The following is an 86,249-nucleotide window of genomic DNA, read 5'->3' on the forward strand; positions in this document are numbered from 1 at the left end:
CCTTCACGGATCGCAAAACGTAGACCTGGGTCCATTGCGATTGGGTGGATTAATTCTACTGACATTTCTACGTTGTCACCAGGCATAACCATTTCAACGCCGTCTTGAAGAGAGATTGCGCCAGTTACGTCAGTTGTACGGAAGTAGAACTGTGGACGGTAACCGTTAAGGAATGGAGTATGACGACCACCTTCTTCTTTAGAAAGTACGTATACTTCTGCGTCGAATTTAGTGTGTGGCTTGATCGCACCTGGTTTAGTTAATACTTGACCACGTTGAACGTCTTCACGCTTAGTACCACGTAGAAGAACACCACAGTTCTCGCCCGCACGACCTTCGTCAAGAAGTTTACGGAACATTTCTACGCCAGTTACAGTTGTTTTAACTGTGTCTTTGATACCAACGATTTCAACTTCTTCGCCTACTTTCACGATACCTGATTCAACACGGCCAGTGACTACTGTACCACGACCAGAAATAGAGAATACGTCTTCGATTGGCATTAAGAATGCTTTATCGATTGCACGTTCTGGTTCTGGGATGTAAGAGTCAAGCGCTTCAACAAGAGCTACAACAGCTGATTCGCCGTATTGACCTTGGTCACCGTTAAGTGCAGCTAAAGCTGAACCACGGATGATTGGAGTATCATCACCTGGGAAGTCGTAAGTAGAAAGAAGTTCACGAACTTCCATTTCTACTAATTCAAGAAGCTCTTCGTCGTCTACAAGGTCGCATTTGTTTAAGAATACAACGATGTAAGGTACACCTACCTGACGAGAAAGAAGGATGTGTTCACGAGTTTGTGGCATTGGACCATCAGTCGCAGCACATACAAGGATCGCACCGTCCATTTGAGCAGCACCAGTAATCATGTTTTTAACATAATCGGCGTGGCCCGGGCAGTCTACGTGAGCGTAGTGACGGATTGGAGAATCGTATTCTACGTGTGAAGTATTAATTGTAATACCACGTGCTTTTTCTTCTGGTGCTGAGTCAATTGCAGCGTAGTCTTTCGCTTCGCCACCAAATTGTTTAGCACATACAGTTGCAATCGCAGCTGTTAAAGTTGTTTTACCATGGTCAACGTGACCAATTGTGCCCACGTTAACGTGTGGCTTATTACGTTCAAACTTAGCTTTAGCCATGTTTATGATCCTCGTTTACGTCGAACACAATCCTGAGTAAAACCCAGCTCCGACATAGCGTTTTAAAAAACCAAACTTCAAATACTTGAAAAGCAGACTAAATAGCCTGCTTTTTGGAAATCTTGTGCAACTTGAGTTGCTAAACTGTATCTGGAGCTCTTATCGAGATTTGAACTCGAGACCTCTCCCTTACCAAGGGAGTGCTCTACCACTGAGCTATAAGAGCAAAATTTTGTACTTCATCATAATGGAGCGGGAGACGAGGGTCGAACTCGCGACATGCAGCTTGGAAGGCTGCCGCTCTACCAACTGAGCTACTCCCGCACTATGTTGGTACATCCACTTGTGAAGTCTTAAAATTGGTGGTGAGAGAAGGATTCGAACCTTCGAAACTTTCGTAGCGGAGTTACAGTCCGCCCCCTTTGACCGCTCGGGAATCTCACCATTTTTACACTTACATCAGTGTTCGTTCTTTACTTTAACTACTCAACTCTCTAAGATGGTGCCGGCACACGGATTCGAACTGTGGACCTACTGATTACAAGTCAGTTGCTCTACCAACTGAGCTATGCCGGCTCTTTCTTAGTGTTTCGTGCGTTTCGCTTCGGAACGATGAGCAGTTTAGCAAAATTTAAAATGTATGCAAGCCTTTTTTTTAAAAAAATCAAAAAAAACCTATAAAATTAACGCATTTGACGATAATTCAACCGATTTGATCACTGCGCGAGCTTTTATTTGCGTTTCTTGCCATTCAGATTCAGGATTTGAGTCATAAACAACGCCTGCACCCGCCTGAACATAGACCTTATTTTCACGAATTACACAGGTTCGAATCGCAATCGACATGTCCATTTCGCCATGCCAGCCTAAATAACCGACAGCGCCACCAAAAATTCCACGTTTTACCGGCTCAACTTCATCAATAATTTGCATGGCACGAATTTTTGGTGCACCAGAAAGTGTTCCTGCGGGGAAAGTTGCTTTAAAAACATCCAAAGCATCCACATCATCACGCACTTCAGCTTGCACATTCGAAACAATATGCATGACATGCGAATAACGTTCGATCACCATTTGATCAGTGACTTGCACTTTACCGATTTTGGCAATGCGTCCAACGTCATTACGTCCCAAATCAATCAGCATTAAATGCTCAGCAATTTCTTTTTCATCTGAAAGCAAATCTTTTTCTAAGGCTAAATCTTCTTCTTTAGTCTTGCCGCGTGGTCGTGTACCCGCTAAAGGTCGTACTGTGGCAATGCCATTTTCTAAACGCGATAAAATTTCAGGTGATGAACCGACAATATGGAAAGGCTGATTATTTTCTAAGGTCTGTCCTTGCACCAAAAATAAATACGGTGATGGATTTAAGTGGCGTAAAGCGCGATACACCTGTAAAGGTTCGCCATCAAAGTCCGACACCATACGATGCCCAGGTACCACTTGCATCACATCACCCGCTTTAATGTACTCTTTAACCTTGGCAATAGACGCTAAAAATTCTTGTTTACCCGTTAAAGACTCAAATTTTGGTGGCGTATGTGCTTTAGCTTGTAATACCACAGGCTGCGCTAGTAATGCCTCTAAGGCATCAAGTTGCGTCTGCGCTTTGTCATAAGCTTCAGCATCGCTGCTATCGGCATGTACAATTAAAAATAAGGTGTCTTTTAAGTTATCAAATACAATCACAGTTTTAGACAGCATCATCCAAATATCAGGCAAACCGACAGGATCGGCTTCAGGCATATTGTTTAGCTTAGGTTCGATATAACGCACTGCGTCATAGCCAAAGTAGCCAACTAAACCTCCTGTAAAGCTTGGCAGCTGGGGTAAATCGGCTTGGGTAGGCACTTTAAACTGTGCTTGGAAGTCGCGGATATATTGAAAAGGATCTGAACAGGCTTGCTTTTGAACGCTGCCATCGGCGTGTTGTACGCTGAGTTGACCGTTATTGCAGGAAAAAACTGTTGATTCACCTAAACCAATAATCGAATAACGCGCCCAGTTCTCACCGCCTTCTACAGATTCGAATAAATAAGCTTGTTGATGCTGTTTTAAGCGGGCAAATACCGAAAGCGGAGTTTCGGTATCGGCAAGGCGTTGGCGGTAGACAGGAATTAAGTTATAGCCTTGCGCTGCAAGTTGGCTAAATTGTGCTTGTGTAGTCATGTAAGGTCTCTATATCGATTTATGGGCTAGATGAAAAATTTGCAAATACAGAGCATCGCCATCGAAAAACCATACATTCATTCATTAGAGCATCCTTAACTGATTTTTTATCTACCGCTAAAATATTTAAACCAACAATTCGGTTAAGTTATCAACCACTTGTTGCGGCTGACAATCTAAAATATTTTCACCATGATTATAGCCATAGCTGACCACAATACAATCAACTCCTGCACGGCGTGCTGCTTCTACATCATTGACAGAATCGCCAATCATTAAAACTTGGGCTTTGGTTACGCCATAATGCTCAACACAGTGCAATAACTGACGTGGATGTGGTTTACGCTCAGTAAAGCGGTCACCACCAATTACATCAGCAAAATAATCATTCATCCCTAACTGTTCGACAATCATACGCGCAGGTGCTTCAGGTTTATTGGTGACACAAACCAAAGTTTTGCCTTGGGCTTTACCCCATGCCAAAAATTCCATAATGCCGTCAAAGGGCTTGGTATCGACACAAGGATCAGCGTTATAGATGTCTAAAAAGGTATCTAACAGTTGTTTATGCTGTGCAGGATGAACTTCGCCCACTAAATATTGCAAAGTGCTTTGGCAAAACAGCGCTGTGCCTTTACCAATCCAGACGCGTACTTGTTCTTCGGTTACATTAGGCAATTGCAGCACGTTTAAGCTCATATTCATGGCGCGATATAAATCAAAGGCTGAATCGACTAAGGTGCCGTCTAAATCAAATAAAATCACTTGACGTTGATCAAGTTTAGCAACTGACATATTGTTTCCCTCAAAAATAAAGGCATGCGATGGCATGCCTTGTTATTGTTATGCGTGCAAATATTATTTAAACATCACAAAGGCTAACACTGCGATGATGATGATCGCAATCACCGTCATTAAGCCAACTGTGGTATTTTTTTGCTGTTCTTGTGCCGCTTCTACGCGTGATTCTGGTTGTTCAACTGGCACAGGCTTTGGCTCAGGTGTGGCCGCAGTTAAGTCAACACCTTCAGGAATCGGTGCAGGCTTTGGCACACCCACGTTGGTTGGCATCCCATCACGGCTTAATTGCACCGAGGCATCACGCTCTTTTAAGCTTGGCATACCTTGCTCATTCATTTGCTTGGCAGGTGATACTTCTTTGACTGCTTCTTCAACCGATTTCTCTAAAGCAGGATCGACAGTGAGCTCTTGCGCTGGGGCAAGCACAGAGAATTTAATACTGGCAAACTGTACGATATCACCATCTTTTAACAACACTTGTTCGCTAATACGATTGTCATTAACAAAAGTGCCGTTTGAAGAGGCTAAGTCTTGTAGCCAAAGTGCATCTTCTACGCGTAGAAATGCTGCGTGCTTACGTGAAATTTCACTCGACTGTAATACGATGTCCGCAGCCTGATGACGTCCGACCAACATATCACGGTCGATGCTAATTTCTTGGCCAGCAAGTTCAGCTGAAATCGCTTGTAATTTCCAAGTCATGAAATAAGTCTCTCGTGTGATTTTTTCACCATCATAACATGCTGTTTACTGTGCCTCATTAGTCACAGGGCGAATTGTGGTGGTGGTTACGGTATTTTTTGTACGCTCTACCATGGGCTCAATCGCAACAGGTGTCGTCACTGCTGTACTGGCACTACTCGTAGGTGCTGAGGGTACATTTTGATAAGGACTATCTTTTGCTGCTTTAGATACAGGCAAACGCTGTAAATAAACATCATCAATATTCTCAGGCAGTTTGGCAAAGTTGCCATCGCCATCCATCGCCAATTGCAGACTATACAGATGATCATAACGACGCTGCGAAATACGACGTACATCGGCACTATCGCCCACAATGGTCGGGTGGATAAACACCAATAAGTTGCGTTTTTCATTGAGTGACGCGTCAGAACGGAATAAGCGCCCAATCCCCGGTAATGAACCCAAACCTGGTACAGATTGACGAGTATGTACTGAGTTATCAGAAATTAAACCGCCCAAGACAATGGTTTGTCCATGTTCAGCTAAGATTGCGGTTTTAATGGCACGTTTACTGGTGACTAAATCTTGCGCCTGACCTTTGTCTTGTACCGCAGAGACTTCTTGTTCGACTTCTAAACGAACTGTGCCACCTTCACCAATATGTGGAATCACTTTTAGGGTCACACCCACGTCTTTACGTTCTACCGTGGTATAAGGATTGACACCACTGGTGGTCGTTGCTGCCGAACCTGTAACAAAAGGTACGTTTTGACCCACTACAATATAGGCTTCTTCATTGTCCATGGTGACAATAGACGGGGTCGACAGTAAATTAGATTTGGTCTTTTCTTTTAAGGCTTGAATTAACGCACCATATAAACGCCGTGAACCATTACTGCCTTCACGATAATCACCTAATACTAAGGACGTCCCCGCACTGCCTGCTGCAGCGGCACCTAGTCCTGCTGCACCCCCCGTTAAATAACCGGCAGCTAAGTTACCTAAACTTGAACCCACATTATCAAAGTTAATTAAACCCACACCGCTGCTAATATCACCGAGTGCCCATTGCACACCAAGTTGATCAGCATCGTTGCCTTCAACTTCAATAATCGCGGCTTCAATTAACACTTGCTGACGACGAATATCAAGTTGCTGAATTGCCGACTCAATTTCACGCATTAATTGTGGTTCGGCTTTAACCACCAGAGCATTCTGGCTTGGATCCGCAATAATACTCACACCCTCAGCGCTAAAACTGGTCAGATTGTTATTGTTGTTACTACTTGAGCTACCTAAATTAATACTTGGGGTATTAATACTGCTTGAGCCGTTATTGCTGCTTGAGTTACTGCTATTGCTATTGCTATTTGTAGTATTGCTATTGTTACTGTTATTCACCGCTTGACCTGTGACCAAGCCTTGTAAAATATTTGCCAGTTTATCGGCACTGGCATATTTTAAACGGAAGACTTTTAGACCACCTAAACGATCTGCTGCAGGTACATCTAAGGTTTCAATCATTTGGCGAATACGTTTACGTGTTGCAGTATCCCCTTTGACTAAAATACGGTTAGTACGCGTATCTGCCATTAAACGCACGCGTGAACCTTTGATATCTTTGGCAGCACCGGTTGAGCTCATGCCCTCTAACAAACTCATCATTTCTTCAGCTTGACTGGAATGCAACCGAATGGCTTCAAAATCATTTTGTCCTGTGCCATCTAAATTACGCACAATACTTTCAAGCTGATAAATATTGCTGGCACGATCTGAAATAATTAAAGCATTGGTGCCCGGCACTGCAGCCAGATGCGCAAATTGCGGCATTAAAGGCCGTAAAGCCGGAATTAAATCATTCGGATTGGTATTATCGAGCCACAGCACTCGGGTGACAATTTGGTCGCCACCGGCACGATGACGCGCATCAAATGGGATGCCTGAACTTTTGACATTACTGTCTGGCACCAACTTAATGGTATTGCCCGATGGAATCGCCACCACCCCATTGACATTGAGCACGCCTAAAAACAGGTCATAGACTTCGGCTTTATTCAGTGGTTCATTGGAAATCACGGTGACATTGCCGCGTACTCGCGGATCTACAGCAAAGTTTTTACCTGTTATATCTGCAACTTCATTAATAAAGGCGGTTAAATCCGCATCACGTAAGTTAATTTTCCATGTTTGTGCTGATACTGCAGTGCTCGCCATAACAAGGAGCGGTGCTGCTACGACCAAGCCCCAAGCACGCTCATGATTAAATAAAGCCATCATCTACCGAATTTCCTTGCGCTGATTGTGCATCAGTTTAAATCTTGTTGAATAGTAATCACTTGATCACCACGTTGTACTTCGAGTTTGACCTGTCCAGACTGACGCGCTTGTTCTAAGAGCTGCGCCTCATTTTGTCCGGCGCTTAAACGCTGTCCATTTAAAGACAAAACGCGATCACCCGGTTGTAAACCTAATTTGCGTCTTAAGACCAGTGGCGTACGAGCACTAACTTGATAGCCCTCTCCACCATCGCTGGTTGCGCCCATAGTTTGTAAATATTGCTCACGATTTTGTTGCAATTGCTGCACCGCTTGACCCATAGCTTGTTCTGTATTGCTTGGTGTCAAGGCAGCGGTAGAAGGTGCTGGTGCTGGATTCTGCTGCGCCTTGAAAGACAAATCCTGATTTAGATTTTCCATCGTAGCCATTTTCAGTATTTCTGTGGCACCTGTTGGGCTACGTAAAATCACTTTATCCCAATACACTTCGGCGAGTTGGTAGTTGCTATCCGCAATAAACTCCCCTACACGATAACGCTCTGCCACATTATTGGCTTTAATGACCGCTGAAGAAAATTGACTCGGTGAACCAATCACCACGCCATGCAAACTCATATTTGAATTAGTGATTGCAGCCGGTGCTTGATTGGCTTTAAACAAGGCAAAATGACTAATATTGGGTACACTTGCTTGTTGTGAGCCTAAATTTACCCGTTCAAATTGCATAGCTTGCATAGGGGCTAGCACCAACCAAAATAAGGTCGCTAATTTCCAACATAAATAAATTAACAACAGCGCAAAAATAACCGGTGCAACTTGATCGAGTTTTTTAAGATCCAATTGATCACGCCAATGACGCATTAGTTCAACCCTCTAAATAGAGGTTGGCGGGTACTCAGTACATACGTATCTAAACCTGCTTTACCCTGATAAGAAGGGACATTTAAGAGTAAGCGCTGTGTCAATTGCACATCCAGCATCATCTGTTGATCTAGGCTCAAATTCAGCATTTTTTGTTCACGATTGTCACGCCCATCGAGGACCAATTTGCCCTCATGTGCAGCTAAATTGGCTTTTAACATGGGTACATTCATGCGTTCTTGGCGCTCAGCATAACGATATAAAAGTTCGCCACCAGCCCAATTGACTTGACCTTGCGCTTGTATAAAACCTTGCTCGGGCTTGTAGTGCAGAGATACGTCTTCAAGTTGCAAGTGATTGGATGGCCACTGCCATGCAGCTAAATTTTTTAAAGTATCTGGCGCAACTTGACCATTCAAATCTTGGATGATGATTTTTTTCCCCAAGCTATAGGCCATCACGCCTTCTAACTGGCTTTGTCCGCTATGCAAATCAAGATTGGCTGCTGCACGTAAGCGTAAAAGATCTAAAGGACGCACTTGCCATTTCAGCAAACCACGGAGCTGCCCTTTACTCCAATCCGCTTGACCGGACCAGATGTTGCCACTGATATTGTGTAGGCTGTGCTGTTTTGGATAAAACTTTGCCACAAGCCAAGCTGCTGGCACTTGCAGCAACACACAGATTAAAAACGTCAAGGCGGCAAATAACCACCAATGCAGCATTTTGGGCTTTTTCATCATCCCTGAACAACCAATCGCATTTTGTATTTTACCTTGGGATATTTTTTCATCAGCATGCCACATTATGCATAATTTTCTAGGTACGCCAATTCTAAGCCATAAAAAAACCAAGCACATTGGCTTGGTTTTAATAATCTAAACGACTTTTATGAACAACTGATGAAAACTCAGATTAAAAAGTCTTCTAATTTAGCCCCTTTTTCAAGCTCAGCGACTAACCAACGTGGTTGTTTACCACGACCCGTCCATGTATCTGACGGATTATTTTTATTACGATAACGTGGTTCTACTGCTTTACGTGTGCTTTTCTTACGTTTTTGCGCACCAAATTCTAAAATCTGTTCAATGCTTAAACCGACATTATCAGCAATCGCCGTAATTTGATTATAAGCGTCTTCAATTGCCTGATCTTTCTTTGAGGCAATTAATAACTCTGCTTCTGCTTGTAAACGCTTTAATTCTTCCACTGATAAATTGCTAATATCTGGCATTTTCCTACTCCACAATTATTTATTCATTTACTCGAGTTGTTGGCATCTTATTTTTATTAAAAGAAAGATTCAACACGTGGATATAATAAATAACAATACATCTACATAATAGGCTTTTACTGTATTTATTTTAACTCTGGATGCAGTTTTAATATACTTTGCCTTAATTCATGAGGAATTAAAGTTTTCTCACCTGTTTTTTTATTCAACATTACTTGTACTGCTTCACCTATTGCCACTACACGCTGTTGCTCCGTGCTGTATAACAAATAACTCATGCGTAAGGCACTATTTCTTATTTCTTCTACTCTCACCCCTATTTTTAATACATCTGGATAAACCGTTGGGCTTAAATATTTGCACTGGCTAAGCGCAATCACTGTATTAATATCATGACGTCTTAATTTGAGTTGATCGATAAAATAAATTCGTGCATTTTCCATGTAGCGGTAATAAACCACATTATTGACATGTCCTAATGCATCCATGTCACCCCAGTCCACACGCTGTTCAAATAGCACTGGATAATCATCTAGTTTTAACATTTTTTAATCCATGGTTAGTTTTTTATTGCAATCTGATGTGTGTTATTTTCAAAGATTATATTGAGTTGCTGCAATAAATTGGGCTGTTGTTTTAATGCCTGTTGTACTCTTAAATAACTCATTAATACATGCTCAGGGTATAAATGCAGAAGTTGCTCTGCTTCAGCTTCTCTATAGGTTGCTTGATAAACATAATATTTGGCAAAATTTAACACCGGCACACTCAGATATTGCTGTTCCCACAGCATAATATGTTGCTCAATCTCGGCATAATCTGGTTGTGGTTGGCGTAACTGCTGCTGTAACCATAAATAGAAAACTTCTTCATGAAATTGCTGTGCTAGTAAATGCTGTGCTAATACTTGCTGCTCATGTTGCATATCCGCTAAACGTGTCAAAATTCGCAACCAGCATAATTTTACAGCTGCGTCTTTAGCCTCTAAATCTGTGCTGACCGCAATGTACCGCTGTTTAAGGTATTCAAGATCCTCTTGACTTGCTTGCTCAAATTGCTGCAAAACTTGTTCCAACCATTGGACTTTGGTTTCTGTGGCCAAATGTCCATATTGCGTTGCGCGTAAATATACCCAAGGAAATTGCAGGGCAAAACGCCCCCACAAGGCAATCAGACGTTTTTGATACGCTTGTGCGACGTCTTCAAGCCATGGCGATAATGCGTGTTGATTTAAAAACTCAAGGTGGGTGAGCGCTTGTTCAGCATCACCTTGCGCCAAATAAATTTCGATTCTTTGCAGTTCAGACAATTCAAATGCCATGGCGTGGGTATGATTTAAGGCCAAGAGTGCTTTTTGGCTTTGACCTTGCATATTGGCTAACTTGGCCTGCATAACCCCTTGTAATAACGCTGACTGTTGAAAGGCTTGTTGAATAAAAGCTTGTTGGTCACGTCCAGCATCCAATAACCAAATAACCGCCAACTGTTCATAAGGGTGTAAGTTTTTAAAATTGAGTAAGTTTTCTCTTTTGCGCTGTTCACGACTTAAATAACCTTTGACCAAATACCATAAACTTTGTGCCAAAAGACTCAGGAACGCTAAAACAATAAACAGGACCCAAAAGTTGCTTTGAACTTGCCAGTTACGCCAATATAAATAGACATAGCCTGCACCATGCCCATAACTCAACACACTTAAGATTGCAAAAGCCAGTAAAGTAATCATGGCATAGGCAAGTAAAATTTGGCGCATGACTTATCTCAGTAAAGCTCGGGTGGTCAATACAGGAGGAACCAAGCGAGTTAAAGCTTTGGCTCGTTCAATTTTTTGTAAAATTTGCTGGGCTTTTTGATCAGGCAACTGCTGTAAGTTTTTACTCACAATGGTCATTTCTTGCTGGTAGGCTAAATATTGTCCCTGCAATAACATCTGACGTGCCAGTAAAATGTGCAACTGTGCCTCTTTTAACACAAATTGGCGCTGCATCAGAAGATGCGAGGGTTGATCGACTGACTCTACTTGCAACCATTTTTGCCAAAATGCAGCTTTAGGTTCATGAGGAACCGTTAAATTCTGCTGACGAATTTCAGTACTGAGTACGCTGTCGAGTTGTTGCAGCAGCTGATTTATATGTTGCTGTTGTTGCTGACGCGTATTTACAAAATTTTGAATATCTTGCCGATCTTTTAAAATAGCTGCAGCCAAGGCTGCTTTTAAGCTATCAGAAACACTCGATTGTGTTAAATCAGCTTGTAAATGACTGAGTTTTTCTAAAGCATAGGTATACTGTTGCTGTTTTAAGGCAAACTCAACCAAATCCAGTTGCTGTTGAATCAGGACCAGTGGATGAATTGTGCTCCCTTGATCAGTCGGGGCAAGTGGCGCCGGAGTCTGCTCTGTATCACGCTGTAAGGCCACTAAACGATCATTTAAACTGGCATTACGCTGTTGAGCCTGATGTAAACTTTGCTGCATATGCAGTTGTGCTTGCGTCAACTGCATCACATCATAACTGAGTTTAACCAACCAGCCCAACAGCACAATACCCAATAAGATCAAGACCTTCTTCATGCTTTTCCTTCATCTTTATTTAGCTTGGCCATAATACTGTCCGGTTGAAGCTGTGATACTTCAATAATTTTAAACTCATTACGGTGCACAGCACGATATTGACCAAGTAAGCTCGCCAAACGTGTCCCCAACACCACATATTGCGCCCGAGCAATCACAGCTGGATGTGCTTTTAAGAGTGCTAACCAATTATGCCAACTGGCCTCACTACTGATTAACACCGTATATTCAGGTTGCTTTCGAAGCTGCGCTAATAGCGTTTGAATGAGTGTTTTACTGTGTACAGGACAATCACGTTGATACAACAACATATTCACAATTTGCATTCCTGCCTCTTGTAATTGTTGCATCATAAATTGTCGCCCACCTTCGCCACGCCAAAAAGCAATACGACTGCCTCGCGCTAAATGTTGCAGACTTGGCAGCTGTAACATCCCTTCCGAGGTTTCTAGTTCAGGAATATGGGCTTGAATCCCATATTTTGCCAAAGCTTGAGCTGTCTTTAGCCCCACCGCCACCCATTCCACTTGGGCTAAATCCACCACAGATAAACCACTTTTGGCTAGATATTGCATGCTAATCTCAACTGCGGTAGGGCTAACCACCACAATCACTTGGCTGCTGGGCAATTGCTGATATAAGCTAGCCAACGCAGGTGTGTATGGGAAGGCTTGTAATTCAAGTAATGGCAACTCAAAAACATCAATCTGCTGTTTTGACAGTGCCAGAGACAAAGCTGCGGCACGATCATGCGGACGGGTATTAATAAACAGCATATTATTTTTGATAGAGGGCTTGTAGCAACTCGCCTGCACCTTGCGCCAATAAGTCTTTAGCCAGTGCCACACCAAGTGCTTCGGCTTGCTCTGGCTGACCTTGCACGTGTGCCTTTAATAGAGTTTGACCATCTACACTGCCAACCCGGCCTTCAAGCTGAATTTCGCCATTTTCTAGGGTGGCATAAGCTGCAATAGGCACTTGGCAACCACCTTCTAAATAAGCGTTAAAGGCGCGTTCGGCACGTACACACACATCAGTTTCAGCATGCATAAGTGGCATAATTAAATCCAATACCGCTTGGTCATTGCTACGGCATTCCAAACCTAAGGCACCTTGCCCCACTGCAGGCAAGCTAACTTGGGCATCTAAGCTATGACGGATACGCTCAGGCATTTCAAGACGTTTTAAGCCAGCACTGGCTAAAATGATGGCATCATATTGACCTGCGTCAAGTTTAGATAAACGTGTGCCGACATTGCCGCGTAGATCCAAAATTTCTAAATCAGGACGCGCCTGTAAAATTTGACACTTACGACGTAAACTTGAAGTGCCCACTTTAGCACCTTGCGGTAAATCAGCAAAACTTGCATAAGTATTAGAGACAAAAGCATCCAGTGGATCTTCGCGCTCGCAAGTCACGGCTAGCGCTAAACCTTCAGGCAGCGCCATAGGTACATCTTTCATTGAGTGCACCGCTAAATCTGCACGTCCATCAAGTAATGCAGCTTCTAATTCTTTGACAAATAAACCTTTACCGCCAATTTTTGCCAATGGGGTATCTAAAATTTTGTCGCCCTGAGTGACAAACGTCACTAACTCCACGGTTAAATCCGCATGTAAGCGCTCTAAACGTGCACGAATATGCTCTGCTTGCCAAAGTGCAAGTGGACTTTGTCGAGTGGCAATTTTCAGGGTTTTCATAGGCTATTAAATCTTTATTGCAATATGTTTAAACTTAACCTGATCCCTTAAAAATGCAAGCAGATTTATTGCTTTTACAACTTTTGAATACGTTCCCGTAGATGAGGTAAATGCCGACGACTGACTGCCAAACGTTCCTCTAAATCACGACAACGCACTTGATATTGCCCTGCACCTAAAATTTCTAAGCCTTCTAAATAGGCAATAGAGACCAACGCATTACGATGAATGCGAATAAATTGATCAGCAAATTCTTGTTCTAAATCTTTTAAGGTTTCGTCTATGAGTACACTGCCATTTTTATGGCGTACCGTGACATATTTTTGATCCGCTAAAAAATAGTAAATATTTTCTAAGGGTACCAGTTCCACTCCGCGGTGGGTTTTTGCCGCAATCTGCTGGCGTTTTACTTTAATTTCGTCCATATATTCTTGTTGTTTTAAAAGGCTCAATTGAGCTTGGTTAATTTTAGTTAGCCGCTCCAAAACCCGCTGCAATTCCTGTTGCATAATCGGTTTTAATAAGTAGCCATCTGCCATCTGAAATGCATCTAAAGCATGTTCATCATACGCGGTACAAAACACAATTGCTGGCATAGGATCAAGTTCACGCAAATACTCAGCACAACTTAAACCATCCATTTCAGGCATTTGTATATCTAATAATACGACATCTGGTTGATAAAGCTCTGTCAACTCAATTGCTTGCTTACCATGGCTCGCCACCGCCACCACCTCATGCCCAAGCTGTTCAACCAATCGTGACAGACGCTGTGTTGCCAAAGCTTCATCGTCACAAATTAGGATGTCCATGTATCCTCCTTTTATCCAAAAACTCGATTTAAAATGTGGCGTTTATTATTTTTTATAAATGTATTGCACCACTGTAGTAAATATTCCAGCACCTGCATAGTTCTGAAATGTTACCTTTTCCCCAAAATATGCCTCAAGGCGCTGTTTTACATTGTCTAAAGCAATACCATGACCACGCGTTTGCCCTAACTCAGATGCCACGTATGGATTGGTAATAATAATATTAACTTGTTTTTCACGTATTTCGATTAAAATCGTAATTTGGCTTGGGGCTAAAATCTTTTCTACCCCATGGCTAATGCTATTTTCTAATAAAGGTTGCAAGGTTAATAAAGGAATTTTAACCTCACGAGCTCGTTCTAAATGCACAAATTTCCATTCGACATTTAAACGCTCAGCTAAACGCACTTGCTCAATGGCTAAATAACGCTGACATAATTCAATTTCATCTTTGAGGGGGACTAATTTTAATTCTTGTAAACTGGCGCGAAATAAACGTGATAAATCTATTAACATTTGTTCAGCTTTGTCAGGATCAATGCTAATTAAACTTAAAACATTATTTAAGCTATTAAATAAGAAGTGTGGCTGAATGCGTGCTTGTAAGGCTTGAATACGCGCTTTAAGTTCACTTTGCTGCTGACGTAACCATTGTTCGCGCAAAAATACATAACGAAAGCAAAATAATCCCAGTAATACCCCATAACTTAAATGTAAGCTTAGGCCCTCAAACAAAATCCCCCAGTGAAAATCTCTAAAACTCCAATGACTGCCCCAATACATTAAAAAATTTAAACTTAAGCTGGTGAAAAATACGATACCCTGTAATAACCCAAAGCCCGTGATTAAGTTTTGACTTAAAGATAAACCAGCCAGCTTGGGCTGCATTTTTTCAAAACATGCGACAAAACTGATTAACACCCAATTGATATATAACGCATATTCTAATAAACGCATGCCACTTAAATTGGCCCAACCACGTGATTCGGCAAGGCTTAATAACATGGCCAAAATATTGCTGGCAATAAATAGCTCAATTAAATGTTGCCAACGTTTGGTTTTCGTAAAAAAATAAGCAAATTGCGTTGTATCTGACGCAGACGCAACAGTTTGAAAGTCTTCTGTGTGAGCAAGCCTTTTTGAATTTGTTATACTCGTTGTTAAATCACTGCTTTTTTTATTGAGCCGACATGACCACATCTTCTAATTCCTCAAATACACAAGCCCAAACTTCAGGCATGTGGGGCGGCCGCTTCTCAGAAGCGACTGACGCATTCGTTGCAGAATTTACCGCATCTGTACAGTTTGACCAACGTTTTTATAAACAAGATATTGCAGGTTCAATCGCCCATGCGACCATGCTTGCTAAAGTTGGCGTTTTGACTGAACAAGAACGCAATGACATCGTTAACGGCTTAAACCAAATTAAGGCTGAAATTGAAGCAGGTCAGTTCGAATGGCGCATCGATTTAGAAGATGTGCATATGAACATTGAATCGCGTCTAACGCAGCGCATTGGTATTGCAGGTAAAAAGCTTCATACAGGTCGTAGCCGTAACGACCAAGTGGCAACAGACATTCGTTTATATGTACGTGATGAAATTGATGCCATTCTGCAATTGTTGCAAAAACTACAAAAAGGTATTTTAGGTTTAGCAGCTCAACACACCGACACCATTATGCCGGGCTTCACGCATTTACAAACAGCACAGCCTGTGACTTTTGGTCACCATTTAATGGCTTGGTTTGAAATGTTAGTACGTGACTCTGAGCGTTTAATTGACTGCCGTAAACGTGCTAACCGTATGCCACTGGGTTCAGCTGCGCTTGCAGGTACCACTTACCCAATCGACCGTGCTTATACAGCTGAACTTCTAGGTTTTGAAGCTGTAGCTGAAAACTCACTTGATGCGGTGTCAGATCGTGACTTTGGTATTGAATTTAACGCTGCAGCATCGTTAATTATGATGCATTTATCACGTATGTCAGAAGAAATGATTCTTTGGACATCAGCACAGTTTAAGTTTGTGAATATTCCAGACCGTTTCTGTACTGGTTCTTCAATCATGCCACAAAAGAAAAACCCAGATGTGCCTGAGTTAATCCGCGGTAAAACTGGCCGTGTCTATGGCGACTTAATGAGCTTACTTACCCTCATGAAAGGTCAACCATTGGCTTATAACAAAGACAACCAAGAAGACAAAGAGCCATTGTTTGATGCCATCGATACCGTTCGTGGTTCACTCATGGCCTTTGCTGACATGATTCCAGCACTTGTGCCAAACGTAGAAGTTATGCGTGAAGCTGCGCTACGTGGTTTCTCAACTGCAACTGACCTTGCCGATTACCTAGTGAAAAACGGCGTAGCTTTCCGCGATGCACACGAAATTGTCGGTAAAGCTGTAGCCCTTGGTGTCCAAGAAGGTAAAGATTTATCTGAACTTAGCCTTGAGCAGTTACAACAGTTCTCTGACTTAATTCAAGCAGATGTCTTTGAAAAAGCCTTAACTTTAGAAGCATCAGTAAATGCACGTAACCATATTGGTGGTACTGCACCAAATCAAGTGAAAGCTGCTATTGAACGTGCATATGTACGTTTAGAAAAACTTTACGCTTAATTGCTCAATCTATAATTGGAGTATTGATATGTCTCGACAAGTATTTTGCCGTAAATATCAACAAGAAATGGAAGGCTTAGCTTTTGCACCATTCCCAGGTGCCAAGGGTCAAGAGCTCTTTGAAACTGTTTCTAAACAAGCTTGGGGTGAATGGTTAAAGCATCAAACCACATTGATTAACGAAAAACGTTTAAATGTATTTGAAGCAGATGCCAAAAAGTTCCTTGAAGAACAACGTGAGAAGTTCTTTAACAATGATGAATCATTGGAAAAAGCTGAAGGCCTAAAGCCTGAAGAAAAGTAAGAAACTCTCTTATTTTTTGTATCACAATAGCTTAATTGTGCATAAGCTCTAATAAAAAAGAGCCTTATCAGAGGCTCTTTTTTACTTTAACATTTATCTACACTTTGCCTATAAAAAATCTAAGCATGCTATTTTAAATAGATTCAGTTAATTACTTGGAAAAAATGCTTTCTAAAAATTAAAGCCACTGCCTGCCATTTAAAAATCGCTGCTGGCTTCAGTTTGAAGATGTTTATCACTTATAAACATTTAAATAGTTTGAGATGATAAAGAACTCTATTTGATGTTTAAAAAACACACAACCCAACAATATCACGCTCTTTTAGCTCTAGATCACAATGTGATTAGCATCACAAACCATTATTTAAAAATGGTGGTTTATGTATATTTAGTGCGCAATATATGATTTATATTACACATCAGATACATATGCATATAAAACACAACAATCCTACACAATAAGCCACAATACAAGTAAATGAGTTATTTATATACTGAACCTTATTCAGAAAATGCTTAGCTTTTTCTCAAAAGTTTTAAATTTTACTCCCAGATTTTCCCCCAAAAATCTGGGATTTTTTTATCTATAACTTTAACAAAATGCTATAGCCATTAAAAATCAGCTTGTTTTTTTCTCTACCTGCAACTTAGCGTTTATGTACTTTTTCTTCAATTTCTTGCAAGCTGGTATGACGTACATCCAGACCTTTAACCATATAAATCACTTGTTCAGAAATATTACGGGCATGATCGCCAATTCTTTCTAAAGAACGTAATACCCACATGACATTAATCACGCGTGAAATATGACGTGGATCTTCAATCATATAAGTCATTAAGGTACGTGTTGCAGATTGATATTCACGATCAATATCTGCATCTGCTAATAAAACACGTAATGCCTGGTCGATATCTAAGCGTGCAAAAGCATCAAGCGCTTCATGAATCATCACCCGCACTTGGTTACCAATATGACGAGTTTCCATATAGCCACGTGGTGAACCACCCTCTTCACACAAGTTTTGTGCAATACGGGCAATTTTAGCCGCCTCATCACCAATACGCTCTAAATCGGTATTGGCTTTACTCATGGCAATCACCATACGTAAATCACTCGCAGCAGGATGACGACGTGCCAAAATTAAAGTTAAAGCTTCATCAATTTCACTTTCGAGTTTATTCACGGCGTTGTCTTTAAATTGTACTTCCATCGCCATAGGCGCATTAGTGTCAAGTAATGCATGAATCGCATTGGTGACTTGTTGCTCCACTAAACCACCCATGGTCATAAACTTGGTGTTTACGGCTTGCAATTCTTCATTAAATTGCGAAGAAATATGGTGATTTAACACAGGATTAGTTGGGCTCAAAGTCATCACTCCACAGCATGTTTACGACATCAGATTGGCAGCATAGTATTAAAGCGTGCTTATATGACCATTCTATGACAAGTTACTTTTGCACCAACCACATATTTAATTGTTTTAGATCATCTTCATTGAGTTGTCCAATGGCTGCCTTTAGGTTTAACACATTGATTAAATAATCATACTGGCTATTCAAATAATCTTGCTGGGCTGCAAAAGCATTACGCTGTGCTAAGAGTACATCTACCATATTTTTTAAACCTTCACGGTACTGCGCCTGTGAGGCTTTAGCCACATTTTGTGCTGATTGCATAGCAGCTAAACGTGCTTGTAATTTCGCTTGATCCGTTTCAACTTGCATATAGGCCTTACGCACATCACTATTGGCTTGGCGACTGGCTGCTTCTACTTCAGCCATGGCTTTTCTTAGGTTGACGTCTGCTTTTTCAATATTAATTTTAGTGCGTCCACCAGTAAAAGCATTCCAATTTACTTCAACCCCAACCTGATCAAACTGGCCATCACTAGCAAGCACACTACTTGGACTTTGTTGGTTATAGCCATAACTCGCAACTGCTGTCACTTGTGGCAACCGCGCTGCTTGTTCAACACGTTTACCATCTTGAGCATATTGCTGTTGTAAACGTGCTTGCTGCAACTGTAAATTTTGGCTTTGAGCCAATTCTTGCCAAGCACTTAAATCTGCTGGATAGGGCTTTTCAAAGTGGAAATCTTGACTTAATACCGCTAAATTTTCACGATAAGGTCCAATTATCTGTTCAAGCTGCTCTTGAGCCAATAAGACTTGCACCTGTCCCGCAATACGATTGGCACGTGCATTTTGATATTGCGCATCTGCTTCACTGACTTCACTGCGTGCTACTAAACCTTCACGTAGTTTAGCTTGCATCATATTTAACTGTTCTAATAATGCTTTTTCTTCCTGCACGTGGGCTGCGGTTAACGCTTGCTGTCTAAGCACATTAAAGTAAGCTTGAGCAGTATTTAAAATATGCTGCTGCTGTTGTAGACGTAGTGTTAGTTCACTTAAGGAAATTGAAGTTTTCACTTGCTTTAAACCTTGCCACGCATCCCAACGAAACAGCGGTTGTTTAGCCGTGACTAGCGCTTGCCGAGTTGTTGAGGAACTCGGCATTAAATTCTCACTCTCAAAACCAGGAACATTAATTAGGTTATTATTTTGATTATCTTGGCTTTTGCGGGTGATATTGGCATTCACGGTAATTGTTGGGAATAAATTACCTTTCGCCAAACCCAAATTAAGTTGATCGACTTGATACTGCAATTGATTGGCTTGCCAAGTGGGGTCATTTTTTTGTGCCAACTGATACGCTTCAACTAAATCCAAAGCATAGCTGCTAGGTGCAACAAGTATTAAGCTGGCAAGAAATAAAAGTTGTTTTTTCATGAATATGACCTACTCAAGCATACAAAGACAGCGTAAAAATTTAGGGATTGAGCATCAAACCCAATTGGGAATTTAGGTACATTTTTAGCGTATTTTTTACATAACTTAGCTTTTAAAAACACAACTTTTCCATAAAATGAGCCAGCAGCTTATGATTTGTGTTAATAATTAACCAAATCGCCTCAGAATACTACATATTGCTAGCATCTCTGAATATACATATATTGCAAAATACGCCTATTCATTGGATAACAGTCGCGGTCTTATGCTTACAACATTGTCCTTACCTTATTTCACAAGGTTATTCTTACCAGTGTTGTGTGCACTTAGCTTTAGCGCTTGCCAACCTTCAGAAAAACCCGTAATTCCAGACTCAGCACCGTTAGCTCACAGCACCAAACCAGAAAAAGATCTCAATACACTATGTGATAATCTAACCCAAGATATGCAGCAGGTAGATCATCAACGTACAGTGCTCGCGTTACAGGAAATTAATCAAAATCTCAAAGTTTGTCTGCCGCTTATGACCACTCAACAACAGTTAGATTTACTCGACATTTCACAACATATGTACGAGAATTTTTTACTGGTTGAGCGTACACCTGCCCAGCAACACGCTTTTGAGCAGTATGTAAATGGTGCGGGTACACATCCCACACTCCATCAACAGTATTTTGATCAAATGAGCGTCCGTGACCAGTATTTAGTCAAGCATCAAGGTCAAGCCTACGTTGAATTAATTACTTTGAGCGATGGCTATGTCGGTTATCGTCGCAGTCCACAGTATTTAGCACGTATCTTTGCACCGTATTTACCTGAAGCTGAACAGAGCTTTATTCAAGCCTTAGCCAATCAAAATAGTCAGCCTTTATTTAATCAACACAGTCTAGAAGTTGAGCCTTTGGTTGTGGCCGAGCGGGCTTTATTTTGGGAAAGCTATCTTGCCAGCTATCCAAATAGTCGCTATAAAAACGACGCTCAGTATTTATATCGCGCTTATAGTCAGTTGTTATTTACTGGCACCCAAAGTGATCAAGTCTCCAATAGTTATAAAGGGATTGACAGTATCGACCCACAGAGTCTCGCGGCAATTCAATATATTAGCCGACAATCAAATGCGACTCTTGCCACACAAGCCACGAAATTTTTAAACTTTATTGAGCGTGATTTTGAACTGAGCCACAGCAGTTTGGAACAAGAACATCAAGCCGCTGTTGCAGCACTTACAGATGAACTGGATTTAGTGCCAGTAAATTTACAGCGCGGTAAAAATTGTTTCTTAGATGCGGTGTGTATTTAGACATTAACACTATTAGTGTTGTTTTTTTAGTCCTGTTACACTGCAAGTCGCTTGACGGAGCGCGAGTAACTGACTCGCTGAGATTTGGTCAATGTAATTTTACATTTAATCCAAAGTACCGTTGAACCTGATCAGGTTAATACCTGCGTAGGAATCAAGCCACTAAAAACTTATGCCTTTTTGATATGCCCCATCTTTGGGATATATCTGCCACGTTTTTGGTCGTGCTTGATTCGTTGATATTGCAAAGGATCATGGACATGAACCCATTAACGAATCTTCAAGACGCGCTCATTGCGCAACATGAGCAAGACGCTCAAGACCTTCACCGTATCTTACCTGCCTCTAAAAAAATCTATATCCAAGGTTCACGCCCTGATATTCAAGTGCCGATGCGCGAAATTCAGCTCAGCAGCACACCAACCAATTTAGGTGGCGAAGATAATCCCCCACTTTTGGTTTATGACACTTCTGGAGCATATACCGACTCCACCATTAAAATTGACTTAAACCAAGGCTTACCCAATATACGCGAGGCATGGCTTAAGCAAAGGCATGATACCGAGGTGTTAGAGCAATTAAGCTCTCGTTTTGGTCAAGCACGCTTACGTGACATTAGCACTGCTGAGATTCGCTTTCGTCATCTACAAAAGCCGCGCCGTGCTAAGTCTGGTCATAACGTGACCCAAATGCACTATGCCAAACAAGGCATCATTACCCCAGAAATGGAATATATCGCCATTCGCGAAAATCAGCGCCAACATGCAGGCACAGATCTGCGTCAACATGCAGGACAAAATTTTGGTGCTAAAAACTTAACCGAAATTACCCCTGAGTTTGTACGTCAAGAAGTGGCCGCAGGACGCGCCATTATTCCTGCCAATATTAACCACCCTGAATGTGAACCCATGATTATTGGGCGTAATTTTTTAGTCAAAATTAACGCCAATATCGGTAATTCAGCACTGGGGTCTAATATTCACGATGAAGTGGCTAAAATGACATGGGCAACCCGTTGGGGCGCGGATACCATCATGGATTTATCAACGGGTAAAAATATCCATGAAACCCGCGAGTGGATCATTCGCAATTCCCCTGTGCCAGTGGGTACTGTACCCATCTATCAAGCCTTAGAAAAGGTTAATGGTGTGGCAGAAGATTTAACATGGGAGATTTTTAAAGACACCCTAATTGAACAAGCCGAACAAGGCGTAGATTACTTTACTATTCATGCAGGGGTGTTATTGCGTTATGTGCCGTTAACCGCCAATCGCTTAACGGGTATAGTCTCACGTGGTGGTTCGATCATGGCACAGTGGTGTTTAGCACATCATCAAGAAAACTTTTTATACACCCATTTTGATGAAATCTGCGAGATCATGAAAGCCTATGATGTTTCATTTAGTTTGGGCGATGGCTTACGTCCAGGTTCTATTCAAGATGCCAACGATGAAGCCCAATTTGCAGAACTAAAAACGCTAGGTGAACTCACGCATCGTGCTTGGCAACATGATGTACAAGTCATGATTGAAGGTCCGGGGCATGTGCCTATGCATATGATTAAAGAAAATATGGACTTACAACTTGAAGTCTGTGGTGAAGCTCCTTTTTATACTTTAGGCCCGCTTACCACAGATATTGCCCCAGGCTATGACCATATTACCTCAGCCATTGGTGCGGCCATGATTGGTTGGTATGGCACGGCGATGCTGTGCTATGTCACCCCCAAAGAACATTTAGGTCTGCCCAATAAAAAAGACGTTAAAGATGGGATCATTACCTACAAAATTGCTGCACATGCTGCCGATCTTGCCAAGGGTCATCCAGGGGCGCAAGCGCGTGACAATGCCCTATCTAAAGCACGTTTTGAATTCCGCTGGGAAGATCAATTTAACTTAAGTTTAGACCCTGATACTGCGCGCAGTATGCATGATGAAACCTTACCCAAAGATGCACATAAATCTGCACACTTTTGCTCTATGTGTGGTCCTAAATTTTGCTCCATGAAAATTAGTCAAAATGTGAGGGATTATGCAGAAAATCAACAAATTGCTGCGGGTTTAAAACAGATGCAAGATCGCTTTATAGAACATGGACAAAAAATATACCACAAGTTATAAAAAGCATTTTGCCTGTTGTTTAATCTCAGTTAGGATGAAGTAAGACTTTACTTCATCCTGACTGTAACTATGAATATTATTAAACAGGCCACCTATCTTAAAAACGAAGTCAAAATTGAAAATCGTGAACACGTTTTTCGCGGCTTTATTCAGGTTGAAAAAGTCAGTCTACGTCATCGTCTGTTTGGACAAGATCACTATAGTAAAACCTTACAGCGCGAACTCATTCATCGCCCTGAAGCAGCAGGCGTACTGATTTATAATGATGCACGCGCACAATTTGCCTTGATCGAACAATTCCGTGTCGGTGCACTCGATGATGCCCATTCCCCTTGGCAATTGGAAATTATTGCTGGCGTATTAGATGCTCAAGAACAACCAGAAGACTGTTTATACCGTGAAGCTTTAGAAGAAGCGGGTTGCAGTCTATTTGACCTACAACATCTATTTAGCTTTTATCCTTCCGCTGGTGCATGCTCCGAATTGTTCCATTTATATGTAGCGCAGGCAGAATTACCTGAAAATGGCTCGATTTTTGGTATGCCTGATGAAGGCGAAAACATTCAATTACACGTTTTTAATTACTCAGATGTCACGCCCTTACTCACCACTGGTCGCTTAAAAAATGCGCCAGTCATTATGGCATTGCAATGGTTGCAACAACATATTAAAACCCTAATGAATGTCTAAGAGGGGCAGATATGAATACAGCATCTGTAATGACTGAGTTAACATTAGTACATATTTCTGACACCCATTTAATGGCGGATGCTGCGACAGATTTTGTCAGCATCAATCCTGAACAAAATCTTTTAAGTGTATTGGCAGATATTCAACAGCATTATCCTGAAGCAAACGCCTTACTACATACGGGTGATTTGGCTCAAGAAGCTTGTACTAAAACCTATCAACGTTATGTGCAGCATGTACAACGTTTAAATATTCCTTATTTTCATGTACCCGGCAACCATGATGATGTGGCCTGCTTCCCATTTTATCAGCAACAAAATAGTGCACATGTGATTGAACTTGGTGCTTGGAGCTTGGTGCTACTCAATAGTGCAGTACCCAATCAAGTCGATGGTTGGGTAGACTCTCAGCAATTACAGCAACTTGAACAGATTTTGGCTGCGCGCCCTGAGCAATATATTGTCATTGCATGTCATCATCATCCTTTTGCGATGCAATCACACTGGATTGATCAGCACAAACTAAAAAACACTGAAGCCTTAACCGACCTATTAGGCCGACATAACAACGTTAAGCTGGTGTTATTTGGACATGTGCATCAAGAATCATGCCAAACATGGCAACACATTGCTTTTTTTTCAACCCCTTCAACTTGTGTGCAATTTAAACCAAAAAGTGAGGATTTTGCGCTTGGGAACGAAGCGCCTGGTTACAGAGTCTTACAGTTAAGAAGTGATGGTAGCTTTCACACAGAGGTACATCGACTTACACATTTACAACAGAATATTAATGTTGAAATTTCAGGTTATTAACTTTTCATTTTCATTTTTTTGTTTTAAGTTATGGCTTCCGATGGACACGTGATACTTCGAATCCAAGCATCAAAGACTATTAAAATACAGAAAAAGTCTATATGATGACGACCCCCGAACAGCACAACGCGATTTGGGGTGGATAACAACATCGCATATCACCATATTTTTTTGTGTGTATCGAATTACATACATATGATGAGGAATGCCCTATATGGCGAATGACAACCAAAATCAAGTCTTAGACGAACAAACCGACGTTGTAAAACGTGTACGTAAGACCAAGCCAAAGGCAACTGAAGGTGGTTCTACTGCTAGCCTATTTGGTATCGAGCCTTATCAGCCTAAGAAAAATGAAGAATACATGTCGGAAGGACAGCTTGAGCATTTCCGTCAAATTTTATTGGCTTGGAAAGCTGAGTTAATGTCTGAAGTGGATCGTACCTTAAACACCATGCAAGACGAAAACACTGCCCTCCCTGACGTTAACGACCGTGCAACGCAAGAAGAAGAATTTGCGATTGAATTACGTACGCGTGACCGTGAACGTAAATTGATTCGTAAAATTGAGCAATCGATTGAAGCGATTAAAAACGATGATTACGGTTTCTGTGAAACTTGTGGTATTGAAATCGGTTTACGTCGTTTAGAAGCACGTCCAACTGCAACTTTGTGTATTGATTGCAAAACTTTAGCTGAGATTAAAGAAAAGCAAAATAACGGTTAAGCATGTTATTCAATAATCCTCCCCTCACCCCTTCTTTAGTCAAGGAGGGGGATAACAGGATGGCTTATGTCGGCCGGTTTGCGCCCTCGCCAACCGGCCCTTTGCATTTTGGTTCACTGCTCACCGCTGTGGCCACCTATTGCGATGCACGTAGCCAAAATGGTCGTTGGTTAGTGCGCATTGAAGACACCGACATTCCGCGGATTTATCTCGGCAGTGAAGCGCATATTTTGCGTTGCATTGATGCCTTTGGCTTTGAGCCTGATGATCAGATCATCTTTCAAAAAGACCGTTTGGATATTTACGAAAGTGTTTTGGCTGATCTACACGCCAAAGACTTAGTCTATGCCTGCCAATGCACCCGTAAGATGCTCGGTTCTAATCATATTTATCAAGATACCTGCCGCAATTTACAGCTCCCCTTTGCCCATCAAGCAATTCGTTTAAAAGTTGCAGATGTCACCATCTGCTTTGAAGACCGCTTACAAGGTCAACATTGCTCGAAGCTCAAAACCGATTTAGGTGATTTTGTATTAAAGCGCCGTGATGGCATTATTAATTATCAATTGGCCGTGGTGGTGGATGATTATTTGCAAGGTGTGACCCATGTGGTGCGCGGTGCAGATTTACTCGATAACACCGAACGTCAGATTTATCTTGGTGGATTACTCGGTTATCCGCGTTTAGATTATATGCATTTGCCGCTTGCGATGAATGATCAAGGTCAAAAGCTGTCTAAACAAAATTTGGCTCAAGCACTAGAGATCAATCAAGCACCTCAACTGTTACAACAAGCCATTCAGGCACTTAAACAGCCCCACGTTGATGTGGATCATCCACAAGTCATGTTAGCGCAAGCCATTGCACAATGGGATGTGAGCCGTATTCCGCATCAAATTGAGTTACAAGGTCATTACCTATAAAGCCATCTTCTAGGTTAAGCTAGTTAAAAACCATGAGGGGAAGACGATGTTTTTTATTTTTGGTGTTGGGCCTAAAACCAAAGTTGTTGAAAAAAATATGTTTGTTTGTCCTGTCTGTCGCACACATACATCCTATGAACTTAGACAACAGCGCAACTATTTTTCTTTATTTTTTATTCCGCTTATTCCACTGTCTAAAGCCAAAGCTGCTTTTGTAAAATGTTTAAACTGCGGCACCGAGATGCCGAGCAATGTCTTACAACATGCTCAGCAAAAGGGTCCGTTTGATTAGAAGCTCGACTCTTCTCGACTTGGGTTAATGCCCTGTGTTTGGCTTTCAACTTTAAGAACTAAGCTGATCATCACCGCACACATAATTAAAGATGAACCACCATAACTAATAAATGGCAAGGTTAAACCTTTGGTCGGTAGTAAACCCATGTTCATACCAGCGTTTACTAAAATCTGTAGCAAGAAAATAATCGCCACGCCATACACCAGATAGCCAGCACGTAAGTACTGGTTACGTAAGGCACGATGAGCAATCTTGATACAGCACGCCAACATAGTAAAACTTAAGCACATTAAAACCGCAAAGCCAAAGAAGCCAAATTCTTCGGCAAAAATCGCTAGCATAAAGTCAGTGTGCGCTTCTGGTAGATAAGACATTTTTTGCATACTATGCCCTAAACCTACACCAAAAAACTCACCACGACCAAAGGCCATTAAGGCATTTGACAGCTGATAGCCTACACCTAACTGATCATCCCACGGATTGGTAAATGACATCAGACGTTCAAAACGATATGGCTCAAATAGGATTAATGCCACAAAGGCCAATAAAATCACTACAAAAGCCACCGCGAATTGAATAATTGGCGCACCTGCTAAGAAGAAAACACCAAGCATCATTAAGGCAATTACCACAGTTGCGCCCAAGTCTGGCTCTAAAATAATAAAGCCCACGGTGAGCAGCATCACCACGCCTAAACGAAACAGGCCTGATATTTTACTTCTCACTTCTTCTGAACGGCGTACCACATAGTCTGCGGTAAAGATCGCCATGGCAACTTTGGCGACTTCAGTGGCTTGCAAAGTAAAACCTGCTACCCGAATCCAACGGGTTGAACCATTCACTTCGGTTCCGACCACCAAAACTGCGCCCAGTAGCAAAATGGTGGCAATCCAAATGCTAAAGGCATTTTTAAACCACATTTCAAGCGGCACACGGTAAGCCAACAGGGCTGCGACTGCAGCCACCACAATAGAAATTCCGTGGCGCATCACATAATGAAATGGATTTTCATGTAAACGGTCGGCATAGGGCATAGATGCCGATGCGACCATAATCGAACCAATACACAGCAAAGCTAAGACACAGAAAATTAAAGTATTACGTACCGTAATTTGCTCAGGCACTTTTGGTGCAATCTGATCATAACATTGTTGTATTTTGGCAATGGTTGTCTGAGCAAAGCCCACCATAGCGATTTCCTTTTTTATTGTGCTTGTGGCAGTGCAGCAACGCACGCAACAAATGCCTGACCACGTTGGCCATAGCTCTTAAACATATCCAAACTTGCACAGGCAGGTGAAAGTAACACCACATCATTTGGCTTGGTATGTTGCTGACAGACTTGTACTGCTTGTTCTAAAGTATCCACGTTGACAAGTTCGGTCGTGCCTTGAATGGCTATTTCAATCAACTGACGATCTTGACCCATCAATACCGCAACTTTGGCATATTTGCTTAAAGCATCACGTAGTGCATTGAAATCCTGCCCTTTACCTTGACCACCTAAGATAATTGCCACTTTGCCGCCTTGTGGCTCAATCGCTGCACCTAGACCATCAAGTGCCGCCAAAGTTGCGCCAATATTGGTCCCTTTAGAATCGTTGTAATAACGCACGCCATTGATTTCTTGCACAAACTCACAGCGATGCTCTAAACCTTTAAAGGTTTTTAAAGTCTCTAGCATAGATTCAAGCGGTAAACCCATCGCTTCGCCTAATGCTAAACAAGCTAAAGCATTGGCAATATTATGTGTGCCTTGAATATACAGCTCAGAACTTTGAATTAAACGTTCACGACCACGCGCGAGCCACATGCTGCCGTTGTCTTCACGTAACACACCATATTGATTCAAATCAGGTGCATTTAAGCCAAAGCTTTGCATTGTTGTGCTATCTGGTACTAATGGACGCGTTAATGAATCATCACGGTTAAACACCACTTTTTTCACACCTTGGAAAATGCGGTGTTTTGCAGTGTGATAGCCCATCATATCGCCATGACGATCAAGATGATCTTCACTCATATTAAGCACAACGGCAACTTCAGCATTTAAATTAGAAGTGGTTTCTAATTGAAAACTCGAGAGCTCTAGAACATACAGCTCAGGATCATCTTTGGTTAAATCTAAAGCTGGACGACCTAAGTTACCGCCCACTGCGACTTTTTTGCCTGCATCTTGTGCCATTAAACCAAACAATGTAGTCACGGTACTTTTGGCATTAGAACCAGTAATCGCAACAATGGGTTTATCTGTGGCACGGCGTAAGATTTGAATCTCACTGACAACTGGAATACCTTTGGCCATAGCTGCTTGAATTTCATGTAGTTTTGGATCAAGCCCCGGACTAATAATAATTTCTTCTGCTGACAATAAAAGTTCTGCATCAAACTTGCCAAAGCTGGTTTGTACCTCTTCTGGAATTTGGTCACTGCCTGGCGGATTGGCGCGAGAGTCGGTTACGGCAACGCGGTAGCCTTTTTCATGCAAGAAATTCACCGCTGCAACACCCGAAATACCTAGCCCTGCAACAACTTTTAGTCCACCACGTTGTATTAACATTTGTCCCATCTCTTATCTTGGTTTTTAAACTGGCAAAATGTTAGCACTTTGGCTTTTGCTGTTTCAGCTTTTTTTGTGTCTGGGCGTAAAAAAGCCGCTCAATTGAGCGGCTTTTTCATCTTGGTCGTTACTTCCATTTGACTGCTTGTACAGCAGGCTTTTTGGTTTCTGCCTCATCATTGGTAGAACAGCCACAGCTCCCACCACAACCTGCTGGCATAGCCGGTTTTAACCATTTGGCTAAACGCGGCAAACCTTGTTTTTCTGCCACATTGGCGAGGCTTAAAAAGAACTTAAAAGATGTCTTTGGAAACACCTTTTTAAATACCACCAATGTACTCCACAGTACCAATACAGCAATAATTAAACCTTCCACCATCTTTTAAGCTCCTATTGTTTAAGCAAAGATTTTTGAAGCAATTTGATAGGTTAAGAACGACATCAAATAAGCTAAACCAAATAGATACACTGTCATAAAGCCAACCGTTTTCCATGAACCTGTTTCACGTTTGACTGTGGCTAAAGTTGCTAAACAATGTGGCGCATAGATAAACCAAACCAGTAAAGACAAACCAGTTGCCAATGACCAACCTAAGTCACCACCACTACTGATTAAAGAAGCTAAGCCTTCTGACATGGCATCTTCATCAACAGCCGATAAGGCATATACTGTACCCAGTGCAGCAACCACCACTTCACGTGCGGCCATAGCAGGAATTAAGGCAATACAAATCTGCCAGTTAAAACCAAGTGGCGCAAAAATCGGTTGCATCAAATGACCGAGCATACCCGCAAAGGAATAGTCGATATCAGGTAAGGTCGCGCCATCTGGTGCTTGTGGGAACGTACATAAGAACCAAAGCAAAATAGATAAAGCGAAGATGATACCGCCGACACGTTTTAAGAAGATCTTGGCACGATCTAATAGACCAATCCAAATGTTCTTTAAATCTGGTAAACGATAGCTTGGTAATTCCATTAACAGCATATGTTGTGATTTGTCTTTTTGGAAAAACTTCAACACAAACGAAACCATCAATGCGCTGACAATTCCCGCCATATACAAAGCAAACAGCACCAAACCTTGTAAGTTAAAGATGCCCCATACCGTTTGTGCAGGGATAAAGGCAGCAATCAACAGTGCATACACTGGTAAACGTGCTGAACAGGTCATCAGCGGTGCCACAAAAATCGTGGTTAACCGGTCACGCGGATCGCTAATGGTACGTGATGCCATAATGCCCGGAATTGCACAGGCAAAGCTAGATAATAATGGAATAAAGGCACGCCCTGACAGACCGGCTTTATACATCAATTTATCCAGTAAGAACGCCGCACGCGGTAAGTAACCTGATTCTTCTAAGACCAAAATAAAGAAGAACAGAATTAAAATTTGTGGGAGGAAAATCACGACCCCACCTGCGCCGGCAATAATCCCATCGACCACTAAACTATTCAGCATTGGATGCGCAATATTCGCACCAATGACTTCACCTAGCCAACCAAATAAAGCGTCAATACCATCCATAAATGGCGCTGCCCAAGCAAATACCGCTTGGAAAATCACAAACATCATCACCGCAAGGCTGACTAAGCCAAGTACTGGATGTAAGAAAATTTTATCCAGAAAATCAGAACGTTGATCATCTTGCTCAGCATAGACAATGACATCGGTGATCAGCTGTTCGACTCTTTGATGATGATCACCTTTTAAACCGGTCAGTTCAGTATTTGGCTCAGCATATTTGGCTTGATCGAGCGCGTGCTTTAAGTTTTCAATACCAGATTCACGCACTGCTACACTTTCCACCACTGGCACGCCTAAACGTTGTGACAGTTTTTGGGTGTTAATTTGCATGCCACGGCGGCGTGCTTCATCCATCATGTTCAGTACAATCAGCATTGGACGACCCAGTTCGATCATCTCTAACACTAAACCTAGATGCAGTTTTAAGTTAGTGGCATCCACCACACATAAAAAGGCATCTTGATCGCGCTCTTCACTTAAACTGCCCATTACGACATTACGCGTAACTTCTTCATCAGGACTCGTGGCATCTAAGCTATAGGTACCAGGTAAGTCCAAAACACGAACTGCTTGACCAGAAGGCAAGGTAAAATTACCCACTTTACGTTCAACCGTGACACCAGCATAGTTACCGACTTTTTGTCGTGTACCTGTTAAATGGTTAAACAGCGAGGTTTTACCGCAGTTTGGGTTACCAACAAGGGCAATACGTAGCGCATCACTCATGCGGCAGCTCCTTCAATCTCAATCTTTGCGGCTTCAACTTTACGCAGTGCGAAGCGGGTAAAACCAATTTGAATTAAAATTGGATCACCACCAAAAACACCTTTGGTAATGACTTGAACTTTTGTACCCGGAATAAAACCCAAGATTTCTAAACGACTCGCGACGATATCGCTTTGGCTGCTGCCATCCAAAGTACGATGCACTTTGCGTATGACGGCAGTTTGCTTCACTTTCAACTCAGACAAACGCACGATTGAATCCTAAATACTTTTGCACATTATACAAACAAATGAGAATAATTAACAAATAAGGTTTGCTTGCAACTTGGATTTGATCAATGATATTTCTCAAATCAAAACTCGGGTTAAAACAATATGCTAAATAAGAAACCGCGTATTCCAGCTGCGCTACAAATTCCCACAAAACTTTCCTTTTTACAGGGTTTTCGTGACAATTTAATTGCACAGACGGTCAGTCCACATACGCGTAACGCTTATTTATCTGATTTGATTAAGATTGCTGATTTACATACCAAAACCCTGCCTGAGTGGAACAGTGACGATATTCAAACGGTTTTACTCGCTTTAACTCAACAAGGTAAAAGCCCACGTTCAATTGCACGTACCTTATCAGCACTGCGTTCTTTTTTTAAATTTTTACGCGAACAAAAATTACGTAGCGATAATCCTGTTGCCAACCATAAAACCCCTAAAATTGGGCGTAACTTACCCAAAGATCTCTCTGAACAAGATGTCGATGCCTTGATTCAAGCACCTAACATCAATACTGCTTTGGGTTTACGTGATCGTGCCATGTTAGAGGTCCTTTATGCTTCAGGTTTACGCGTCTCTGAGTTACTCAATTTACGTTTGGATTTAATCAACCTAAATCAAGGTTATTTGCGCGTGCTCGGTAAAGGCAACAAAGAGCGCTTGGTGCCACTAGGGCAACAGGCATGCCAATGGGTAGAAAAATACTTAAGCGAGGCCCGGCCTAAACTTTATCGCACCGCTACTGACTTTGTCTTTTTAACTCAACAAGGCGGGATTATGAGTCGGCAAAATTTTTGGTATGCCATTAAACGTTATGCACTCGCTGCGGGTATTCAAGCAGAACTGTCACCGCATACGCTCAGACATGCCTTTGCCACCCATTTACTCAATCATGGTGCGGACTTACGTGTGGTACAAATGCTACTTGGACACAGTGATTTATCCACCACACAGATTTATACCCATGTGGCACAAGTTCGATTGCAACACCTACATGCGACTCATCATCCACGCGGTTAAGCGCAAAAAATTTAGCGTGACGCACATTTTTTGTTATGCTGTGCGCTCTTTATTTGTCATCTAAAAGGGTTAATGATGTCTTTTACCCGCGCCAAATTATTTTTAGCCTGTACTTTAAGCTTAAGTTTTGGCTTAAGCGCTTGCTCTAATTCTAATAACGAAGCTAAGCAAACAACTCTAACTGCAAGTACCCCAGCGACTGGTGAAGCATCAAATCTGATTGAACGTAATGCTGAGCAACGTTTAATCAAAACCTTAGAGCAACATTTTAAAACTGCCAACATTAACGCCAAAGTGCTAGAAATTAAGGCCACTGAAGTACCCAACTTAGTTTGGGTCAGCTTAGAAGGTATGGGCTCAGTCTATGCCACAGCCGATGGCAAATATATTATCCAAGGCGATGTGATTCGCTTAGGCGATAAAACCTTGCACAACGTCAGTGAGTCTTTGCAAGCTGAAGCCAGCAAAAAATTATTAAGCAATTTGAAAACTGAAGATCTAATTGTTTATCCTGCCAAAGGCAAAACCAAACATGTACTTTACGTGTTTACCGACATTAGTTGCCCGTATTGCCACAAATTGCATGAGCATATGGATGAAATCAATGCCAAAGGCATTGAAGTGCGTTATATCGCTTGGCCACGTGGTGAGCAATTTATGCCAGCCATGCAAAGCGTATGGTGTAGCGACAATCGTCAAGAGGCATTTGATCGTGCCATTGCCGGTGAGCAATTGCCTCCTGCAAGCTGTCAAAATCCAGTCAAAGCCCAATATGACATGGGGCTAGCAATGGGAGTTAATGGTACGCCAGCGATCTACAATAGCGAAGGTGTTTACCTAGGTGGCTACTTAACGCCAGAGGAATTAGTCAGCCGTTTAGATAACTAATTCTTATGACATAAATTACTGTTTTTTATGCATGTAGATAAAGTTAACAGGATGCTAGAGTATCCTGTTTTTTTTAGCTATGATCTAGGCTCACTTAAAATTGGTAAATATGGAGTGTGACGTGAAACCAGTTCGTCTGGCAATCCTCGGTCTAGGTACTGTGGGTGGTGGTGCCCTTAAACTATTACAAGAAAATGCTGCTGAGATTAGACGTCGCACCGGTCGTGAAATTCAAATTACTCATGTAGGTACACGTCGTCCTCGTCCTGATTTAACTCTTGATGAATCAGTAAAACAAAGCGCAGATCTACTTGATATCGTACGTCAACCTGATGTTGATGTGGTGGTTGAAGTGATGGGTGGTATTCACCCTGCTTACGAAATTATTAAAGAAGCCATCTTGCATGGCAAACAAGTGGTCACAGCCAACAAAGCCTTGCTTGCTGAACACGGTAACGAACTATTTAAACTTGCTGATGACAACCACGTGCAAATTGCTTATGAAGCAGCAGTGGCTGGCGGTATTCCAATTATTAAAGTGATGCGTGAAGGTTTGGCTGCCAACAAAATTGATTGGTTGGCGGGCATTATTAACGGTACAGGTAACTTTATCCTGACTGAAATGCGTGAAAAAGGCCGTGCTTTTGAAGACGTATTGGCTGAAGCGCAGGCTTTAGGTTATGCCGAGGCGGATCCAACTTTTGACGTTGAAGGTATTGATGCTGCACATAAGCTCACTTTACTGGCCTCAATTGCATTTGGTATTCCACTGCAGTTTGACAAAGTCTTTACCGAAGGCATTAGCAAAATTACCGCACAAGACGTTAAATATGCTGAGGACTTAGGCTTCCGTATTAAACACTTAGGGATTGCGCGTCGTGCTGAAACCGGTATTGAGCTGCGTGTCCATCCAACGCTGATTCCTGAAGAACAATTGATTGCCAATGTAAATGGCGTGAAAAATGCGGTCTTGGTTCAAGCCAATGCAGTAGGTCCAACGCTGTACTATGGCGCAGGCGCAGGTGCAGGTCCTACAGCATCGGCTGTGGTCGCTGACGTGGTCGACATCGTGCGTGATATTTCTTATACAGAAGATGGCGCAGGCACAATTCCACAATTGGCATTTGAAAGTTTAAGTGACTTAACCATCTTGCCACGCGAAGAAATGACGACTGGATATTACATCCGCATCAATGCCGAAGATCAAACAGGCGTTCTTGCTGAAGTCACCACGATTTTAAGTCGTAATGGCATTAGTATTGATGCCATTATGCAACAATCACGTTTAAAAGATCTCATCCCGATCGTGATCCTCACAGACCCTGTGAAAGAAGCGAAAATGGATGAAGCGTTAAAGCAAATTCAAGCACTTCCAGTCATTCATGGCGAAATTGTACGAATTCGTTTAGAATCGCTTGATAATTAATCGGGTCAGGGGGAAACTCTCCCCTTGCCAAGCTCTACACACAATTGGAACATCATCATGTCGAATGCCAATCGTTATACTGGTTTAGTTGACCGCTATCGCGACCGTTTACCAGTGTCTGCAACTACCCCAGCCGTATCACTCGGTGAAGGGAACACGCCACTGATCAAGCTTGCGAATATTCCGCGCATTATTGGCAAAAATGTTGAAATTTATGTGAAGTATGAAGGCTTAAACCCGACTGGTTCATTTAAAGACCGTGGTATGACCATGGCCGTGACCAAAGCTGCAGAGGAAGGCTCTAAAGCCATTATCTGTGCCTCTACGGGTAACACGTCTGCTGCTGCAGCGGCTTATGCTGCACGTGCAGGTATGAAAGCGTTCGTTTTAATCCCAGAAGGCAAAATTGCCATGGGTAAAATGGCGCAAGCCATGATGTATGGTGCAATCACCATGCAAATCCGCGGTAACTTTGACGATGGTATGCGTCTTGTTAAAGAAATCGCTGATAAAGCTCCTGTGACGATTGTTAACTCAATCAACCCATACCGTCTACAAGGTCAAAAGACCATCGCTTACGAAATCGTAGATGAATTGGGCCGCGCACCTGATTACCACTGCTTACCTGTAGGTAACGCAGGTAACATCACTGCACACTGGATGGGTTATACCGAAGCAGTTGCAAACCAACCGAAAGAACAATTCGAGCAAGTGGTGTATGACCCTGCAACTGATGCGTTCACAGGTCCAAAACCTGAAGGTTTACCTGTAATGGTCGGTTACCAAGCTTCAGGCGCAGCCCCATTCTTACGCGGCGCACCAGTTGAAAATCCTGAAACTGTTGCAACTGCAATCCGTATTGGTAATCCACAAAGCTGGAACCACGCCAAAGCGGTAGTACGTGACTCTAAAGGTTGGTTTGATGAACTGACTGATGCTGAAATTTTAGAAGCTCAGCGCCTACTTTCAATGTACGAAGGTGTCTTTGTTGAGCCTGCTTCTGCAGCTTCAATTGGCGGTGCAATCCGTGACATTAAAGCCGGTAAAATTGCTGAAGGTTCTGTGATTGTATGTACCGTAACAGGTAACGGTCTCAAAGACCCTGACACAGCCATCAAACAATGTTCTGATGCAGTAATGCTGTCAATTGACGCAACTTTAGATCAAGTTCGCGATTCAATTCTTTCAAATATGTAATGCATAGTTGAAAATAAAAGCCCTGCATTTGCAGGGCTTTTTTTATGCCTAGACGAAAACTAAGCTTAGATCGCTTTAGGTAAGCTACTGGTCCAGTTCATTAGACGAATAGCATCGTTATTACGTGCTTGGGTGTTGCTAGCACCTAAAATTACCACCGCCACAGGACGATTATTAAGTGTTGTGTGCATCACCACACAGCGGCCTGCTTCATTAATAAAGCCTGTTTTAGATAAATTAATGTTATAGCCACCATTACGTACTAAACCGTTGGTATTATTGGATTTAAGCACACGATAACCTAAATTAAAGTCATAGCTTGGTGTAGTGGAAAATTGACGAATTAAACCATATTGTGAGGCTGTGCTGACCAACACACCTAAATCACGTGCAGATGCCACGTTAGCAGGATGTAAACCAGTTGATTCCACAAAATGGCTATTGTGCATTCCTAATTCTTTGGCTTTAGTATTCATGGCTGCCACAAATGCTGTCTTACCCCCCGGATAAGTACGCGCTAAAGCGGCAGCAGCAGGGTTCTCTGATTTCATTAAAGCAAACAACAACGCTTCGGCACGATTCATTTTATCGCCGACACGTAAGGTTGAACTTGAGTTTTTACCACCCGCGCCTGCAAAATCAATTGATTGCAGAGTAATGGTTTCATTCATATTTAAGCGAGCATCTGCTGTTACGACTGCAGTCATTAGTTTAGTGACTGAGGCAATCGGTAAAGCCGCATTGGTATTTTTACTGTATAGCACTTCACCGGTATTGGCATCCATGACCAAGGCAGCACGTGCATTGACTGAAGGTTGATTGCTATAACGGTTGGTATCTAAAATTTGGACCGTCTTTTTATTTTCCGCTGCCGTGACGACACCATCGACCGTCCGTACAGTAGTGGTGACTGTAGCTTTGGCCGTTTCAACAGGTGCACGTAACGTGGTGGTTGCTGTTACTGAACCTTGTGGCGATGGCTCATCATCATTTAATAATTGACTGGCTTGTTCTGATGACCACGCTAAGCTGGCTTGTGGTGGTGTGCTCCCCGAGGAGGAGTTTAAGATCAGTTCTGCAAAACTGGTCGAACTCATGCCAAGCAGCACAGACAGGCTCAACACATGTATTAACGATTTGTTAAATTTTTTCACAATCACTTACTCGTCTCAGGGAGGTAAGATACATTTGCGTATTACCTCAAATATGCCTTACATTTACAGCAACCTACAAAACGTACAATCATTAGACTGTCACATTCTGCCTATCACTTGGGTCTTGAATGCGGATAGGATTGCTAATTTTGTCGTTTCATTGCAAGCTTATTTTGCGTTATGTAACAAAAAAGATGAAAAATCATTCAGAGGGAGAAGCCAGTGATCACAGTTCTTGTAGTAGATGATCATGAGTTAGTTCGCACCGGCATCTGCCGCATGCTCGAAGACCATCTTGATGTACAAGTGATTGGGCAGGCAGAATCTGGTGAAGAGGCGATCAACTTAGTCCGTCAACATCACCCCAATGTGGTGTTGTTAGATGTGAATATGCCAGGCATTGGTGGTGTCGAAACCACACGCCGCCTATTGCAAAGTGCACCTGACACAAAAGTATTGGCTGTCAGTGGTTTAGCAGAAGAGCCTTACCCATCTTTACTGCTTAAAGCAGGTGCTAAGGGTTATATCACCAAAGGTGCACCTGTGTCTGAGATGGTTCGCGCCATTAAAAAAGTTATGCAAGGCGGTAAATACTTTAGTGCTGATATTGCTGAGCAATTGGCGAGCTCGTATTTATCAGACAACCAGCAATCACCTTTTGATGCGTTATCAGAACGTGAAATGCAAGTGGCGATGATGGTGGTCAATTGTATTAGTGCCCAAGAAATTGCAGACAAATTGTTTGTTAGCGTTAAAACGGTCAATACTTATCGCTACCGTATTTTTGAGAAACTCGGCTTAGACAGTGATGTCAAGCTCACGCATCTCGCGATTCGTTATGGTCTAATCAAACCTTAATGGCCAACGGTAAACAACTTAATCGCTATCACTTAGGACGCTGGTATGCGTCCTATCGCTTTCTTATTGCCTTTAGTTTGCTGTTAATTGCCTCGCTGGGTCATTATAGCGATGCGATGTCAGTGTCGTATGCCAACTCACATCTGTTTATTTTATTTCTATACTTTTTATTGAGTGCTGGGCAATGGCTCATGTTGCGCCATGCGCATATTGCTGCCAGCTATCAGCTGTTGGCCTTATTTATTGTTGATATTGCTATTCTCACCAGCTTAAGCTTTGCCAGTGAGGGCGCTAATTTGCAAGTCAGTATGATGTTTGTCATGACCATTTTTACTGCATCGTTGCTACTCGAACGGCATAAGGCGCTAACTGTCACGTTGGTAGCAGTAATTTGTGTGGTCTATCAGCACTTTATTGGTTCATTGTTTGATTTAAGCACTTCAATTAATAATATTAGTAATAGCGCCTTATTAGCGATCTTATTTTTTTGTGTTTATGCCTTAGGTCAGTTTGCCATTCGACGCTTTGAAGTTTTAGAAAATGTGAATTTAAGTCAGGCACAAGAATTACGTCGCTTACAAGACATCAGTAGCTATATTTTGGACCAAATTGAACACGGTTATTTGGTGGTCGATGAAAACTACCATGTGGTACTCACCACCCCTGCGGCCTGTGATTTTTTAGGTATTTCACCCATACATGCCTTTGAAAAGCACCCCTTATACAGTGTACAACCAGAATTATTTGATGTTCTACATTTGGAGTGCTTGGTCGAAGGTGAGAAGTTTCAATTTGAAGCCAAACAAAGTTTGTATCAACTCCAGATTCGGGTTCAAAAACTGCGTATTCCCAATCAAACTTTAACTTTATTGGTGCTTGAAGATGCTCGTACCATTAACCAACGTGTACAACAGTTAAAACTCGCAGCACTCGGTCAATTATCTGCCAGTATCGCGCATGAGATTCGCAATCCTTTGGCAGCCATTGTACAAGCCAATGAACTCAGTCGTGAGAGTGATGCTACACAACAAGCCATGCTCAGCACTTTAATTCATAAACAAGCTCAGCGTATTAATCGGATTATTGAAGATACCTTAAGTATGGTGCGTAACCGTGACACCAAAGCTGTTGTGATCGCTTTAGAAGAGTTTATCCCCATTTGCTTAAATGAGAATTTTGCTAACTCAGTCACAAAAATTAGCTACAATATTGAGAAATCGGTCACCATATATTTCAATGAAGACCAATTTCGTCAAGTTTTAATCAACTTAGTGCGTAATGCCTTACATCATAATCAATCAAGCCACAATAACATTGAATTGGAAGTCTATACTCAGCATAATCACGTACGCATTGAAGTTCGCGACTTTGGTGTAGGCGTAGCAAGCAGTGATATTGCCTCCCTATTTCAGCCATTTTTTAGTACAGAAATTAATGGAACTGGCTTAGGACTATATCTATCCCATAGTTTTTGTGAGGCCAATCAGGCTAAGCTGTACTATGTAGAACAACAACAAGGGGCATGCTTTCGTATTGAATGCTTACGCGTCAATCACACTTAATTGAATTGGGGTATCACAGTGGATGTAAAACCACTTATTTTATTTGTTGATGATGAAGAAGATCTTTGCATGCTGATGCAAATGAGCTTAAATCGTATGGGAATTGACTGTCATATTGCACATGGTGTTAACCAAGCACGTCACATGTTACAACAGCAGCCCTATGATGCCTGCTTAACCGATTTAAATATGCCAGATGGTTCTGGTTTAGAGTTAGTTTCCTATATTTCTAAGCATTATCCACAGCTACCTGTGGCGGTACTGAGTGCCTATGGCAATATGGATATTGCCATTGCAGCGCTTAAGGCGGGTGCCTTTGATTTTGTCAGTAAGCCTGTCAATCAGGTTCAATTACAACAATTGCTCAATCAAGCGCTCAATCAGCCCCCTCAAGCTGCAGATTTGCCTAAACAACAACTGATTGAAGAACAAATGCTGATTGGGCATTCGGCTGCGATTCAAAGTTTACGTCAAACAATTCAAAAAATTGCTCGCTCGCAAGCACCTGTGTTTATTCATGGTGAATCGGGTACAGGCAAAGAAGTGGTGGCCAATTTAGTTCATAAACTCAGCAACCGGAGCCAAGGCCCTTTTGTGGCCATTAACTGTGGTGCGATTCCAACTGAATTGATGGAAAGCGAATTATTTGGGCATAAAAAAGGCAGCTTTACTGGTGCCAATCAAGATAAACAAGGTCTGATTCAAGCCGCTCATGGGGGCAGCTTATTTTTAGATGAATTGGCAGAATTACCACTGACCATGCAGGTTAAATTACTGCGTGCCGTACAAGAAAAGAAGATTCGTCCAATTGGTTCTGATCAAGAAATAGACGTCGATTTCCGTATCATTAGTGCTACTCATCAAAATTTAGAACAATTAGTCCAACAAGGTCAATTTAGACAAGATCTATTTTTCCGTATTCATGTCATGGATTTATATTTGCCGCCCTTACGTGAACGTGGTGATGATATTTTATTGTTGGCCAAGCATTTTATTGAAAAAATTAGTCAAGAATGGCACATTTCAGCCAAATTACTTAGCCCTGCTGCACAAAATTTCTTATTACAGCAAAACTTTCCTGGCAATGTACGCGAGTTACGCAACATCATGGAACGTGCGCTGACCTTATGTGACAGCGAAAAAATCGACATTGAGCACCTACAAGGCTCAAATACGCGTAGTTTGACTATTCCGCTGGCTAAACCGATGACTCCAGTCCAAAACGTCGCACTGGATGTACAGGCGCTAAGCAGACCGGGTCTGCCCCAAGAAGGTTTGGAACAACATTTAGAAAATATAGAAAAGCAGATTTTATTAGATGCGCTCAATATCACTCATTGGAATCGGACTTTAGCAGCTAAAAAACTGGGAATGTCCTTTCGTTCCTTACGTTATCGCTTAAAGAAATTTGGTCTAGATACCGAAGATGAATAATTGTTAGCGCGCCAAAAGCATCTCAGCAATACGTTCTAAATAATTTTGTTCACTCATGCCCAATTGCATGGCATAGCTTTGATTGGGCTGAATCCCCAGCCCTTCAATCATTTGTCCATTGGGAGTGTAGTAATGCGCCACCGTCATTTGTAAGGCTGCACCATTAGACAGAGGAAAAAGTTTTTGTACCACGCCTTTGCCATAACTTTTCTCGCCCATCACCCAAGCGCGCTTATGCACTTTCATGGCTACAGTAAACACTTCTGCTGCCGATGCCGAACCATGATTAATCAATACACCTAATTTCACATCATTTAGCTCATTGCTCGGCAAAGCTTGAAATTGCTGCTCGCCCTCAGCTCGACTTTTGGTGACTACAATTAACCCCTGATTTAAAAATAAATCAGCGGTTTCCACTGCAGCGGATAATAAACCTCCAGGGTTATTACGTAGGTCGATTAGCACTGCTTTAGGACGCTCACTATCATACTGTTCAATAATGGCTTTAATTTCATTGGCGGTGTCTTGCTGAAAAACCTTTACCTTAATTAAAAGCACTTTATTACTTAGCATTTGTGCCTGAATTGCGGTATCAATTTTTTTATTACGTACCACATGCATTTCTTGGCTATTAGCTGCCAATTGTAACGTCAGACTCGAAGCAATTGCGCCTGTAAGCAAAGAATTGACTTGATCATGATTCAAATTTTTGATTTCTTGCCCATCAATCTTAAAGACGGTCACGCCATTTCTTAAGCCTTGCTTGGCAGAATCAGCGTGGGCTTGTAAACCAGCAATCACCCATTGTTGATGTTGTTGATTATATTCAAGTTCAAAATCTACCGTGGCAATCTCACCTTCAGTATATTGAATCAGTTGTTTATAGTCTTCTGGGCTTAGATAACGTGAATAACGATCTAAACCTGAAACCATGCCCTGAATGGCCAATTGGAATAAAGCCTGATCTGCTTTGGCATCGACATAATTATCTTTCACAATGCCATAAATTTGTACAAATTCTTGAATCGACTCAACAGGTACTTCTAAGTAAGATGAGTCAAATTCAGGTGCTGGCGCACCTGAATCTACTGCGCCATGACCCAAACTAGTAAACATCGCTAAAGCAAGCGCTCCATATTTCCAGTGGGTCATGACCACTCCTTTTATTTTAAAGTAATCAAGTTACGACCTTGCATTTCGGCAGGGATCGGTAACTGCATTAAGCTGAGCAGCGTCGGTGCAACATCGGCTAATACACCACCTTCAGCGATCTCTGCTTGGGTTGGGCCCACGTAGATAAATGGCACTAACTCAGTGGTATGTTGGGTATGTACCTGACCGCTTTGGTAATCTTGCATTTGTTCCACGTTACCATGATCGGCAGTGATGAGCATATGACCGCCTTTGGCCATCACAGCATCATACACACGGCCCAAGCATGTATCGACTGCTTCTACCGCTTTAACTGCCGCATCAAAGACACCAGTATGACCGACCATATCACCATTGGCATAGTTCACCACCAGTAGATCAAACTCACCCGATTGAATAGCTGCAACCAATTCATCAGTAACTTCAATTGCGCTCATTTCTGGTTTTAAGTCATAAGTCGCAACATTTGGTGATGGAATTAAAATACGTTTTTCACCTGGGTATTCATCTTCACGACCACCACTAAAGAAGAACGTCACATGCGCATACTTTTCAGTTTCAGCAATACGTAATTGAGTTTTACCTAAGTTAGATAGATATTCACCAATCGAGTTAACTAAGTCTTCTGGCATATAAGCTACAGGTGCATCAATGCTGGCTTGATAACGCGTTAACATCACAAACTTTGCTAAAGCAGGCACTACTTTACGTTCAAAACCGGCAAAGTCTTTTTCTACAAATGCTTTGGTAATTTCACGTGCACGGTCGGCACGGAAATTCATAAATACCACGCTATCGTTGTCTTGAATCGCTGCAACATCGCCAATGCGCGTCGCTTTAACAAATTCATCGTTTTCTTCAGCGGCATAAGCTAACGCTAAGCCTTCAACCGCAGTTGCTGCCGTACGTACCGCCTCACCTTCAGTCAATAAACGGTAAGCCTGTTCTACACGATCCCAACGATTGTCACGGTCCATAGCAAAGTAACGACCAATCATGCTGGCAATGCGACCTTGACCTGGATATTGGGCAAATAAAGCATCCAATTTTTGTAAAGATGGCTCAGCACTACGTGGTGGTGTATCACGACCATCTAAGAACGCATGTAAGTAAACTTTTGCACCGCGTTTTAGCGCAAGCTCTGCCATGGCCACAATATGGTCTTCATGTGAATGTACACCACCTTCAGACAATAAGCCCATAATGTGCACAGCGCCATTTTTCCCTTTGGCTTGTTCAACTGCATCAATCAGCACTTCATGCTTAAAGAAGTCACCTGTACGAATGTCTTTGGTAATACGGGTAAAGTCTTGATATAACACACGGCCAGCGCCAAGGTTCATATGACCCACTTCTGAGTTACCCATTTGACCATCAGGTAAACCCACGTCTTCACCAGAACCTGAGATTAAACCATGCGGATGCTTTTGCTGCATTGCCTTCAAATTTGGGCGTGCAGCCGCTAAAAACGCATTATCTTCAATTGCTTCGCGGTGACCCACACCATCCATAATCACTAATACGTGCGGGATTTTGCCAGCAGTTGCATCCGTCATAACCAATACTCTTGTGTCTACAAATTAAGCTCTATCTTACCCAATTTTTGGGTCAGACTCTATGTTTGGCTCATGGAGAAAACCTGAGCCTTAAATTGTTTTATTCCATGTTTAACGGGCGCGATGTAATAAATAACCGCCGACCATAAACATAAATAGAATTGGGATAAATACAAACCATGCAGGTGATGGTGAATACACTAAACTTGCATAGCCCAAGAAATCTTGTAAATAGAAGAAGGTTAAGCCCACAAACAAGGCAATCACCAAACGAAAGCCCATCGATTGCTGACGCAGCGGGCCAAAGATAAATGAGCAAGCAATCACCACCAAGGCAATTAAAGCAAAGGGCGCGGCCACTTTTTGCCAAAAGGCCAATTGATAGGTTTTAGGCACTTGGCTGTATTCATGCATATAGCCCATAAAACTCACCAATTGACTTGGCGATAAATCTTCAGGGTCAATGGTCACCATATGCACGTATTTTGGTTGCAAGGCCAAGGCTAAATCTGTATTGGCTGCTTTATTTAAACTGGCATTGCCTGCCGCTAATACATTCATTTCTTGGGTGTTTTGTAAGCGCCACTGGCCATCTTTGACAAAGCTACCTTGATCGGCCATTAAGGTGCCGCGCAAGCGATAATCGGCATCAAAATCTGTGACTTGCACGTTACGTAATTCACCTTGCGAGTTGGCATAGTCAATATAGATAAAGCGCTGCCCTTCACGGCTCCAATAGCCTTTAACTTCACCGAGTTCTGCCACGGCACGGTGACTTTTGACACTTTTGGCTTGTTCTGAACTATATGGAATTACCCATTCACTTAAAGCAAAAGATAAAATCACCAACAATAAGGCTGAGCGAATCACCCAACCGACAATGCGCCACAGACTCACACCAGCGGCACGCATGACGATCAATTCGCTATTTGATGCTAAGGTACCTAAACCCAAGACCGCACCAATTAAGGCGGAAATAGGTAAAATCTCATATAGAGCACTCGGTGCACCCCAGAGCACATACAACAACGCCTGCCATGCGCCATAACCGTCTTTGAGTTCACCTAATTCACCTAAATAGGTAAATAGAATTTGTAAGCCCGACAAGACTGCGGTGGCACCCAACATCGCTAAAGCTGTAGTTTGGGTCACATGTTTAGCAACAATACGACGTGCAAGCATTTTTATGACCTCACTTAGCTAACTTTTTACGAATTTTAGGTGCAAGGCTTTGCTTACGTGAAAACAGCATACCCGCTGCGCCATAAACCAATAGCACCAACGGATAGGCCCACATGCCCATTTCTTCTTTACTGATTCGGGTTTTTACCGCCATTAAGGCCACAATTAAGCTGGCAAAAATCAGTAAGGCTGGAAAGAGTTTTAAATAACGTCCTTGGCGCGGGCTGACTTCAGAGAGCGCAGTTGCCAAAATCAAGGCTATCACAATGGCAAAGGGGACAAAGACACGCCAACCAAGCTCACTCGCGACCACGGGATCTTGACGATTCTGCCAAAGCTCAGCGGTTCTTAATGCTTCAACTTCGGTGCTTTCAAATTTGGCTTCTTTATCGCTTTCTAAACGTAAACGATAGTTTTCAAATTCAGCTTGGCTATATTTAGCTGTACCTGGATAAATCTCGTAACGACGCCCTGCAGTCAAATCCACCACATTGGCATTGTCATTTTCAATCTCAACTCGGGTGGCTTCTTTGGCCAAAATCATCACATCAGGCTTGCCCTCTTTGGCTGCACGCTGATAGAAGAAAATATCTTTTAAATTTTTACGATCTTCAGATAAGTCACCGGCATAAATGGTGTATTGCCCCGATGAAATAAACTCTTTAGGACGAACTAAGTCAAAACCAGTACGTACCGCTTGCGTACTGGTGAGTTGTTCAAACTGACGGATACCCCACGGCGCAATCCATAGCATTAACGCGGCTTGCACCGCCAAAAACACTACTGTCATTGGAATAAGTAGACGTGATAAACGGTTACGGCTCATGCCACTGCCATTTAAGACCGCCATCTCATGGTCAACGTATAAGCGCCCAAACACCAACATTAAGCCAATAAAAAAGCCCAGTGGAAGAATTAAGGTTAAAAACTCAGGTAAACGGTAGCCGATAATGCTAAACAAAATACTGGCATCCAAACGCCCTTGCGCTGCCACACCAAAGTATTTGATCAGTCGACCGCCCATCATAATTAAGGTCAGTAAAGCAATCACCACCAAGGAGGTCGACACGACTTGCTTGACCAGATAACGCCGAATAATCAAATTAATTCTTCCAAAAAATGCCCGAATAAACTCGCATTAGTTTACCCGAATGTTGAAAATATAAAACCTGCTTGTTGAAACTCTACACATCCACGAGTTTCAGTGGTTTAATGGATCATAAAACTTTAAAAAGGCCTGAATACCGTATATGAAACTTAATATGAATACGTCATTCACTCAGAATACGTCTAGCCAGTCTTTGTTGATTTTAGTTGATTCTGAACAAGTACAACAGGCGGCAACCACTTATTCGATCAATGACTTGGCGCAATTAACACAAGCTACACAATTTAAAGCCAGCCCAAGCGAAACTTTAAGCTTAATCGCACAAATTAAAGATGCGCCCAATGCCACTTTAGTTGGCTTAGGTAAAGCGGCAGATATTACTGCAAATAAATTAGCAAAAATTGCGCAAACCATTATCAAAGCAACACAAAAAAAATTCCAAAGCATTAGCATTGATATTTCAGCTTTGCCTCAAGAACAGCATTATTTATTTGCCTTAAGCCTCACTCAAGCAGCCTACGGCTTTGATGAATTTAAATCCAAGAAAAACGAATTTGTTTTAAATGAAATTCATTTAATTGCAAGCAATAGCACACTCACTACAGAACAATTACGTTTAGTTGAAGCGGTAGAACGTGGTCAAAACTACGCACGTGACTTAGGCAACCGTCCGGGTAATATTTGCTTCCCTGAATATTTGGCCGAACAAGCGCAAGCTTTAGCCGCAGAGTTCCCTGATCTATTAAAAGTTACGGTACTGGATGAACAGCAAATTGCTGATTTAGGCATGGGTGCGTTTTTAGCAGTCAGCAAAGGTTCGGATCGTCCGGGTCGTATTATTACCCTTGAATACCAAGCTGAGCGCTCAGAAGCACCTGTGGTATTGGTAGGTAAAGGCATTACCTTTGATACAGGCGGTATTTCATTAAAACCAGGCGCAGGCATGGATGAAATGAAATACGATATGTGTGGTTCAGCCTCTGTACTGGGTACTATGCGTGCCTTATGTGAAGCAAAATTGCCTATTCATGTGGTGGGCACCATTGCTGCGGCTGAAAATATGCCATCAGGCGGTGCAACACGTCCGGGTGATATTGTCACCACCATGAGCGGTCAAACTGTAGAAATCTTAAATACCGATGCCGAAGGTCGTTTAGTCCTTTGCGACACGCTCACCTATGTCAAACGCTTTAATCCTGCAATTGTGATTGATATTGCGACTTTAACTGGCGCATGTGTAGTGGCACTGGGTTCGGTACTCACAGGTATGTTTAGCCCAGATGACGAACTGGCACAAGAAATTGAAACAGCAGGCCAACAATCATTTGACCGTGTCTGGCGTATGCCGGTGATTGATGACTATCAAGAACAATTGGATTCTCCATTTGCCGATATTGCCAACATTGGTGGGCCTAAAGCCGGTTCTGTGACCGCAGCATGTTTCTTACAACGCTTTACCCGTGACTATCGTTGGGCGCACTTAGATATTGCGGGTACAGCATGGGCTTCAGGTGCCAATAAAGGTGCAACAGGTCGTCCAGTACCACTGCTTATGCAAATTTTAGCGAACCGTGTACAGCATGGCTAAAGTCAGCTTTTATCTATTTGAACAAAGCGACGAACGGCAAGTGGCAATCACTTGCCGCTTATGCCGCAAGATTTTAAAGCAGCCAGAGAAAATCTGGCTGTATACTGCAGACTCTGAACTGCAACAGCAGTTAGATGAGGCGCTGTGGAGCTTTGATGCCAGTAGTTTTTTAACGCATGGCATTGATGAGCCTCACGCCAGTATTTGTATTTCAGCCGAATTACCCAATTCAAGTGAATGGATTGTGTTTAATTTTAACAAGCATGCACTTGAACAATATCAGGCTTTTAGCCACATTATTGAAATTATCGAAAATCACTCGGAAGCCAAAGCTTTGGGCCGAGAAAAATTTAAACAATATCGCCGTCTTGGGATTGAACCGCGTACGTTCAAACTGTAATTAAGGAGATCCGTGGTGACATTAAACGTCGGTCAAGATTTTAAACAGCGTTGGTTAGCAACACCCTTAGCTGTACGTCAGGTGTATTTAGATGACCTCGCCCGGATTTGTGATTTATTACAGCCTGAAATGGATAGCCATAAATGGTTGGAGCAGGATCAACGTGCCATTATTGAATCTGAAGCGCGTATTAAACAAGGCTATTTAGATTATCAAGCTGAATTATTGGCGGCTAAACGCTTACGTGAACGCTTAGCCCTTGAAGCCCAATTGGCGCAAAAACGTACTTTAGCGAAACAAAAAGAAGCTGAACTTGCAGCAGAAGAACAGCGTAAGCAACATGCACAAAATCAATTACTCAGCGTCTTACGCCAACAACAAGCTCAAGCCCTAACCACATATATCGCACGTTATCAGAAAAATCCTGAGCAGCATTACCCGCATTTTAATAAAGCCTTTAGAGTGCCAGACACCAGTATGTTATCCGAACTTGAAAGTGTACGCTTACGTTTGGAACTCGAAGCTGAAAGTGTTATTGAAGCTAAAGTGGCAGAATTGCGCCGTGTCTTACAAGCGGCTGCCAAAGAAGAAATTGCTTTAGCTTTAAAACATAGTGCCTTTGCGCAACAAGAAAAAATTGCCGTAAATGATGAACAAATCACCTTATAAGACTTAAGTCTTTAACACCTCACACTGCTGTTTTTGTCATCAAACTGACATATCTTTGTCACAAGATAATCAAATAAATGTAAAGATTCTCAGAATCTGAGCATTTGAGGGTAATAAATAACAACAGTGATGGGGTCACTATGGATATTTTAAATCAAGTGTCAGCAAAGATCGCGGCTTTACAAAGCGGTGATCAATGGGTCATAACTGCCGAACAATTATGGATGAGCCGTGCTGATTTTCAGTCCTTATCTGTCTATTTAAGCCGTGAAGCCGTAGAAGGAGACTTCTCTGTTGATTTAGCCAAACAAATCTCTGCATGGCTAGGTCATAGCGCACTGACTGTGACGAAACATTAAAATATTCTGGATAAAAAGCTCATTTTAAAATGGGCTTTTTTTATATAATCAGGTCTTTAAAGAAACCAAGAATATTACCTAATCCATAACCAATAGATAGCAACACCCCTATCCATAAGGCACTGCCTAAAATGTTATATAACATAAAGCTCGCTACATTCATGCGCGCTGAGCCGGCAGCAAAAGGTGCAAAAGAACGAACAAAAGGTACAAAACGTGCAATTAAGATGGTTAAGGCACCATGCTTACAAAAATAGGCATTGGTCTTTTGCATATACTCAGGCTTAAAAAAACGTGAATGTTGATTAAAATACTTAATGCCCAAAATTTGACCGGTATAGTAATTAATGACATAGCCTAAAGCTGCAGCAATAAACAGCAAGATGCCCATATATTGCAAATGTACATCACTACTGGTCGAGCACAATGCACCTACCGCGATCAGCAAACTATCACCTGGCAAAAAGAACATAAATACCGAGCCCGTTTCAGCTAAAATCACTGCAAACAAAATGGCGTAAATCCAGATACCATATTGCTCAAGTAGCATGGGCAGCCACTGTTCTAAGTGCAGTAAAACATCCATCATGGTTGTAATTCCATAGTGTGTATTCTCCTGCAAGTGCTTGCTATTTCAGTAAAAAATCTGGTTGTACCATAAAAAAACAGTCTAATTTTTCAACTAGACTGTCTATAGGAACTGATAGTTTTACTTCAAGAAACCATTTTCTGCAAGAAAATCCATACTAATTTTTGATGCTTGCGGCTGTTCAGCGGCCTGATCACCGAGCAATAAGCGCTCAATATAACGTGCCAAAACATCAACTTCTAAATTGACTTTACTGCCCATTTTCCATGTAGAAATGTTAGTACGTTCTGCAGTATGCGGAATTAAATTTAAACTTAAAATATTGCCACGCAAATGGTTAATCGTGAGGCTAACTCCATCTACAGTGATCGAGCCTTTTTCCGCTAAATACTTGGCAATTTCACGTGGTGCCGTCACTTCAAAATACAAAGAACGTGCATCTTGACGTACAAGTGTAATTTCACCAACAGCATCCACATGACCTGAGACAATGTGTCCACCAAAGCGTGTGGTCGGTAGCATGGCTTTTTCAACATTGACCGCTTGACCCACTTGCCAAGTGCCCAGTGTGGTACGACTTAAGCTTTCGCGTGATACATCAGCAGCATACCAATTGTCGCCCCATGCAATCACGGTTAAGCAAATGCCATTGGTGGCAATCGAATCGCCCAAATGCACATCAGACATATCTAAATCAGTTTGAATACGTACCCGTACGTCACCGCCTACGCTTTGTAAGCTCTCTACTTTCCCTAAACTTTCAACAATGCCTGTAAACATAAGCGGCTCTCTAATCTCTATTTTTTATTTACCATAACGCCAATTGCGTGGTCACACTACTGGTATCTACCCCACCCAATTCTGCATAGTGATGCAGTTGGGTCAGCAACTGACGTAGTGGTGGCCCAGATTTCGCGTGTGTATCGGTAATCACAATAAATTCTAATACCCTTGCCCGCTCGGACTGACGTTGCTTACTCACTCGGTAACGTGGCACATCTTGGGTCAATAACGTCACTCGACCACGTTTTAAATTGGCTTGCAGTAAGTCTGCTGCGTCGATATTACCATCGGTTGAATAACTGGTCAGAATATAACGCGCATTAATGGTTTCTACTAATTTCTCATAAGCTTCTTTAGCATGTCGCGATGAATTATACGGACTCGGACGCTCTTTACGCCATGCACGGTCAATGCCGCTTTTAAAGCCTTTGGTGTCTGGGGTTGGTAAATCGACCTGATCCCAAAGGGTTAAGGCATTGAGCACATGGTAATTACTACTATAAGCATGCTGATTATAAGGGGGATCTAAATAGGCAATATCCACTTCAAAGCTGCTCATTTGATTAGCCAAATGCTGGGCATCCACACACCAAACTTCCGCCGCAGGTTGTTGGCTGGCGCCAACATCGCAAAAACGGCTTGGCGTAAGCCACAGTAACGATTCAATTCGCTCTAATGCGGTTTGGGTTTTACCGCCCCAACCATGATGAAAACTTTTAAATACTCCAGAGGTATTACTGACAAAACTGGCTGAATATAACAGCGGTGCCAGTAATGCACTCATTTCCACATCATCAATTGCACCTTGGGCTTGCCAAGTGGCAATTTGCTGCCGAATCGCGTCAATGCGCATACCGTTACGACGTTTAAAGAATAAACGGTCGCGACTTGGGTCATAAATCTCATCATTACGCGGACAAAGATTATGCGTGACCCAGCCTTTGACTTCGGGCAAGCGATTTAAATAATCAATGGCTTTTTGATAGCCACCCAATTCTTTAAAGGCAGGTGCTTCGGTGCAAGATAAAATGGCGCTGTTCAGCGCATGACTATACGGTTCCCAGTCATTGGCAATCACGCGATAACCATTTTGCCGTGCTAAGCGTGATACCACACCTGAACCTGCAAAGAAATCAGCAAAAATTGGCGAGCGACCATCATCACGTTTTAAAGTGCCGGTGGTTTCTAGGGCTTCTAAAATAAGATGCAATAAACGACGCTTATTGCCTAAATACGGCACCAATTGATGGAAAAGGTATTCATCAGTCGTGCGCGCAGCATGACGACGTTTATGATAAACCGTAGATGACTCTGAACTCATAGTGTCTCTTGCATTGGAATCAGTCTTAAACGCACATCGTTGCCCACTTGCGCAAGGTCGATGAGTTTAAAACGTTGTTGCTCTGCCATACGGCTAAATTCAGCGCTAAACATGGCGCGTGCACTGCTGCCTAAAAAAGTTGGGGCAACATAACTGAGCACTTCATCGACCAAATTGGCTTGTAAAAATGCGGTCGAAAGTGTGGCACCGGCCTCCACCAATACATCGTATATTTGTTTATCTTTGAGTGTTCTGAGTAAATCTTCTAGACTTTGGATCTCAAGTTGTTCCACCCCTAAATCGGCTAAATCTTGGCGATATGGCCCCATCACCATCACCTGTTCAGGCTGAGCTAAAATTTTCGCTGTTAAAGCTAAACGTCCTTGACGGTCTAAAATAATCCTTTTGGGTTGAAACACTTGTGCTACATCAAACCCTTTTAGCTCACGAACATTCAACTGGCAGTCATCGGCAAGTACAGTTTCAATCCCTGTAATGACTGCACCTGAAATCGCGCGCCAGTGCTGTACATCTAAACGAGCCTCAGCACCAGTAATCCATTTCGATTCACCTGATGCCATCGCTGTACGCCCATCTAGACTAGAGGCTACTTTCAGGCGTACATAAGGTAGACCTGTTGCCATGGCCTTTAAAAAGCCTAAATTGAGCTGATGCGCTTGGTCTTGACATAGCCCCACCTCAACCTCAATACCTGCATTACGTAAGATGTGTACACCCTTACCTGCCACCAAAGGATTTGGGTCAGGACAAGCCACCACCACTTTTGCGACACCCGCCTCGACTAGGCCTTTGGCACACGGCGGTGTGCGTCCATAATGCGCGCAAGGTTCTAAGGTCACATAAGCAGTCGCACCTTGGGCTTGCTGACCTGCGGCACCTAAGGCAAACACTTCTGCATGTGGCTGACCGGCTTTAGGATGAAAGCCCTCACCCACTAAATTACCATCTTTAACAATGACACAACCAACATTCGGATTGGGTTTGGTTGTGTATTGCCCTGCACGCGCCAATGCTATCGCACGTTGCATCCAGATTTGATCTGAGTTTTGCATTTATTCGCTCTCTTGATCGCGTTGCTGCATTTGTTCAATCTGACGACGAAATGCTTCTACATCTTGGAAGTCTTGATAAACTGAGGCAAAACGCACGTAGGCCACATGATCCATAGCAAATAAAGCTTGCATGACAATTTCACCAATGGTGCGTGATTTGACATCACGTTCGCCCAAACGACGAATTTTAAGCTGAATATCGCTCAATACTGCTTCTATTTGTTCTTGGGTAACAGGACGTTTTTGTAGTGCGTGCATTAAAGAGCGACGTAATTTGGCTTCATCAAAAGGTTCATTTTTACCATCGGATTTAATTACCCGTGGCATCACCACTTCATAACTTTCAAAAGTGGTAAAACGCTCACCGCAACTAATACATTCACGACGACGACGAATTTGACATCCCTCAGCTGCCAAGCGTGAATCAATTACTTTACTATCTGCAGCGTTGCAAAATGGACAATGCATAGCGGTAAAATTGAACCCAAAAAATGAATTCGAAGTGTAGCAAAATGTAGCGCTTTACGCTAGATATGGAAAAAAAACAGCCCTTTCGGGCTGTTTAATACTATATATAGGATTTAATTAATCGACACGTTCACCATGTTGACTTAAATCTAGGCCCATACGTTCATCGTCAGAAGCCACACGAATACCAATGGTCATATCGAGAACTTTTAAGATAATAAACGTGAGTATTGCTGAATAAGCTACAGTTGCCAGTACACCTTCAATTTGAACCCAAAGTTGGCTCATTAAATTGGCAGGCACTGCGTCACCCATAATAAATTCACTCGCAAAGAATGCAGTTAAGATTGCACCCACAATACCACCTACACCATGTAAACCAAAGGCATCAAGTGAGTCGTCGGCTTTAAGTAAACGTTTTAATGCGGTAATACCCCAGAAACATACCACGCCACCAATTAAGCCCATAGCTAAAGCACCACCTACAGTGACAAAACCTGCTGCAGGGGTAATGACCACCAAACCTGCCACCGCACCTGAGGCACCGCCCAACACGGATGCTTTACCACGTACTAATTTTTCAGTAATTAACCAAGAGAGGGTTGCTGCCGCTGCTGCGACTTGCGTCACCACTAAAGCATAACCTGCTGAACCATTAGCACCTAAAGCTGAACCGCCGTTAAAGCCAAACCAACCTACCCACAGTAAACTTGCACCCAGTACAGTTAAAGTAAGGTTATGTGGTGCCATTGATTCACGTCCAAGTCCCATACGTTTACCCAACATATACGCTGCAATTAAGCCAGCAACACCTGAGTTGATGTGTACCACTGTACCACCCGCAAAGTCGAGCGCGCCATCGTTACCCAGCCAGCCGCCACCCCATACCCAGTGGGTAATTGGTGCATAAACCACAATCGACCAAATCGCGATGAATGCCACAAAAGCACCAAATTTCATACGCTCTGCAATCGAGCCACTAATAATGGCAACTGTAATAATCGCAAAGGTCATTTGGAAAATAACAAATAGAATTTCGGGAATGGAACCACTTAAGGCGTCAGTGCCAATACCAGACAGCATGACTTTATCTAGATTACCAATAAAGGCATTGCCTTCACCAAAGGCCAGTGAATAACCCACGGCAACCCATGTAATACTGACTACAGCTGCAGCCACAAAACTATGTGCCATGGTACTTAATACGTTTTTTTTACGTACCATGCCCGCATAAAATAGTGCTAGACCCGGAATGGTCATGAGTAGCACCAGTGCAGTCGAAATCAAAATCCAGGCGGTATCACCTGTATCTAAAGTTGCTTCTGGCTCAGCTTCTTGGACAACAGGCACGACCTCTACTGCATCAATTGCTGCTGCGGAGTCTGTAGTTTGTGTTGTGACCACTGTAATATTTTGACTAGGCGTTTCTACTGCAGTCGCTTCTTGAGCCCATACAGCAGAACCACCTAATAATGCGCTGGATAAACCAAACGCAAGCAGCGCTTTTTTCATTCGTTTCCCCCAACCGTGTTTTTGTAAGTTATGCCCTATTGAGCAAACTTCATGCCAACCTTAAACTGCGTCAGCACCTGTTTCACCGGTACGGATACGAATAACTTGCTCTAAGTTCGTCACAAAAATTTTGCCATCACCAATTTTGCCAGTGCTAGCAACACGCGTGATAGATTCGATGACAGCGTCCACCATATCGTCACTAATTGCGATTTCAATTTTCACTTTTGGTAGAAAATCAACAACATATTCAGCGCCACGATACAGTTCAGTATGACCCTTTTGACGACCAAAGCCTTTCACTTCAGTCACCGTGATGCCTTGTACGCCAATTTCAGATAAAGCTTCACGTACGTCATCAAGTTTGAATGGTTTAACAATTGCAGTTACGAGTTTCATGTTTATATTCCTTCGGTTTCTTGCACCAGTAAGGTTTTATGTTCAATTTCCGTGCCAAAGCCTTAAGGTTGGGGGATGTTAAGGCTTTTCACGTGCCTCTATTTATACATTATTTTGACCATTCGCACGTAGTGAGAATCTTAAAAAAAATACATATTTACTCAGAAAATAACGATTAAGCTTATTGAAGCGAGGGATATTTTTCTATCACGACTAGGGTCAAACAGCCAGCAATGCTACACTGAATAGACTTTGTTATTCATTGGACCTATCTATGTTCGAAACTTTGATTCAAGCCATTTTGCAGCAAGTTGAACAACCTAAAAAAGACTTAGAACATAACCTTAGAGCCTTATTACAAGAAGCAGTCAGCAAGATGGATTTAGTGTCGCAAGAAGAAATTGAGCGTCAACGCCAAGCCTTAGTACAGGCGAATTTACGTTTAGACAAACTTATGCAACACGTTGAAGCACTCGAACAGCAGCTTAAAGAGAAATAAGCACTCATTTTGTGCGTTTTTTAAGCAAAACAGTCCAGATCCTCTGCACCAATAAGGAGCAATCTAGATGTCGTTTGCAAAAATCTACACCCGTGGTGTACTCGGTTTAGACGCACCACTCATTGAAGTTGAAGTTCATATTAGTCAAGGCTTGCCTTCCTTAACCATGGTGGGCTTAGCTGAAGCTGCGGTACGCGAAAGCAAAGATCGGGTCCGCTCTGCCATTATTAACAGTGGCTTTAGTTTTCCCACGAAACGCTTAACCATTAACTTAGCACCTGCAGATTTGCCTAAAGATGGTGCACGCCTCGATTTAGCCATTGCATTGGGGATTCTAATTGCATCAGGACAACTCCCTGAACATGCAACTGAACAACTCGAATTTATTGGCGAATTGGCTTTGGACGGCCAATTACGCCCTACCACAGGCACATTAAGCATTGCAATTGCTTGTCAGCAAGCGGGACATCAATTGATCTTACCCCATGACAATGCTCATGATGCTGCCAAGTTAAACGATTTTCAGGTCTTTGCAGCCACACGTTTAACTCAAGTTTGTGCACATTTATCGGGTCAGCAACCTTTGGCTGCCTACCAATATCAGCAAAAAGATACTCAGCTTACCCCTAAGCTGGACTTAGCCGATGTTAAAGGGCAACTCAGAGCACGGCGCGCTTTAGAAATTGCTGCGGCAGGTGGGCATTCATTATTATTTAAAGGCCCACCGGGTACGGGTAAAACTTTACTGGCCTCACGTTTAGCGGGTATTTTGCCGCCTTTGAGTTTAGAAGAGAACCTGCAAGTTGCGCGGATTTATTCGGTTGCTAATCTTAACCATCAGTTTGGTGAACGGCCTTTCCGTGCCCCACATCATACCGCTTCAGCCATTGCATTGGTGGGTGGTGGCTCACAGCCTAAACCAGGTGAAATTACTCTGGCTCATTTAGGTGTATTATTTTTAGATGAATTACCCGAGTTTGATCGAAAAGTGTTAGAGGTGTTGCGTCAGCCACTCGAGTCCAAAGAAATTGTGATCTCACGCGCCTCTAGACAAATGAGCTTTCCCGCCAACTTCCAATTGATTGCTGCCATGAATCCTTGTCCATGTGGTTATGCATTTCATCAAGATCAGCGTTGCCAATGTTCAGCAATTGCTATTCAGCGTTATCAAAATCGTATTTCTGGACCTTTGTTGGATCGTATCGATTTACATATTGATGTACCGCCCTTACCGGCAAGTGAGTTACAAAGTACAGCTCCTGCAGAAGATTCAAGTACAGTACGCGCACGTGTCATTCAGGCCTATGACACGCAAATACACCGACAAAATTGCCTCAATGCCAGCTTAAGTCCAAAGCAACTTGAACACTACGCTGCTTTAAACCCACAAGCCGAGCAGATGTTAGCCCTCGCTCAGCAGCGCCTTCATTTATCTGCACGGGGCTATCATCGGGTGTTACGTGTAGCACGTAGTATTGCTGATTTAGCCTTGGTCGATCACATTGAAAGTCAACATGTTACAGAAGCATTGTCCTATCGTAGTGCTGAGCATTAAATTAAATACAGCCCTATGCAAGCCATTAAAAAGGCGACCATCTGGCCGCCCTTATTTGGCTTAATGAGACTTAACTTAGAAGCTATAACTTAAGCCAAAGACCACTTTGTTTTTTTGTTTTTCATCCACACGGTCATAACCACCCACCACAAAATCAATGCTCATATCGGCACCTGTATTACCCAATGGATGACTTAAGCCCACATTGAAGTGACGGAAACCAAAATCCTCTGTGGTGTCAAAGTATTTGCTCTGATCATCATTATAGTAGTACAAGCCTAAAGCGGTATTTAAGGTAAAATCTCGCGGCAAGGGATGGCTATATGAAGCAAGCACATAGGTATCACCTGTGTTACCCCATGCTACATCGTCCCATAAGGTTTGTGCGGTTAAACTTAGGTCTTTGTAGTTGATACCCACAACGCTTTCAAGCGCATTTACATCCGCATCTGACTCATAATAGTAATAATAGACAGCGCCAAGGTTATAGCCCCAATCATCGTTAATCGCGCCGTTATAACCTAAATAAAAATCATGCTCAAAGGTATCACTGCCGGTATATTCATCTCGCTCGGCATCATAATCAGTAAGTGAATAACCAATGGTCGAACCCCAGTAACCAGCATAAAAACCAGATGCATGGCTGTAATCTAAGCCGCCTTGAATGGTGGCTTGATCATTTTCTGGCGCATTGGTCAAACCACGTAAGTAGTAACTTGAAACCACAGCAATATTGCCGCTAATTTGATGGTCAGATGCAGCTTTGTCTGCTGCAAAAGTGCTGCTCGTGGCCAAAGCGAGTAAGAGCGCGGCTGATATTTTTGTTGTAAACGGCATGAATTTTCCCCTGCACAGATGGCATCGATATCAAGATTGATTTTTGTTAAATCTGTTTTAGCAATTGCTATGCCAATGCTGCTAAATCGTGTGGTTAAAAATAGATTAAAATTTAGTTAATTATTTGTTTAATATTTATTTTTAATAGAGAAAATGTTTATTTTTTACAGCTCATTTTTGTACTCCAATTAATAGATTTACTGCTTATATCGTTTAAACATGCATAAAATTCAAGCATTTTGATCAACTAAAACCTTTTTGCTTAAAAAAGGTGCAGCCATTTAGATCAAGCTGCACCATTTTTGATTTAAAAACTATAGTTAAGCCCAAACACAACATGCTCATCCAAATCTTGTTTATAGCGGTCTTGGCCACCCCAAATATAATCAAGCGCCATAGAAAGCCCTGTATTGCTCAAAGCTTTAGCTAAGCCAAAACGTACTTCAGTGAACTGATGTTGTTTCAGGGTTGCCACCACTGCATCATCACGTTGTTTATTGTACAGTGAATAGCCAAGACTAGTATTGAGCGCAAAGTCTAGTGCTAATGTATAGCTATAAGCTGCACTTACATACACATCACCCGCATTGGCATAATTTACGTCACTCAGCATGACTGCTACACCTAAACTAAAATCTTGATAATGCAGACTGTTGAACAGTTCAACACCTGTGCTACGGCGTTGATCCTGCCCATCTTCGCTATACACAGTACCCCCACCTTGGTAAATATAGCTCACTAATTGCGTGCTATAACTCCACTTTTCATTCAGCTCATTTGCATAGCCCACATATAAGTCATGCTCAAAGCCATGCTGTTTATCGTTCTTAGGTTGGTAGTTTAAAGTTGAGCCCCAATAACCGACACTCCACCCAGTTGGATGTGCATATTCAATCCCACCTTGCACAGCCACCTTATCGTTTTCTTCACCCCCACGATAAATATATTTTGAAACCAAGCCAATCTCAGCTGAAAATTCACCTTGCTGTGTTTGCCCCACACTGTCTGCCCAAGTCAGCGTTGTTGCCATTAGACCTAAAGCCAATAGTATTATTTTGTATTGAGTCGTTAACATAAGGTTGTATTTTTTGTTGATTTAAATTATCCAAATTATACCGTGTTATAGGTTTATGATTAAAAAAACGGCATTAGTTTTGTGATAATTTTAGACATATATTTATGTTTTTAAAAAGAAAAACTAATTTTAACTCTCGTTTTAAAACTACTGAGTTAAAAAAAAATATCGCATCCTAATGCTCAATTGTGTACTTTTGATGAAAGAAAGTTTACAAAAACTATATTTTGCAGCCAAATTGTTATAAATCCAATTAGCAATTCGCCAGAATATTATCCCCAATCACTATCTAATTTTGTATGAGGCTCTCTCCCAATGCAAAAACTTACCTTGGCAGTTTTCATCCAAGCTGCATTGATTTCATCTGTATACGCAAGTGAACAAAGCGAAGCGAAAGGCTTTGTTGAAGGTGCGGAAGGCACCGTACTTTTCCGCACTGGTTTTTTAAACCGTGATAAGAAAGACAGTAACACAGACACCAGTTCTACTGCACAGACTGCAATTGTAAAACTTGATTCTGGCTTTACCCAAGGTGTTGTTGGTTTTGGTGCGGGTATTATTGGTGATGCGTCAATTAAACTTGGCGAAAACAAAAATGCGGGCAATGGCATGATTCCACGCCATAACCCAAATGCGGATGGTACACCAGGCGATGCCTATGATCATTGGGCACGTGGTGGTGCGTATGTAAAAGCACGTATTTCAAATACCACTGCAGTTTATGGTACTCAAGTTTTAGATATTCCTGTACTTGCGTCAAATACAGCACGTTTAGTGCCTGAATATTTTGAAGGCGTGTTAGTCACCAGTAATGAAATTGAAAACCTAGAATTGACCGCAGGTAAATTCACTAAAAACCAATATTCTGATCAAATTAACTCTGATGGCAATAAACTAGACCGTGCTGTAGTTTGGGGTGCAAAATACACGTTTAATGATGACTTAAATGCATCTTACTGGGGTACAGAGGTTAAGGACAAATTAGAACGTCACTATGCCAACCTAAACTATACCCATGGCTTAAAAAATGATGCCTCATTAAACTTTGACTTTAGTGGTTATCACACTGATTTTGAGCCAGGGACCACTTACTCAGCAATTGTCGCTGATCCTTTAACACAAGAAACTCAAAACTCAATTTGGGCAGTTTCGACTAGCTATAGCAAAGACGTACATAACGTTGCTTTAGCGTACCAACAAAACTCAGGTAACGTAGGCTATGACTACGGTGGTAATGCTGATGGTGTACAAAGTATTTACCTACCAAACTCATACCTTTCTGACTTCATTGGTAACGATGAAAAATCATTAGGCCTACAATACAACTACAACTTTAAGAATCATGGTCTTCCAGGTTTAAATTGGACTGCCGCCTATGTATATGGTTGGGACATTAAAGCCACCGACAATAACGGTAACATGACCACTGACAATGCGAAAGAAAGCGAATTCTTTAACCAGGTCAAATACACCGTACAATCTGGTGCAATGAAAGATGCAAGCTTGCGCCTACGTCACTCATACTACCGTGCTGATCAAGCCTATAACGATGCTTACATGGCAGACACCAACGAATGGCGTATTTGGTTAGATATTCCTGTAAAATTATTTTAATTTTTAAGAATATATACCCATAAAAAAACCTGCACAGTGTGCAGGTTTTTTTATTTTCAAATAATTTATTTAAAATTATTTGTTTGCTTCTGCATAAGCTGAAATTGAGCTGAGTACTTCTTGTTTTGCAACATCAGCACCTTCCCAACCACTTAACTTCACCCATTTGCCTGGTTCTAAGTCTTTGTAGTGTTGGAAGAAATGTTCGATTTGGCTGATCAATAGTGGAGGCAGATCAGTATATTCTTGAACGTCTTTGTAGATTGGCGTTAATTTGTCATGTGGCACCGCAACAAGTTTCGCGTCAACACCACCATCATCTTCCATGTTCAGTTTACCTACAGGACGGCAACGAATCACAGAACCTGGTTCTACAGGGTGTGGCGTCACAACAAGTACGTCTAATGGGTCACCATCAAGTGATAATGTGTTTGGCACATAACCGTAGTTTGCTGGGTAGAACATTGCTGTACCCATGAAACGGTCTACAAACAATGCGTCAGAATCTTTGTCGATTTCGTATTTAATTGGTGCTGCGTTTGCAGGAATTTCAATGATTACGTAGATATCGTTTGGTGCGTCTTTACCCGCTGGGATGTTGCTGTAGCTCATAGCATCACTCTCAAATTAAGCTGTATTTCAAAGCGCAATTATAGCGACTTTGCCTTTCAATCACGCAGCGATTATACACCGCTAGACAGGATTTTTTAGCCCACTGTCAGCTTAATCACCAGCAACAATAATAAAACTGGACACGATAACGCCATAAACCACACAATCGAACGTAGCGTTGCCCAATTCAACACATAGCATAGACCATAGATGATACGTAATACGATATAAGCAATACCAAAAGTCATGATGATACTTTGTGGCAATACCATATATTCAGCAATTAAGATTGCAGCAATAAATAAGGGTAAGCCTTCAAAGCTATTTTGCTGGACGGCATGGGCACGTGCAGCCAAACCTGTGGTTTTACTTAAAAATTCACGTGGATTTTGGTTATCTTGAGCACGAAAGCCCCCTGCTACTTTGGCAATGACCGCAAATACATAGGGTAATAAGCAGGCAATTAAAATCAGATAAATAATTCCACTTATGCTTTGCATCTATATTCATTCTCAAGTTGCGCTAAGCTTGCATCATAGCATGGCAATTTTGTTAAATAGAGCCTTTGCTACAATTGCACTTAGGTTGGGTTATGAACGATCAAGAACAACAGAAAATGTTTGCTGTCCTCGAGCAGCAAAAATTACATCAGCAACGCGTTGATGGCGTACTTAAAATCGTTTTACCAGTTGTGGCTTTTTTACTGGCCATGATTTGCGCTAACTTTAATATTCTTTCCACCTTAGGCACTATCATCACGATGACCTTGGCTTTTTGGATGGTTGGCATTAAACGTAAAGTACTTTGGCACTGGGCGACTATTGTGATTGTGTATTGCTTGGCTGACAATCTGTATAGTTATGGCAATGGCTTTAATTTAGATGCCTTTGGACGCCAATGTGGCACCATGATTTTATTCTTATGGATTATTGGACTAGGTCGTCCTTATATTGACCGTTGGTTGATGAAAAAATAAAAAAAGCGCCTGAAAGGCGCTTCTTTTTAAGCTGATTTACGTAAATCTTTACGTAGAATTTTACCTACATTGGATTTTGGTAACTCATCCAAAAACTCAACATAACGCGGACGTTTATAGCCAGTTAGATTTTCTTTAGCAAAGGCCAAAACTTCTTCTGTGGTTAAAGACGGATCTTTTTTCACCACAAACAGTTTAGGTACTTCGCCTGATTTTTCATCTGCAACCCCAATGGCTGCTACTTCCAATACTTTTGGATGTTTGGCTACCACTTCTTCAATTTCAGATGGATAAACATTAAATCCAGACACTAAAATCATGTCTTTTTTACGATCGACAATTTTGACATAACCACGATCATTCATAATACCAATATCACCGGTACGGAAGAAACCATTGACCATCACTTTGGCGGTTTCATCTGGACGATTCCAATAGCCTTTCATGACCTGTGGACCACGAATACAAATTTCGCCTTGCTCACCAAGTGCTACTTCATTGCCATCATCATCTAAAATCGCTACTTCAGTTAATGGCAGTGGAATACCAATGGTGCCACTAAACTCATTTGAAGCAGGTGGATTTGCTGTTGCTACAGGTGAGGTCTCAGATAGGCCATAACCTTCAACAATGTTCGTTCCGGTAATCTTTTTCCATGCTTCAGCAGTTGAAGGCAACACTGCCATACCACCACCCATCGCCATTTTTAAACGACTATGATCAAGCTGTTTAAACTCATCATTGTTGACTAAGGCATTAAATAGCGTATTGACCGCAGGGAAAAAGGTCGGTTGGTATTTGCGTAATTCTTTCATCACCGCAGGTAAATCACGCGGATTTGGAATTAACACATTGGCTTGACCTTTATACATGCCATACATGGCACAGACCATAAAGGCAAAAATGTGATACAACGGTAAAGCACAGAAAATACGGTCGTCTGGTGCACCGTCTTGGTTGCCAAATTTACTTTGGAAAATCCCATCACATTGCAGCAAGTTAGCCACTAAATTACGATGAGTCAGTTCCGCACCTTTAGACACACCGGTTGTACCACCCGTGTATTGTAATACCGCCGTATCACTTAAAGTTAGGCTTGGACGCTTATATTGGCTGGCGCTGGCTTTGGCCATCGCTGCGTTAAATTTAACGTGGTTTGGAATCTCCCAAGCTGGAATTTGTTTACGTACTGAACGTAATACAAAGTTGACCAGCGTGCCTTTTAGCATACCTAGCATATCACCCACAGATGCCACGACCACATGCTTAACTGGCGTTTTACCCATAATTTTTTGATAGACATGGGCAAAGTTTTCAATAATCACTAGAACTTCAGCACCAGAGTCATTGAGCTGATGCTCAAGCTCACGGGCGGTATACAATGGATTCACATTCACCAAAACTAAACCCGCACGTAATACTCCAAGTGCAACCACAGGATATTGGAGAACATTTGGCATCATCACCGCAACGCGTGTGCCTTTGGCTAAGTTTAAAGCTTGCAAATACGCAGCAAATTTGCGACTCGCTTCTTCCAACTCGCTAAAGGTTAACGCTTTATCCATAAAAATAAAGGCATCGCGTGAACCAAACTTTTGGAAATTACTTTCAAAAATATCCACTAAGGACGTATTTTCCGCTGGCAATGCAACAGTTTCAGGAATTCCTGTTTTTTGATACTCAGCTAACCAGATCTTTTCCATAATCCCAATTATCTCCAACTCATCTTGTGTCTTTGCTCTTGTTTTCAATGCTGCACTCATTGTTGTACGTGTAATGTGCAGCATTGCTTCCATCTTCACGATTCAAGTATATACGGATATCAGGGACAAAATACCAGCATTATCTTTGAACGAACAGTTTACTGGCTTTCTGATAACCCCGTGGTAACAGTTGCCCTTTTGACGCGCGCTTCGCGACGTATTTCGCCAAGTCGTCGCCTTTAAGCTTGAGCTGCTGTTGCCCTGCAACCACATGAATTACTTCATCTAAATTTAAAAGTAACACAGACAGCAACTGCTCTTGTTGTTCGAGTTGTATCAGTTTATTACCCTTACCTTTGTTGAGAATTGGTAATTCTGCCAGATCAATCACAGCTACTCTACCACCTGAGGTTAATAGCGCAACATGGCTAAACTGCTCAATGGCTTGAATCTCTAACACATGGCTATTTTCTGGCAAACTTAAAAAGGCTTTACCGGCTTTAGCACTGGTATCTAGCTGTTTCGCTTGGGTTTTAAAACCAAAACCTTTACTGCTTAACACCAAAATTTCAGCGTCATCTTCAGCAATAAATACCTGCTTAAAACCCACCCCATTTGCAGGACTGAGTTTTGAACTTAAAGGTTCACCAAAACCACGCGCTGATGGCAATTGGTTAATAGCTAAGGCATAACTACGCCCAGTTTCATCTAAGATATAGGCACGCTGATTAGATTTACCTTGTGCATGACTTAAATATTGATCACCGGCGCGAAAGTTCAGATTTTCGACATCAACCTCATGGCCTTTGGCACAGCGCACCCAACCGGCTTCTGAAATCACGACAGTCACAGGATCTGCTGGCAGCATATCTTGTTCATTAATAGCTGTGGCCTCTTGGCGCTCAACAATTGGCGAACGACGTGCATCACCAAACTTCTTGGCATCTTCTTTAAGCTCACCAATAATTAAATTCTTTAACGAATCTGGATTGGCCAATTGCTCACGAATAACCGTGGCTTTGCCTTCTAAATCCTCTTGCTCGGCGCGAATATTTTGCTCTTCAAGTTTGGCTAAATGACGCAGTTTTAAATCTAAAATGGCATCAGCTTGAATCTCATCAATACCAAATTTTGCCATTAAGATAGCTTTAGGCTGATCTTCTTCACGAATAATGCGAATCACTTCATCCACATTTAAATACGCCACCAACAAACCGCCTAAAATGTGTAGGCGTTTTTCAATTTTGCTTAAATGGTAATTTAAGCGACGCGTCACGGTTGCCTTACGAATTTCAATCCATTCCAGCAAAATACGGCGAATCGATTTGACTTGTGGACGTCCATCGGCACCAATCATATTTAAGTTAACGCGGTAACTTGATTCTAAATCAGTGGTGGCAAATAAATGACTCATCACCGCTTGGGCATCAATACGATTGGAACGCAGTACAATTACAATACGGGTTGGATTTTGATGATCCGATTCATCACGAATATCGCTAACCAATGGCAGTTTTTTGGCCTGCATTTGGTCGGCAATTTGGGTAATGACTTTTGAACCCGATACTTGATAAGGCAGATCAGTAATGATGATTTCATTTTTATCGACCGTATACACGGCGCGTACTTTATAGCTGCCACGACCTGTGGTTTGAATCTTCAGCAAATCTTCAGGCGAAGTGACAATTTCAGCTTTGGTAGGCAAATCTGGTGCAGGAATATATTCTGCGATTTTTTCATCGCTTAGATTTGGATTACGAATTAAAGCAATCGTACCTTTGACCACTTCGCGTAAGTTATGCGGTGGAATGTCGGTTGCCATCCCCACAGCAATCCCCGTAGTACCATTCATTAAAATATTAGGTACACGCGCAGGTAAATTAACCGGTTCTTTCATCGAACTATCAAAGTTATCTTGCCAATCGCAGGTGCCTTGGCCAAGTTCTGACAATAACAAATCACTATATGCCGACAATTTAGCTTCGGTATAACGCATCGCTGCGAAAGATTTTGGATCGTCAGGTGAACCCCAGTTGCCTTGCCCCTCAATAAATGGATAACGATAGCTAAATGGCTGAGCCATCAATACCATCGCTTCATAACAGGCAGAGTCACCATGCGGATGGTATTTACCCAAGACATCACCCACGGTACGCGCAGATTTCTTCGGTTTGCCCGTTGGCTTCAACCCAAGTTCACTCATGGCATACACAATACGGCGTTGTACCGGTTTTAAACCGTCACTAATATGCGGCAATGCACGATCCATAATCACGTACATGGCATAGTTTAAATAAGCTTGTTCGGTAAATTCTGCTACTGAGCGGTTTTCTGTCGCATGATGCGCAAGGCTTGTCATAACAACCTATAGTCCTAAAATCGTGTTTTTGTCTGTTTGAATTATAATGCGATGTCGCAGATGAAACCTAATCAGAAATACATCTGCGACATTTCATGACGCTTATTCAAGCATCTTGTTTTTATTTACTTAGAAATTGATTCTAAAGTACGGCCCTTGGTTTCTTCACCTAAGACCAAAATTACCAATGCCACTGCAACTAATACCGCAGTAAACATCATAAAGACATAACTAAAGCCGTTGTCTTTGACCATTAAGTGCGTCACCACCATAGGCGCAACAATACCGCCAATACGACCAATGGCACCTGCCCAACCTGAGCCAAAGGCACGAATGTTGGTTGGATACTGCTCTGGCGTATAAGTGTATAGCACTCCCCATGCACCTAAGTTAAAGAAGGACAGTAAGCATCCCCACAGCACAATCAAAGCGACACTATCGGCTTGACCAAAGAAATATGCTGAAACTGCACACATGCCAATAAACACCGCAAGTGTTGCTTTACGTCCCCACCATTCCACCAACCATGCTGCAACAATGTAACCCGGAAGCTGGGCTAAAATCATCACCAAGACATATTCAAAGGATTGCACAATGCTATAGCCTTGTTTAACCAACAAGCTTGGCAACCATGTAAAGATACCGTAATAAGAATAGACAATGCCAAACCAAATCAGCCATAGCATTAAAGTACGACGTGCAAACACGCCTGACCACAATTGCTTAAAAGAGATTTCTTTTTGATCAGAAACTTGTTTAACCTCAATCGTTTCAATCACTTCAACACCGCATTTACGCTCAATGCTTTGCACCAAACGATGTGCTTCATCAATACGACCGCGGTTAATTAAATAGGGAATCGATTCAGGCACCATCTTCCAAATCACAATGGCATATAAAGCCGGAATACCACCAATTAAAAAGGCCATATGCCAATCAAATTTTGGGATAACAAAATAAGAGACTAAAGCCGCACACAACCAACCTAAGCCCCAGAAACTCTCAAGCAAGACAATGAAACGACCACGCACATGCGCTGGAATATATTCACTGACCAAAGTAACCGCTACAGGTAATTGCCCGCCTAAACCTAAGCCTACAATAAAACGTAATACCAGTAACCATGTGAGGTTTGGTGCAAAAGCACAGGCTGCAGTTGCTAAACTATAAATAACCAAAGTGGTGGCAAATACAGTTTTACGCCCAATACGGTCTGCCATAGCGCCAGAGCACACTGCACCAATGGCCATTCCCACAAAGCCAATGGATACCACCCAACCTTTTTCGGTTGGGGTCATGGCCCAGTCTTCAGACATTTTAGCTAAAATAAAGGAAATTAGACCGGTATCCATGGCATCGAACATCCAGCCCAATCCGATGACCCATAGCAAGGTGTAGTGGAACTTACCAATCGGTAAGCGTTGAATCCGAGAGACTAAATCCATAACAAGATCTCTGATTTGGTGAAAGGAAGCATGCTGCTTTCACAACAGGATTTATGATTTTGCCTTTTGTTATACGCCATATTGCTCAAAATATCTGCAATTTTTTAATCAGGTCAGCCTTTATTGTTAAGTCATTTATGAAGCATCTTTAGAAGATGCTGATTGCTCGTCATCTTCTTTGTAAATGAATTTTGGCATTTCTAGCCCAAAGTAAATCGCGATACAACGCAGTGAAAAACCAAATACTAAAGTGGCAATTACAGTTAATTCCAGCGATAAACCTATCTTTAAACATAACCAATAACAAATGACCGCCACAAAAGAAATACTGGCATACAGCTCACGGCGAAAGACTAAAGGCACGTCATTACATAAAATATCGCGTAAAATCCCCCCAGAGACACCCGTCAGTACCCCTGCAACGGCTGAGACCACAAAACCATGCCCCATCTCAAGGGCAATTTGACAGCCAATAATGGTAAAGCCAATTAGACCTAAGGCATCTAAGAGTAAGAACACTGAACGTAAATGGCGCATCCATTTGGCAATCATAATGGTAAAAAATGCCGCAGCGCAGGTCAGAACCAAATATTCAGGATGCTTCACCCAAGTTAAGGGATAATGGCCAAGTAATACGTCACGCACCGAACCGCCCCCTAAAGCGGTCACACAGGCAATAATCACCACACCAAACCAATCCATACTACGCCGACCTGCCGACAACGCACCGGTCATCGCTTCAGCCGTAATCGCAATAATATAAATAACGGTAAGTAACATCGCCTGAAATCCATCATATCGGCTAATTCGTGCGCGCTATTCTAAGCCAAATTGTCAAAAAAGTTACAAAAATTGTGCACAACATTGCTTAAATTTTTTAGCCGAGCCACAAACGCAGGGCTGCTTCATGCTAGGGAAAATTTCATTGGTCGGATCTAAGAAATACCACAGTCCCTCATGTTTCACAAAATGCGAAACTTCGTGATGCACTTGTGCTTGTTTACCATCATGATAATGCGCTTTAAATTCTACTTGCGCATGGTTTTTATCAAGCTTTTCTTGTGCTTGCACCACTTCAAGTTTCAGCCATTGATTGGCCTTGCTCCAATCGGCAATGGCTGCTACATCCAAATGCTGTTGCTGTAATAACGCAGTAGTTTTGACAATATAGTCAATCTGCTGTTTGGCAAAAGCGCTATAACGTGAACGCATCAGTTGCTCAGCACTTTGCGCCACGCTTTGACCTAAATGTAAAGGCTGACAGCAACTGCTGTAATCGGGGTTACCACATGGGCATGCATTAGACATAAGTTAAAAAAATAGCTCGACAATGCGAGCTATTTTAACCTGATTCTAAGCCCAAGGCTTAAATGTTGGCTTGTGGATTTTGGATAATATGCACTTTCTCGATTTTATGGCCATCCATCGTAACAACTTCAAAGATATGCTCATCCGCTTTGAGTTTTTCACCATTTTCTGGCAAGCGTCCCAAATGAAATAAGATATAGCCAGACAAGGTTGAATATTCTTCTGCTTCATCCACCAAATCACGCCCTAATAATAACGATACGTGACGGATATCAGTTGAGCCATCTAGCATTAAAGTGCCATCTTCTAAGCTTTCTGCTGCACTTTCCAACTCATCTTCATCTGGAAATTCACCGGCAATGGCTTCTAAAACATCAATCGGTGTGGCAATGCCTTCAATTGAGCCATATTCATTTAACACAATCGCCATTTGTAGTGGCGCTTGGCGTAGCTGTTCCATCACCATCAACACTTGCGCATTTTCGTGCACAATCACCGGTTCACGCAGATGTTTTTCAAAATCCAGTACACCTGTTTCCACATATTCATTCAGGACTTTATGGGTCAATACTACACCCGCAATGTTGTCGAGTTCACCATGTGCCACAATTAAGCGTGAATGCGTAATACTGAGTAACTGCGCTTTGATCTCGGCAGGACTGGCATCTAAGTCTAACCATTCAAGTTCAGGTCGCGGCGTCATTACTGATTTTACCGGACGTTCCGATAAACCAAGCACCCCTTGTACCATCACGCTATGATAAACGCCATTTTGCTCAGCAAAGACCTCATCAGCAAAAGCACGGGTGGCTAACACATCAGGATTATGTGAACTCTCAACTTTTTTACCGCCTAACATTCGCATTACCGCCGACGCAGTGCGATAACGTAAATCGGTGGTGGTCACTAATTTTTCTTGGTTACGACGCATCAGTTGATTTAAAAACTCAATCAAGACTGAGAAGCCAATTGCAGCGTATAGATAGCCTTTTGGAATATGGAAACCAAAGCCTTCTACCAATAATGAGAAACCAATCATCATTAAAAAGCATAGGCATAAAATCACTACCGTTGGATTTCTATTGACAAAGTCCATTAAGGCTTTGGATGCCCACAACATAATGATCATGGCAATAATCACTGCCAACATCATCACGGATAATTCTTTGACCATGCCAACCGCAGTAATCACACTATCGAGTGAGAAGACCGCATCTAACACCACAATCTGCACAATTACCATCCAAAAGACGGCATGGACTGGATTTTCTTCTTTTTGAATGGGCTTGCTCTCGAGGCGCTCACGCAATTCCATGGTGCCTTTAAACAGCAAAAATATCCCACCAAAGAGCATAATCAGATCACGTCCTGAGAAGGCATGTCCAAAAATAGAAAATAAAGGTGCGGTGAGCGTAACGACCCATGCAATAGAGGCAAGTAAGATGAGGCGCATGCCTAAAGCGAGCATTAAACCTAAAATACGCGCTGCATTACGTTGTTCTGGCGGCAATTTTTCTGCCAGAATGGCAATAAAGACTAGGTTATCAATACCCAAAACAATTTCTAGAATAATTAAAGTTGCCAGACCAACCCATGCTGCAGGATCTGACATCCATTCAAAAATCATGGCTGACGCTCCTGCAAGTTGACCCTATTATTATGCTGATTAAAAAAATAATAATTTATTTTCTCGGAGCGATACCAATCACTACCACTACTCATATTGGTTGCTGTGTTGTTAAACAGAATTTCAGTATAGGCAAGATTTAGCTGAAATTCATCTTTTTTATCACAGGGTGATTTTAGTCGCGATTTTGTATCTAAATCTGCGTTTTCGATAAATTGTCATATTTATTGCATAAGCTAGAGTGAACAATAAGAAGATGCTAAGGTGAATAAAAAGATGAATAGCGAAGTAAAAATGCCACAACAATTAAATCCTCTCACTATACAAACCACTCAACCTCTCATTGCCTTATATTGCGGCTCACGCGTGGGCAATAACCCCATTTATTTACGCACCGCGATTGATTTAGCTCAAGGACTGGCTCAACACGGCTTTGGCTTGGTTTATGGGGGTGCCAGTATTGGCTTAATGGGTCAGGTCGCCGATAGCATGATTGAACACGGCGGTGAAGCTGTGGGGGTTATTCCTGAATTTATGCTCGATTATGAACGCGCTCATAACTACTTAACTGAATTACACGTCGTTAAAAGCATGCATGAACGTAAAGCCCTTATGGCTGAACGTGCCAGTGCCTTTGTTGCACTGCCTGGGGGTTTAGGTACTTTTGAAGAAATTTTAGAAGTAGCCACTTGGGGGCAACTGAATCAGCATCAAAAACCCATGATGCTGTATAACGTAAATGGCTTTTATGATCATTTAATTGCCCAGCTCGACCATGCGGTATTAGAAGGCTTTTTACCACCTCAACATCGGGCTAAATTGATTGTTTGTGAAGATGTTCAACAGATTTATAGTGTATTAAATAACTTATCTACGCCACACAATGTAGCCATCTAGGCACAAAAAAAGCGAGCATGAAGCTCGCTTCTTTGATGAAGAACAGTTAAGACGCTAATGCCGTTACGGTGTTATAGAACCATGGCAAAGTTGTCGCTAAGATAACCGACATCGCTAAACCAAACATCAGTTTCATGGCATCTTTACTCACATTGCGTGAAGTACGACGCTTACCTACAGCTTGAATCAACATCGAGATCGCAAATTCACGACCGGCAAGTAAACCCAAGAATACCCATGTGGTACTCATTGGAATATTACTCCACTCTTTGAAGATCAATAAAATAATCGCATAGATAAAGTCAACAATGGTTGCAGCACGCACATCATTGACATCTGTTTTGGTATCAACAATCTTCTGAATCGCACCACCACGTTGGTACAGAATCACGCCCAGCAACACCACAAAGACCACAATCGCAAACATCAAAAATTCAAATGGCACTTGACGTGGCACATAAACAAAGATGTTAGCTAAATCTTGAATCAGCCATTGGCTCCACAAGAATGCTGTCGATAACCACTGTAGCACCACCCATTTAGTTGAGTGCTCTTGATCTTTGGTTTGGTTAAAGTACACCGTCATTCTGTTGGCAACAAAACGGTAGATGATTAAGGCAGTAATAAAAGCAACCGCATAACCCATCATAGACTTCACCATCATCGAACCTAGACTCGATGGTGAGAAAATGGTGAGCACCAAGAATGTGGTACTGACTGGAATACCATATTTGGTTAATAACAATAATAAAACCGGCGGTACAATATACAGCCAAGTAATGCCACCCTCAGGGAAGGGAATGGTTTCAAGTCGGCCATAAGAGGCATCGCCTACACCAGAGGCATACCAACCGTACATGAGAACCGCAATCAGGATACTGCTGACAAAGATCCACAGTACCCACCAAGGGCGATGGGAGTTAGATGAAAGGAATGTACCTAAGGTTTGTGGTACATCGTTTCCGACAATGGAGTAGGCCGCTAAACAGAAGCCAATGACCATTAAGATTTCAATCGTCATAACAAGAAATTGCTAGATCATAAATGTATTGCGATCTTATGGCGTTTTTATGACAATTTCATGAACTTTTAGCCCAATTGCAGATTTAAATGCATTAATCCTAGATAAAATCATGAAAAACAATGTGAATCTCTTAAGAAAATATTGTCACAAGAAATAGCAATCGGCTGCGCTTTATTACAGTTTTGATTAAGATGTTGGATTACACTACAGCAAAAATACTCAGACCCCATATCTGCTATGACCCAAGCTCCTGTTCATCAAGCCCTACAACCACAATTTCGTCTGTTGGTGCTGTTGGTGTCTATTGGCTTTTTTATGCAGGGTTTGGATACCACCATTATTAATACTGCTTTACCTAATATTGCTAGCCACTTACAGCAAGACCCTTTGCAAATGCATAGCGTGGTGGTGGCCTATGTATTATCGGTGGCGGCCTGTATTCCTTTAAGTGGCTGGTTGGCGGATCGCTTTGGAGTGCGCAATATTTATTTTGCCGCCATTGTGATTTTTACTCTTGCCTCTTTAGGCTGTGCTTTTTCAAATAGCTTGACTGAACTGATTTTTTATCGCGTCTTGCAAGGCTTAGGCGGTGCACTACTCATGCCAGTGGGTCGTTTAGCCATGCTTAAAATTATTCCACGTAATCAGTTTTTATCGGCCATGAGTCTCATGAGTTTAGCGGGTTTACTCGGCCCGCTAATGGGCCCAACCTTGGGGGGTTGGATGGTCGAGCATGCTTCATGGCAATGGATTTTTTTAATTAATTTGCCCATGGGTGTGTTAGGCGCATGGATGACTTATAAAGTGATGCCTAATGTTACAGAAAATCAGGTTAAACGCTTTGACTTTAGCGGTTTTTTGATGCTGTTTGTGGCCATGGTAGGCTTATCACTCGGGATCGAAAACTTTGCGAACCCTGAAAAATCTTTATATTTTTCTTTAGGCCTAGTTGGGTTAAGTTTAGCTGCCATGGCTGCATATGCCTATCATGCACATAGTCATCAAAATGCCTTGTTTCGTAGTCAGTTATTTGCCAATCGCATATTTACTATTGGTATTTTAGGCAATAGTTTTGCCCGTTTGGGTGGCAATGCAATTCCCTTTATTTTACCGCTGATGCTGCAAGTGGCGTTTGGTTTTGATGCCTTTACTACAGGCTTATTGATGATTCCGACGGTACTCGGATCACTGGCTTCCAAACCAATGATTCGTAAACTGATTCAATGGCTTGGCTATCGTCGCTTTTTACTTATTAATACTTTATTGGTTGGCGCCTGTATTGCCAGTTTTGCTTTAACTACAGCTGATATGCCGCTTTGGTTACGTGCATTACATTTCTTTATTTTTGGTCTGCTCAATTCGTTGCAGTTTGTTGCCATGAACACCCTCACTTTAAAAGATTTATCGCAACAAAACGCCAGTAGTGGCAATAGTTTTTTATCCATGATTATGATGCTGGCCATGAGTATTGGCGTGGCGTTGGCAGGTACTTTAATCAATCTGTTTACTGCCTATTTAGGTACAGCTCAAATTGAACAAGCTTTTCATTTGAGTCTGATTTGTTTGGGCCTGATTAATATTATTGCAGCGGCAATTTTTTGGCAGATTCCTAAAAACACCGCCGTATAGTGGAGTATGATATTTTGATCTTTGATTTAGGTGAACGCTTATGCCACGCTCTTCGCTTCATGCCAAGCCATTGGTTTGGATAGTTGGGGCATTCGCACTTGTCGCTTTAGTCAGCCTTTTCATCTATATTTTTGTTTTTCAACAAGCTAAAACTCAGGCTGCAGAATTTCCGATTCAAGGCTTTGACGTTTCCCACCATCAACACAACATTCAGTGGCAAAAAATTTCACCGCAAAAATATCAATTTGTCTATTTAAAAGCCACTGAAGGTGGCGATTTTAGTGATCGTCAATTTCAGCAGAATTGGCTTCAAGCCCGCGAACAGGGCTTGCATGTAGGTGCCTATCATTTCTACCGTTTATGCCGCGATGGCAAGACTCAAGCACAACATTTTATAGCCACTGTGCCTAAAAAATCCGATGCGCTTCCCCCAGTGATAGATTTAGAATATGACAGCAAATGCATTAATCACTACACTCAAGAACAACTGCTGCAAGAAATTCAAGTAATGCATGATCAGCTGTATCAGCATTATGAAAAACAACCCATTTTTTATACCTCTAAAGCTTTTTACAATATTGTTTTAGCTGGACATTTTTCCAATACGCCACTATGGGTGCGTGAATATAAAGGCTTGCCGGATTTAAAAGGTCAACCTCAATGGCTATTTTGGCAACATAGTCACACGGGTAAAATTGCCGGTATTTCTACTCCAGTTGATCTCAACGTATTTTATGGTAATGCCCAAGATTGGCAGAATTTTTTAATTCAAAATCAGGTAATTGAAGCCCCTTAACATGAGCTTACGCAAAATTATCCATATTGATATGGATGCCTTTTACGCCTCGGTTGAACTGCGTAAACGTCCAGATTTGCTTGATTTACCTGTGGTGATTGCTTCCCATCATCCACGGGCGGTAATTGCTGCCGCTTCTTATCCAGCGAGACAATTTGGTTTACACTCAGCAATGCCCATGAGCCAAGCCAAAAAACTATGTCCTCAAGTGATTGTGCTTGAACCTAACTTTACCGAATACCGTGCTGTATCCGCACAAATTCATCAAATTTTTCAAAAATATACTTCAATTATTGAACCACTTTCTTTAGATGAAGCCTATTTAGATGTCACGGAAAATTTACAAGGGTTGGCCAGTGCCACCGCAGTAGCAGAAGCGATTCGTGCCGAGATTTATCAAACCACACAACTGACTGCTTCAGCAGGGGTTGCACCCAATAAATTCTTGGCCAAAATCGCCTCTGATTGGCATAAACCCAATGGTATGTGTGTGATCAAACCGCATCAAGTGCAGAATTTTATTCAAGATTTAGCCTTAAACAAAATTCCTGGTGTAGGACAGGTTACGCAAGAAAAACTCCGAGCGCTTGGCTTCAAAACTTTAGGTGACTTACAACCTATTGCGGAAAATGTGCTCATTCAGCATTTTGGCAAATATGGTCAACAGCTATTTTTATATGCTCAAGGTATTGATAATCGCCCCGTACAAGCGCAGCGTGAACGACAGCAAATTTCCAAAGAAACCACTTTTGAGCACAATCTAAACCTTGAGCAATGCCAAGCACATTGGCCGCAACTGATCCAAGATATCTGGAACAGCTTAACTGAAAAAAATTTAACCGCACGTGGGATGAGTATCAAGCTTAAACTACCGCATTTTCAGGTATTACAACACAGTAAAAGTTTTAAACAGCCTTTTCAGAATATAACTGAACTTTCTCAAGCACTTGAACAACTCATTAAAGAAATGCAAATCCAACCCTCACTGCGTTTTCGCTTGATTGGTATAGGGGTCTATCAACTGCAAAAATCTGATGAGCAAACCCAACTGAATTTATGGTAATGCACAAAAAAACAGCATCAAGCACATTTTTTAACAAATAGTGATTCCATTTTAGCCAATTTAGGTTAATCTAATTGGGCAATGCATTACCCATGTATGTGCTGAGATGCTGAAAATCACCTTTATTTTTGGCACACTGTCCTGTGATTGGCGCGACGATCAATCCGAATATTGCAGGGCATCTCTGATAATAACTGGGTTCCCTCCTTTATGCATTCTGCATCTTCAAGCTCTATTTCACCTGAACAACGTGCACGTAAAGCTGCGCTGTCTAGCTTTGTTGGCGCTGTGGTGGATTGGTATGACTTTTTGCTCTATGGCATTGTTGCCGCACTGATTTTTAAAGATCAATTTTTTCCTAGTATTGGCGAAAATATGGGTACGCTGGCCGCTTTAGCGACCTTTGGCGTGGGCTTCTTATTCCGTCCATTGGGTGGTGTAGTCTTTGGGCATTTTGGCGACAAACTCGGTCGTAAAAAAATGCTGGTCCTGACTGTTATTCTGATGGGTGTAGCTACTGTAGGCATTGGCTTATTACCTAATTTTGCTGCCATTGGTTGGTGGGCGCCAGTTCTACTGGTGACTTTACGTGCTATTCAAGGGTTTGCTGTGGGGGGTGAATGGGGCGGCGCCGCCTTAATGGCCGTCGAAAATGCACCTCAAGGAAAGAAAGCGCTGTATAGCAGTGGTGTGCAAGTGGGCTATGGAGTTGGCTTGGTACTCGCAACTGGCGCAGTCTCACTGATTATTGCTACCCTTGGTGAACAAGCCTTTATGGACTGGGCTTGGCGTATTCCCTTTATTGCAAGCATCGTATTAATTGCTGTAGCCATGTGGATTCGTCGTGACCAAGAAGAATCACAAGAGTTTGTTGAAAAAGTCGTACATGCACAGCAAGAACCAAAAAAATTACCTATATTACAAGCCATTAAGAATCATCCTAAAGCCTTCTTTTATATTATTGCTTTACGTTTGACTGAGCTTCTGACCATGTATTTGGTGACTAATTTTGCCTTAAACTATTCCACCAACAACTTAGGTATGGATAAACAATTTTTCCTGAATATCACCTTAATGGTGGGCGCGATGAGTTGTTTCAGTATTCCTTTTTTTGCTTGGATTTCTGACAAAATTCAACATAAAACCATGTGCGTTTGGGGTGGTATCATTGGTGCGCTGTCTGCCTTTCCATTTTTTATGGCACTTGATGCACAAAATACTTGGCTAATTGTAATCGGGGCAATTTTACTGGCTAACGTGGCGCATGATATGGTGGTCAGCGTGCATCAACCGATTTTCACGGCGCTGTTTGGTACCGAATATCGCTACAGTGGCGCAGGCGTAGGCTATCAAGTTGCCAGCATTATTGGTGGTGGCTTTACCCCAATGATTGCTGCCTCTTTAGTCATTTGGGGCAATGGTTCTTGGCATTATGTGGCTATTTATCTTGCAATTGGGTGTTTGCTCACTACACTTGTAGCAGCAACGATGCCTAAATCACAGGAATAAAATCATGGCAGTACAACGTTTACATGTTTCACAGCGTTTCTCTGAAATTGCAATCTCAGGACAATTGGTGCATTTAGCAGGACAACTTGCCAATGACACTAGCTTAGATATTCGTGGACAAACTCAGCAAACTTTAGATATCATCGATCAATTTTTAGCAGATGCAGGTACAGATAAATCCCATATTATGTCTGTGACTATTTATCTTAAAGATATCGAACAAGATTATGACGCGTTTAACGAAATTTGGGATGCTTGGGTTGCTGATATACAAGCACTACCTCGCACCTGTGTAGAAGCCAAGATGTATCAGCCTGATGTTTTGGTTGAAATGACCGTCGTTGCAGTAAAACCTGAATAAAATCTACATCGGGGCATGGCTCAACTGATAGCGTTTGTCCCGATGCTGCGTTTCAAACTGCTGATCATGCAAAATATGCGCATTTAAAAAATCACGCTTGAGTTCACTGAGCTCGGGTAAATACGGATAGCGCAATACTTTGTACCCTGCCATTTTTAATAGATCATCTTGATATTGGGCATTCTTGAGACGCTTTAAACCGTGCATTTCATTTAAGCCCACCACAGCAATAATATGATGATGTTGATCAAGTAAAACAAAATCGGCCACCATATTACGGTATTTATATCGCGTTCTTGGATATTTGGTGGTGAGTAAAGCATCAAAAGATACCTGTGCCAAAATATGTTGTTCAGGTAACAATGTTTTTAAGCGACTATAAATCAATTGCTGTTGCGGACTAAAGATCGCACGTTGTTTTAAGACACTGTCACTGGGGCGATGAGTTAGCGCAATCTGATTGAGCAATAGCCCTAAGCATCCTAGGACAAGAATGCCAATCAGTATATACATCCACATTTCTATTTCCCTAATTGTTATATTTTATTCTTTTGTGGGACTCAGACCAAAATCTGAGTTGGATACAATTCCTTTGTATGCTCACCAATTTAGCTACTTTTTAACCCGCTCACAAGACGTTTTTCACCACAAAAGCTGTAATTCCGATAAAACAGTCATTAAAAAAGGACGCCTCAGCGTCCTTTTTTAATTATGCGATTAAGCACGTGATTTAGGTTTAGATTTAGCCTTTGGCTTGCCACTAAATGGCTTTTTACTATCGCCTGTTTCACGTGGTGGTAAACCCGTGTGTTGGGTTAAGATTTGCCCACGTTCAGGACGCTTCTTGGTATTTGAAGGACGTGACTGCGTATTACGTTTAGCTGAATCGCCTGCCACACTTGAGTTCTTCTTACGTGCTGATTTGTATTCACCTTCAACACTTGCAGGCTGATAGGTTGGAATCAAATGCTGTTTTGAGTTACCAATTAAATCTTGGCGCCCCATTTCACGTAAAGCATCACGTAGCATTGGCCAGTTATTTGGATCATGGTAACGTAAGAATGCTTTATGCAGACGACGACGTTTTTCACCTTTTACAATGTCAACTTGCTCGGTATAACGCGCCACTTTTGCAAGCGGGTTTTTACCGGTGTAGTACATGGTGGTTGCTGTTGCCATTGGTGATGGGTAGAAAGTCTGTACTTGGTCAGCACGGAAACCATTCTTCTTCAACCAAATCGCAAGGTTCATCATGTCATAGTCGGTCGTACCCGGATGTGCTGCAATAAAGTAAGGAATAAGGTACTGTTCTTTACCAGCTTCTTTACTAAAGCGATCAAACATTTGCTTAAAGCGGTCGTAAGTCCCAATCCCCGGCTTCATCATTTTATTGAGTGGGCCTTTTTCAGTATGCTCAGGCGCAATCTTTAAATAACCACCCACGTGATGGGTCACAAGTTCTTTAACATATTCAGGGTTTAAAACCGCTAAATCATAACGTAAACCTGAACCAATTAAGATTTTTTTAATGCCCGGTAAGCTACGTGCTTTACGATACAACTGCGTTAACGGCGCATGATCAGTATGTAAGTTTTGACATACACCTGGGAATACACACGACGGTTTACGACAGTTTTTTTCAATTTCAGGATCTTTACAGGCCAAACGGTACATGTTGGCAGTAGGACCACCTAAATCCGAAATAATACCGGTGAATCCAGGTGCAGTATCACGAATCTTTTCCACTTCACGTAAAATTGATTCTTCAGAACGGTTTTGAATAATACGCCCTTCATGTTCTGTAATTGAACAGAAGGTACAACCCCCAAAGCAACCCCGCATGATGTTCACCGAGAACTTGATCATATCAAAAGCTGGGAAACGTGCATTGCCATAAGCTGGATGTGGTAAACGTGCATAAGGCAAGTCAAAAACATAGTCCATTTCTTCAGTGGTCAATGGAATTGGTGGTGGATTCAACCATACATCACGTTCGCCATGTTTTTGTACCATGGCACGTGCATTACCTGGATTAGTCTCTAAATGCAAAATTCGGTTGGCATGCGCATATAAAACAGGGTCAGTTGACACTTCTTCATAGGCTGGTAAACGAATTACAGCCAATTCACGTGCTGGCAACTTATGTTTAATGGCTTTTGAAGATGGCTGTAACTGTACAATCTGGGTGTTTTCATCCAAATTATCGCCTTCATGCACAATTGGATTGGCCACAACTTCTTTTTGGAAACCTTGATATTGGCTTAGGTCTTTGCCCTGCTCAATTTCACAGCCTTCTAAATCTTCAGTCATCACATAAGGGTTGATGATTGGATCAACACGACCGACCGTATCAACATCATTAGAGGCAATTTCAACAAATTTTGCTTTAGAAGCACGGTTATGCTTATTAATAATAAATGCTGTACCACGAACGTCTGTGATTTCGTGAATTTTCTCACCGCGTGCTAAACGATGCATGACCTCAGTGATCGAGCGCTCACCGTTACCATACATCAAAAGATCAGCTTTAGAGTCCATCAACACCGAACGACGGACTTTATCTGACCAATAATCATAATGCGCAATACGACGTAGCGAAGCTTCAATCCCCCCTAATAGTACAGGCACATCAGGATACGCTTCACGTACACGTTGGCAATATACAGTTGCCGCACGGTCTGGGCGTTTATTTGGTTGATTATCAGGAGAATATGCATCATCAGAACGGATTTTACGGTCTGCGGTATAACGGTTAATCATGGAATCCATGTTACCTGCTGTTACACCCCACGCAATATTGGGCTTGCCCAAGACACGGAATGCTTCAACATCTGTCCAGTCTGGCTGCGCAATAATACCCACACGGAAGCCTTGTGCCTCTAAGGTACGACCAATAATGCCCGAACAGAATGATGGATGATCGATATAAGCATCACCGCACACTAAAATAAAATCACATGAGTCCCAACCGAGTTGATCCATTTCCTCGCGTGACATCGGCAAAAATGGCGCAGGTTCAAAACAAGACGCCCAATATTTGTCGTAATCAAACAACGCGGTTGGCGCTGTCTGCATGGTATAAGCAGTAGACATGGCTAGCAATTCTCGGCTGGCAGATGATAGGAGATCTAAAAATAAGATCAAAGATGAAAGCCGAGCATTTTACCACGAATTAGCCAAGATTTGCTTGATTATAATTTATACAAAACCCTGCAATTAATTCCTGGGTCGTTTAATTCTACTGAGGGGCTTTTAATTGCCAAGCAATCGCCACGCCCAGAATTAACAGACTTGACACACCTACAATTAAACCCAGCCAACCTGCTGTTTCCCACAGCATGCCACTACTGCTTCCCAAAATACTTGAACCCATATAATAGCTAAACAAATACAGCGATGAACCTACTGCTCGATACTGTAAAGCCTGTACTGCCACCCAGCTACTGGTAATAGAGTGTGCTGCAAAAAAGGCAAAGCTAAATAAAAGCAACCCCAACAGTAAAATCCACAAAGATTCACTCAACATTAAACTTACCCCCACTAACATCAGCAGCAACATCATGGGTAGCACCCGATCACGGCCAAACTGATTACCCCACTGAGCAGCACGCGGTGAACTATAAATGCCAGCCAAGTAGGTTAATGACAACACACCGATCCACACTTGCGATAAATAAAATGGTGCTTGCAGTAAGTGATAACTCATATAATTAAAAACACTGACAAAACACCCCATGAGGATAAAACCTTGCAAAAATAGCAACCTTAACTTCTGATCTGCAAAGCTGTTTTGAATCGAGCGACTAAAGCGCTGCCATTGCATAGGGTAAGGGGTAAAATGCTTAGAGTTTGGCAGTAAATAATAGAAACTTATCGCAATGCCCAAATTAATCACCGCAATCAGCAATGTCGTGCTTTGCCATGAAATAAAATCAACCAGTACTCCGGCAATTAAACGGCCACTCATTCCCCCAATCGCAGTGCCTGAGATATATAGGCCCATCGCTAAGCCTACATCTTTTTCTGCAATTTCTTCGCCAATATAGGTCATGGCAACTGCGGCGACACCGCTCACCGCCAATCCAATGAAAACTCGACTGGCTAAGAAAAATGTCCAATACGGTAAAATAGCACTTAACATTAACAAAAATGCTGCTGCAAATAAGCCACTGAGCATTAATGGTTTACGGCCAAAGCGGTCAGAGAGCAAACCACTCAACAATAAGCCAAGGGCAAGGGCAACTGTAGAAAATGAAAGTGGGAAACTACTCTGTGTTGCAGAAACGATAAAAAAATCTGCCAAAAGTGGCATCATAGGTTGCACACAGTACAAAGAAGAAAAAATTGCAAAGCCAGCCAAAAATAAAGCATATAACACTGCTCTAAATGCAGGACTACCATACTCAATATAAGAACTGCATACGTGCTGCTGCGACATAGAATCTCCCTAAGCTGTATGGAATATAGGTCCGTTTCAATTAAGCTACAGTTTTGATACAAAAACACCGAGTGCTGTCGCATTGAGTTTTTTTATTAATATGTGATACATACATCACATAATTACTTAGATAATGCTAAGTCTATTTAAAAATTCTCTTATTTTTTATTAACTTATAAAAATTAAAGCCACAAGCCTTTTTCAATACTCAGAGATATTTACATTGATAAATATGAGAAAAATGCTAGATTAGAGCAAACGATGATCATAGATCTAAACAAGATTTTTATGATAGCACGTAGATTTAGATAAAAAATTTCTTAAGGGGAAAATCATGGCAAAAGTTACTCTAGATAGCTTGAGCGAGATCGACGGTTTTGTTGCAGCAGCGTTAGTAGACAGCGAAAGTGGTCTAGCACTTGCCACTAAAAATACATCTAATATTGATTTAGAATTGGCAGCAGCAGGTAACACAGAAGTGGTACGTGCTAAACGCAAGGTTGCTAAAGCACTCAGTCTTGACGATACTATTGAAGATATTTTAATTACTTTGAGTAAGCAATATCATTTGATCCGTCCACTTGAATCCAATGACAGCTTATTCTTATATCTTGTTTTAGACCGTTCTAAAGCTAATCTTGCTATGGCACGTCATGAACTTAAAGGTTTTGAACGCGAACTTGATTTTTCTTGATTCGCTTAAAGTGAAGCAAACTTAAGTTTGCTTCACCTCTCCTCCCTGTCACATAGGCTTATCGTGAACAAGCAACTTAATATTTCTGTCTTTGGTTTAAAACTCACTACAATCGATGAACTCAAACGTATTATCGAACGTCTTTTACCTAAAGAGTACAGTGTCAATTGGACTAATATTAATGATGCCACTTTAGATATATTGCTCATTAGTCATTTATTTTATGACTTGCCTAACATTGTTACTATTCGTCAGCGCCCGAATTTAAAAACCCTTAAAATTGCTCATGATCCGCTGATACAAAGCCAAGTGATTCAAAGTACTTTTTATCTACCAATTGAAGAAAAAGCTCTTAGCTTTTGGTTTGAACAACATATTTTAGGTCAAAGCAGCAAGTCTCATTCATCCTTAGCTCATCTTGATCAAATCACTGATCAGCTACAACAATCGCTGCCCTCTAGCCAACCACAACACCATAAAGTAGATGAACTGTTTAAACAGTTACAAAGCACTCAAGCTGTCGATGAAATTCAAAATACGCCTATAGCAACAACACCACACAGTCATTATCCAATTCAAGAAAATATTGTACTTAAAAAAACGAATAAAGCTCCTGATTTTCAAGAAGAAATTAAAAAAGCCTCACAGCAGATAATTGAACCCGCTTTTGTACCAACGCCAAGTGTACTTACAGGGGCTTTATTTTATGAAAGCATTCACTATAAATACTTTGAAAACTTGCAACAAAAACTATGGAACAGCACAGATTATCGTCAATGTATTTTAATTGCCGGCGATACCAAAATTGCCTTAATTGATAAGCCCAATAATCAATTTTGGTTAGCCAATGGTTTGACCACAGTTGGACAAAGTAGTATTCATATACAACATGCAGATTTAAATAACGTCGTGCGTTTTTGTCATAAGAATAAAGCTTATGATCTACAATATGGTCTATGGAATTTTGTGTGGCAAAATGTGGGGACCCTAGTACCGAGCTATACGGGTTATTATCGTCTAAAATATTGGCCTCAACCGCTACAACACAAAGACCAAAAAGATATTTTCAAAATTGCTGCCTACTTACAACATGGCGCACATTTAGATTATATTCATGAACATTCAGGTATTCCTTTAACGTTCATTTATCGCTTTATATTCACTGGTTTAGTCAGTGACAGCATAGAAGCCATTACTGAGCAACAAGCTGACCCTCGTTTCAAAAGAATTACAACAAGCGCACCCATTGAACAACCCACCTCTGCATTACGTAATTTTTTTGGAAAATTGCGTAAGAAACTAGGTTTATAACAAGGTTATCTACATGATTCTACAACAATATAAAATTGTATTTGCAGGCGCTATGGGTGCAGGTAAAAGTGCAGCAATTAAAACCATTTCACAAATTGAAGTACTGAGTACCGAAGCTGTTAATACTGATCTTGCCGCCCATCAAAAAAGCTTAACCACCGTAGGTATCGATTATGGTGAAATTTCACTTGAAGATGATATTAAAGTCGGTCTGTATGGTACACCTGGTCAAGAACGCTTTAACTTTATGTGGGGGGTCATCTGTAAAGGAGCTTTAGGTACCATTTTGCTAATCGATCATACTCAAAAGGATCCAATTGAAGCCTTAGAACAATATCTGAGTACCTTCCAAACAATGAGTGATAATATCATTATCGGTATCACCCATATTGACGAAAAAACTCCACATAGCACATCTATTTATCGTCATTGGCAACAGCAACAACCTCATAAATATCCATTATTTTTCGTAGATGCACGTGTTAAAGAAGATGTTTTATTAATGGTGGATGCATTGATCGCCAATGCTGAGGTAAATTTTGTTCATTAAAAAGATTGAATCATTATGCTAGTACAACGTTCAGCACCAGATTACTTAATCAGTTTTGCACATGAAAAGCTAACTACAATTCTAAATGAAGTGAATGGCTTAGAGTATGTCATGCTATGTTCAACTGATGGCTTTGAATTAAGCTCAGTACATAAAAAAAATGTGAAGAATTCCAGTAAGTTAGCTGCAATCAGCAGTTCAATTTTAGCGATGGTGCAGGCCTTTTTGGGTGAAATCAATCTAAATGGTTGTCAAAGTATTACTTTGGATGCAGAAAATGGAAAAGCCTTGATCAGTGCTATACCAAATCAGAAGTATCCAATGCTAATAGTAGCCATTACCAGTAAAGATGTGATGCTAGGACATCTCTTAATCGAAGTTAAAAAATGCAGCCAAGAAATTGCAGAAGCTGATCAAAGCAATAGCCATTAAATTAAAAGCCCAATCGGGCTTTTTTTACATTTATAAATGGTAATTTTTTTATAGGCGAAAAAAAATCCCCCGATCAACGATCGAGGGATTTTTAGAATAATGAGCTGGCGATGACTTACTCTCACATGGGTAACCCCACACTACCATCAGCGCTAAGAGGTTTCACTTCTGAGTTCGGGAAGGGATCAGGTGGTTCACTCTTGCTATTGTCGCCAGCACAACTTGGATGCTTACTCATCAGGTCTTACAAATGCCTAACTTTCGTCAAATGAGTTATTAACAGGATATATCTGAGTCGTCTATTTTGTTCG

At 41.9% G+C, this 86,249-nt stretch carries 82 protein-coding genes, 4 tRNA genes, 1 rRNA gene and 1 riboswitch; of the genes, 34 read left to right on the top strand and 53 right to left on the bottom strand.

The annotated features are described in order from the left end of the window. The 19 genes from tuf to AC5YCD_RS11155 all read right to left on the bottom strand — a co-directional run. The coding region (gene tuf / locus AC5YCD_RS11065) for an elongation factor Tu (RefSeq protein WP_496130081.1) at positions 1-1,145 on the bottom strand (1,145 nt) is incomplete at its 3' end. A 151-nt stretch (positions 1,146-1,296) separates the two neighbouring features. Continuing rightward, positions 1,297-1,371: transfer RNA gene (locus AC5YCD_RS11070), tRNA-Thr, on the bottom strand. A gap of 22 nt (positions 1,372-1,393) precedes the next feature. Further along, positions 1,394-1,469, bottom strand: a tRNA-Gly gene (locus tag AC5YCD_RS11075). A 36-nt stretch (positions 1,470-1,505) separates the two neighbouring features. Further along, positions 1,506-1,589, bottom strand: a tRNA-Tyr gene (locus tag AC5YCD_RS11080). Between the two features lie 56 nt (positions 1,590-1,645). Further along, positions 1,646-1,721, bottom strand: a tRNA-Thr gene (locus AC5YCD_RS11085). A gap of 99 nt (positions 1,722-1,820) precedes the next feature. Then, positions 1,821-3,314 carry an anthranilate synthase component I gene (gene trpE / locus AC5YCD_RS11090; RefSeq protein WP_496130082.1) on the bottom strand — a complete coding sequence of 498 codons (1,494 nt, stop codon included), beginning with the start codon at positions 3,312-3,314 and terminating at the stop codon, positions 1,821-1,823. Between the two features lie 126 nt (positions 3,315-3,440). After that, positions 3,441-4,109, bottom strand: coding sequence for a phosphoglycolate phosphatase (locus AC5YCD_RS11095; RefSeq protein ID WP_496130083.1), 669 nt, complete (start codon positions 4,107-4,109; stop codon positions 3,441-3,443). Between the two features lie 63 nt (positions 4,110-4,172). Next, a complete protein-coding gene (locus AC5YCD_RS11100) occupies positions 4,173-4,817 on the bottom strand; it encodes an FHA domain-containing protein (RefSeq protein WP_496130084.1) in 645 nt (214 codons plus the stop codon). 45 nt (positions 4,818-4,862) lie between these two features. After that, positions 4,863-7,073: a type II secretion system secretin GspD gene (gspD, locus tag AC5YCD_RS11105; protein WP_496130158.1), complete on the bottom strand. Its 2,211-nt coding sequence runs from the start codon at positions 7,071-7,073 to the stop codon at positions 4,863-4,865. A gap of 32 nt (positions 7,074-7,105) precedes the next feature. Beyond that, positions 7,106-7,936, bottom strand: a complete 831-nt coding sequence (locus tag AC5YCD_RS11110; RefSeq protein ID WP_496130085.1) for a type II secretion system protein N — start codon at positions 7,934-7,936, stop codon at positions 7,106-7,108. Then, positions 7,936-8,679 carry a type II secretion system protein N gene (gene gspN / locus AC5YCD_RS11115; protein ID WP_496130159.1) on the bottom strand — a complete coding sequence of 248 codons (744 nt, stop codon included), beginning with the start codon at positions 8,677-8,679 and terminating at the stop codon, positions 7,936-7,938. The genes AC5YCD_RS11110 and gspN overlap by 1 nt, the downstream gene beginning before the upstream one ends. Positions 8,680-8,846: 167 nt before the next feature. After that, on the bottom strand, positions 8,847-9,170 hold the full coding sequence (locus AC5YCD_RS11120; RefSeq protein WP_496130086.1) for an H-NS histone family protein: 324 nt from the start codon (positions 9,168-9,170) through the stop codon (positions 8,847-8,849). A gap of 125 nt (positions 9,171-9,295) precedes the next feature. After that, positions 9,296-9,715, bottom strand: a complete 420-nt coding sequence (locus tag AC5YCD_RS11125; protein WP_496130087.1) for an acyl-CoA thioesterase — start codon at positions 9,713-9,715, stop codon at positions 9,296-9,298. A 14-nt stretch (positions 9,716-9,729) separates the two neighbouring features. Continuing rightward, positions 9,730-10,923 carry a heme biosynthesis protein HemY gene (locus tag AC5YCD_RS11130; protein WP_496130088.1) on the bottom strand — a complete coding sequence of 398 codons (1,194 nt, stop codon included), beginning with the start codon at positions 10,921-10,923 and terminating at the stop codon, positions 9,730-9,732. A gap of 3 nt (positions 10,924-10,926) precedes the next feature. Beyond that, positions 10,927-11,742 (bottom strand): hypothetical protein, encoded by an 816-nt coding sequence (locus AC5YCD_RS11135; protein WP_496130089.1) that lies wholly within the window; start codon positions 11,740-11,742, stop codon positions 10,927-10,929. Next, on the bottom strand, positions 11,739-12,518 hold the full coding sequence (locus AC5YCD_RS11140) for a uroporphyrinogen-III synthase (protein WP_496130090.1): 780 nt from the start codon (positions 12,516-12,518) through the stop codon (positions 11,739-11,741). Before AC5YCD_RS11140 ends, AC5YCD_RS11135 begins: the two co-directional genes overlap by 4 nt. A 1-nt stretch (position 12,519) precedes the next feature. Next, a complete protein-coding gene (hemC, locus tag AC5YCD_RS11145) occupies positions 12,520-13,443 on the bottom strand; it encodes a hydroxymethylbilane synthase (protein WP_496130091.1) in 924 nt (307 codons plus the stop codon). Between the two features lie 74 nt (positions 13,444-13,517). After that, positions 13,518-14,255: a LytR/AlgR family response regulator transcription factor gene (locus AC5YCD_RS11150; protein ID WP_496130092.1), complete on the bottom strand. Its 738-nt coding sequence runs from the start codon at positions 14,253-14,255 to the stop codon at positions 13,518-13,520. A 45-nt stretch (positions 14,256-14,300) separates the two neighbouring features. Continuing rightward, the gene (locus AC5YCD_RS11155) at positions 14,301-15,455 is read right to left on the bottom strand and encodes a sensor histidine kinase (protein ID WP_496130093.1); all 1,155 of its coding nucleotides are present in this window, start codon (positions 15,453-15,455) and stop codon (positions 14,301-14,303) included. Between AC5YCD_RS11155 and argH the strand changes: the two genes are divergently transcribed. Further along, on the top strand, positions 15,446-16,873 hold the full coding sequence (argH, locus tag AC5YCD_RS11160) for an argininosuccinate lyase (RefSeq protein ID WP_496130094.1): 1,428 nt from the start codon (positions 15,446-15,448) through the stop codon (positions 16,871-16,873). The two genes, AC5YCD_RS11155 and argH, sit on opposite strands and share 10 nt — an antisense overlap. Positions 16,874-16,901: 28 nt before the next feature. Beyond that, positions 16,902-17,177: an oxidative damage protection protein gene (locus tag AC5YCD_RS11165; protein ID WP_496130095.1), complete on the top strand. Its 276-nt coding sequence runs from the start codon at positions 16,902-16,904 to the stop codon at positions 17,175-17,177. A gap of 647 nt (positions 17,178-17,824) precedes the next feature. Here AC5YCD_RS11165 and phoU read toward each other — a convergent pair. Further along, positions 17,825-18,547: a phosphate signaling complex protein PhoU gene (phoU, locus tag AC5YCD_RS11170; RefSeq protein WP_496130096.1), complete on the bottom strand. Its 723-nt coding sequence runs from the start codon at positions 18,545-18,547 to the stop codon at positions 17,825-17,827. A gap of 82 nt (positions 18,548-18,629) precedes the next feature. After that, a complete protein-coding gene (abuO, locus tag AC5YCD_RS11175; RefSeq protein ID WP_496130097.1) occupies positions 18,630-19,973 on the bottom strand; it encodes a multidrug efflux outer membrane protein AbuO in 1,344 nt (447 codons plus the stop codon). Between the two features lie 313 nt (positions 19,974-20,286). Here abuO and AC5YCD_RS11180 point away from each other — a divergent pair, with 313 nt between their 5' ends. From AC5YCD_RS11180 to AC5YCD_RS11210, 7 genes are all read left to right on the top strand, one after another. Further along, positions 20,287-21,273 carry a hypothetical protein gene (locus AC5YCD_RS11180; protein WP_496130098.1) on the top strand — a complete coding sequence of 329 codons (987 nt, stop codon included), beginning with the start codon at positions 20,287-20,289 and terminating at the stop codon, positions 21,271-21,273. A 45-nt stretch (positions 21,274-21,318) separates the two neighbouring features. Beyond that, positions 21,319-21,444: riboswitch (TPP riboswitch) on the top strand. An 89-nt stretch (positions 21,445-21,533) separates the two neighbouring features. Next, positions 21,534-23,393: a phosphomethylpyrimidine synthase ThiC gene (gene thiC, locus AC5YCD_RS11185; RefSeq protein WP_496130099.1), complete on the top strand. Its 1,860-nt coding sequence runs from the start codon at positions 21,534-21,536 to the stop codon at positions 23,391-23,393. Between the two features lie 69 nt (positions 23,394-23,462). After that, on the top strand, positions 23,463-24,083 hold the full coding sequence (locus AC5YCD_RS11190) for an NUDIX domain-containing protein (RefSeq protein WP_496130100.1): 621 nt from the start codon (positions 23,463-23,465) through the stop codon (positions 24,081-24,083). 11 nt (positions 24,084-24,094) lie between these two features. Continuing rightward, complete coding sequence (cpdA, locus tag AC5YCD_RS11195) at positions 24,095-24,895, top strand: 3',5'-cyclic-AMP phosphodiesterase (protein ID WP_496130101.1); 801 nt, start codon at positions 24,095-24,097, stop codon at positions 24,893-24,895. A gap of 214 nt (positions 24,896-25,109) precedes the next feature. After that, complete coding sequence (dksA, locus tag AC5YCD_RS11200) at positions 25,110-25,622, top strand: RNA polymerase-binding protein DksA (protein WP_122900402.1); 513 nt, start codon at positions 25,110-25,112, stop codon at positions 25,620-25,622. Positions 25,623-25,681: 59 nt separating this feature from the next. Continuing rightward, positions 25,682-26,545, top strand: a complete 864-nt coding sequence (gene gluQRS, locus AC5YCD_RS11205) for a tRNA glutamyl-Q(34) synthetase GluQRS (RefSeq protein WP_496130102.1) — start codon at positions 25,682-25,684, stop codon at positions 26,543-26,545. Between the two features lie 46 nt (positions 26,546-26,591). After that, a complete protein-coding gene (locus AC5YCD_RS11210) occupies positions 26,592-26,837 on the top strand; it encodes a zinc ribbon domain-containing protein (RefSeq protein WP_496130103.1) in 246 nt (81 codons plus the stop codon). Here the strand turns inward: AC5YCD_RS11210 and ftsW are convergent. From ftsW to AC5YCD_RS11235, 5 genes are all read right to left on the bottom strand, one after another. After that, on the bottom strand, positions 26,834-28,030 hold the full coding sequence (ftsW, locus tag AC5YCD_RS11215) for a putative lipid II flippase FtsW (RefSeq protein WP_496130104.1): 1,197 nt from the start codon (positions 28,028-28,030) through the stop codon (positions 26,834-26,836). The genes AC5YCD_RS11210 and ftsW overlap by 4 nt on opposite strands. Positions 28,031-28,044: 14 nt before the next feature. Continuing rightward, the gene (gene murD, locus AC5YCD_RS11220; RefSeq protein WP_496130105.1) at positions 28,045-29,400 is read right to left on the bottom strand and encodes a UDP-N-acetylmuramoyl-L-alanine--D-glutamate ligase; all 1,356 of its coding nucleotides are present in this window, start codon (positions 29,398-29,400) and stop codon (positions 28,045-28,047) included. Between the two features lie 127 nt (positions 29,401-29,527). Then, positions 29,528-29,779 (bottom strand): DUF6587 family protein, encoded by a 252-nt coding sequence (locus AC5YCD_RS11225; RefSeq protein WP_496130106.1) that lies wholly within the window; start codon positions 29,777-29,779, stop codon positions 29,528-29,530. An 18-nt stretch (positions 29,780-29,797) separates the two neighbouring features. Continuing rightward, complete coding sequence (gene feoB, locus AC5YCD_RS11230) at positions 29,798-31,654, bottom strand: ferrous iron transporter B (RefSeq protein ID WP_496130107.1); 1,857 nt, start codon at positions 31,652-31,654, stop codon at positions 29,798-29,800. Next, positions 31,651-31,905, bottom strand: coding sequence for a FeoA family protein (locus tag AC5YCD_RS11235; protein WP_496130108.1), 255 nt, complete (start codon positions 31,903-31,905; stop codon positions 31,651-31,653). The genes feoB and AC5YCD_RS11235 overlap by 4 nt, the downstream gene beginning before the upstream one ends. Before the next feature lie 123 nt (positions 31,906-32,028). On the opposite strand from AC5YCD_RS11235, the gene xerD reads away from it, so the two are divergent. The 4 genes from xerD (at position 32,029) to thrC (ending at position 36,457) form a co-directional block, all read left to right on the top strand. Beyond that, positions 32,029-32,946: a site-specific tyrosine recombinase XerD gene (gene xerD, locus AC5YCD_RS11240; RefSeq protein ID WP_496130109.1), complete on the top strand. Its 918-nt coding sequence runs from the start codon at positions 32,029-32,031 to the stop codon at positions 32,944-32,946. A gap of 75 nt (positions 32,947-33,021) precedes the next feature. After that, positions 33,022-33,834 carry a DsbC family protein gene (locus tag AC5YCD_RS11245; protein ID WP_496130110.1) on the top strand — a complete coding sequence of 271 codons (813 nt, stop codon included), beginning with the start codon at positions 33,022-33,024 and terminating at the stop codon, positions 33,832-33,834. A gap of 121 nt (positions 33,835-33,955) precedes the next feature. Beyond that, the gene (locus AC5YCD_RS11250) at positions 33,956-35,260 is read left to right on the top strand and encodes a homoserine dehydrogenase (protein ID WP_496130111.1); all 1,305 of its coding nucleotides are present in this window, start codon (positions 33,956-33,958) and stop codon (positions 35,258-35,260) included. 57 nt (positions 35,261-35,317) lie between these two features. Beyond that, positions 35,318-36,457 carry a threonine synthase gene (thrC, locus tag AC5YCD_RS11255; protein ID WP_496130112.1) on the top strand — a complete coding sequence of 380 codons (1,140 nt, stop codon included), beginning with the start codon at positions 35,318-35,320 and terminating at the stop codon, positions 36,455-36,457. A gap of 65 nt (positions 36,458-36,522) precedes the next feature. Here the strand turns inward: thrC and AC5YCD_RS11260 are convergent, their stop codons facing one another. After that, on the bottom strand, positions 36,523-37,611 hold the full coding sequence (locus AC5YCD_RS11260; protein ID WP_496130113.1) for a serine hydrolase family protein: 1,089 nt from the start codon (positions 37,609-37,611) through the stop codon (positions 36,523-36,525). A gap of 222 nt (positions 37,612-37,833) precedes the next feature. Here AC5YCD_RS11260 and gacA point away from each other — a divergent pair, with 222 nt between their 5' ends. The 3 genes from gacA (at position 37,834) to AC5YCD_RS11275 (ending at position 41,465) form a co-directional block, all read left to right on the top strand. Further along, positions 37,834-38,469, top strand: coding sequence for a response regulator transcription factor GacA (gene gacA, locus AC5YCD_RS11265; protein WP_496130114.1), 636 nt, complete (start codon positions 37,834-37,836; stop codon positions 38,467-38,469). Further along, on the top strand, positions 38,469-40,031 hold the full coding sequence (locus AC5YCD_RS11270; RefSeq protein ID WP_496130115.1) for a two-component system sensor histidine kinase NtrB: 1,563 nt from the start codon (positions 38,469-38,471) through the stop codon (positions 40,029-40,031). The genes gacA and AC5YCD_RS11270 overlap by 1 nt, the downstream gene beginning before the upstream one ends. 69 nt (positions 40,032-40,100) lie before the next feature. Next, entirely contained in the window at positions 40,101-41,465 is a 1,365-nt protein-coding gene (locus tag AC5YCD_RS11275) for a sigma-54-dependent transcriptional regulator (protein WP_496130160.1), read from the top strand. Between the two features lie 3 nt (positions 41,466-41,468). Here the strand turns inward: AC5YCD_RS11275 and AC5YCD_RS11280 are convergent, their stop codons facing one another. The 4 genes from AC5YCD_RS11280 to lptF form a co-directional block, all read right to left on the bottom strand. Further along, positions 41,469-42,623 carry a S41 family peptidase gene (locus tag AC5YCD_RS11280; protein ID WP_496130116.1) on the bottom strand — a complete coding sequence of 385 codons (1,155 nt, stop codon included), beginning with the start codon at positions 42,621-42,623 and terminating at the stop codon, positions 41,469-41,471. Between the two features lie 5 nt (positions 42,624-42,628). Next, entirely contained in the window at positions 42,629-44,173 is a 1,545-nt protein-coding gene (gpmI, locus tag AC5YCD_RS11285) for a 2,3-bisphosphoglycerate-independent phosphoglycerate mutase (RefSeq protein ID WP_496130117.1), read from the bottom strand. A gap of 111 nt (positions 44,174-44,284) precedes the next feature. Next, positions 44,285-45,355 (bottom strand): LPS export ABC transporter permease LptG, encoded by a 1,071-nt coding sequence (lptG, locus tag AC5YCD_RS11290; protein WP_496130118.1) that lies wholly within the window; start codon positions 45,353-45,355, stop codon positions 44,285-44,287. 10 nt (positions 45,356-45,365) lie between these two features. Next, positions 45,366-46,457: an LPS export ABC transporter permease LptF gene (lptF, locus tag AC5YCD_RS11295; RefSeq protein WP_496130119.1), complete on the bottom strand. Its 1,092-nt coding sequence runs from the start codon at positions 46,455-46,457 to the stop codon at positions 45,366-45,368. Between the two features lie 148 nt (positions 46,458-46,605). Here lptF and AC5YCD_RS11300 point away from each other — a divergent pair, with 148 nt between their 5' ends. The 4 genes from AC5YCD_RS11300 (at position 46,606) to AC5YCD_RS11315 (ending at position 49,479) form a co-directional block, all read left to right on the top strand. Continuing rightward, on the top strand, positions 46,606-48,051 hold the full coding sequence (locus tag AC5YCD_RS11300; RefSeq protein ID WP_496130120.1) for a leucyl aminopeptidase: 1,446 nt from the start codon (positions 46,606-46,608) through the stop codon (positions 48,049-48,051). Further along, positions 48,044-48,451, top strand: coding sequence for a DNA polymerase III subunit chi (locus AC5YCD_RS11305; protein WP_496130121.1), 408 nt, complete (start codon positions 48,044-48,046; stop codon positions 48,449-48,451). The genes AC5YCD_RS11300 and AC5YCD_RS11305 overlap by 8 nt, the downstream gene beginning before the upstream one ends. A gap of 12 nt (positions 48,452-48,463) precedes the next feature. Further along, a complete protein-coding gene (locus tag AC5YCD_RS11310) occupies positions 48,464-49,120 on the top strand; it encodes a cell division protein BlhA (RefSeq protein WP_496130122.1) in 657 nt (218 codons plus the stop codon). A 140-nt stretch (positions 49,121-49,260) separates the two neighbouring features. Beyond that, on the top strand, positions 49,261-49,479 hold the full coding sequence (locus AC5YCD_RS11315; RefSeq protein WP_496130123.1) for a hypothetical protein: 219 nt from the start codon (positions 49,261-49,263) through the stop codon (positions 49,477-49,479). A gap of 40 nt (positions 49,480-49,519) precedes the next feature. Here AC5YCD_RS11315 and AC5YCD_RS11320 read toward each other — a convergent pair whose 3' ends face one another. From AC5YCD_RS11320 to glnK, 7 genes are all read right to left on the bottom strand, one after another. Further along, a complete protein-coding gene (locus tag AC5YCD_RS11320; protein ID WP_496130124.1) occupies positions 49,520-50,068 on the bottom strand; it encodes a VTT domain-containing protein in 549 nt (182 codons plus the stop codon). Positions 50,069-50,188: 120 nt separating this feature from the next. Continuing rightward, positions 50,189-50,848, bottom strand: coding sequence for a riboflavin synthase (locus AC5YCD_RS11325; protein WP_496130125.1), 660 nt, complete (start codon positions 50,846-50,848; stop codon positions 50,189-50,191). A 28-nt stretch (positions 50,849-50,876) separates the two neighbouring features. Further along, complete coding sequence (locus tag AC5YCD_RS11330) at positions 50,877-52,172, bottom strand: DNA adenine methylase (protein WP_496130126.1); 1,296 nt, start codon at positions 52,170-52,172, stop codon at positions 50,877-50,879. After that, positions 52,169-53,245 carry a bifunctional diaminohydroxyphosphoribosylaminopyrimidine deaminase/5-amino-6-(5-phosphoribosylamino)uracil reductase RibD gene (gene ribD / locus AC5YCD_RS11335; protein WP_496130127.1) on the bottom strand — a complete coding sequence of 359 codons (1,077 nt, stop codon included), beginning with the start codon at positions 53,243-53,245 and terminating at the stop codon, positions 52,169-52,171. The genes AC5YCD_RS11330 and ribD overlap by 4 nt, the downstream gene beginning before the upstream one ends. After that, a complete protein-coding gene (gene nrdR / locus AC5YCD_RS11340) occupies positions 53,246-53,713 on the bottom strand; it encodes a transcriptional regulator NrdR (RefSeq protein ID WP_496130128.1) in 468 nt (155 codons plus the stop codon). 117 nt (positions 53,714-53,830) lie between these two features. After that, positions 53,831-55,225: an ammonium transporter gene (locus AC5YCD_RS11345; RefSeq protein ID WP_496130129.1), complete on the bottom strand. Its 1,395-nt coding sequence runs from the start codon at positions 55,223-55,225 to the stop codon at positions 53,831-53,833. Between the two features lie 60 nt (positions 55,226-55,285). After that, positions 55,286-55,624, bottom strand: coding sequence for a P-II family nitrogen regulator (gene glnK / locus AC5YCD_RS11350; protein WP_122900455.1), 339 nt, complete (start codon positions 55,622-55,624; stop codon positions 55,286-55,288). A gap of 274 nt (positions 55,625-55,898) precedes the next feature. Here glnK and AC5YCD_RS11355 point away from each other — a divergent pair, with 274 nt between their 5' ends. Continuing rightward, the gene (locus AC5YCD_RS11355) at positions 55,899-56,123 is read left to right on the top strand and encodes an accessory factor UbiK family protein (RefSeq protein ID WP_496130130.1); all 225 of its coding nucleotides are present in this window, start codon (positions 55,899-55,901) and stop codon (positions 56,121-56,123) included. Positions 56,124-56,190: 67 nt separating this feature from the next. Continuing rightward, positions 56,191-57,678, top strand: coding sequence for a YifB family Mg chelatase-like AAA ATPase (locus AC5YCD_RS11360; protein ID WP_496130131.1), 1,488 nt, complete (start codon positions 56,191-56,193; stop codon positions 57,676-57,678). A gap of 75 nt (positions 57,679-57,753) precedes the next feature. Here AC5YCD_RS11360 and AC5YCD_RS11365 read toward each other — a convergent pair whose 3' ends face one another. Continuing rightward, complete coding sequence (locus AC5YCD_RS11365) at positions 57,754-58,515, bottom strand: TorF family putative porin (protein ID WP_496130132.1); 762 nt, start codon at positions 58,513-58,515, stop codon at positions 57,754-57,756. 307 nt (positions 58,516-58,822) lie between these two features. Continuing rightward, positions 58,823-59,590, bottom strand: a complete 768-nt coding sequence (locus AC5YCD_RS11370; protein ID WP_496130133.1) for a TorF family putative porin — start codon at positions 59,588-59,590, stop codon at positions 58,823-58,825. Positions 59,591-59,905: 315 nt separating this feature from the next. On the opposite strand from AC5YCD_RS11370, the gene AC5YCD_RS11375 reads away from it, so the two are divergent. Continuing rightward, positions 59,906-61,204, top strand: coding sequence for an OprD family outer membrane porin (locus AC5YCD_RS11375; protein ID WP_496130134.1), 1,299 nt, complete (start codon positions 59,906-59,908; stop codon positions 61,202-61,204). A gap of 75 nt (positions 61,205-61,279) precedes the next feature. Here the strand turns inward: AC5YCD_RS11375 and ppa are convergent, their stop codons facing one another. Then, entirely contained in the window at positions 61,280-61,816 is a 537-nt protein-coding gene (gene ppa / locus AC5YCD_RS11380) for an inorganic diphosphatase (RefSeq protein ID WP_496130135.1), read from the bottom strand. A 95-nt stretch (positions 61,817-61,911) separates the two neighbouring features. Further along, positions 61,912-62,316, bottom strand: coding sequence for an MAPEG family protein (locus tag AC5YCD_RS11385; RefSeq protein WP_496130136.1), 405 nt, complete (start codon positions 62,314-62,316; stop codon positions 61,912-61,914). A gap of 92 nt (positions 62,317-62,408) precedes the next feature. On the opposite strand from AC5YCD_RS11385, the gene AC5YCD_RS11390 reads away from it, so the two are divergent. Continuing rightward, positions 62,409-62,792, top strand: a complete 384-nt coding sequence (locus tag AC5YCD_RS11390; RefSeq protein WP_496130137.1) for a hypothetical protein — start codon at positions 62,409-62,411, stop codon at positions 62,790-62,792. Between the two features lie 26 nt (positions 62,793-62,818). Here the strand turns inward: AC5YCD_RS11390 and AC5YCD_RS11395 are convergent, their stop codons facing one another. From AC5YCD_RS11395 to AC5YCD_RS11420, 6 genes are all read right to left on the bottom strand, one after another. Next, positions 62,819-64,495 carry a long-chain-fatty-acid--CoA ligase gene (locus AC5YCD_RS11395; protein WP_496130138.1) on the bottom strand — a complete coding sequence of 559 codons (1,677 nt, stop codon included), beginning with the start codon at positions 64,493-64,495 and terminating at the stop codon, positions 62,819-62,821. Positions 64,496-64,634: 139 nt separating this feature from the next. Then, a complete protein-coding gene (gene parC / locus AC5YCD_RS11400; RefSeq protein ID WP_496130139.1) occupies positions 64,635-66,854 on the bottom strand; it encodes a DNA topoisomerase IV subunit A in 2,220 nt (739 codons plus the stop codon). A 125-nt stretch (positions 66,855-66,979) separates the two neighbouring features. Then, on the bottom strand, positions 66,980-68,299 hold the full coding sequence (gene niaP, locus AC5YCD_RS11405; protein WP_496130140.1) for a niacin transporter NiaP: 1,320 nt from the start codon (positions 68,297-68,299) through the stop codon (positions 66,980-66,982). Positions 68,300-68,434: 135 nt separating this feature from the next. Beyond that, positions 68,435-69,079: a trimeric intracellular cation channel family protein gene (locus AC5YCD_RS11410; protein ID WP_496130141.1), complete on the bottom strand. Its 645-nt coding sequence runs from the start codon at positions 69,077-69,079 to the stop codon at positions 68,435-68,437. A 63-nt stretch (positions 69,080-69,142) separates the two neighbouring features. Then, positions 69,143-69,607 (bottom strand): YchJ family protein, encoded by a 465-nt coding sequence (locus AC5YCD_RS11415; protein WP_496130142.1) that lies wholly within the window; start codon positions 69,605-69,607, stop codon positions 69,143-69,145. A gap of 58 nt (positions 69,608-69,665) precedes the next feature. Next, on the bottom strand, positions 69,666-71,234 hold the full coding sequence (locus tag AC5YCD_RS11420; RefSeq protein WP_496130143.1) for a TerC family protein: 1,569 nt from the start codon (positions 71,232-71,234) through the stop codon (positions 69,666-69,668). 276 nt (positions 71,235-71,510) lie between these two features. Here AC5YCD_RS11420 and AC5YCD_RS11425 point away from each other — a divergent pair, with 276 nt between their 5' ends. Further along, a complete protein-coding gene (locus tag AC5YCD_RS11425) occupies positions 71,511-72,131 on the top strand; it encodes an LOG family protein (protein ID WP_496130144.1) in 621 nt (206 codons plus the stop codon). A gap of 46 nt (positions 72,132-72,177) precedes the next feature. Here AC5YCD_RS11425 and AC5YCD_RS11430 read toward each other — a convergent pair whose 3' ends face one another. Then, the gene (locus tag AC5YCD_RS11430; RefSeq protein WP_496130145.1) at positions 72,178-73,152 is read right to left on the bottom strand and encodes a hypothetical protein; all 975 of its coding nucleotides are present in this window, start codon (positions 73,150-73,152) and stop codon (positions 72,178-72,180) included. A gap of 240 nt (positions 73,153-73,392) precedes the next feature. On the opposite strand from AC5YCD_RS11430, the gene mdtD reads away from it, so the two are divergent. From mdtD to AC5YCD_RS11455, 5 genes are all read left to right on the top strand, one after another. Further along, positions 73,393-74,784 carry a multidrug transporter subunit MdtD gene (gene mdtD / locus AC5YCD_RS11435; RefSeq protein ID WP_496130146.1) on the top strand — a complete coding sequence of 464 codons (1,392 nt, stop codon included), beginning with the start codon at positions 73,393-73,395 and terminating at the stop codon, positions 74,782-74,784. A gap of 40 nt (positions 74,785-74,824) precedes the next feature. Continuing rightward, on the top strand, positions 74,825-75,580 hold the full coding sequence (locus AC5YCD_RS11440; protein WP_496130147.1) for a glycoside hydrolase family 25 protein: 756 nt from the start codon (positions 74,825-74,827) through the stop codon (positions 75,578-75,580). Position 75,581: 1 nt separating this feature from the next. Beyond that, complete coding sequence (gene dinB / locus AC5YCD_RS11445) at positions 75,582-76,643, top strand: DNA polymerase IV (protein ID WP_496130148.1); 1,062 nt, start codon at positions 75,582-75,584, stop codon at positions 76,641-76,643. 210 nt (positions 76,644-76,853) lie between these two features. Next, the gene (shiA, locus tag AC5YCD_RS11450; RefSeq protein ID WP_496130149.1) at positions 76,854-78,152 is read left to right on the top strand and encodes a shikimate transporter; all 1,299 of its coding nucleotides are present in this window, start codon (positions 76,854-76,856) and stop codon (positions 78,150-78,152) included. Positions 78,153-78,156: 4 nt separating this feature from the next. Beyond that, a complete protein-coding gene (locus tag AC5YCD_RS11455) occupies positions 78,157-78,513 on the top strand; it encodes a RidA family protein (RefSeq protein WP_496130150.1) in 357 nt (118 codons plus the stop codon). 3 nt (positions 78,514-78,516) lie between these two features. On the opposite strand, the gene AC5YCD_RS11460 is transcribed toward AC5YCD_RS11455, so the two are convergent. The 3 genes from AC5YCD_RS11460 to AC5YCD_RS11470 form a co-directional block, all read right to left on the bottom strand. Then, complete coding sequence (locus AC5YCD_RS11460) at positions 78,517-79,032, bottom strand: DUF2726 domain-containing protein (RefSeq protein WP_496130151.1); 516 nt, start codon at positions 79,030-79,032, stop codon at positions 78,517-78,519. Positions 79,033-79,230: 198 nt separating this feature from the next. Continuing rightward, a complete protein-coding gene (locus tag AC5YCD_RS11465; RefSeq protein WP_496130152.1) occupies positions 79,231-81,606 on the bottom strand; it encodes a YgiQ family radical SAM protein in 2,376 nt (791 codons plus the stop codon). A 145-nt stretch (positions 81,607-81,751) separates the two neighbouring features. After that, complete coding sequence (locus AC5YCD_RS11470; RefSeq protein ID WP_496130153.1) at positions 81,752-82,951, bottom strand: MFS transporter; 1,200 nt, start codon at positions 82,949-82,951, stop codon at positions 81,752-81,754. 334 nt (positions 82,952-83,285) lie between these two features. On the opposite strand from AC5YCD_RS11470, the gene AC5YCD_RS11475 reads away from it, so the two are divergent. From AC5YCD_RS11475 to AC5YCD_RS11490, 4 genes are all read left to right on the top strand, one after another. After that, on the top strand, positions 83,286-83,645 hold the full coding sequence (locus tag AC5YCD_RS11475) for a roadblock/LC7 domain-containing protein (RefSeq protein ID WP_496130154.1): 360 nt from the start codon (positions 83,286-83,288) through the stop codon (positions 83,643-83,645). A gap of 63 nt (positions 83,646-83,708) precedes the next feature. Continuing rightward, positions 83,709-84,956, top strand: coding sequence for a hypothetical protein (locus AC5YCD_RS11480; protein WP_496130155.1), 1,248 nt, complete (start codon positions 83,709-83,711; stop codon positions 84,954-84,956). A gap of 13 nt (positions 84,957-84,969) precedes the next feature. Continuing rightward, entirely contained in the window at positions 84,970-85,506 is a 537-nt protein-coding gene (locus AC5YCD_RS11485) for a GTP-binding protein (RefSeq protein ID WP_496130156.1), read from the top strand. 15 nt (positions 85,507-85,521) lie between these two features. Further along, positions 85,522-85,938 carry a roadblock/LC7 domain-containing protein gene (locus AC5YCD_RS11490; RefSeq protein WP_496130157.1) on the top strand — a complete coding sequence of 139 codons (417 nt, stop codon included), beginning with the start codon at positions 85,522-85,524 and terminating at the stop codon, positions 85,936-85,938. 102 nt (positions 85,939-86,040) lie between these two features. Here AC5YCD_RS11490 and rrf read toward each other — a convergent pair. Next, positions 86,041-86,155 (bottom strand): 5S ribosomal RNA (gene rrf, locus AC5YCD_RS11495). Positions 86,156-86,249: the final 94 nt, after the last annotated feature.

It is taken from the genome of Acinetobacter sp. CY05 (assembly GCF_059515805.1).

Coding starts and splice junctions, on each gene's coding strand:
- AC5YCD_RS11470 (WP_496130153.1), bottom strand. CDS start 82,951: ATGTCGCAGCAGCACGTATGCAGTTCTTATATTGAGTATGGTAGTCCT.
- AC5YCD_RS11465 (WP_496130152.1), bottom strand. CDS start 81,606: ATGTCTACTGCTTATACCATGCAGACAGCGCCAACCGCGTTGTTTGAT.
- gluQRS (WP_496130102.1), top strand. CDS start 25,682: ATGGCTTATGTCGGCCGGTTTGCGCCCTCGCCAACCGGCCCTTTGCAT.
- AC5YCD_RS11165 (WP_496130095.1), top strand. CDS start 16,902: ATGTCTCGACAAGTATTTTGCCGTAAATATCAACAAGAAATGGAAGGC.
- AC5YCD_RS11130 (WP_496130088.1), bottom strand. CDS start 10,923: ATGCGCCAAATTTTACTTGCCTATGCCATGATTACTTTACTGGCTTTT.
- AC5YCD_RS11135 (WP_496130089.1), bottom strand. CDS start 11,742: ATGAAGAAGGTCTTGATCTTATTGGGTATTGTGCTGTTGGGCTGGTTG.
- lptG (WP_496130118.1), bottom strand. CDS start 45,355: ATGCTTGCACGTCGTATTGTTGCTAAACATGTGACCCAAACTACAGCT.
- niaP (WP_496130140.1), bottom strand. CDS start 68,299: ATGGATTTAGTCTCTCGGATTCAACGCTTACCGATTGGTAAGTTCCAC.
- AC5YCD_RS11325 (WP_496130125.1), bottom strand. CDS start 50,848: ATGTTTACAGGCATTGTTGAAAGTTTAGGGAAAGTAGAGAGCTTACAA.
- ppa (WP_496130135.1), bottom strand. CDS start 61,816: ATGAGCTACAGCAACATCCCAGCGGGTAAAGACGCACCAAACGATATC.
- AC5YCD_RS11270 (WP_496130115.1), top strand. CDS start 38,469: ATGGCCAACGGTAAACAACTTAATCGCTATCACTTAGGACGCTGGTAT.
- AC5YCD_RS11095 (WP_496130083.1), bottom strand. CDS start 4,109: ATGTCAGTTGCTAAACTTGATCAACGTCAAGTGATTTTATTTGATTTA.
- AC5YCD_RS11125 (WP_496130087.1), bottom strand. CDS start 9,715: ATGTTAAAACTAGATGATTATCCAGTGCTATTTGAACAGCGTGTGGAC.
- gpmI (WP_496130117.1), bottom strand. CDS start 44,173: ATGACGGATGCAACTGCTGGCAAAATCCCGCACGTATTAGTGATTATG.
- hemC (WP_496130091.1), bottom strand. CDS start 13,443: ATGAAAACCCTGAAAATTGCCACTCGACAAAGTCCACTTGCACTTTGG.
- ftsW (WP_496130104.1), bottom strand. CDS start 28,030: ATGGTGGGCTTTGCTCAGACAACCATTGCCAAAATACAACAATGTTAT.
- AC5YCD_RS11390 (WP_496130137.1), top strand. CDS start 62,409: ATGAACGATCAAGAACAACAGAAAATGTTTGCTGTCCTCGAGCAGCAA.
- AC5YCD_RS11460 (WP_496130151.1), bottom strand. CDS start 79,032: ATGTGGATGTATATACTGATTGGCATTCTTGTCCTAGGATGCTTAGGG.
- AC5YCD_RS11320 (WP_496130124.1), bottom strand. CDS start 50,068: ATGATGGATGTTTTACTGCACTTAGAACAGTGGCTGCCCATGCTACTT.
- AC5YCD_RS11315 (WP_496130123.1), top strand. CDS start 49,261: ATGGATATTTTAAATCAAGTGTCAGCAAAGATCGCGGCTTTACAAAGC.
- xerD (WP_496130109.1), top strand. CDS start 32,029: ATGCTAAATAAGAAACCGCGTATTCCAGCTGCGCTACAAATTCCCACA.
- mdtD (WP_496130146.1), top strand. CDS start 73,393: ATGACCCAAGCTCCTGTTCATCAAGCCCTACAACCACAATTTCGTCTG.
- AC5YCD_RS11300 (WP_496130120.1), top strand. CDS start 46,606: ATGAAACTTAATATGAATACGTCATTCACTCAGAATACGTCTAGCCAG.
- AC5YCD_RS11410 (WP_496130141.1), bottom strand. CDS start 69,079: ATGTTACTTACCGTTATTTATATTATTGCGATTACGGCTGAAGCGATG.
- AC5YCD_RS11455 (WP_496130150.1), top strand. CDS start 78,157: ATGGCAGTACAACGTTTACATGTTTCACAGCGTTTCTCTGAAATTGCA.
- AC5YCD_RS11330 (WP_496130126.1), bottom strand. CDS start 52,172: ATGAGTTCAGAGTCATCTACGGTTTATCATAAACGTCGTCATGCTGCG.
- ribD (WP_496130127.1), bottom strand. CDS start 53,245: ATGCAAAACTCAGATCAAATCTGGATGCAACGTGCGATAGCATTGGCG.
- AC5YCD_RS11225 (WP_496130106.1), bottom strand. CDS start 29,779: ATGGTGGAAGGTTTAATTATTGCTGTATTGGTACTGTGGAGTACATTG.
- cpdA (WP_496130101.1), top strand. CDS start 24,095: ATGAATACAGCATCTGTAATGACTGAGTTAACATTAGTACATATTTCT.
- AC5YCD_RS11155 (WP_496130093.1), bottom strand. CDS start 15,455: ATGTGGTCATGTCGGCTCAATAAAAAAAGCAGTGATTTAACAACGAGT.
- AC5YCD_RS11370 (WP_496130133.1), bottom strand. CDS start 59,590: ATGTTAACGACTCAATACAAAATAATACTATTGGCTTTAGGTCTAATG.
- AC5YCD_RS11305 (WP_496130121.1), top strand. CDS start 48,044: ATGGCTAAAGTCAGCTTTTATCTATTTGAACAAAGCGACGAACGGCAA.
- shiA (WP_496130149.1), top strand. CDS start 76,854: ATGCATTCTGCATCTTCAAGCTCTATTTCACCTGAACAACGTGCACGT.
- AC5YCD_RS11420 (WP_496130143.1), bottom strand. CDS start 71,234: ATGATTTTTGAATGGATGTCAGATCCTGCAGCATGGGTTGGTCTGGCA.
- AC5YCD_RS11210 (WP_496130103.1), top strand. CDS start 26,592: ATGTTTTTTATTTTTGGTGTTGGGCCTAAAACCAAAGTTGTTGAAAAA.
- trpE (WP_496130082.1), bottom strand. CDS start 3,314: ATGACTACACAAGCACAATTTAGCCAACTTGCAGCGCAAGGCTATAAC.
- AC5YCD_RS11485 (WP_496130156.1), top strand. CDS start 84,970: ATGATTCTACAACAATATAAAATTGTATTTGCAGGCGCTATGGGTGCA.
- gspD (WP_496130158.1), bottom strand. CDS start 7,073: ATGGCTTTATTTAATCATGAGCGTGCTTGGGGCTTGGTCGTAGCAGCA.
- dksA (WP_122900402.1), top strand. CDS start 25,110: ATGGCGAATGACAACCAAAATCAAGTCTTAGACGAACAAACCGACGTT.
- glnK (WP_122900455.1), bottom strand. CDS start 55,624: ATGAAACTCGTAACTGCAATTGTTAAACCATTCAAACTTGATGACGTA.
- AC5YCD_RS11190 (WP_496130100.1), top strand. CDS start 23,463: ATGAATATTATTAAACAGGCCACCTATCTTAAAAACGAAGTCAAAATT.
- AC5YCD_RS11475 (WP_496130154.1), top strand. CDS start 83,286: ATGGCAAAAGTTACTCTAGATAGCTTGAGCGAGATCGACGGTTTTGTT.
- gspN (WP_496130159.1), bottom strand. CDS start 8,679: ATGATGAAAAAGCCCAAAATGCTGCATTGGTGGTTATTTGCCGCCTTG.
- AC5YCD_RS11385 (WP_496130136.1), bottom strand. CDS start 62,316: ATGCAAAGCATAAGTGGAATTATTTATCTGATTTTAATTGCCTGCTTA.
- AC5YCD_RS11375 (WP_496130134.1), top strand. CDS start 59,906: ATGCAAAAACTTACCTTGGCAGTTTTCATCCAAGCTGCATTGATTTCA.
- AC5YCD_RS11490 (WP_496130157.1), top strand. CDS start 85,522: ATGCTAGTACAACGTTCAGCACCAGATTACTTAATCAGTTTTGCACAT.
- thrC (WP_496130112.1), top strand. CDS start 35,318: ATGTCGAATGCCAATCGTTATACTGGTTTAGTTGACCGCTATCGCGAC.
- AC5YCD_RS11360 (WP_496130131.1), top strand. CDS start 56,191: ATGTCGTTTGCAAAAATCTACACCCGTGGTGTACTCGGTTTAGACGCA.
- argH (WP_496130094.1), top strand. CDS start 15,446: ATGACCACATCTTCTAATTCCTCAAATACACAAGCCCAAACTTCAGGC.
- parC (WP_496130139.1), bottom strand. CDS start 66,854: ATGACAAGCCTTGCGCATCATGCGACAGAAAACCGCTCAGTAGCAGAA.
- AC5YCD_RS11275 (WP_496130160.1), top strand. CDS start 40,101: ATGCTGATGCAAATGAGCTTAAATCGTATGGGAATTGACTGTCATATT.
- AC5YCD_RS11245 (WP_496130110.1), top strand. CDS start 33,022: ATGTCTTTTACCCGCGCCAAATTATTTTTAGCCTGTACTTTAAGCTTA.
- dinB (WP_496130148.1), top strand. CDS start 75,582: ATGAGCTTACGCAAAATTATCCATATTGATATGGATGCCTTTTACGCC.
- AC5YCD_RS11100 (WP_496130084.1), bottom strand. CDS start 4,817: ATGACTTGGAAATTACAAGCGATTTCAGCTGAACTTGCTGGCCAAGAA.
- AC5YCD_RS11395 (WP_496130138.1), bottom strand. CDS start 64,495: ATGGAAAAGATCTGGTTAGCTGAGTATCAAAAAACAGGAATTCCTGAA.
- AC5YCD_RS11150 (WP_496130092.1), bottom strand. CDS start 14,255: ATGGACATCCTAATTTGTGACGATGAAGCTTTGGCAACACAGCGTCTG.
- abuO (WP_496130097.1), bottom strand. CDS start 19,973: ATGAAAAAACAACTTTTATTTCTTGCCAGCTTAATACTTGTTGCACCT.
- AC5YCD_RS11110 (WP_496130085.1), bottom strand. CDS start 7,936: ATGCGTCATTGGCGTGATCAATTGGATCTTAAAAAACTCGATCAAGTT.
- feoB (WP_496130107.1), bottom strand. CDS start 31,654: ATGAGTGATGCGCTACGTATTGCCCTTGTTGGTAACCCAAACTGCGGT.
- murD (WP_496130105.1), bottom strand. CDS start 29,400: ATGTTAATACAACGTGGTGGACTAAAAGTTGTTGCAGGGCTAGGTATT.
- AC5YCD_RS11355 (WP_496130130.1), top strand. CDS start 55,899: ATGTTCGAAACTTTGATTCAAGCCATTTTGCAGCAAGTTGAACAACCT.
- AC5YCD_RS11425 (WP_496130144.1), top strand. CDS start 71,511: ATGAATAGCGAAGTAAAAATGCCACAACAATTAAATCCTCTCACTATA.
- AC5YCD_RS11415 (WP_496130142.1), bottom strand. CDS start 69,607: ATGTCTAATGCATGCCCATGTGGTAACCCCGATTACAGCAGTTGCTGT.
- nrdR (WP_496130128.1), bottom strand. CDS start 53,713: ATGCATTGTCCATTTTGCAACGCTGCAGATAGTAAAGTAATTGATTCA.
- thiC (WP_496130099.1), top strand. CDS start 21,534: ATGAACCCATTAACGAATCTTCAAGACGCGCTCATTGCGCAACATGAG.
- AC5YCD_RS11365 (WP_496130132.1), bottom strand. CDS start 58,515: ATGCCGTTTACAACAAAAATATCAGCCGCGCTCTTACTCGCTTTGGCC.
- AC5YCD_RS11120 (WP_496130086.1), bottom strand. CDS start 9,170: ATGCCAGATATTAGCAATTTATCAGTGGAAGAATTAAAGCGTTTACAA.
- AC5YCD_RS11345 (WP_496130129.1), bottom strand. CDS start 55,225: ATGAAAAAAGCGCTGCTTGCGTTTGGTTTATCCAGCGCATTATTAGGT.
- AC5YCD_RS11440 (WP_496130147.1), top strand. CDS start 74,825: ATGCCACGCTCTTCGCTTCATGCCAAGCCATTGGTTTGGATAGTTGGG.
- AC5YCD_RS11430 (WP_496130145.1), bottom strand. CDS start 73,152: ATGACGATTGAAATCTTAATGGTCATTGGCTTCTGTTTAGCGGCCTAC.
- AC5YCD_RS11140 (WP_496130090.1), bottom strand. CDS start 12,518: ATGCTGTTTATTAATACCCGTCCGCATGATCGTGCCGCAGCTTTGTCT.